This is a genomic window from Burkholderia paludis (assembly GCF_000732615.1).
Lineage (GTDB): Bacteria > Pseudomonadota > Gammaproteobacteria > Burkholderiales > Burkholderiaceae > Burkholderia > Burkholderia paludis.
The window spans coordinates 1-115,343 of record NZ_JPGL01000022.1; the positions used below are offsets into that span (position 1 = coordinate 1).

Below are 115,343 nucleotides of genomic sequence, written 5' to 3' on the forward strand. Positions count from 1 at the left end.
GCGCGCGCCGATCTGCAGCGGCACGACCAGGTTCATCAGGCCGACCATGAACACCATCGCCATGAAGAAGATCATGATCACGCCGTGAGCCGTGAAGATCTGGTCATAGTGGTGCGGCGGCAGATAGCCGGGCCCGTTGTACGAGAGCGCGAGCTGCATGCGCATCATGATCGCGTCGGCGAAGCCGCGCAGCAGCATGATCAGCGCGACGATGATGTACATCACGCCGATCTTCTTGTGGTCGACCGTGGTCAGCCATTCCGACCACAGCCATTTCCACCGGCCGGTGATCGTCAGCGCGGCGAGCACGCCCAGCACGGCCAGACCCATGAGGACACCAGCCGACATGATGATGGGCTCGTGATACGGGATCGCCGAGAGTGTGAGTTTGCCGAACATGCGTTACCCCTTCGTGCCGCAGGCGGCGTCCTTCAGGTCGAGGACGTGGCCATCGTTGTATTTCGCGATGATGTTGTGAAAGAGCCGCGGATCGACCGACGAGAAGTAGCGCACGGGCGCCTTCTCGCTGGGCTGCGCGACGGTGCCGTATACGGTCGCGTCGAGCCGGTCCGGCGATGCCTTCACCTTCTGCACCCATGCATCGAACTGTTCGCGCGGCTCGGCGAGCGTGCGGAACTTCATGTCGGAGAAGCCCCGGCCGCTGAAGTTCGCGGACGTGCCCGCATAGTTGCCGGGCTCGTCGGCGATCAGATGCAGGCGCGTCTGCATGCCGGCCATCGCGTAGACCTGGCCGCCGAGCTGAGGAATGAAGAACGAGTTCATCACCGAATCCGACGTGATGCGGAAGTTCACCGGCGTGCCGACGGGAATCGCCAGCTGGTTCACCGACGCGATGCCGAGTTCCGGATAGATGAACAGCCACTTCCAGTCGAGCGCGACGACCTCGATATCGATCGGCTTCACCGACGACTCGAGCGGCTTGTACGGGTCGAGCTCGTGCGTGGTCTTCCACGTGAGCACGCCGAGGAACAGGATGATGAGCGTCGGCACCGTCCAGATCACGACCTCGATCGCGGTCGAGTGCGACCAGTTCGGCGCGTAGGTTGCATTGCGGTTCGATGCGCGATAACGCCACGCGAACCACAGCGTGAGCAGGATCACCGGCACGACGACGACCAGCATCGCCCACGTGGACGTCGCGATCAGCGCCTTTTCGGCGGCACCCACGCTTCCTTTCGGATTTAGTACATCTAAATTACAACCTGACAGGCTCAAAGCCGTGCCGATTGACATCAGCGCCGACCAGCCTCTTGAAGCTCTTCTTTTCATTATACCGCCCGAGGGTCATTGAATCCGTTTGCGTATGCCCGATGCGCATTCGATCCACGAAAGTGGCCGAATCATACGTCGCGCGAGTACGATGAAAAACCGGCGGATGCGGCAAATCATCATTGCAGAATCTGCGGTGAGACACATTGTCGCGGGGCAATTTCACGCAGTCACACGCGGGGCCCGCGCGATTCGCGCCGGCCCCCAATCGATGCGCGCGCAACGACCGCATCGCGCCATGCGATGCGGCCGGCACGCGCGGCTTGCCGCGATCAGTCACGCGTCGACGCCATGTACGACGGCAGCGCCTGCGCCGGGCCGTCCCCTGCCGGCACCTTCGAATGGCTGGCTTCCTGGATCAGCTTGCCGACGGTCGGGTCGATCGCGTCGGTGAACGGCTTCGGGTAGATGCCGACCGCCAGCACGATCAGCGCGAGCGACGCGAACATGACGATTTCGCGACGATTCAGGTCGGCGAGCTTCGCGATCCGCTGGCTGTCGACCTTGCCGAACACGACGCGCTTGAGCATCCACAGCGTGTACGACGCGCTGAGAATCAGCGTCAGCGCCGCGATCGCGCCGATCCAGAAGTTGAAACGAATCGCGCCCATGATGACCATGAATTCACCGACGAACCCCGACGTGCCCGGCAGGCCCACGTTGGCCATCGCGAACAGCACCGTGAAGGTCGCGAAACGCGGCATCACGCCCGCCACGCCGCCGTATGCGGCGATCTCGCGCTGCTTTGTGCGATCGACGAGCACGTTCACGCACAACAGCATTGCGCCGGCGACGAAGCCGTACGACACGAGCTGCACGATCGCGCCTTCGACGCCGATGCGGTTGAACAGGAACAGCCCGAGCGTGACGATCCCCATGTGCGCGACCGTCGAATACGCGAGCAGCTTGCCGAGATCGGTCTGCGCGAGCGCGATCAGGCTCGCATAGACGATCGCGAACAGCGACAGCGCGATCACGGCCGGCGCGAAGAAGTGGCTCGCATCGGGCGTGATGGGCAGCGCGAAGCGCAGGAACCCGTAGCCGCCGAGCTTGAGCATCGCGAGCATCAGCGCGGCGCCGGTCGGGCCGTCCGTATAGACGTCGCTCAACCAGGTGTGGACCGGCCACATCGGCACCTTGACCGCGAACGCGGCGAAGAAACCGAGGAATACCAGCAACTGCGGCGCGAAGCCGAGCTGCAGCGTGTGCCACACGGCCATGTCGAACGTATGCGACTGTGCGTACAGGTACAGGATCGCCATCAGCAGCATCAGCGAGCCGGCGAACGAGATGAAGAAGAACTTCACGGCCGCGTAGACGCGACGCTCCCGCCCCCACGTACCGATCAGCAGGTACAGCGGGATCAGCGTCGCCTCGAAGAAGATGAAGAACAGCAACCCGTCCTGCGCGACGAACACGCCGACCATCAGCCCCGACAGGATCAGGAACGACGCGTAGTACTGCGCGACGCGAACCGTGACCGACTCCCACGACGCGACCACCACCACGAGCGTCGTGAACGCGGTCAGCACGACGAGCCACAGCGACGCGCCGTCGATGCCGACCCGCCATCCGGAACCGAACGCCGCCAGCCAGTCGCGGTTTTCCACGAACTGCATCGCCCCCGAATGCGCATCGAAACCGGTGACCAGCGGGACGACGGCCGCGAGCCCCACCAGCGCGCCGACGAGCGCGATCAGTCGCGTTCGACGTGGATGACGGTCGGAACCGGCGCGCAGCAGGCACGCGCCAAACAGGATCGGAGCCCAGATGGCCAGGCTCAGGAACGGGAAATCATGCATGTCAACAAGGCCTTGATGATGTCACGCACTGCATCGGGGACAGGCGGGACGATGGGGACGAAATCGAATCGACAGATAGATTTCGTGAATCGCCAATGTTGGCAAAATGTAAAGTGGCATCACTGGAAAACTTGACGCCGCTCAAACGCGATCGGGTTAACCAGCATAAAGCGATTGATTATTTTTTGCAGCGCAGCAGACCTGCAATTTTTAGCGAGAGCCTAGGGTACTGATTTATATACGTAATTTTTTGCCCCTTGCGAGGCGGCACATGACGCGAATCGACGCAGCGCCGCAATTTTGGCGTCTGCACACCCTGTAAAGGGGCAGAGCATGGCGACTGATATGTCATTTCGCGCTGATTCTGTACCGTCTGAACCTTACATAAATACTTTCATTTTCATTTCATTTTGACGACCCGATGCCGCCGGCGCGGATGCCCCATGCATTCGTTCGGCGTCCGGCAGGCATGGCATCGTCGATGCCTCCCCTACCCCGCTGCGGGCACCGATGACTCGAGCGAACCCTGAGCGCATCGACATTGCACGATGCCGGCTGGGACGGTGAATTGCGCCGAACGGAAAAAGTAAGGCGATCGCCGGATCGCCCGGCGCCAATCCGTCCATGTAATGTTCGGCTGCACGGGTCGGCGGCCTGCGTCAGGTCCGGCCATCGACGCTGGCCTGGCCGCAACGTGCTTTGCGCACCGGAAAAGAAAAGCCCCGCAAGTCCGAGAACTTGCGGGGCTTTGTCACCGCTTTTGGCGGAGACGGAGGGATTCGAACCCTCGATCCAGGTTTTGGCCCAGATGCTCCCTTAGCAGGGGAGTGCCTTCGACCTCTCGGCCACGTCTCCCAAACTTTCGCTCGCACCAGGGAGGCAGTGCGACGAGAACGAAATAATATAGGGTTTCGAACCGCGAGTCAATTTCCGTGATGCATTTTTCTCAACGCATCACGAAAATTTCATCATGCCTGGTCGAGTTCGAATGCCTTGTGCAACGCGCGGACGGCCAGTTCCATGTATTTCTCGTCGATCAGCACCGAAATCTTGATTTCGGACGTCGAGATCATCTGGATGTTGATGCCCTCTTCCGACAGCGTGCGGAACATCTTGCTCGCGACGCCCACGTGCGAACGCATGCCGACGCCGACGACCGACACCTTCGACACCTTCGGGTCGCCCTGCACCTGCTCGGCGTTCACGTGACCCTTCACCTGGTTGGTGAGGATGTCCATCGCCTTCTGGTAGTCGCCACGGCCGACCGTGAACGTGAAGTCGGTCTTGCCTTCGACGCTCTGGTTCTGGATGATCATGTCGACGTCGACGTTCGCGTCGGCGACCGGACCGAGGATCTGATACGCGATGCCCGGCTTGTCGGGCACGCCCATCACAGCAATGCGTGCTTCGTCGCGCTGGAACGCGATGCCGGAAATGACTGCCTTTTCCATGGTCTCGTCTTCTTCAAAAGTAATCAGGGTGCCCGAGCGCATTTCTTCGTCGAGCGCAATCAGCGGATCGGTCAGGCTCGACAGCACGCGCGTCTTCACCTGGTATTTGCCGGCGAATTCGACCGAGCGGATCTGCAGGACCTTCGAGCCGAGGCTGGCCATTTCCAGCATCTCCTCGAACGTCACGCGATCGAGGCGCCGCGCCTCTTCGACCACCCGCGGATCGGTCGTGTAGACGCCGTCGACATCCGTATAGATCAGGCACTCTTCGGCACCCAGCGCAGCCGCGACCGCCACCGCCGACGTGTCCGAGCCGCCACGGCCGAGCGTCGTGATGTGACCGTCCGGATCGACGCCCTGGAAGCCCGTGATGATCACGACCTTGCCGGCATTCAGATCGGCCTTCACGCGCTCGTCGTCGATCGAGTGAATGCGCGCCTTCGTAAATGCGCTGTCGGTCTTGATCGGTACTTGCCAGCCGGCGTAGCTCACGGCCTCGACGCCGATTTCCTGCAGCGCGATCGACAGCAGGCCGACGCTGACCTGTTCGCCGGTCGACGCGATCATGTCGAGCTCGCGCGGGCTCGGCTGGCTCGAAATCTCTTTTGCGAGACCGAGCAGACGGTTGGTTTCGCCGGACATCGCGGACGGCACGACCACCATCTGGTGCCCGGCCTGATGCCATTTTGCGACGCGTTTCGCGACGTTCTTGATGCGCTCGACCGAGCCCATCGAAGTGCCGCCGTATTTGTGTACGATGAGTGCCATTGTCGTTCTGAACTGGAGGAGAAACCGCACGGGCGCGCTGGGCAGGCCGCGTAGCCGTTCGGTCACGCGGCTTGTGGCTGTGGACGGACGACGAGGGAGACGGCTGGAACGCAACACGCAAGCGTGACGGAATTTGCCCGGAAGGCCGATCAGGCCGCGCAAACCGGGTACGTCACGCGGAAAACCTGCACAAATCGCTCAAAAATCGAGCCGAGCAAACGACCGAGCGTACCCGATAGAGGCCCGCTTGACAAGCCGCCCGCCATGCCTGCGGCCGTTCCGGCGCCGTTTACCAAATGGTGAAAACCGGCGCGCCATCGCGCCGCCGGAAGCGGCCCGGCCGCTATGCGACCAGCAGGTCGGGACGCCACTCGATCCGGCGCCACGCGCCGCCGGACGCCCCGTCGCCGGGCAGGTCGACGTCGCGATTCATGCCGAGGCGCGGCACGTAGATCAAGCGGTCGCCCGCGAACAGCAGCGGCACGTCACGCTGCCACGCCGGCACGCCGCGCTCCTGGAACAGGTTCTTCAGCGTGCGGCTCGGCCCGCCCGGCGACGTGCGCATCCGCTCACCGCCCGCGCGGGCGCGTGCCGCCAGTCGCGCACCGCGCAGCAGCGCCTCCGGCACCGCGCCGGCGCCTCCCGCCTCGGCCGGCGCGAACACGTACGTGCCGCGCCATCCCGGCAAATGCCAGACTTCCTGTCCGGCCCACGCCAGCCCCGCTTCCGGGCGCGGGGCGCCCGTGCCGTCATCGGCCGGTTCGCTGCTGTCGCCCGCTTCCCAGTAAACGACGTCGCGATAGAGCCGCAGGCATTGACCCGCGTGATCGACGCGCAGCGCATGCGCGTCGTGCGCGGCGCGCAGTTGCCGCATCATGTTGGCGAGCCGGGCGGCCGATGCACCCGGCAAACCGAGCCGGCGCATCCAGAAGCGCAACAGGTTCGCGCCGCGCGTGTCGTCGAACGCGACCAGCGCGTCGCGCGACAACGCGTGTCCGTCGTCACGGGCGGCCACCGCGAAGTCCAGTTCCGCCAGATCGTCGAGCAGCCGCTGCGCGGCGGCCGCATGCTGGGCCGCGCGGCCGAGTGCGTCGCGAAAGCCCGGGAAATGCACGGCCAGCGCCGGCAGCACGTCGATGCGCAGCGCATTGCGCGCGTAGCGGGTGTCGCCGTTCGATTCGTCGTCGATCCATGCAAGCGCGTGCTGCGCCGCATAGCGCTCGAGTTGCGCGCGCAGCAGTTGCAGCAACGGACGCACGCGCTCGACGTCCACGCCGTCGGGACGATAGCGCGGCGCCATGGCGGCAAGCCCCGCGACACCGGCGCCGCGCAACAACTGCAGCAGCACGGTTTCGGCCTGGTCGTCCGCATGCTGCGCGAGCCACAGCGTGGCCGCGCCGCGGCGCTCGCACATCGCGTCGAGCGCCGCGTAGCGCCGCTCGCGGGCGGTCGCCTCGATACCGAGGCCGCTGTCGCGCGGCACGTCGACGCGCATCGACTCGAATTCAACCCCGAGTCGCGCGGCCTCTGCTTCGGCATGCGCGGCCCATGCGTCGGCGTTCGCACTCAGCCCGTGATGCACGTGCAGCGCGACGCAGCGCGACGCACCCGCCGCACGCACGGCCGCGTCGAGCAGCACCGTCGAATCGAGGCCGCCGCTGTACGCGATCGCGATGCGCGCTTCGGGCGGCACGCCGGAAAGCGCAACGCCGACCGCGTCGAGGACGACGCGGTCGGCGGAGTATTCGGTCGGCGGGATCACGATATGGACGCGCGCACTGCGGCGCGCGAATTGAACACGCGGGCGGTCATGCGCCCGGCGTGGTTTCCTTGAACTTGCCGTAGGCCATCAGGCGCTCGAAACGGCGCTCGCGCAGCGCATCGATGCTCATGCCCTGGAACTGGCGCAGCGAATCGGCAAGCGCACGGCGCAGCAGCGCGGCCATGCCCTTCGGATCGCGATGCGCGCCGCCGAGCGGCTCGTTGATGATCTTGTCGATCAGGCCGAGCGCCTTCAGGCGGTGCGCGGTCAGGCCCAGCGCTTCCGCCGCTTCAGGCGCCTTCGCGGCGCTCTTCCACAGGATCGATGCGCAGCCTTCCGGCGAAATCACCGAGTAGGTGGAGAACTGCAGCATCATCACGGTGTCGGCCACCGCGACCGCGAGCGCGCCGCCCGAACCGCCCTCGCCGATCACCGTCGTGATGATCGGCGTCTTCAGCTCGGCCATCACGTACAGGTTGCGGCCGATCGCTTCCGACTGGCCGCGCTCTTCCGCGCCGATGCCCGGATAGGCGCCCGGCGTATCGACGAACGTGAAGATCGGCAGCCCGAACTTCTCGGCGAGACGCATCAGGCGTTCGGCCTTGCGATAGCCTTCCGGACGCGGCATCCCGAAGTTGCGCGCAGCACGCTCCTTCGTGTCGCGGCCCTTCTGGTGACCGATCACCATGCACGGATGGCCGCCGAAACGGGCGAGACCGCCGACGATCGACAGATCGTCCGCGAACGCGCGGTCGCCATGCAGCTCGTGAAAATCGGTGAACAGTTCCGCGACGTAATCGAGCGTGTACGGACGCTGCGGATGCCGCGCGATCTGCGAAACCTGCCACGGCGACAGGTTCGCGTAGAGATCTTTCGTCAGTTGCTGGCTTTTCTTCGACAGCCGCTCGATTTCTTCCGAAATGTCGACAGCCGAGTCGTCCTGCACGAATCGCAGCTCTTCGATCTTGGCCTCGAGTTCGGCGATCGGCTGTTCGAAATCCAGAAACGTGGTCTTCATGTGTTCGAATCCTTGGGTCTTGCGGCAGCGCGTATTCTACCCGCGCGGGCGACGCTCAAAACCGACTCTCAACTATTGATGTTTAAAACCCGATAGCCACAGCTCAGGCGTCGGCGTCAGCCGCATCGAGGCTGCGCCACATGTACCAGGTCGCGACGGTGCGCCACGGCTCCCAGTTGGCCGCAACCTCGCGCGCCTCGCTGCGCGTGACGGGTTCCCCGCTGAAGTAATTGACGCTGATCGCGCGGATCAGGCCCGGGTCGTCGAGCGGCAGCACGTCTGGCCGCGACAGGTTGAAGATCAGGAACATCTCGGCCGTCCAGCGGCTGATGCCGCGGATCTGCGTGAGCTCCTCGATCACGTCCTCGTCGTCCATCGACGTCCACTTGTCGACGTGCAGCGCGCCCGACACGAAATGCTGCGCGAGATCGAGGATATATTCCGTCTTGCGTTTCGACAGCCCGCACGCGATCAACTTGTCCGCGCCGAGCCGGATCACCGGCTGCGGCGCGAGTTTCGGACAGGCGTCCCCGATGCGCGCCCACAGCGACTGGGCGGACGGCACCGAAATCTGCTGGCCGACGACCGAGCGCGCGAGCGTGACGAACGGGTCGCCGCGCTTCACGAGATGGGCGGGACCGAACTTCGGAATCAGCTTCTTCAGGATCCGGTCACGCTTGACGAGATCGGCACACGCCTTGTCCCAGTAGGCCGGGCGTACGACCACCTCTTCGCCGTCCGCTTCGGACACACGGGTCTTGCGGGCCGCGTCGGCGGCCGGCAGCACGACCGCCGGCTGCGCGTGACCGTTGAGCGCGCCGTTCGGCGCGGCGCGTGTTGCGTCCGACTTCGCCGCCGGCACGCGCTTGGCTGCCGGACGCGCGGCGACAGGGGTCGCGCGCCTGACCGGCGCTTTTCTGGCCGTTGCCATCTTGCCTCCTACCTGACGGATCGGTCAGTGGAACGCGCCGCGCTCATACACGACGCCATTCGGTCGATCCGCCCGGTTTGTCTTCAAGTGCGACGCCGGCCTCGAGCAGTTCCGCCCGGATCCGGTCCGCTTCGGCATAGTCCTTCGCTTGTTTCGCCGCGACGCGTGCGGCGATCCTCGCTTCGATCTCGTCGGCAGCGAGCCCGCCCGCCTGCGCGGCGCCGGACGCCTGCTGCAGGAACGCGCGCGGCTCGCGGCCCAGCAGGCCGAGCAGGCCCGCCAGCTGTTTCAACTGCCGCGCGAGCGACGCGTCGCGCGTGCGATTCACCTCGCTCGCCAGCTCGAACAGCGTCGCCACCGCGACAGGCGTATTGAAGTCGTCGTTCATCGCGGCCGCGAAACGCTGCGCGTGCGGCTCGTTCCAGTCGAGCGCGAGCGCGTCGGCCTCGACGTCCTTCAGCGCCGTATAGAGGCGCGTGAGCGACGCGCGCGCATCGTCGAGATGCACGTCGCTGTAGTTCAGCGGCGAGCGGTAATGCGTGCGCACGATGAAGAAGCGCACGACTTCCGCGTCGTAGCGCTCGAGCACGTCGCGGATCGTGAAGAAGTTGCCGAGCGATTTCGACATCTTCTCGTTGTCGACCTGCACGAAGCCGTTGTGCATCCAGTAGTTGACGAACGTCTGGCCCGTTGCGCCCTCGCTCTGCGCGATCTCGTTCTCGTGGTGCGGGAATTGCAGATCCTGCCCGCCGCCGTGGATGTCGAAATGTTCGCCGAGCAGCGTGCAGCCCATCGCCGAGCACTCGATGTGCCAGCCCGGGCGGCCCATCCCGTACTTCGACGCCCACGACGTGCCTTCCGGATCTTCCGGCTTCGCCCGCTTCCACAACACGAAATCGAGCGGATCTTCCTTCGCGTCGTTCGCGGCCACGCGCTCGCCCGCACGGAGATCGTCGAGCGACTTGCCCGACAGCTTCCCGTAGTTCGCGAACTTGCGCACCGAGTAATTGACGTCGCCATCGGCCGCCTGGTATGCGTAGCCGTTCGTCTCGAGCGTCTCGATCATGCCGAGCATCTGCGGAATGAACTGCGTCGCGCGCGGCTCGATGTCGGGCCGCTGGATGCCGAGCGCGCTTTCATCCTCGTGCATCGCGCCGATGAACCGGTCGGTCAGCGAGCGGATCGTCTCGCCGTTCTCGACCGCGCGGCGGATGATCTTGTCGTCGATGTCGGTGATGTTGCGCACATACGTGACCCGGTAGCCGATCGCACGCAACCAGCGCTGGACGAGGTCGAACACGACCAGCATGCGCGCGTGGCCCACGTGACAATAGTCGTAGACGGTGATCCCGCATACGTACATCCGCACTTCGCCGGAGTGGCGCGGCACGAAAACTTGCTTGTCACGCGCGAGCGTGTTGTAGATGCGCAGTGATTCCATAGAGATGAACCGTGAGCCGAAGGAAACCGCCCTGGCGAAGCTCGCCCAGCATGCGAAACGGACGGACCATCTGCTGCGGCACCAGGCCGAGCGTCCTCGTATCACATGGGGCGGTCAGGCTGCAAGCACAGCGGTGACGGCCACGAGAGGCTAAGAAAGACTGTCTGCCGCTCGCCGGAACGCGCAGACGTTTTGTTAGAATGGCTCGGAGTATAACATTCCGATTTACGCCTATGAAACCTCATCGCGGCCGCGCGCAGAGCGCTGCGACCCTCGTTGCGACCACCGTCATGGGCGTCGCGCTGACGCTTTTCGCGGCCCCCGCGGCGCACGCGCAGAAGGCCCCGGCCACCGCCGACGGCACACCGGAGATCGACGCCTCGATCGCCGGCAAGCAGTGGAAGCAGGCGCTCGCACAGCTCGACACGCGCATCGCGTCGAACCCGCACGACGTACAGGCGCAGTTCAAGCGCGGCACCGTGCTGGCCCGCCTGAACCGCGACGACGACGCGATCCAGCAGTTCGTCGCCATCACGCAGGCGTATCCCGAACTGCCCGAGCCGTACAACAACCTCGCGGCGCTCTACGCGAAGCATGGCCGCTACGACGAAGCGCGCGCCGCGCTCGTCACGGCGACGCAATCGAACCCCGGCTACGCGCTCGCATACGAGAACCTCGGCGACCTGTACCTGCGCCTCGCGGCCGAATCGTACAAGCGTGCGCAATCGCTCGGCCGCACGAGCGGCGCGACCGCGCAGCGCCTCGCCGATCTGCAGAAGATCGTGGCACCGCCGAAGGCCGCGCCGAGCACCGGCGCGAGCGCGCCGGCCACGCGCGACTACTCCGGCCGCGCCGCCGCGAACGTGAGCACCACCACGCTGCCGATGTCCCCGACGTTCCAGTTCAGCGGTCCGTCGGGCGCGCTGGCGGCGCCGTACGTCGCGCCGTCGCAATAAGCGGCGCGGCCCCCTTCTCCCTCCCAACCTGAGGATCGCAATGAAACGTCTGTTGCTGGCGCTTGGCGGCGCCGCCCTTCTCGCGACCGCGCCCGCGTTCGCGCAATCGGCTACCGCGCACCCCGTCGTGCAGCTGAAGACCTCGCAGGGCGACATCCGCGTCGAGCTCTACCCGGAGAAGGCGCCGAAGTCGGTCGCCAACTTCCTCGATTACGTGAAGGCCGGCCAGTACAACGGCACGATCTTCCATCGCGTGATCAAGGGCTTCATGATCCAGGGCGGCGGCTACAAGACCAACTTCGAGGAGAAGCCGACCCGCGCGCCGATCCCGCTGGAAAGCCGCAATGGTCTGAAGAACCTGACGGGCACGATCGCGATGGCGCGCACGAGCGATCCGAACTCGGCCACCGCCCAGTTCTTCATCAACACGGTCGACAACAGCGGCCTCGACTATCCGAACCCGGACGGCAACGGCTATGCCGTGTTCGGCAAGGTCGTGTCGGGCCTCGACGTCGTGAAGAAGATCGAAGGCGTGGCGACGACCTCGCGCGGCCCGATGCAGGACGTGCCCGCGCAACCGATCGTGATCGAATCGGCCAGCATCGTCTCGAAGTAAGAACCTGCCGGCACGTCCGGCGCCACACGCGGCCGCGTCGCACGACCGGCCGCGTGCCATTTAAACCGCCTCACCGAAGGAATTCATCATGGTTGAACTGCACACGAACCACGGCGTGATCAAGCTCGAGCTCGACGCCGAGAAGGCACCGAAGACGGTCGAGAACTTCCTGAACTATGTGAAGAAAGGCCACTACGACGGCACCGTGTTCCATCGCGTGATCAACGGCTTCATGATCCAGGGCGGCGGCTTCGAGCCGGGCCTCAAGCAGAAGCCGACCGATGCGCCGATCGACAACGAGGCGAACAACGGCCTGAAGAACGACAACTACACGGTCGCGATGGCGCGCACGAACGATCCGCACTCGGCCACCGCCCAGTTCTTCATCAACGTGAACGACAACGACTTCCTGAACCACTCGTCGCCGACGCCGCAGGGCTGGGGCTACGCGGTGTTCGGCAAGGTCGTCGAAGGCCAGGACGTGGTCGACAAGATCAAGGGCGTCAAGACGGGCAACGCTGGTTTCCACCAGGACGTGCCGGCCGACGACGTCGTGATCGAAAAGGCCGTCGTGGTCTGACGCACGGTTACGGAGGCACTTCGATGTTGCAGGAGAGTCCGCCGCGAAGCGTCTCCGCGGGCGTGCCGGGCGAGCGCGAGTACGCGCAAGCCGCACGCCCGTTCCTGTTTCTCTCCGACCTGCACCTGAGCGAGGCGATTCCGAAGACGGTCGCCGCGTTCGAGCATTTCGTGAAGTACACCGCCGACAGCGCCGATTCGGTGTTCATCCTCGGCGACCTGTTCGAATACTGGATCGGCGACGACATCCTCGACGACGATCCGTTCGCCGCCCGCATGGCCGCGCTGATGCACACGTTCTCCGAGCGCGGCATTGCGCTCTACGTGATGCACGGCAACCGCGATTTCCTGCTCGGCCGGCGCTTCATGAAGGCCGCCGGCGCGATGCTGCTGCCCGACCCTTCGCTGATCATGGCGTTCGGCCAGCGCATCGTGCTCGCGCACGGCGATGCGCAATGCACGGCCGACCGCGGCTACCAGCTGTTCCGCCGGTTCGCGCGCAATCGCGTCGCGCAATGGCTGTTTCTCGCGTGGCCGTTCCGCTGGCGCCGAGCGCTCGCGCAGCGCATGCGCTCGAACAGCGAAGCGGGCCGGATGCGCCCTGCTTCACCGATCTACGACGTCACGCGTGAAGGCGTAGCCGCGCTGTTCCGGAAAAGCCGCGCGCGCGTGATCATTCACGGCCACACGCACCGCCCCGCGCGCCACGCCGAACCGGGCGGCATCCGCTGGGTACTGCCCGACTGGGATCTCGACCACGGCAAGCCGCGCGGCGGCTACCTGCGCGTCGACGCGGAAGGCATCCACGCGATGCCGCTCGACTGACGCCGCAGCCTGTCGCACGACCGGCAGCGGGCGGCAGCGATCACGCTACGCCTGGCGCTCGACCGCCTTGCCTTCCAGCACGGCCGACAGCCGGCGCAGGTCGAGGCGCGCAGCATCGGCACCCTGCAGCGTTTCCAGATGCGTGCCGAGACGTTCGAGCGCCGCGACGATCTCGTCGACGCGGCGGCTTTCCTTCGCCGCGTGATCGATCAGGCCATGAATCGCGAGCGACATCGGATCGTCGGCATTCGGCGTGATCCCGTATGCGAAGAACGCGGTGCGTTCGGGTTGCGGCTTCGGCTGTGCCGGCATCACGATGCGCGCAGGGTTGCCGACCGCCGTGCCGCCGGCCGGCACCGGCTTCACGACAACCGCGTTCGACCCGATCTTCGCGCCCGCGCCGACCGTGAAGCCGCCGAGCACCTTCGCGCCGGCGCCGACGATCACGCCGGCCTCGAGCGTCGGATGGCGCTTCGCGCCGCGCGTGAGCGACGTGCCGCCCAGCGTCACGCCCTGATAGATCGTGCAGTCGTCGCCGACGATCGCCGTCTCGCCGATCACGACACCCATGCCGTGATCGATGAACACGCGCCGGCCGATCGTCGCGCCGGGGTGAATCTCGATGCCCGTCAGGAACCGTCCGGCCTGCGACGCCACCCGCGCGAGCCAGTAGCGCTTCGCACGCACGCACGCATGCGCGACACGGTGCAGCACGAGCGCATGCAGCCCGGGATAACAGGTCAGCACCTCCCAGGCACTGCGAGCGGCGGGATCCCGCTCGCGAATGGTTGCAACGTCTTCGCGCAGTCTCGTGAACATGATCGGGTCGGGAAAAGGCCGGCGCGCACCGCCGGCGATGGCCGGCCGTTATCGCGCCGGGTCATATGCTTATGACGTCCGGCGATTGTAGGGCGAGTCGCGCGCGGCCGCACGAGGTCGCACGTTCACCCCGCCGACGGCGCGGGTATTCGGACGGCATGCCCGCGGTTGCGGCGTGCGCGGAAGGCGCGGCCAGACGGAGCGGGCCGGGCGAGGCGCCCGGCGGCAGACGCAACGCAACCCCGCCGGCGCGACACGCCCGGGCACGCGGTTGCCGGTGCGCCGGCCGCTTACGCGTCGGCGTCGGGCTTGCCCGATTTCAGCAGGATGTGCTTCGCGACGCCGCGCAGGATGTTGACCTCCTCGCGCTCGAGGCCGGTGCGCGCGAACAGGCGCCGCAGCCGCGGCATCAGTTTCTTCGGGTTGCGCGGATCGAGGAACTCGAGCGAGATCAGCGCGTTCTCGAGGTGCACGTACATCCGCTCGATCTCGTCGCTCTGCGCCAGGGTGCCGACCTCGGCCGACGATTGTGGCGACGGCTCGCTCGCCTGCTCGAGAAACGCGACGCGCAGCTCGTACGCGAGCACCTGCACGGCCTGCGCGAGGTTCAGCGAACTGTAGGCCGGATTCGCCGGGATATGGGCAAGCGCGCTGCACTGCTCGACATGTTCGTTCGCCAGGCCCGTGCGCTCGTTGCCGAACACGAGCGCGATGTCGCCCATGCCGACCTGCGTACACGCCTGCGTGGCGGCCGCACGCGGCGCCAGGCGCGGCGGCCCGTATTCGCGCGTGCGCGCGGTGAGCGCGACCGACCAGTGAACGCCGGACAGCGCGTCGCCGAGCGTCGGCACAACATGCGCCGATGCGAGGACGTCGTCCGCGCCGCTGGCCATCGCGATCGCCTCGGGGTCGCTCTGCACGTGCGGCACGCGCGGCGCGACCAGCACGAGGCGTGAGAAGCCCATCGTTTTCAGTGCGCGGGCGGCCGCCCCGACATTGCCGGGATGGCTGGGCTCGACGAGCACGAAGCGGGTGGACGTGAAGCCGCCGGACGGCGGACGGGACGAGGCCGTGCCCTGCTCGGACGGCGCGGCGGTGTTCTGCGGGGTTTCCACTACGTTACGACTCGGTTCATCAGAATGGCAGTATGGTATCGCCATCGCCGCCGCAAACCCACTCGTCCGGACGGACAGTGGGGGTTTCCCCGTACCCCGGTCGCCTGAAACCACCAAAAATCGGGTAAAATCATGCCTTTACGCGTCGCACTCCGTGCGGCGCGGGTCGTACCCCGTTCTTTGTCAATTCGCGTCTCACCTCGCCTGCCACGCTTGCGCCGTGCCGGGCGGTTGTTCCACTCGTGGCGGCCCGTGCCGCCGGCTACAGGATCCAGGCTCATGCATCCCATGCTCAACATTGCTGTCAAGGCTGCGCGCCGCGCCGGACAGATCATCAATCGCGCGTCCCTCGATCTCGACCTGATCGAGATCCGCAAGAAGCAGCAGAACGACTTCGTCACCGAAGTGGACAAGGCCGCGGAAGACGCGATCATCGAGACGCTGAAGACTGCCTATCCCGATCACGCGATCCTCGCGGAAGAATCGGGCGAATCCGACAACGAATCCGAATTCAAGTGGATCATCGATCCGCTCGACGGCACGACCAACTTCATCCACGGCTTCCCGTACTACTGCGTGTCGATCGCGCTCGAGCACAAGGGCGTCGTCACGCAGGCCGTCATCTACGACCCGAACAAGAACGACCTGTTCACGGCCACGCGCGGCCGCGGTGCGTACCTGAACGACCGCCGCATCCGCGTCGGCCGCCGCGACCGCCTGTCGGACGCGCTGGTCGGCACGGGCTTCCCGTTTCGCGAGAAGGACGGCCTCGACGCCTACGCGCGCCTCTTCACCGAAATGACGCAAGCCTGCACGGGCCTGCGCCGCCCGGGTGCGGCAGCGCTCGACCTGGCCAACGTCGCGGCCGGCCGCCTCGACGCGTTCTTCGAACAAGGCATCAACGTGTGGGACATGGCGGCAGGCAGCCTGTTGATCACCGAAGCCGGCGGCCTCGTCGGCAATTACACGGGCGATGCCGATTTCCTGCACCGCCACGAGATCGTTGCCGCGAACCCGAAGATCTACGCGCAGATGATCCCGATCCTGAACCGCTACAGCCACGTGCATCCGGCAGCGGAGTAAGCCCCGGCCGCGTCGCATGGCGCGGCCTTTCGCGCACGCCGCTCGCGGGCATCGCCCACGATGGCGCGCCGCACGCCGCCCGGACACCCGGGCGGCCGGAAAGCCCCTGCACAAGGGGCGCGACGTGCGCGTATCCTGAAAGTTGCCTGAATCGTTCGGGCCGGTCGGCGGACTGCCGCGCGTACCGCAATCCCTGCAACGACGACGAACGGCTCGCGTCCGGCATGCGTGCGCGGCGCACAGCGCCGCCGGCATGCCGGCCCTCGCCTGTATCAACATAGCCACGACGCCGTGGCAATCGCATCCGAGTCCCCATGTTACGGCTAAGCGAAATCAAACTCCCCCTCGACCACCCCGAAAGCGCGCTCGAAGCCGCGATTCGCGCGCGCCTCGCGGAGCACGGCGTGGCCGCGGACGGGCTGCTCCGTTACACCGTGTTCCGCCGGGCACACGATGCGCGCAAGCGCGCCGACATCAAGCTCACGTATATCGTCGACATCGAGGTCCAGGACGAAGCCGCCGCGCTCGCGCGCCTCGCGGGCAAGCCGCATTGCGGCGTGACGCCCGACATGGCGTACCACTTTGTCGCGAAGGCGCCCGAACACGGCACCGCGCTGCGCCCGGTCGTCATCGGCATGGGGCCGTGCGGCCTGTTTGCAGGGCTGATCCTCGCGCAGATGGGATTCCGCCCCATCATCCTCGAACGCGGCAAGGCCGTGCGCGAACGCACCAAGGACACGTTCGGCCTGTGGCGCAAGAGCGTGCTCAACCCCGAATCCAACGTGCAGTTCGGCGAAGGCGGCGCGGGCACGTTTTCCGACGGCAAGCTGTACAGCCAGATCAAGGACCCCCATCACTACGGCCGCAAGGTGCTGGACGAATTCGTCAAGGCCGGCGCGCCGGAGGACATCCTGTACCTGAGCCGGCCGCACATCGGCACGTTCCGCCTCGTCAGCATGGTGGAGAAGATGCGCGCCTCCATCCACGAACTCGGTGGCGAAGTACGCTTCGAAACCCGGGTCGACGACATCGAGATCGACCAGGGCAAGGTGCGCGCGCTCAAGCTGTCGAACGGCGAAACGCTCCAGTGCGACCACGTGGTGCTGGCCGTGGGCCACAGCGCACGCGACACGTTCCAGATGCTGCACGATCGCGGCGTCTATATCGAGGCCAAGCCGTTTTCGCTGGGTTTCCGCATCGAGCATCCGCAGGGGCTGATCGATCGCAGCCGCTTCGGCAAGTTCGCGGGCCACAAGCAACTCGGCGCCGCCGACTACAAGGTGGTCCACCACTCCAGCAACGGGCGCGCCGTCTACAGCTTCTGCATGTGTCCGGGCGGCACGGTGGTCGCGGCGACGTCGGAGCCCGGCCGCGTGGTCACCAACGGCATGAGCCAGTATTCCCGCGCCGAGCGCAACGCGAATGCCGGCATCGTCGTCGGCATCACGCCGGACGATTACCCCGGCGGTCCGCTGGCGGGCATCGCGTTCCAGCGCAAATGGGAAGAGCGCGCCTTCGAACTCGGCGGCGGCGATTACCGCGCGCCGGGGCAACTGGTCGGCGATTTCATCGCGGGCAGGCCGTCGACGTCGCTGGGTTCCGTCGAGCCGTCGTACAAGCCCGGCGTGAATCCGACCGATCTCAGCACCGCGCTCCCCGACTACGTGATCGAAGCCATTCGTGAAGCGCTGCCCGAGATCGACAAGAAGATCGCCGGCTTCGCGATGCACGACGCCGTGCTCACCGGCGTGGAGACGCGTACGTCGTCGCCCATCCGGATTCGGCGCAAGGACGATTACCAGAGCATGAACGTCGAAGGCCTGTATCCGGCCGGCGAAGGCGCGGGGTATGCGGGCGGGATCTATTCGGCAGCCATCGACGGCATCGAAGTCGCGCAGGCGGTGGCGCTCAGCATGACGTCGGCGCACGCGTCCTGACGAAACGCAGGCCCGGCGCGCGAAGGTTCGCGCGCCGGGCGAAACCGGCTCTCGCATGCCTGACACAGACCGGGCCGGACGGGATCTCCGCTGGCCTTCGACGATGCGGCAATCCCAGTGTCCTTCGATCGTCAGGCTGCGCCGGAACCCGCTCCGCCCCGACGGGATTCCGCGCCAGCATCAGGGCAACCGCATACCGATCCGCCGCCAGCACGGCTCTCGTTTCCGGGTGTCATGCCGATGCGCCGGGCCGTCAATATCGAAGGCGCGGACACGCCCCAACGAGCGGCAAGAATATTCCAGTCACTCCTCTATTCCCGCGTATCACGACGTCACGGATGCGGGGACTAGACGCGGCTTCGTCAGGCTGTAGGAAATCGTACTGAAGATCGAATTCAGACTGGCCACGCCGCCATTCGAATTGCTGCAGGTGTCCGAATAAAAATAGGCGGGACCGGTAGCGATCGATTGCATCGTGTTGCACGGCGACAAGGGGTCGCTGCCATCGCTGCAGGTGGACGACGCACTCCCGCCACCGATATAGGCCACCGTGTATATCAGCGTCCCCGCTGCTTTCGCCGTGGCCGCCGTGTTGATCGCCGTCTGGCATTCCGTTCCGTAGTTCGACTTGTATGTCGCCCCGAGTTGGGTCTGGCTCGACGATGCGTCGCCGTCGCTCAACAGGATGATCACGTTCTGACCGGGCGGCGACTGGGTCGAGGACAACGACTGCAACGACTGCTGCGCAGCGACGATCGCCTGGGCATAGTAGGTTCCCAGGCCACCGGGGGCAGCGAGTCCGCTGCATGAACCGCCGCCGAGCGCCTGGACCAGCCCGGAACTCGTATTGGCACTGCCGCTGCTACCCAGGAATCCCGTTCCCAGCTTGCTGTACTGGTAACCGGCACTTGCCGCCGCCGAATAGCTTCCCGCAATGCCGGGCGCGGTGCTACCACACGAGAACGCGTAGTTGGAGGACATCGGCGGGAACGCCATCAATCCCACGTTGTCGCCGGCGTTCGTCAACGTCGTGAGAAGCTGCAACGCAGCCGCCTTTGCGCATGCGAGACGCGTTTGCACCACGCCGCTCGAGTTCTTGCAATTGCTGTCGTCGGTGTTCATCGACGCGGTCGTGTCGAGGATGATCATCACGTTGTACTGCGCGGGTCCGCCTGCGCCGCCGGCTACCGCAGTCGACGTCGCGGAAACGGTCGTCGCCTTGATTCCGAAGATGTTCGCAAAGAACGTGGAAACGCTCGCCGTCTGCGTCACCTGAATGCCGTTATAGCCGGACACGGCCTGTTTGTACGGTAGCTGAATGCTCGTCAGGGTCAGTCCGGTCACGGACGTCGAGCTGACGGTCGCGCCGCCCGGAAGCGGGTTGGCCTGGCCTGCCGAGTAGGCAACCGCGTCGTTGTACGCCGTACTCCACGACTGGCTCCAGAGGTCCGTCGCGCCTGCGAGTGCCGCCGCGTCGGTGGCCGCCTGCAAGCGCCGTTGCGTGTAGGCCAGATAGCCGACATCGACGCAAATCGCGGCGAATCCCAGCAGCGCGACCAACGATGCCGCGACGATGATCGCGACTGCGCCGCGTTGATGGCGGATAGCCCTGCCACGTGGTTTTGAAGTATTCACCGCTCCCCCCTTTTGACTTCTTCTGATCGGTCGTCATTGCACGCGCGCGGTAACGGTCGCGGCCACCAGCGACGGCATCATGGTGTTCAGGTTGAGATAGTTTCCGGGGACGACAGGATGGAAACCGGAGTAGATCACGCTGACCTTGACGGGCACGTCGACTGCAGCGCTCGACGCCGGCGCGAGGTCAGTTGCGCACCCCGCATCGTTCGTACATGCAACGCCATTGACGGTCGTGGAAATCGTGATGCCGCTCGGGTTGAGAAACGACGCGGCTGCCACGGCTTGCGACAACGTCGTCGTATATGGCGTGGTCGTGCCTCTCTGCGCCGCGAACGTCCGCGCGGCAGATGAAGCGGCATTGCTCACCGCGAGGAAGTTGACGAGCAGCCAGCCGAACTGCGCGATGCCCAGCAGAATCAGCAGGATGACCGGCAACATCACCGCCATTTCAATGGCAGCAGATCCCCGTTGCGATTTCATAGCCTCCGCTCCCCCGCGAAATTACTGAATGACTTCCGTCATCGTCGACGTGATGTTTTTGGGCATGATGCTGGCCAATGCGCCCCAGGCGCCGGCATACAACGGACTGAATGCATGGCCAAGGGTCACTGTCGCCGTCGAACCGGCCGCCGGCGCATTGGACATCGTTCCCAGCGCGGCCTGACAAGCGGAATCGGATGTACAAGCCACACCGTTCACGGACGTCGAAATGCTGAATCCGGTGCGGAGCGGGCCGAGCGCATTGGTGACGATGGAAACCGTGTCCGAATACGGCGTAGAGAAGCCGCGCTCGGACGCGAACTGATGCGCGCCGACCGATGCGGCCTGCGTCACGATGATGAAATTGGAAATCAGCCAGGAGAACTGTGCGATACCCAGGAGTATCAGCAACAGGACCGGGAGCAATAACGAAAACTCGACCGCCGCGACACCTCGCTGCCTTTTTCCCCGCATGACGGTCCCCGTTCGACGTTTGAAGATGGTGCGTGGATTCGTTGACTGCATTCACGCTATCCGGTTACGACTGGCCGAACGGCACGATGCCAGATTCGTGCCAATGTGCGCCTCTCAAGGAGCGGCCGGGTATCCGGGATACATGAAGTCGTTCGCGGACCTGACTTGTTTCAGGTCTGAAACGTGTTTTCCGCACGGACCGAGCACGCAGACGGCCGACCGCCACGGGCGGCGATTTTCCTCAAACAGGCCGACGGTCGGACCGAGAGGCGGCGCAGTCGATGGACGAGCTTCGCGCCCATTGCCGGACGAGGCGGAACCCCTACCCCGGGAGCACGCCGGCGCGGCCAACCGGAATTTGCATCCGGCCACGCGCGATGTTTCAACGCTGAAACGTCAGGGGTTTGCACGTGAGCATGCGCGTTGCCGGGGACGCGACAACAACGACGCGTGAACGCCCGCTTCGATCGCATGCAGGCTTCGGTCGACGACCTTGGCCGGCCTTGCTTTTGCGGTGTCGGAGGGTGGGCTCGCAGGTTTGCTTGGCCGCAAGGATGACGTGCCGTGTGCGCCCGGCCAGATCATGCGAGAACCGAATTCAGTGGACGGAGGCCCGGGAAACGCTTCCGTATCGCGTGTGCCCGCAACCTTCGACCGCACGCGTCAACGTCATGCAGACGATGCAGGAATACCCGGCCTGATATCGAAACAAAAGGGATTGGGCAAAAGGCTGCGCCGATCCCTGCGCCCGGTCCCTTTTGAATCGACCGGGCCGCTCGTCGCTCAGGCATGTGCCTCCGAAGGCGGCCCGGAACACCGGGGGACCATGGAACGGATCCCGGTTCTTTCCGGTTATGCGTGCTCCAGGCTGCCTGGCCGGGATTACGCGCTCAGCTGAATCATCGAGTGGACTTGCGTAAGCGCCTGCTGCCATTCGGCGCTATTGTGCGTGGCGTCGCCGCTGTCGATCAGCGGCTGGAGCAACGCCAGCAGGTTCGACGACCGCGACGTTTCTTCCGGCGTGGTCACATCCGAAATCAGTTTGCCCGCCTCGTACGTCGACTCGCGCGTCTTCCGGTCGGATGACTGACTCAACGACGCATTCAGCAGCGCACCGCGTTCCGTGGCGATCTGGACCGTGCTGCTGGCGCTGTCGTCGATCTGTACGTAGCGATAGTTCTGCGACGCGCGCGACGACGTCAATGCCGGTTCGCCGGCGCCCGACAGCGCCTGATGGTAGCTCGCGCTCAGATGAGACTGCTGGCGCTGGGTGATCTGCCCGTCATTTTGCGAGCCGGAGAGTTTCGTGCTTTGCGATACCTGATAGGAAAACGAGTTGACCTCACCGGGGCGCAACGGATTGGGAGAAGTCGTCGCGTCCGTGATCGACGCGCTGAAATCGCCGAGTCCCGTCAACATCGCCTGGCTCGCCTGCTGCAGCGTCGGAGCGTAGGCGGTACCCGGCAACACTTGTGCCGACGGCGTCCCGTAGTCCTGGTTCATTTGCGCGAAACCGTCTTCAAACATCGACATGAGCGCCGCATTGCCATGTCCACGCGAATTCGCCTGATCGAACTGCTGCAGATAGCTGGCGACGGACGCGGCCCGCTGCGCACTCGTCCCCCAGAGCGCCGGATTGCTCGTATCGACGCTGACGTCGATTGCACCCTCCGCACTCTTGAGACTGAGGCTTCGAGACGCTCGATCTTGCGAATAACTGGCCGACACGTTCGCATTGCCGTCGTTGGTGACGTTGTACTGGAAGTTCACGGAGGCGAGCGCCGACGTGTCGAATTGCGTCAGGCCGCTCAGGTCGAGTTTTGGCGGCACCGTGCCCAAACCGTCGATGGCCCGCTGGAAACCGGTGGCGAGCTGTGCCACGGCGCTGCGCTCGCTGTCGCTGAGTTTGCCGCTACTCTGGATGCTGGCCGACAGGCTGCCGCCCTCGCTGTCGATCTCGATGTCGACCGTCACGCCGCTTTGCGTCTTGATCGCGAGGTGGACCTTCCCTTCGGGCCCTTGCAGCGTCGGCAACGCAATGCCGCCGGTCGTGCTGACCGACTGCGAAAAATCACTGCCCGTCGTCTTGAAACGATCGAGCAGCGCACTGCCGACGCCGGAGAACTGCCCCGTCATCGTCTGTGCGTTGGTGTAGCTGCCCAGCATCTGGAGCGTCACGGCGTCGCGACTGTCGTTGGCCGTGGTGATCGCAGGCGCGGCGCCGGCAAGCACCCCCTGCGGCGTATAGGTTTCGAGTGCCACGGCGCCGAAGGAGGAAGGAATCGTGACAACCGTCGATGGCGAAGACAACAACGCACTCTGACCACTAGGTGCATTCGGCGATACGGAGGGGACAAGACTTACGGAATCCACGAGCGGAACCAGTCCGACGGTCGTGGCGGCGTTCAGGGAAGATAAGGTAGGCATGGCTTTCCAATGCGTTCTTGTTACTTGCTTGTTGTGCGGATGCGCTGGTACGGCAATATGCTCTGCCCGTTTTATCGTCAGACAATATGGATTCTTTAGCCCGACCTTTCATATTTTCGATCTGGCACGAAATTCAGATCGGATATCCGGGCCGGGCAGAAGGAAGACCCGCGGTTTCACGCATCAGGAAAAATGCTTCGGCGATGAAGCGACCGGCGTGGCCGGTGGTTGAGTCCGCTGGTTGGAAGCGATATTCGAATGTCGTGCAGACGGCACGGGTCGCCGCGGGCGGGGGGGCGCCTGAGGGCCGATTGCCCGATGTGGCCGGGCGCAGGGTCGTATCGCAATGGGTTTCAGCTCACATCTGAGCTTCGAGCAGACCCCTTTCACGCCACTGGTAAACTCTGGCAACCGCCACCCTAATGATGCAGCAGTACCTGCGCCTTGCCTGACAAGGATCAGCCCGCAAAGCTACGCCAAGACCTACGCCCACCCTTTTCAGAATCTGTCGTTAACCGAAAAGGGCATTGCATCGAACGTGTCACAATCATGCGTCGTCGCGAAAAACCAACTGGGCAACTTGTGAAGTCACTACTCATTCTGATTGCATTAACAGGCTTGTCGGTCGTTTCGACAGCGCAGGGACAGAACGCTGCGACTCTCATCGGGTTATCAAAGGATCTATCTAGGCATATGAATGGCCCGGACGGCGAGTACGGGTTCATTCGTGTCGAGATGCCTCACTGCCGTCAGTTTGGACTGGGAGCCAGCGAAGATCTGCCACCTCCAAATCAATACCGTTTCGTAGATTTTAGTCACGCGCAGAATGCGAACGTCGATACGCGCGGAGTGACGTTTGCGATGCGGTCAATACCTTTGCCCTGGTGCAAGCCGGGCGAAGGTATGTACTAAAGGTTCGTCTCTGATATTTTGTGATTGCTTGTTCGTTGTCTAGCGTCGCGAGAGTTTGGAAGCGCTTGGCTGCCGCTCACCATCACCCGCACCTGGCCAAACGGCGAACTTCGCGCGTGAACGCCGAGGCCACTGGTAAACTCGGGCAACCAAAGCAACTTTTCCCCTGTCACATGAGCATGCAACCCGCAGCAGCACCTGCTACCGTCACTCCCATGATGCATCGGTAACTGCGCCCTATCTGACGTGGCTTTGATCAGAAAGCTACGCCAATACCTACGCCAGCCATTTTCAGGGACGTCCGCTCCCGACCCATTGCCGTCGTCCGTCACGAGGCCACGTCAACGACCGCTTCCAAGGCCCAACGGCCGTCGATGTCGACATCAAGACCGGCGGACAGACCGGATAAGACACGACGCCCGCTTTGAGAGTAGCGCTGGCGTCGGGGTGTCGTTTTCTTTCGCTAATCAGGCGTTCACGTACCGACCACCGTTCGCTCAATGGGACAAGGGTGTGTTTCAGCCGTCAAAGCATGTGCCGAACCGACTACGGGAAGAGGTACCGCCGCTTAATGCATGGATCCAGATGGCAGTTGCGGAGGCACGTGTCAAACCACAATCGTCAGATTTACTCTGATATCGATTCCAGCCCTTCATAACCGCCCTAGCGAAGCAATCGCGGCCTCGTAAGTCGACCGCAAGTCCCTATCCAAGCTCACCTGGCTGAGCACAGCTCTTACCCCGCGTAGTGCGTCTGATATTCGAGTCTGTGCGGCTCTCGCTTGTGTAGTATTGGCCGATAGGTCGACCCCGGCCACCAACTTACGCGTCGAAGCGAGCAAGCGGTCTATATTTGCGGATCGATAGTCGCCGCTATTCAGAGCATGGAGTGCAGAGTCATATGCAAGCAACCCAGCCTCAAGTCCGGTCCCCCTGTTCGCTATCTCCCACGCAGCATCATTGATCGCAGTCAAGTCATTGACGAGCGACTCGACCTGGGCTTCATTTCGAATAGAATTTTTGGCTGTGCTCAGATCTGATGCTGCTTTGAATAACAACTCGACCGCCGCACTCAAACTGCCGTCGGCGAAGCGAATCATGGCAATCTGCGCGGTAGTCCTAGCACGTAATGGGAGCCAAATAGCGCGGTCCATCCCGCTGTCAATCGCCAGATTCACAACATCGCTAGCCGCTGCAAATTGCTGCATATCCAATAACGTTTGGTACCACATATCGAACAGCAACGGCCGGCGCTGCCCATGCTTAAATGACGCATTGAGCGCGGCAACTGCCTCCGACGGCTTGGTCTCCCGCAGGCACCGCCCTTTTAGCATCAGCAAATCCGGGTTATCGTAATCAGCTGACAAGGCTGCATCTACTGTTTCGATAGCCGGCGCGATCTGGTTTGCACTCATGAGAGCAATTACCTGTTTCACGACCAAACCGACTTTCTTTCTCGTGCTAGCGCCTGCCGCTGCTGCCGCTTTTTTGCTAAATTCCCGGGCGGAAGAAAGTAAGCGCCGATGATCCGCAACCAGCTCGTCCGCCGCCTCAAGCACGGCGGTCGCCGTGGACTCCGGTACGGAAAAACGCGGTTCCCTTTCAATAATTTTTGGTGAATCAACTAGGAAGAGCATTTGCAACTGCGTTATCGCGGCATCGAATTCTACTTTTCCGGTATGCGTCACCTCAAGTAGCTCAGCACGCGAACAGTCTCGCAGGATTGCTGCCCCGTAAAGGATGCGCCTAGCCGCTACCGACAGCGCCTGGAGCTCCTTTTTTAGGGCAGCAGAACGTGCATCTTCTCCGGGCTTGCCCCCCCACTCCTTTACCGCCTGCTGCAAGGTATAGCCTTGCTTTACTAAGCGGAGAATAGAGTCGGTCCATAGCGGTGATCCACCACTTGATTTCTGTAGCGGCCGAATATCTGATCGGCTCAACGACGAGACGCCGAAGCGGAGTAGGCGATCCGCAACAAACGACTCATATGGCTCTCCATCAAGCCCAGGAACGAGGATGCATTGCGTGTCAGAGAATGCGAAATTTGCACGCGTAGTCAACAGGAACTTCGAATTGCCCCCGGGCGCGATCTGTTGAACGATTTCAAAAACTCGCTTTTGTTGAGTCGGATCAAGCGAATCAATGTCATCCACCACGATTAAAGATGGAATCAATCGCAGGCTTTCCCGAAGCGTGCGCTGCAGCGTGTATTCACTCTCCTCTTTGGCGTCGAGTTGCTGCTGAGTGATTCCTGCAGTGCCTAGGCACAAAACCTCCAACAATTCACGGGGGCTGGAGTACCAACACTCGGGCAGCTCCACGTACTCGTTTCGATCTGCTCGAAATTGCACACGCTTTGCAGACACCCAAAGGACCTGAATAAATGGCAATGGTGCATTGCGAAAGAATCGACTCGCGAACTCGTAAGCAATCGATGTTTTGCCTTTTCCTCCGACACCGGCCAGTAGCCTAACAGGTTCCAGTTCGTCTGCAATCCAAGCCCAGAGCGACGCGAGAATTTCGTCACGGCCAAAAAGATGGGTGCAGATCAAATTCCGATCTGGGAGATTGTTCGGTATCACCCGAGACACCGTGGCCATTGGCGACAGCTTGATACTACCAGCAAGTAGATCGTCGGCGTTTCTCGATGAATTTAGAAACTCCCACTGTGAAGCGATGGTCGCTGGCACTGTCCGGTCAAATTGGCGGAAGTACGTCGTCTTTTCCATGAAAATTGGCCGACCGGGCTTCTTTTCAGGTCCATTTTTTGTAAGAAACGCCGGGGACTGCGACACCGGTCGACAAGGAATAAATATCGAAATGACTGACTTCTCTGAGACAGTGATGTCTGACACTGAAATTTCGACAAGGGAGGAGCAATACGATTCGAGTGCGCCTCTGAGTTGCACGACAAAATCGGCGGGTTTATCAAAGCCGACAATCGAGAACTTTTCGTCGACCGCTGTTTCCGACACTCCTAAAAATAAGTAGCCGCCGTATGAATTGAAGAATGACAGAATGTCTTTCGCCAATTCCGCGTATGCCACCTTGGAACCATCGAACGCCTCCTTGTAGTCCCACAGCGCGCACTCTTTCGGAACCGGACAGCTGTCGGGAAAGAACACATCCAACAACGCTGACCCAATGGCGCCACCGCGCACACACTTTATTGCACCCCGTACGTGGTCGTGTAGATTCATAGTTGTTTATGTCATCGCTATATTGAGCCAGGAACCGTTTCGGTGCGCTTATTCGGCGCGGTGCGCGTGCCGCAAATCGTCATCTTTCATCTTACTATAGCTTGACGCCGCAGCACGACCATCAACGTCCGCTGTTCGAGAGTTGCGGCCGTTCGAATAGCCGTCTGACGGAGTTGGCAAACGGCGGCTTGTGGCCGAACCCGGAAGTTCGGCCGGCGCCCATTAGCCGCCTGCCCGATCTCGACGCGAACTTCCCTTGTCGACCCGAAGCCGCCGGTCAATTTGACGACAAGCGGTCATCTACATTAAGCGCGCGCGATATCGTCCGTACGCGAGCAGCGCGAAAAACAGCAATAAGGCTAAAGTACCAACAAGCAGTGCCACCCTTGCTACGCGCGCCCAGCTATCAATTTGTGGGTCGTTCAGTGATCTATAGTCACCGCTCACCAGCCAGATAATCGGCGCGTAGTTGAATTTACCGTCCTTTCCAAGGAACGCGCTTTCTCCCGGATAGTGGCTCTGCAGTTTGGCGACGATTCTGCTCTGCATAAGGCCGCTGACCAGCAGACCGATCGCGGCTAGCGCGATAAGCAACTCGAAAACGTGCATGACATCGGCGGAGTTCATGTCGTGAAATTTTTCCTGAGTGCACTACCGTTGCGACGAAACATTATCGACGATTTTCATATCAAAGCCGACTGACCGCTTCTGGCCGGTTGCTGCCCCTCGCCATCGCCGACAACTGGCCGGATGGCGAACTTCGACCGATCCCGTGCGGGCCACTGGTAAACTCGGGCAACCAAAGCAACAATTTCATGCCTGACCTATGACCACGCTGTCGCCCGACGCCTTCGCCGGCCACACCCCGATGATGCAGCAGTACCTGCGCATCAAGGCCGACCACCCCGACACGCTCGTTTTCTACCGGATGGGCGACTTCTACGAGCTGTTCTTCGAAGACGCGGAAAAGGCCGCCCGACTGCTCGACCTGACCCTCACGCAACGCGGCGCATCGGCCGGCACGCCGATCAAGATGGCCGGCGTGCCGCATCACGCCGTCGAACAATATCTTGCGAAGCTCGTGAAGATGGGCGAATCGGTCGCGCTCTGCGAACAGATCGGCGATCCAGCCGCGTCGAAGGGCCCCGTCGAGCGCAAGGTCGTGCGCGTCGTCACGCCCGGCACGCTGACCGATGCCGCACTGCTGTCCGACAAGAACGACGTCTATCTGCTCGCGATGTGCACGGGCCACAACAAGCGCGGCGTCGCGGTCAACATCGGCCTCGCGTGGCTGAATCTCGCCAGCGGCGCCTTGCGGCTCGCCGAAATCGCGCCCGACCAGCTCGCTGCCGCGCTCGAACGCATCCGCCCGGCCGAAATCCTGACGCCGGACGGCGCGACCGACTCCGTGCCCGCGGGCGCGGGCGCAAACAAGCGCGTGCCGGCCTGGCACTTCGACATCGCGTCGGGCACGCAGCGCCTGTGCGATCAGCTCGACGTCGCGAGCCTCGACGGCTTCGGCGCGCATTCGCTGACGAGCGCGTGCGGCGCGGCCGGCGCGCTGCTGCTCTACGCAGCCGCCACGCAAGGCCAGCAGTTGCGGCACGTGCGCAGCCTGAAGGTCGAGAACGAAACCGAATACATCGGGCTCGATCCGGCGACGCGCCGCAACCTCGAACTGACCGAGACCCTGCGCGGCACCGAATCGCCAACGCTGTATTCGCTCCTCGACAGCTGTTGCACGACGATGGGCAGCCGCCTGCTGCGCCACTGGCTGCATCACCCGCCACGCGCGTCGGTTGCGGCGCAATCGCGCCAGCAGGCGATCGGCGCGCTGCTCGAGGCGCCGGCCAACGCGAGCCTCGACGCCTTGCGCAGCGCACTGCGCCAGATCGCCGACGTCGAGCGGATCACCGGGCGTCTCGCCCTGCTGTCCGCACGCCCGCGCGACCTGTCCAGCCTGCGCGATACGTTCGCCGCGCTGCCGGCGCTGCGCGAACGCATCAGCGCGATCGTTGCGAATGCGGATGCGCTCACGCGCGTCGATGCGGCGCTCGCGCCGCCCGCCGAATGCCTCGACCTGCTGACGAACGCGATCGCGCCCGAGCCGGCCGCAATGGTGCGCGACGGCGGCGTGATCGCGCGCGGCTACGATGCCGAGCTCGACGAACTGCGCGACATCTCGGAAAACTGCGGCCAGTTCCTGATCGATCTCGAAGCGCGCGAACGCACGCGCACCGGCATCGCGAACCTGCGCGTCGAATACAACAAGGTGCACGGCTTCTACATCGAGGTCACGCGCGGCCAGACCGACAAAGTGCCGGACGATTACCGCCGCCGCCAGACGCTGAAGAATGCCGAACGCTACATCACGCCGGAACTGAAGACCTTCGAGGACAAGGCGCTGTCCGCGCAGGAACGCGCGCTGGCACGCGAGCGGGCGCTGTACGACGCGGTATTGCAGGCGCTGCTGCCGTTCATCTCCGAATGCCAGCGCGTCGCCTCCGCCCTCGCCGAACTCGACCTGCTCGCCGCGTTCGCCGAGCGCGCTCGCGCGCTCGACTGGGTCGCGCCGACGTTCACCGACGAGGTCGGCATCGAGATCGAACAAGGCCGCCACCCGGTCGTCGAAGCGCAGGTCGAACAGTTCATCGCGAACGACTGCCGGTTCGGCAGCGAGCGCAAGCTGCTGTTGATCACCGGCCCAAACATGGGCGGTAAGTCGACGTTCATGCGGCAGACCGCGCTGATTGCACTGATGGCTTACGTGGGCAGCTACGTGCCGGCCAAATCGGCCTGTTTCGGCCCGATCGACCGGATCTTCACGCGGATCGGCGCGGCCGACGATCTCGCGGGCGGCCGCTCGACGTTCATGGTCGAGATGACCGAGGCCGCGGCCATCCTCAACGACGCGACGCCGCAAAGCCTGGTGCTGATGGACGAAATCGGCCGCGGCACGTCGACGTTCGACGGTCTCGCACTCGCGTGGGCCATCGCTCGTCACCTGCTGGCGCACAACGCGTGCTACACGCTGTTCGCGACGCACTACTTCGAGCTGACGCAACTGCCGGCCGAATTCCCGCAAGCGGCCAACGTCCACCTGTCGGCCGTCGAGCACGGCCACGGCATCGTGTTCCTGCACGCGGTCAACGAAGGACCGGCGAACCAGAGCTACGGCCTGCAGGTCGCGCAGCTCGCGGGCGTTCCGGCGCCGGTGATCCGCGCCGCACGCAAGCACCTCGCGTATCTCGAACAGCAGTCGGCAACGCAGCACACGCCGCAACTCGACCTGTTCAGCGCGCCGCCGGCGGCCGTCGACGATCTCGAATGCGCGGACGCGCCGGCGCCTGCCGACACGCCGCATCCGGCGCTCGAGAAACTGCGCGACATCGATCCCGACGACCTCAAGCCGCGAGAGGCGCTCGACCTGCTGTACGAACTGCGCACGCTGGTCCGTTCGCACGATGCCGACGGGCACGCGTAAGCGCATCCCGTGCGGCCTGCGGGCCCGCGCCGCTACCGCGCTCGTCGCGGCGACGCTCGCGCTCGCGCAGGCCGACGCACGGGCCGCGCCGCCGAAGCAGCGCACCGCCGCGCCCTACTCGTTCGCGGTCGTGTCGGGCGTGATGAACGTGCCCGCGGACGAACCGGCCGCCCAGCGGCTGCTCGATTCGATCGCGCGCGAGCGCAACCTCGCGTTCGTCGTCTATGCGGGCGACCTCAAAGGCTCGAAGGAAGCGTGCCGCGATGCGCTGTATTCGCAGCGCGGCGCGATCCTGGACGCGGCACGTGTGCCGCTCGTGTTCATCCCCGGCCACGACGACTGGGCGACGTGCAACACCACGGCCGGCGGCGGCTACGATCCGGTCGAGCGGCTCGACTTCCTGCGACAGACGCTGCTCGCCGATTCCGCGCTGCCCGATCCCGGCGCGCTGCAGATCACGCGGGAGAGCGAAGTCGCACGGTTCCGGCCGTATCGCGAAAACGTCCGCTGGATGCGCGACGATATCGTCTATGTCGCGCTCAACGCGCCTGCGCCGAACAACCACTATCTGACGGCCGGCGGCCGGAACGGGGAATTTGAGGATCGCATCATCGCGAACGGCTTCTGGATCGATCACGCGGCCGAATACGCGAAGCGCCGCGAGGCGCGCGCGATCGTGGTGATTTTCGAGGGCGATCCGCAATTCGAACGCTACGAACGCGCGGAACGCTTTGCGTGGCTGCGTTTCAACCGGCCGCGCGTACGCGACGGCTTCCGTGAGTTGAAACGAACGCTGGTCAAGGCGGCGGCAACGTTCCGCGGCCCGATACTGGTGATGCACGCAAGCGGCGAAGCGCTTGCGAACGGCTTTCAGATCGATCGCCCGTTGCGTAACGACGACGGTGAACTGGTAGGAAACGTGACACGCGTCGCGATCGGACCGCGCCATCCGGCAAATCAGTGGGTCAAGGTGAGCGTGTCGCCGGCACGACAGACAATCTTCAACGTCAGCCTGCAGGATGTACCGAAGAACCTGCCGGTGCCGCCCGCGCTGCCGCTCGTGCCGCACGACGACGTCCCGCTGCCGCAGATGCCGGAAATCCCCGCGTTGCCGGCGCTGCCCGACTCATCGTCGGTCGCGCCGCCACTGCAGGGCGACGGCGCCGCACCGGGCGCCGCATCGTGGCCGGCCCCCGTTCCGGGGCCGGCGCCCGCCCTGCCCGCGAGCTCAGTGCAGGGTACGCCCTGACGGTGCTTCGCCGTCTTCGTCTTCATCCTCGTCGACGATCTCGAGCCCTTCCGCGCCGTGCGCGTGCTCATGCTCGATTTCGTCTTCGGTGGCTTCGCGAACGTCCTTCACGGTGAGCGCGAAACGCAGCGCCATGCCGGCCAGCGGGTGGTTGCCGTCGAGCACGACCTTGTCTTCGGCGATGTCGGTGACCGTGTAGATCAGCGAATCGACTTCCTCGTCGCCGTCTTCCGGCGTGCCTTCGAACTGCATGCCCACTTCGAGCGGCTCGGGAAAACGATCGCGCGGCTCGATCTTCACGAGTTCGGGATCGTAGTCGCCGAACGCGTCCTGCGGCTCGAGCTGAACCTGCGCCTGGTAGCCCGGCTCATGGCCGTCGAGCTGTTCCTCGATCTTGGGGAACGTGCCATCATAGCCGCCGTGCAGATAGACCATCGGCTCGTCGCTTTCCTCGATCAGATTGCCCTGTGCATCCGACAGCTTGTAAGTGACCGACACGACGGTGTTTTTTGCGATTTTCATCCAATTCTCCCAAATACAAGTCTCATTATACGATGCGCAACCGGTCTCAAGCCGAACCGCGGGATGCCGCCGCCGCCGCGCTCGGCGCGCCGCCACCCGATCTTCCCACACCGCTGCTCGGCGGTCTTACGCCGGCGCAATTCATGCGCGGCTACTGGCAGAAAAAGCCGCTGCTGATCCGTCAGGCGATTCCCGGCGTCGCGTCGCCGGTCTCGCGCGACGCGCTGTTCGAACTCGCAGCGGACTATGACGCGGAATCGCGGCTGATCACCCATTTTCGTAACAAGTGGCAACTCGCGCACGGCCCGTTCGAGCCCGGCTCGCTGCCCGCCGTCACACGCAAGGCCTGGACCCTGCTGGTACAGGGGCTCGACCTGCACGTCGACGCGGCACGGGAGCTGCTCGACCGCTTCCGCTTCATCCCCGACGCGCGCCTCGACGACCTGATGATCTCGTATGCAACGGACGGCGGCGGCGTCGGCCCGCACTTCGACTCGTATGACGTATTCCTGCTGCAGGTCGAAGGCCGGCGCCGCTGGCGCGTCGGCGCGCAGAAGGACCTGTCGCTGCAGCCGGACGTGCCGCTGAAGATCCTCGAGAACTTCGAGCCGAGCGACGAATGGGTGCTGGAGCCGGGCGACATGCTGTACCTGCCGCCGCACATCGCGCACGACGGCGTCGCCGAAGGCGAGTGCATGACCTGCTCGATCGGCTTCCGGGCTCCGTCCGCCGGTGAACTCGGCGCCCAGTTCCTGTACTATCTCGCGGAGCGCGGCGGCCTGCGCGACGGGTGCGGCGACGATCTCTACCGCGATCCGAAGCAGCCGGCCGTCGATACGCCCGCGCAGTTGCCTCCGGCCATGGTCGAGCGCGTCGCCGAGATCGTCGACGCCATCCGCTGGCGCAAGCGCGACGTCGCCGAATTCCTCGGCTGCTACCTGAGCGAGCCCAAGCCGAACGTCGTGTTCGACCCGCCCGCGCGTCCGCTGTCCGAGGCGGCCTTCGTCACACAGGCGTCACGACGTGGTGTATCTCTCGACAGAAAGGCCGCATTGATGTATAACGCGCGCTCGTACTTCATTAATGGCGAGGAGGGACCGCTCGAGCAAGCCGAAGAATGGCTGCCCGAACTGGCCAATCAACGCCATATGGAGGCGAAACGGTTTGTAACACTATCCCGGGCTCCCTCGATGACAGCTTTGTTGCACGAGTGGTATCGTGCGGGCTGGATACGGGTCGGTAACCGGGATTAGTGTGAGTCGCCCCGTATGCCCGTACGGATCAAATTCTGTATGGGAAAGACAACGTATTGACCCCGCATTTGTCGACGGTCGATAGGAAAGTGCATATAATTTCCGCCCAAGCCGTAGGGAAGATTCACGCTCTAGAAGTGCATCTCCACCAGCGGCCCAGGTCGGTGTTGGAGCACATTACCGGTATTGTTTCGCGCTGTTGCTTACCTTTAACCATAAAAGGACGTGATCATGAAGAAATCCCTCCTCGTAGCTTCCCTGTTGGCTGCTGTTGCACTGGCTGCTTGCAACAAGAGCGCTGATCAAGCTGCTTCGTCGGCTGCAAGCGACGCAGCTGCTGCTGCTTCGTCGGCTGCTTCGGCAGTTGCTGGTGCTGCGAGCGACGCAGCTGCTGCTGCTTCGTCGGCAACGGCTGCTGCGAGCGATGCTGCTGCTGCAGTGGCGTCGGCTGCTTCGGCAGCGACGGCTGCTCCGGCTTCGGGCGCAAGCCAGTAAGCCTCAGCGTCAGCTGAAAAAAAACCGGCCCGAGGGCCGGTTTTTTTGCGTCTGCCGTTTCGTACCGACGGGCCGGCAGTGGCACCGGGCCGCCGCAGCGGCCCCGCCCCGCTCAGCCGAGCATCAGCCAGTCGAAGCCCGCGTCCTGCGTGGCCACGATCACCTCTTCCCCATCCGTCCCCAGTACGCCGCCGAACGCCTGGCGAACCAGCTCCGGCAGGTTGTTCTGCTGGCTCAGATGTGCCGCCACCAGATGCTGGAGGCGACTACGCTCGAGCGACGCCAGGATGTCCGCCGCCGCCGCGTTGCTCAGGTGGCCGTGGTTGCCGCCGATGCGCGCCTTCAGCGACTGCGGATAGCGGCTCGCAGCCAGCATCGCGGTGTCGTGGTTGGATTCGAGTACGAGCGCGTCACAGCCGCTCAGGACGGCCGTGATATGCGGCGTGGCCATCCCGACGTCCGTCAGCACGCCGAGCCTGCGACGACCATCCATGAAGACGAACTGGAGCGGTTCGCGCGCGTCGTGCGGGACCGTATAGGGCATCACGGCCAGATCGCGTATCGCGGCCGTCTCGTCGCCCCACAGCACGTGCAGGTCGACATCGGCCTCGTCCGCGCCGACCGCGCGCGCCGTGCCCCAGCTCATGTAGAGCGGCAGCGACGCGCGACGCGCAAGCGTCAGCGCACTGCCGACATGGTCGCTGTGCTCATGGGTGATGAGGATCGCATCGAGATCGTCGGTGCCGAGATTCAATCGGCCGAGCCGGCGCTCGACCTCCTTGGCGGAAAAGCCGCAGTCGAGCAGCACGCGGGTGGTCGTCGTGCCGCTCGAGGCCTCGACGACCAGCGCGTTGCCTTCGCTGCCGCTTCCGAGGCTGGCGAAGCGCACGCGCTCAGTTCAGTTGCGCGTGGAGCAGCGCGATGAGCCGCTGCGCGTCCGACGAGTTGTCGACCTGGCCGTCTGCACCGACCACCGCGACCTGCGTGCCGCCGTTGCCTTGCGCGCGCACGTTGACGAGGTATTCCTTGCCCGGCTTCGCGGCCGACGGGCCGCCGTAGAACAGCTTGCCGAACAGGCCGTCACGCTTGAGCTCTTCCATCGTGTTCGCGTAGCGGACGGTGTACACGCCCTTCTCGCGGTCGCGATTGTCGACCGTGAAGTTGGTCCGGTCGAGCGCCAGGCCGACGCGCAGCCACGCGCGGTCGAACGACTCGGCCAGTTGCAGCGTCGCCGCGCCGTTGCTCGCGTCGCTGACCTGCGCCGGCGCCGTCGCCGGGCGCGCATCGGTCAGCAGTTGCTTCGCCTGCGCATCGGTCAGGCCGAACTTCTGCATCAGCTTCGACAGGAACACGGCTTCGAGCACCGGGTTGCGCGGACGCTCCTCCCAGCGCGACGACGTGCCGCCCTGCGGGCCGACCATCATTTCCTCCATCGCGCTGTGCGTGATCGAGATGTCGGTATTGCCGTCCGGCGTGCGGTTCACGAGCGTGCGGAAGCGGTCGCGCGTGCCGGACGAGTAGGCGAAATCGATGACCTTGCCGATCGTGCGGCGGAACCAGTCGTCGGGAATGTTCGCGCGGTTTTCGGCCCAGTCGGTGGCCATGATGCCCGTCGACGGCGCGTCGGTCTTCAGCGAGAAGCCGTTCTCCTGCCAGAACTCCTTCAGGATCGGCCACAGCTGCTCGGGCGTGCGACCGTCGACGACGAGCCAGCGGTGGTCGCCGTCGCGCTCGATGTGCATCCCGAGCGGATCCTGCGCGCTCGGCATGCCGTCGGTCGCGTTGCCGGCCTGCGTCGCGACCCGCGGCGGCAGCGTGCCGAGCCCCGCATTGGTCGGCGGCGCGACGAACTGCTGGGTGGTCGGCACCGGCTTCAGGTCGCTCGGCACCGCGAGCGGCGGCGCCGAACCGGTGTTCTTGTAGTTGACCCGGTCAGGGGCCAGATAGTCGTTCAGCGTATCGCAGCCGGCGAGCGCGCCCAGCGCCAGCGCCACCACGGACATCTGGATGGCGCGAGAAGAAAAGGCGAAACGTTTCATGAAATCCTTCGTCTTGCTAGAACGCTCGTCAGGAGCGGCGCCGGACGGAGCCGGCCGGTGCGGGTTGATCAGGGTTCGAGCCGGCGGCCGCAGGACGCGGCCGCCCCGGCATCAGGCGAGGACGCCGGCCTCGACGAGGGCCGAACGCACGACATCGTGACAGCGCTCGTCGAGCGCCGTGAGCGGCAGCCGGATACCGCCCTGCATCTTGCCCATCGCCTGCAGCGCCCACTTCACCGGAATCGGGTTCGCCTCGATGAACAGATTCTTGTGCAGCGACAGCAGCTTCATGTGCAGCGCACGGGCCGTCTGCACGTCGCCGGCCAGCGCCGCGCGGCACAGGTCGCTCATCGCGCGCGGCGCGACGTTCGCCGTCACCGAGATGTTGCCGTGGCCGCCGAGCAGCATCAGCGCGATCGCGGTCGGATCGTCGCCGCTGTAGATCGCGAAATGCTTCGGCGCGGCCTTGATCAGGTGGGCGGCGCGGTCGATGTTGCCGGTCGCTTCCTTCACGCCCACGATGCCCGGCACCTGCGCGAGGCGCAGCGTCGTCTCGTGGCCCATGTCCGCGACCGTGCGGCCCGGCACGTTGTACAGGATCACCGGCAGGTCGACCGCTTCGGCGATCGTCTTGAAGTGACGGTACATGCCTTCCTGCGTCGGCTTGTTGTAGTACGGCACGACCTGCAGCGTCGCGTCCGCGCCGACCGCCTTCGCGTGCTTGGTCAGCTCGATCGCCTCGGCGGTCGAATTGCCGCCCGCGCCCGCGATGATCGGGATGCGTTTCGCCGCATGCTCGACCGCCGTGCGGATCATCAGGATGTGCTCTTCGACGTTGAGCGTTGCCGACTCGCCGCTCGTACCGACCACGACCAGCGCATCGGTGCCTTCCGCGATGTGCCAGTCGATCAGTTTGCGAAACGCCGGCAGGTCGAGACTGCCGTCTTCGAGCATCGGGGTGACGATCGCGGGGATGCTGCCGCGGATTTGAATGCCGTCTTGGGTGCCGTTAGCCATGAAACGCGATTGAGATTGTGTACCGGTAAACGTTGAGATTGTAGCGGATTAGCCGGGCAGTTCGTAACGTGGAATTCCCGCCCCCGCCTTCGGGGTCGCGCCCTCGCGCACCGCGCAGAGACGCTGGACGAACGCTTCGCGCGGCGCGGCGACAAACCCGTCCTCGTAGGCCACCACCCGCAGGCGGCCGTGCACGGCGTCCAGCAACTCGCCCGGAGCGAGCAGGAACGCCGGGTTGGACGGTTTGCCGACGGTTTCGTTTCCTTGCGCGAAGGTTTCGTAGATCAGCACGCCGCCCGGCGCCACCGCATCGAGCAGATGGGGCCAGAGCGGACGGTGCAGATAATGGGTGACGATCACGGCCGAAAACCGTTCGCCGGCCGGCAGCGGCCACGGCGCGCCTTCGAGATCGGCGTCGCGGGCATCGACGCCCGGCATCGCCCGCAACACGGCCAGCGCCGCCGGGTCGCGGTCGAGTGCGACGACCGGATGCCCGCGCGACGCGAACCAGCGCGCATGGCGGCCGCCGCCCGCGGCGACGTCCAGCACCGCGCCGCCCGCCGGCACGAGTCGCGACCATTGCGCGACCCAGCGCGACGGCTCGGCCTGGGCGACGTGACCGCCCGCGGCGGCAATGACGGATGCGTTCATGCGGCTGGTCAGTTGTACGACAGGCCCATCGCGTCGCGCACGTCGCGCATCGTTTCCGTCGCGTACTTGCGCGCCTTGTCGCAACCGTCCGCCACGATCGCGCGCAACAGCGACGGATCGTCCATGTATTTCTGCGCACGTTCGAGCATCGGCTGCTGCTCGCGCAGGATGCCTTCGACGACCGGCTGCTTGCAGTCGAGGCAGCCGATGCCCGCCGAGCGGCAGCCCTTCTGCACCCAGTCGTGCGTCGCTTCGTCCGTGTAGACCTGGTGCAGCTGCCACACCGGGCACTTGTCGGGGTCGCCCGGATCGGTGCGGCGCACGCGCGCGGGATCGGTCGGCATCGTGCGGACCTTCTTCGTGATCGTGTCGGCGTCTTCGCGCAGGCCGATCGTGTTGCCGTACGACTTGGACATCTTCTGCCCGTCGAGGCCGGGCATCCGCGACGCTTCGGTCAGCAGCGCCTGCGGCTCGACCAGGATGATCTTGCGCGCGCCTTCGAGATAGCCGAACAGGCGCTCGCGGTCGCTCATCGACAGGCTCTGCGATTCCTGCAGCATCGCGCGCGCCTGTTCGAGCGCCTCGTCGTCGCCTTCCTGCTGGTACGCGTTGCGCAGCTCGTGATAGAGCTTCGCGCGCTTGCCGCCGAGCTTCTTCGCGGCATCGAGCGCCTTCTCCTCGAAGCCCGGCTCGCGGCCGTACAGATAGTTGAAGCGGCGCGCGATCTCGCGCGTCATCTCGACGTGCGGCACCTGATCCTCGCCGACCGGCACGAGCGAGCCGCGATACAGCAGGATGTCGGCCGCCATCAGCACCGGGTAGCCAAGGAAGCCGTAGGTCGACAGATCCTTGTCCTTCAGCTTCTCCATCTGCTCCTTGTAGGTCGGCACGCGTTCGAGCCAGCCGAGCGGCGTGCTCATGCCGAGCAGCAGCGCGAGTTCCGCGTGCTCGGGCACCTTGCTCTGGATGAACAGCGTCGCCTGCGCCGGATCGATACCGGACGCGAGCCAGTCGACCAGCACGTCCCACACGTTCTTCTCGATGACCTCGGGCGTCTCGTAATGCGTCGTCAGCGCATGCCAGTCGACGACGCAGAAGAAGCACGGGTACTCGGACTGCAGCTTCACCCAGTTTTTCAGCACGCCGTGGTAATGGCCGAGGTGCAGCGACCCGGTGGGCCGCATGCCGGAGAAAATACGTTCTGGGAACATGATTGTCGTTAGAAAAGCGAGGCGAATGGGGACAGGATGGCGCTCAGGACGGTATAGCCGACGTTGACGAGCGGGCGCAGCCAGAAATTCGTCAGCACGCCCGTCGCGACCAGCGCGAGGACGATGATGAAACCGTACGGCTCGATGCGCGACAGCGCGATCGATTGCTTCGGCGGCAGCAGCGCCGCCAGGATGCGGCCGCCGTCGAGCGGCGGCAGCGGAAACAGGTTCAGCACGCCGAGCACGAGGTTCGCGCTGACGCCGGCAAGCGCCATCCGGGTAAAGAACGGCTCGTCGATGCCGAGCGCGGGCAGCACGAGGCTCACCAGCCCCCAGATCAGCGCCTGCACGAAATTGCAGGCCGGGCCCGCGAGCGATACCCACAGGCTGCCCCAGCGCGGATTGCGCAGGTTGCCAAACGAAACCGGCACCGGTTTCGCATAGCCGAACAGGAACGCGCCGCCCGTCAGGAAATACATCACGAGCGGGATCGCGATCGTGCCGAGCGGATCGATGTGGCGCATCGGATTGAACGACACGCGCCCCATCATGTAGGCGGTGTTGTCGCCGAGCAGGCGGGCGGCGTAGCCGTGCGCGGCCTCGTGCAGCGTGATCGCGAAAATCACGGGTAGCGCGTAGACGGCAATGGTCTGTATCAGGGAAGCATCCATATCGCGTTATTGTAACAAGCGCACTCGCGCAAAAATTGGAACGGCCCGCTTACGCGGTCGACAGGCCGAACGGTTCGAGCGCGCCGCGCCCCGCGCGTACGAGTTCGGGCGCGTCGCCGGTCAGGTCGATCACCGTAGACGGCTCGCGCGGGCATGCCCCGCCGTCGATCACCAGGTCGACCACCTTCTCGAGCCGCGTGCGGATTTCCTCGGGATCGTTGAGCGGCTCGTCGTCCGGCGGCAGGATCAGCGTCGTGCCGAGCAGCGGCTGGCCGAGCGACTCCAGCAGCGCGAGCGTGATCGCGTGATCGGGCACGCGCAGCCCGATCGTCTTGCGCGACGGGTGCGACAGCCGGCGCGGCACTTCCTTGGTCGCCTGCAGGATGAAGACGTACGGGCCCGGCGTCACCGACTTGATCTGCCGGTACTGGCGGTTGTCGACCATCGCGAAGTTGGCGAGCTCCGACAGGTCGCGCACGAGCAGCGACAGGTGCTGTTTCTCGTCCAGGCCGCGAATCCGGCGCACCCGCTCGACCGCGTCCTTGTCGTCGAGATGGCATGCGAGCGCATAGCTCGAATCGGTCGGCATCGCGATCACGCCGCCCTTGCTGACGATCTCCACGGCCTGCTTGATCAGGCGCGGCTGCGGATTATCCGGATGAATCCTGAAGAACTGGGACATGGGGTACGTAAAGGGGGGAGAAATCGGATGCGAACGCCCGCGGCAACGCGGGCAGCGGGCCGCCGCCCGGCGTCAGAGCCAGCGCTCCCAGACCGGGGTCAGGTCGGAAGGCAACGGCGGCAGGCTGCCGAGATCGACGCGGCCCTCGCCCGGCGCATGGAAATCGGAGCCGCGCGACGCCTCGAAGCCGAAGCGGCGCGCGACGTCCGCGTATTCGCGGTATTGATCGGGCGTGTGGCTGCCCGTGACGACCTCGATCGCGCGGCCGCCCAGATCGATGAACTCTCCGAAAAATGCGTCGAATTCGACGGGCGTATAGCGGTAGCGGCCCGGATGCGCGACCACGGCCTCGCCGCCGGCCGCCCGTATCCACGCAACCGCGTCGGGCAGCGTCGCCCAGCGATGCGGGACGAACCCGGGCTTGCCGTCGCCGAGCAGGCGGTCGAACACGTCGGACGTCGACTCGGCATGGCCGTTCTCGACCAGAAAGCGCGCGAAATGCGTCCGCGAGATCAGGTCGGGATTCGACACATATTTCAGCGCGCCTTCGTACGCGCCGGGAATGCCGAGCGTGGCGAGCTGCGCGCCGATCGCCAGCGCGCGCGCCGCACGGCCATGGCGCGTGCGGTACAGGCCGTCGACGAGCGCGGGGTTCGCGGGATCGACGTTCAGGCCGACGATATGCACGGTGCGCGACGCCCACGTGACGGAAATCTCGACGCCGCTCACGTAGCGCATGCCGAGCGCCTCGGCCTCGCTGCGCGCCGCCGCCTGGCCGCCGATTTCGTCGTGGTCGGTCAGCGCCCACAGGGTCACGCCGCCGGCATGAGCGCGGCGCGCGACGTCGGCAGGCGACAGCAACCCGTCGGAAACATTCGAATGGCAGTGGAGATCAGCGTTCATTGTCGGCATGGCAGGTAAGGCTTCATTCTACTGCAACGCGGCAACGCGCCGCCCGCCCTGCCGCCGCCGCCACGCATCTACGCGCAGAACGCCTCGATCAGCGCCGCGATCTGTTCGGGCTGGTCGTGATGCACCATGTGGCCGGCATCCTCGACGAGTTTCTCGCGCCAGTCGGGGAACGCGCCGAAACGCGCCTTGAATTCCGGCAGCGGAATATCGCCGGCGATGTGCGCGAGCGTGGGCGAATTGACCGCCTCGACGTGCAGCACCTTCGCGCGCACCTGGGACCAGGTCGCCATCACTTCGTCGAGGCGATAAAGCAACGGGCCGGGCATCTTGTGCGCCGGGTCGGCCAGCAGGTGGTAAAGGCCGTCGTCGCCGCGCTTCGACCAATGCTCGGCGAGGAACGCGGCGCGACGCGGATCGAGCCGCGGATTGGTCCGGGTCAGGCGCGCCGCCACTTCGTCGAGCGATGCGTAAGGACGCAGCGCGGGCGGCTCGCGCAACTCGTCCAGCCAGCCGCGCAACCGGCGCGGCGCCTGTTCGGCCCGCGCGGGCGCGAGCCCGAAACCTTCGAGATCGACCACGCGCCGCACCCGCTCCGGTCGCGCGCCGGCATACAGGCATGCGACGTTCGCCCCCATGCTGTGCCCGACCAGATTGACTTCGCCGGTCGGCGCATAATGGTCGACGAGCGCATCGAGATCGCTGAGGTATTCGTGGAACCAGTAGTGGCCGCCGCCCTGCCGTGCGACCGGCCAGTCGGACAGCCCAAAGCCACGCGCATCGGGCGCGATCACCTGCCAGTCGCCCGCGAGCGCATCGACGACGAACTGGAACGACGCGGCGACGTCCATCCAGCCATGCAGCATGAACAGCGTCGGCGCATCGGGGCGGCCCCAGCGCCGGACATGCAGCTGGACGCCGCGCACCGTGACGAAATCGGAAACAGAACTCGAGGCACTCATTGCAGTCGCCAAAAAAAGAATGATCGTTCGATTATAGCGACGACGCCGTCGCTCCGGCGGCCGGCAGTCGAGGCGCCGCTCTAGCGGCCAGCCCGGGCGCGGGCCCTCCGGGAAGCGCCGTCTGCCGAAAACGGGCTCGCCGACACATGGCACCGCCCGGGCATGGGCCGGCTACCGCGCCGTACCCTCGTCCGCCCTGTCCTGCGCAGCCAGCTCGTCGAGTTCGGCCTGCTCGAATCCCGCATCGCGACGCGCATCGAAATTGAACGGGCCGCGCAGCCGCGGCGCATGGTATTGCTCGGCGAGCTGCCGATAGGTCGGCACGGGATCGCGGCCGGCCGCGTCGCACAGATGCCGGAACCAGCGGTTGCCGATCGCGACATGGCCGATTTCGTCGCGCAGGATCACGTCGAGAATCGCGGCCGATGCATCGTCGCCCGCCTGCAGGAGGCGCGCGCGGATCGGCGGCGACGCATCGAGCCCGCGGGCCTCGAGCGTGCGCGGCACGAGTGCCATCCGGGCGAGCACATCGTCCTTGGTCCGCTCGCACATCTCCCACAGCCCGTTGTGCGCCGGAAAGTCGCCGTACGCATGCCCGAAGGCCGCGAGCCGCTCGGACAGTAGCGTGAAGTGATAGGCCTCCTCCGCGGCGACCTTCAACCAGTCGGCATAGAACGCGTCCGGCAGGCCCGTGAAGCGCCAGACCGCGTCGAGCGCGAGGTTGATCGCATTGAACTCGATATGGGCGAGCGCGTGCAGCAGCACGGCGCGCCCTGCCGGCGAACGCATGCTGCGCCGCTCGAGCTGGCGCGGCTCGACGAGCGGCGGGCGGGCCGGACGCCCGGGCAGGTCGGCCGGCTCGGACAGCTCGAGCGACGGCGCGATCGCGGCCTGTCCGGCCAGCAGCGCGTCGTACAGCGCACGCACCTGCACGGCCTTGGCCACGGGTTCGGCGGAACGCAGCGCGTCGAGCGCCACGCGGCGCACGCAGGCCGGCGCGCGGCCGGAAATAGAAGACGCCAGACTCATGAGCGGGACACCCTGCGTACGCGGCGCGGGAGCGCACGCACGCGACGGTTTACAATAAGCGTTTGTTCCGCGGCGCCGCAATGCGCCGGGCAAACCGGACGCGCCATTCTACCGGCGCCCATCATCGAAGAGACAAGGAGACTCCGTGACGATCTACAAGCTGGGCGATACGGCCCCGACGATCCACGAAAGCGTATTCGTCGCCGATACGGCGGCCATCATCGGCAAGGTCGTGCTCGAGGAGAACGCGAGCGTCTGGTTCGGCGCGACGATTCGCGGCGATAACGAGACGATCTCGGTCGGCGCCGGCAGCAACGTCCAGGAAGGCGCGGTACTGCACACGGACCCCGGTTTTCCGCTGACGATTGCCGGGAACGTGACGATCGGGCACCAGGCGATGCTGCATGGCTGCACGATCGGCGAAGGTTCGCTGATCGGGATTCAGGCGGTGGTCTTGAATGGAGCGGTCATCGGCCGCAACTGTCTGGTTGGCGCCGGCGCGGTCGTGACGGAAGGCAAGACGTTCCCGGACAACTCGCTGATTCTCGGCGCACCGGCGAAGGTCGTGCGCGAGCTGTCGGCCGACGACATCGCGCGGCTGCGCACGAACGCAAAGACGTATGTCGAGCGGCGCGCGCATTTCAAGGAGCAACTCGTGCGGATCGGGTGATTCGCGCGGATTTCAAGGAAGAAGAGTGAGCGACCAGTTACAGAAATTCATGTTCAATGCGGCGCCCGTGCGCGGCGAGATCGTTTCGCTGCGCAACACGTGGCAGGAAGTGCTCACCCGGCGCGACTACCCGGCCCCCGTGCGCACCGTGCTCGGCGAGATGATGGCCGCGTGCGCGCTGCTGTCCGCGAACCTGAAATTCCACGGCACCCTGATCATGCAGATCTTCGGCGACGGGCCGGTCCAGATGCTGGTCGTCCAGTGCAGTTCGGACCTGTCGATGCGTGCCACCGCGAAGTTCTCGGGCGAAGTGGCGCCGACGACCGGCGACGACCAGGAGAAGTCGCCGTGGGACGACACGGACTTCGCGTCGCTCGTCAACGCGAGCGGCCACGGCCGTTGCGTGATCACGCTCGACCCGGCCGACAAGCTGCCGGGCCAGCAGCCGTACCAGGGCATCGTGCCGCTGAACGGCGTCGACGGCCCGCTCGAATCGGTGTCGCAGGTGCTCGAGCACTACATGCACCATTCGGAGCAGCTCGACACGCGCCTGTGGCTCGCCGCCGATCGCGACCGCGCGGTCGGCATGCTGCTGCAGAAGCTGCCGGGCGACGGCGGCATCGTGCCGCGCCATGCCGAAACCGATGCCGATACGTGGGAGCGCGTCTGCACGCTCGGCGGCACGCTGTCCGCGCAGGAACTGCTCGAGGTCGAACCGGAAGTCGTGTTCCGCCGGCTGTTCTGGCAGGAGAACGTGCAGCACTTCGAGCCGGCCGACACGCGCTTCCAGTGCTCGTGCTCGCGTGAGAAGGTCGGCGCGATGCTGCGCATGCTGGGCCGCGAAGAAGTCGACAGCGTGATCGTCGAGCGCGGTCACGTCGAGATTCATTGCGAGTTCTGCAACCAGCGCTACGAATTCGATCCGGTCGACGTTGCACAGCTGTTCGCGGCGCCCGGCGTCGAAACCGGCATCGCGCCGGCAACCGACCAGCGTCACTGAGCCGCGCGCCCGCTGCCCGCCATCCGGGTACGGGCGCATAATGACGCACGAGCGCCGCACGCACGGCGCCGGAGGCCCGGCCTTCGGCGCCGGCCGCTTCCCGCGATCGGCGCACTGCTGGAGATCCTCATGAATCGCCCGTTTCGCACCCTCGTCCTGACGAGCATCGCCGCCGGCACGCTCGCGCTGGCCGGCTGCGCGGTACCGCCGCCGACGTCCACGATCCTGAGCCGCCTGCCCGAACCGGGCGCATCGGGCAACCAGCCGCCCACGCTGTCGAGCGCCGAACGCAAGCGCTACGACGAGATCGACCAGCAGGTCCTGCGCGAACAGAACAGCGCGATCGCAGCCGAGGCGGCCGCGCGCGCGTGGGCCAGCTACTCGCCTCCGCCCGTGGCGGTGTACGGCGGGTATTACGGCGGATGGGGCAATCGCTGGGGAACCGGGATCAGCTACGGCTATCCGGGCTGGTGGTGGTGAGCGGACATCGCCTGATCGATTGATAACCGGCAGGAAATAAAAAAGCGCGGCATTTCCTGCGCTTTTTCAATGGATTCGACGTATCGCGATCAGTGATGCGCCGTCTTGCCCTTGTCGCCGCCATGATGCCGCGACGGCTTCGCGATCGATTGCGGATTCGGCACGACACGCACCGGCGCCGCAGATACGGCGCCGCGCGTCGACGTGTTCGACGGCGTGTTGTTCAGCGGCGCGGCCGGCGCATTCGGCGACACGAACTGCACGAATACTTCGCCGTCCTTCACCATGCCCATCTCGTAGCGCGCACGCTCCTCGATAGCCGCGGTGCCGCTCTGCAGATCCTGCACTTCGCCGGCGGTGCGCTCGTTGCGCAGCTTCTCGTCCGCATTCTTCTGAAGCTGATCGTCGAGCTGCTGACGCAATTCATGCACCCGCAGCCAGCCGCCGTGTCCCCACCATAGGGGGTACTGAATGAGCGCCAGCAAGGCAATCAGGACGACAGTGACAAGCCGCATGTAAGAAACGCAGATATAAGAAGCGCCGCTCCACGCACGGGCGCAGAGCGGCGTCGATATGACGAACCCGATAGTAGCGCGTTAGCGCAGGTTATAGAAAGCCGATTTACCCGGGTAGCTTGCGATGTCGCCGAGATCTTCCTCGATGCGCAGCAGCTGGTTGTACTTCGAGATGCGGTCGCTGCGCGACAGCGAACCCGTCTTGATCTGGCCGGCATTCAGGCCGACCGCGATGTCCGCGATCGTCGAATCTTCCGTTTCGCCCGAGCGGTGCGAGATCACGGCCGTGTAGCCCGCGCGCTTCGCCATTTCGATCGCCGCGAACGTTTCGGTCAGCGTACCGATCTGGTTGATCTTGATGAGGATCGAGTTCGCGATGCCCTTCTCGATGCCTTCCTTCAGGATGCGCGTGTTCGTGACGAACAGGTCGTCGCCGACCAGCTGCACCTTCTTGCCGAGGCGGTCGGTCAGCAGCTTCCAGCCTTCCCAGTCGCTCTCGTGCATGCCGTCCTCGATCGACACGATCGGGAACTTGTCGGCGAGCGTCGCGAGGTAGTCGGTGAATTCGGCCGACGACAGTTGCAGGCCTTCGCCCGCGAGCTGGTACTTGCCGTCGTGGTAGAACTCGGATGCCGCGCAGTCGAGCGCGAGCAGCACGTCTTCGCCCGCACGGTAGCCTGCCTTCTCGATGGCTTGCAGGATCGTCGACAGGCACTCGTCGTTGCTGCCGAAGTTCGGCGCGAAGCCGCCTTCGTCACCGACTGCCGTGCTCATGCCGCGGTCGCTCAGGATCTTCTTCAGTGCGTGGAACACTTCCGCGCCGCAACGCAGGGCTTCACGGAACGTCGGCTGGCTGACCGGGACGATCATGAATTCCTGGATGTCCAGGCTGTTGTTCGCGTGTGCGCCGCCGTTGACGATGTTCATCATCGGCACCGGCAGTTGCATCGCGCCCGAACCGCCGAAGTAGCGGTACAGCGGCAGGCCGGCCTCTTCGGCGGCAGCCTTCGCGACGGCCATCGACACGGCCAGCATCGCGTTCGCGCCGAGGCGCGACTTGTTGTCGGTGCCGTCCAGCTCGAGCAGCGTCTTGTCGAGGAACGCCTGTTCCGACGCGTCGAGGCCCATGATGGCTTCGGAGATCTCGGTGTTGATGTGTTCGACTGCCTTCAGCACGCCCTTGCCGTTGTAGCGGCCGGCTTCGCCGTCGCGCAGCTCGATCGCTTCACGCGAACCGGTGGACGCGCCCGACGGTACCGCCGCGCGGCCCATCGTGCCCGATTCGAGCAGCACGTCGCATTCGACGGTGGGGTTGCCGCGCGAATCCAGAATCTCGCGGCCGATGATATCTACGATTGCACTCATGGGTTTCCTCTGAGAATGACGATGGATTCTTCAAACTGCGACGGCGCGCGCGCCCGAACCGCTTTCGCTACTGACGCGCGAAGCCGTCGCAAGGTTCATTCGATCTTTAATTGAAATCGTTTTCCAGGAACGGATTGCGCTTCACCGCCTGGTCGAGCGTGACGAGTGTCTCCAGCAGCGCGCCCATCCGGTTCAGCGGCACCGCGTTCGGGCCGTCCGACTTGGCCTCGGCCGGATTCGGGTGCGTTTCCATGAACAGGCCCGCGACGCCCGTCGCGACCGCCGCCCGCGCCAGCACCGGCACGAATTCGCGCTGGCCGCCCGAGCTCGTGCCCTGCCCGCCCGGCAACTGCACCGAGTGGGTCGCATCGAACACGACCGGCGCGTTCGTCTCGCGCATGATCGCAAGCGAGCGCATGTCGGACACGAGGTTGTTGTAGCCGAACGAGACGCCGCGCTCGCATGCCATGAAGCGGTCGTCGGACAGGCCCGCTTCACGTGCCGCGTCGCGCGCCTTGTCGATCACGTTCTTCATGTCGTGCGGCGCGAGGAACTGGCCCTTCTTGATGTTCACCGGCTTGCCCGAGCGAGCGCACGCGTGGATGAAATCGGTCTGGCGGCACAGGAACGCCGGCGTCTGCAGCACGTCGACGACCGACGCGACCTGCTCGATCTCCTCGATCGAATGCACGTCGGTCAGCACCGGCAGGCCGAGCTGGCGCTTCACTTCGGACAGGATCCGCAGACCCTCGTCCATTCCGAGGCCGCGAAACGACTTGCCCGAGCTGCGGTTCGCCTTGTCGTAGGACGACTTGTAGATGAACGGCACGTTCAGCTTCGCGCAGATCTCCTTCAGGCGGCCCGCCGTGTCGATCGTCATTTGCTCCGATTCGACGACGCAGGTACCCGCGATCAGGAAGAAAGGCTTGTCGAGACCGACCTCGAAATCGCACAGCTTCATGCTTGCACTCCGCGCGCTTGCTTGTTGGCCAGCGCGGCTTCGACGAACGACTTGAAGAGGGGGTGGCCGTCGCGCGGCGTCGACGTGAATTCCGGGTGGAACTGGACGCCGACGAACCACGGGTGCATCGAACGCGGCAGTTCCATCATTTCCGGCAGATCCTCGCTCGGGGTACGGGCGCTGATGATAAGGCCGCCGGCTTCGAGCTGGGGCACGAAGCGGTTATTGACTTCATAACGGTGGCGATGACGTTCGTTCACGTCCTTGCCATAGATTTCTTCCGCCATCGTGCCGGGCTTGATCGGGCAGCGCTGCGAGCCGAGGCGCATCGTGCCGCCGAGATCGGATTCCTCGGTGCGCGTCTCGACCTTGCCTTCGCGGTCGTGCCACTCGGTGATCAGCGCAACCACGCGCTCCGGCGTATCCGGATCGAATTCCGTGCTGTTTGCCTGCTTCATGCCGACGACGTCGCGCGCGAACTCGATCACCGCGAGCTGCATGCCGAGGCAGATGCCGAGATACGGCACCTTCGCCTCGCGTGCATAGCGGATCGCCGCGATCTTGCCTTCCGTGCCGCGACGGCCGAACCCGCCCGGCACCAGCACCGCGTCGAGGTGCTTCAGGCTGTCGACGCCGTCCGCCTCGATCTCTTCCGAGTCGATGTATTCGATGTTGACCTTGGTCGACGTGTGCAGCGATGCGTGGCGCAGCGCCTCGATCAGCGACTTGTACGACTCGGTCAGGTCGACGTACTTGCCGACCATGCCGATCGTCACTTCGTGCTTCGGGTTCTCGAGCTTCTCGACGAGCTCCGACCACATGGTCAGGTCGGCGTCCTTCGGCGACAGCTTCAGTTCCTCGCAGATGATGCGATCGAGGCCCTGGTCGTGCAGCATCTGCGGGATCTTGTAGATGCTGTCGGCGTCCCACACCGAGATCACGGCGTCTTCCGGCACGTTCGAGAACATCGAGATCTTCTTCGACTCGTCGTCCGGGATGCGGCGGTCCGCACGGCACAGCAGCACGTGCGGCAGGATGCCGATCTCGCGCAGCTTCTGCACGCTGTGCTGGGTCGGCTTCGTCTTCAGCTCGCCGGCCGTCGCGACGTACGGCACGAGCGTCAGGTGCACGAAGCACGCGCTGTTGCGGCCGAGGCGCAGGCTCATCTGGCGTGCGGCCTCGAGGAACGGCAGCGATTCGATGTCGCCGACCGTGCCGCCGATCTCGACGATCGCGACATCTGGCTCGCCGCAGGTGGCCGACGCGGCCCCGCGCTCGATGAACGCCTGGATTTCGTTCGTGATGTGCGGAATGACCTGCACCGTCTTGCCGAGATAGTCGCCGCGGCGTTCCTTGCGGATCACCGATTCGTAGATCTGGCCGGTCGTGAAGTTGTTGGCCTTGCGCATCTTCGTGCTGATGAAGCGCTCATAGTGGCCGAGGTCGAGGTCGGTCTCCGCTCCGTCTTCCGTCACGAACACTTCGCCGTGCTGGAACGGGCTCATCGTGCCGGGGTCGACGTTGATGTAGGGATCGAGTTTGAGGAGGGTGACTTTCAGACCGCGCGATTCGAGGATCGCGGCGAGGGAAGCGGCGGCAATACCCTTGCCAAGGGAAGAAACTACGCCGCCGGTGACGAAAACATATTTGGTCATCGCTGGATGCTCGCGGGAAAAACGGATTATACCGTAAAGCCCGCCCTTCTCTCAGCAATTGACTCGATGATCGCGCCCTTTCCCACCGGCTCGCGCCGGCGCGGCATGGCGCCGCGAGGCCGCCGGCCGGTCGGCGCAACCGGGTGCCGGACCGCGCGTCACGCGCGCTTCGCGAGCGGGGCGCCGCCCTGCGACACGTCGCCCTCCGCCGCCTTCAGCGAATTCAGCATCCGCTGCAGCGCGCGGGCGGTCTCGAGCGGCCGCTCCATCGGAAACAGGTGACTGCCCTCCAGCCATTCGACGCGGCCACGCGCCGCGCGGCGGGTCGCATCGAGCCCGACCTGGCGCACCTCGCGCGAACGCGTGCCGGCAAGAAAGCCGAGCGGCACCGGTGCGCCGTGCGCGAGCCGCGGGCCGAGCGTGTGCGGCAGCGTCCGGTAGATCAGGTATTCGACCTGACGGTCGAACGCGAGCGCCCGCTCGCCGTCGGCGCCGGCCTGCGGGATCCCGTAGTCGATGTAGTCGGCCAGCATGCGTTCGTCCCAGCGCGCGAACGCGGGTTTCTCGCGGAAGTGTCGCCAGACCTCGTCGCGGCTCACCCAGCGCGTGCGCCGGTTGCGCGTTGCTGCGGCCGGCGACAGCCGCTCGTCGAGCCCCGCCCACTGGCTCGCGCGCAATGCGCCCGCGCGCCAGCCCGCAATGATCGGCGAATCGATCATCACGACGCCGCGCACCCATTGCGGCTTCTTCAACGCAGCCATCAGCGACAGGTAGCCGCCGAGCGAATGGCCGACGAGCCAGACCGGACGCTCGTAGCGGCTGCCGATGTCGTCGAGCAGTTGCTCGACGAGATGCGGCCAGTCGCGCGTCACCGGGTAGCGGCGGTCGTGGCCGATCCGTTCGATGTAGCGCAGCTCGTAATCGTCGGCCAGTTCGGCGAAGATCGTCCGGTACGTCGACGCCGGAAAGCCGTTCGCATGCGAGAAGTGGAGGATGTCCTTCAAACGCCGATGTCTCCTTTTTCTGCCGGGCCCTTGCCGCGGCGTCGTGCCGGTCCCGGGCATGTCTTCCTGATACGCCGGCCCTTGCCGCGATCATCGATCCATCCAGTACCGTCGCCGGGCGTCACGATGGCGCTCGAAGGCGAACCCGCCGCCGTCCGGCGCGACGTCGAACCGCACGGCGCCGTCGCGATCGGTGCGCGGGAGCGGAATCCCGCGCACCTCGTAGCGTGCGAGGACCGTCCAGTGCGGATGTCCGAAACGATTGCGATAGCCTACAGGAAATACCGCGACGCGCGGCCCGACCGAATCGAGGAAAGGCTCGACCGACGACGTGCGGCTGCCGTGATGCGGAACGACCAGGATCTGCGCGGCCAGCGCGTCGCGCGCCGCGTGCACGAGCTGGCGCTCGGCGCGCGCCTCGATATCGCCCGTCAGCAGCGCGGACGTGCCGCCCGCGTCGATGCGCAGCACGCACGACTGCCCGTTCGACGCGCCAATGCCCGGGCCGCCGGGCGGCCACAGCATCGTGAAGACGACGCCGTCCCAGGTCCAGCGCTGCCCGGCCGCGCACGGCAGCCGGTCGGCGACGCCGGCGGCCGCCGCATCGCGCCACAGGCGGCTGTCCCGCGCAATACCGGCCAGCAGCTGGCGCACGTCGACCGCCGCGTAGACGGCCGCCGCACCGCCGGCGTGATCGGCGTCCGCGTGACTGAGCACGAGCGAATCGAGCGCCGCGATGCCGCGCGAGCGCAGCGCCGGCGCGACGATCCGCGCGCCGGCGTGAGTCGACTCCGCGCCCGGCCCGGCATCGAACAGCAAGGCCCGGCGTGCGGTCTCCACCAGCACCGACGCCCCCTGCCCGACGTCGAGCACGGTCAGCCGGAAACCGCCCGGCGGCGGCGTATCGGCGGCCGGCGCGACGAGCGGCAGCCACGTGAGCGGCGCCGCCCAGCGCAACGGCCAGCCGCGCGGCATCAGCGCCCATGCGACACCCATGCACGCAAGCACCACCACCGGCCAGTCGGGCATGCGCAGCCGGAACACGCCGGCCGGCCAGTCGGCGAGATAGCCGAGCAGCGCCATCATCGGTTCGAGCGCCGCATGCGCGAGCCGGAACGCATGCGCATCGAGCGGCGCGGGCAGCGCGATGCCGGCCAGTACGACCGGCGTCACGACCGCGCTCACCCACGGAATCGCAAACGCATTGCCGAACGGGCCCGACAGCGAAACCTGCGCGAACCAGGCCGCCGTCAACGGTGCGAGGCCGATCGTCACCGCGTACTGCACGCGCGAGGCCTCGGCGATCCGGCGTGCGGCACGCGCGCCCCATGCGCGCCAGCGGCCCGGACGGGTCGCGACGCCGCTTTCCCCGTCGCCCTGCCCGCCTTCCGCGTCGGCCTCGCGCGCCGCATGCCAGCCGGCAGCGGCCAGCAGGATCACGGCGACCGCCCCGAACGACAGCCAGAACCCTGCCGACAGCACGGCCCACGGATCGGCGAGCAGCACGCCGCCGAGTGCCGCGCACAGCACCGCGGACGTCGGCACGCTGCGCCCGGCCAGATAGGCGATGCCGCCGGCCGCGATCATCCACCAGGCGCGCTGCGCCGGCACGTTGAAGCCGGCAAGCGCGGCATAGCCGGCCGCGGCCGCCAGTGCGGCAAGCGACGCGGCATACGGCGCCGGGAACACAAGCGCCGCGGCACGCCCGCGCCAGCGCAGGCGGCGCCAGATCATCGACGCGAGCCCGCCCGCGATCGCGCCGACGAGTCCGACATGCAGGCCCGAGATCGCAACCAGATGGCTCGTGCCCGTATTGCGCAGCACGCGCCAGTCGTCGCCGCCGATGCCCGACTGATCGCCGATCGCGAGTGCGGAGACGATGCCGCGATGGTCGGCGTCGCTACCGAGGGCTTCGTCGATGCGGGCCCGCAGCGCGTCGCGCAGCCGATCGATCGTCGCCCGCCACCCCGATGCACGCGCATCGAGCAATGCCGACCGCCCGGGTGCGACGACATAGCCGATCGCGCGAATGCCCGCGGAGAGCCATGCCGCTTCGCTGTCGCGCACGCCGGGATTGGCCTCGGCGTGCGGGCGCTTCAGGCGCACGACGAAACGCCAGCGCTGCGCGGCGCGCAGATCGGGCAGCGCATCGCGGGACGCGGCGCCATACGTGCGCCACGACAGCCGGATCAACGGCGGAAAGCGGGCCAGCCCGGCATCGTTCGACTCGACCGCGAACAGCAGCCGCACGCCCGTCCCGTCGACGGCCGGCAGCCCCCGGACCACGCCGGTGACGACGATGTCACGCCCTTCCCATTGCGCAGGCAGGCTGTCGCCCAGCCGCCATTCGGCGCGCACGGCCGCATAGCCGAATCCCGCGACGCAAGCCGCGAGCACACACGCCGTCCACCCGAGCGCGACGGTCGCACGCGTGCGCCGCCCCATGCACCACGCGCCCAGCACCGCGCAGCCCGCGAGCGCGGCCGCCCCGATCATCCATGCGCGCGCACCCGGCAACGCCGGCTGCCGCTGCAGCACGACCACGCCGAGCGCGAACGCGATCCACCACACGCGCATCGCGCCTCCTCGTCGACCGGGCGCCGCGACGACACAGGCGGCGCCTTCCGGCAACGATTATGCGGACGAAAGTGCGAGTCGCGGCAACGCGGCGAGCGCGTTGGCCGAAGTGCATAGGGACAGCGCGGGAGCGTCGAGCCCGCGCAGTTCGGCGAGCACGTCGCCGATGCGCGGCACCTGGTCGGGCGTGTTGCGGGATCGGTACGCCCATTCGGGCGCGATGTCGGGCGCATCCGTCTCGACGACGATCGCCTCGAGCGGCAGTTGCGCCGCGAGCCGGCGGATCTGCAACGCGCGCGTGAAGGTCACGTTGCCGCCGAAACCGAGGCGCAGTCCCTGCGCGAGATACGCGTCGGCCTGCTGGAAACTGCCGTTGAACGCATGCGCGATGCCGCTTCGCACGCCGAAGCGGCGCAGCCCGGCCAGCACGCGGTCCTGCGACTTGCGCACGTGGCACAGCACCGGCAGGTCGAATTCGCGCGCCAGCTTGAGCTGCCCCTGGTAAAAGAACTGCTGCCGCGCTTCGTCGAGCCCCGGTACGAAATAGTCGAGGCCGATCTCCCCGATCGCGACGAAGCGGGGATCGTCGAGGCTCGCCTCGATCTCCATGCGCAGCCGGTCGAGATCCTCGTCGCGCGCCCGCGGCGTATACATCGGATGGATGCCCAGCGCGTAGACCGCGCCCGGCGTGCGCTGCGCGAGCTCGCGCACCGTCGTGAAGTTGTCGCGCCCGACGCTCGGGATCACGATGCGCGACACGCCGGCCGCGCGCGCCGCATGCGCGACCGCGTCGCGGTCGGCGTCGAACTCGGCGGCGTCGAGATGGCAGTGCGTATCGATCCACATGGCGGCATTCCTGCGCCCCCGCGCGGCGCCGGGACGAACCCGGCGCCGCGCGAAGGACGTGCGTTCACACCGGCAGCGCCGGCTCCTCGTGCAGCACGCCGTCGCGCAGCCGCATGATGCGGTCGCAGCGCGCGGCAAGCTCGGGATCGTGCGTGACGATCACGAAGCTCGTTTCGAGCGTCTCGGACAGTTCGAGCATCAGGTTGAACACCGTATCGGCCGTGGTGCCGTCGAGGTTGCCGGTCGGCTCATCGGCGAGCACGCAGGCGGGCTTCGTGACCAGCGCGCGCGCGATCGCGACGCGTTGCCGCTCGCCGCCCGACAGCTCGCCCGGCCGGTGCTTCGCACGCGGCCCGAGACCGACGCGCTCGAGCATCGCCTGGGCCTGCTCGCGCGCATCCTCGGTCGTCATCCGGCGAATGCGCAGCGGCATCGCGACGTTGTCGAGCGCGGTGAACTCGGGCAGCAGGTGATGGAACTGGTAGACGAAACCGAGCGCGCGATTGCGCAATTCGTTGCGCTCGCGCTCGGCGAGTTGCGTAAACGGCTTGCCGAGCAGCGACACCTCGCCCGCGCTCGGCTCGTCGAGCCCGCCCAGCACGTGCAGCAGCGTGCTCTTGCCGGAGCCCGACGCGCCGACGACCGCGAGCTTCTCGCCGCGCCGCACCGTCAGCTCGGTATTGTCGAGCACCTGCACGTTGAAGCCGCCCTGCACGAACGCCTTCGTGATGCCGCGCGCCTGAAGCACGTAATCCTGCATACCTGCCGAATCCTGTCGATTGTGTTGTTTCGAATCCGCGAACGCGGTTGCGCGGTCATTCATAGCGGAGCGCCTCCGCGGGCTTCACCTTCGCGCCGCGCCAGCTCGGGTAGAGCGTCGCGACGGCCGACAGTGCGAACGCGATCAGCCCGATCCGGATCACGTCGCTCGCGACGAGTTCGGACGGCAGCTCGCTGATGAAATACACGGACGGCGGCAGGAACTGCACGCCGAACAGATGCTCGATCATCGGGATCAGCCACGGGATGCTCCATGCGATCAGGCAGCCGAGCGCGACGCCCGACGCCGTGCCGACGAAGCCGATCGTCACGCCCTGCACGACGAAGATCTTCATGATCGACCCCGGCTGCGCGCCGAGCGTGCGCAGGATCGCGATGTCGGCCTGCTTGTTGGTCACCGTCATCACGAGCGACGACACGAGATTGAACGCGGCCACCGCGATGATCAGCGTGAGGATGATGAACATCATCCGCTTCTCGATCTGCACGGCCGAGAACCAGGTCTTGTTCTGCTGGGTCCAGTCGCGAATGTACAGGCTGCCCGACAGCGTATGCGACAGTTCGACCGCGACCTGCGGCGCCTTCTGCATGTCCTTCAGCCGCAGCCGCACGCCGGTCGGCGCGGACATCCGGAACAACGCCTCGGCGTCGCGGATGTTGATCATCGCGAGCGTGCTGTCGTATTCGTAGTGGCCCGACTCGAACACGCCGACCACCGTGAACTGCTTCAGGCGCGGCATCATGCCGGCCGGCGTGATCGAGCCCTCCGGCGCGACCAGCGTGACCTTGTCGCCGACCGTCACGCCGAGGTTGCCGGCCAGCGCGTCGCCGAGCACGATGCCGAACTGTCCCGGCACGAGCGCGCCGAGCTGGCCGGCCTTCATGTCCTTGCCGATGTCGGACACCTCCGGTTCGAGCGTCGGTTCGACGCCGCGCAGCATCACGCCGCTCACCGCGTCCTGGCGCGTGAGCAGCGCCTGCGCGTCGACGTACGGCGCCGCGCCGATCACCGACGGATTGCGGCGCGCTTCCTGCGCGGTCAGCTGCCAGTCGGGCATCGAGCCCGTCGGCGAGAACACCTCGACGTGCGCGAGCACCGACAGCATGCGGTCGCGCACTTCCTTCTGGAAGCCGTTCATCACCGACAGCACGACGATCAGCGCCGCGACGCCGAGCGCGATCCCGAGCATCGACACGAGCGCGATGAATGAAATGAAGCCGTTGCCGGTCGTGCGTTTGCCGGCGCGCGTGTAGCGCCAGCCGATCTGCCATTCGTACGGAAGTTTCAAGCGAATCCTTTCTGCTGGTTACGGCGGGACGGCGCCCCGCGGCCGGAGCGCCGCCCGGCGGCGGCCACCGGCCCGGGCACGGTCGAAAAACGGCCGCCGGACGCGAACGGGCCGTCGGCCGGCCCGATCACGCGCGCAGTTTGCCATACAATGCGCACCATCATGCACGACCGACGCCTCCATTTTCTCGTTCCGTTCGCGCTGCCGTCGGCGGCCGATGCGGCCTCGTCCCTGCACACCCTGGACAGCCCCGCGCTCGAAAAGTTGCTCGCCCGCGCCAGCCTCGTCGAGCGCGTGGCCGGCGAGGACTTCCAGCGCACGCTGCCGCACGAGCGCTGGCTGGCCCGCCAGTTCGGCGCGACCCGGGGCAACGCCGCGGACGAGGCGCCGCTCGCGCCCTACATGCTGCTGGCGGACGGCGGCAGCCCCGGCACGCACGCGTGGGCGTGCGTCGAGCCCGTTCACGTCGAAATCGCGCACGACCACCTGGTGCTCGTCGATCCGGCCGCGCTCGCGCTCGACGACGGCGACGCCGCCGCGCTGCTCGCGGTCGCGCGGCCGCTGATCGAGGAACTCGGCGTGCGGCTCGAAGCGCCGAACCCGACACGCTGGTACCTGTCCAGCGACCAGCTCGCCCGCCTCGCCGGCGCCGCGCCGCTGCGCGCGAGCGGCCGCAACATCGAGATCTGGCTGCCGCACGAGGCACACACCGGCGAGCGCTCGCGGATGTGGATGAAGCTGCAGAACGAAGTGCAGATGGCATGGTTCCAGCATCCGGTCAACGAAGCGCGCGAAGCACGCGGCCTGCCGGCCGTCAATTCGATCTGGTTCCATGCGCAGGGCACGCTGAAGCCGGTCGGCAAGCCGTTCGCGCACGTGCTGTCCGCGTCGCCGGCGGCACTCGGCCTTGCACGCGCCGCGCAGGCCAACGCCGGCGCGCCGCCCGCGGCGTTCGGCGCGCTACCCGCCGCCGACGGCGCGACGCTCGTCGAACTCCCGGCGCTGACCGCCCCGTTCATCGGACAGGACTGGGCGCGCTGGCACGACGGGCTCGCCGCGCTCGAGCGCGACTGGTTCGCCCCGGCGCTTGCCGCGCTGCGCAACGGCGAGCTGGCGAGCGTCGGATTCACGCTCTGCGGCGACACGAGTTCCGTGACGCTGCACGCGACGCGCGGCGACCTGCGCAAATTCTGGCGCCGCCGCGCGCTCGCCTCCCTGTTCGAATAACAAGCAGACCCCGTATGACCCGGATCGTTACCCGCACCGTCGCCCCCGCCGACGCCGAAGTGCTCGCGCGTCACGGCCTGCACCCCGTCCTCGCGCGCCTGTACGCGTCGCGCGGCGTGCAGTCCCCCGCCGACATCGAGACCGCGCTCGCGCGCCTGGTTCCGCCCACCGAGCTGAAAGGCTGCGCCGACGCGGCGTCGCTGCTCGCCGACGCGATCGCCGACAAGCGGCGCCTGCTGGTCGTCGCCGACTACGACTGCGACGGCGCGACCGCCTGCGCGGTCGCAGTGCGCGGCCTGCGGATGTTCGGCGCGCGGATCGACTACCTGGTGCCGAACCGCTTCGAATACGGCTACGGCCTGACGCCCGAGATCGTCGAACTCGCGGCCGCGCGCAAGCCCGACCTGCTGATCACCGTCGACAACGGGATCGCGAGCGTCGCGGGCGTCGAAGCCGCGAACGCGCGCGGCATCGACGTGCTCGTGACCGACCACCACCTGCCCGGCGACGCGCTGCCCGCCGCCCGCGCGATCGTCAACCCGAACCAGCCCGGCTGCACGTTCCCGAGCAAGCACATCGCCGGCGTCGGCGTGATGTTCTACGTGCTGCTCGCGCTGCGCGCCGAGCTGCGCCGGCGCGGCGCGTTCGCGAGCAAGGAAGCGGAGCCGCGCCTCGACGGCCTGCTGGACCTCGTCGCGCTCGGCACGGTGGCCGACGTCGTGCGGCTCGACGGCAACAACCGCGTACTCGTCGCGCAGGGGCTGCAGCGCATCCGCAACGGCCGCATGCAGCCGGGCATCGCCGCGCTGTTCCGCGCCGCCGCGCGCGAGGCGCGCACCGCGTCGGGCTTCGATCTTGGCTTCGGCCTCGGCCCGCGCCTGAACGCCGCCGGGCGCCTGTCCGACATGTCGCTCGGCATCGAGTGCCTGATCACCGACGACATCGGCCGCGCGTGGGATCTCGCGCAGCAGCTCGACGTGATGAACCGCGAGCGCCGCGAGATCGAGGCCGGCATGCAGCAGCAGGCGCTCGCCGATCTCGCCGATATCGATCCGGCCGATGGGTGCACGATCACGCTGTTCAACCCCGAGTGGCACCAGGGCGTGATCGGCATCGTCGCGGGCCGGCTCAAGGAAAAATTCCACCGCCCGTCGTTCACGTTCGCGCACGCGGACGACGAAGGCAAGCGGGTCAAGGGGTCGGGCCGGTCGATCGCCGGTTTCCACCTGCGCGACGCGCTCGATCTCGTGTCGAAGCGCGAACCGGACCTGATCGTCGCCTTCGGCGGCCACGCGATGGCGGCCGGCCTCACGCTCGAGACCGAGAACGTGCCGCGCTTCGCGGCCGCGTTCGAGGCCGTCGCGCGCGAATGGCTGTCCGACGATGCGCTCGCCCGCGTGATCGAGACCGACGGCGAGCTCGAGGACGCGTATTTCACGCCGCAGTTCGTCGGGCTGCTCGACGAAGCCGTGTGGGGCCAGGGCTTTCCGGCCCCGCTTTTCTCGGGCGAATTCGACGTCGTGTCGCAGTCGCTCGTGAAGGAAAAGCACCTGAAGCTGCAGCTCGCACGCGGCCGCCAGCGCTTCAACGCGATCTGGTTCAATCACACGGAACCGCTGCCGGCAAGCGCGCTGATCGCTTACCGGCTCGTCGCCGACACCTGGAACGGCGTCACGCGCGTCCAGCTGATCGTCGAGCACGCGGCCGGCTGAGCGCGCGCCGCCCGGCCCGCCGCGCCCGTCTCGCGCATGCGCGCCGCGCCGGACGGGGCCGCGGCGCGCATGCGAGCACCGTTTGCGTCACCGGGCAACCCTGCCGATCGGCTATAATTCCGCTTTTTTACGAAGCAAGAATAGCGAACGATCATGGAAGCGGAACGTCTCAACGCGATCGAAAGCTCCCTGCTCGACCTGCGCAACCGCGCGGGCGAGCTTCGGGGGTATCTTTGACTACGACGCCAAAGCTGCGCGTCTGACCGAAGTCAACAAGGAACTCGAAGACCCGAACGTCTGGAACGATTCGAAGAACGCCCAGGCGCTCGGTCGCGAGAAGAAGCTGCTCGAAGGCGTCGTCACGACGTTGACGGCGCTTGATGGCGACCTGCGCGACGCGCTCGACCTGTTCGAGCTCGCACGCGAGGAAGGCGACGAGGACACCCTCCTCGCATCGGAAGAAGACGCCGCGAAGCTCGAGGCACGCGTCGGCGACATCGAGTTCCGCCGGATGTTCTCGAACCCGGCCGACCCGAACAACTGCTTCATCGACATCCAGGCCGGCGCCGGCGGTACCGAGGCGTGCGACTGGGCGTCGATGCTGCTGCGCCAGTACCTGCGCTATTGCGAACGCAAGGGCTTCAAGGCCGAGGTGCTCGAAGAGTCCGACGGCGACGTCGCCGGCATCAAGAACGCGACGGTCAAGGTCACGGGCGAATATGCATACGGCTTCCTGCGCACCGAGACGGGCATCCACCGCCTCGTGCGCAAGTCGCCGTTCGACTCGTCGGGCGGCCGCCACACGTCGTTCTCGTCGGTGTTCGTCTATCCGGAAATCGACGACTCGATCGAAGTCGAGATCAACCCGGCGGACCTGCGCATCGACACCTACCGCGCATCCGGCGCGGGCGGCCAGCACATCAACAAGACCGATTCCGCGGTGCGGATCACGCACATGCCGACCGGCATCGTCGTGCAGTGCCAGAACGACCGCTCGCAGCACCGCAATCGCGCCGAAGCGATGGCGATGCTGAAGTCGCGCCTGTACGAAGTCGAGATGCGCAAGCGCCAGGCCGAACAGGACAAGCTCGAATCGAGCAAGACCGATGTGGGCTGGGGCCACCAGATCCGTTCGTACGTGCTCGACCAGAGCCGCGTGAAGGACCTGCGCACGAACGTCGAAATGAGCAACACGAGGGCTGTCCTCGACGGCGATCTCGACGACTTCATCAGCGCGAGCCTCAAACAGGGCGTGTAAGCGCCGCGGCGCGGCCCCGCCGCGCCGCCCTTCCCGTTTGCGTTGCCGCACCCACTCCGAATTCCGACCATCATGACCGAACCGACCCAAACGCAGCCCGCCGTCGCCGCGGACGAAAACCAGATCATCGCCGAGCGCCGCGACAAGCTGCGCGCGCTGCGCGAGCAAGGCGTCGCCTACCCGAACGACTTCCGTCCGACGCATCACGCGGCCGATCTGCAAACGACCTTCGCCGACTCCGACAAGGCCGCGCTCGAAGCGAACCCGGTCGAGGTGTCGGTCGCCGGCCGCATGATGCTCAAGCGCGTGATGGGCAAGGCAAGCTTCGCGACGGTGCAGGACGGTTCGGGCCAGATCCAGTTCTTCGTGACGCCGAACGACGTCGGCGCGGAAACCTACGACGCATTCAAGAAGTGGGACCTCGGCGACATCGTCGCCGCGCGCGGCGTGCTGTTCCGCACCAACAAGGGCGAGCTGTCGGTGCAGTGCAAGGAATTGCGCCTGCTGTCGAAGGCGCTGCGCCCGCTGCCGGACAAGTTCCACGGCCTCTCCGACCAGGAAATGCGCTATCGCCAGCGCTACGTCGACCTGATCGTCACGCCGGAAACGCGCGACACGTTCCGCGCCCGCACCAGGACGATCGCGTCGATCCGCAAGTTCATGGACAACGCCGACTTCATGGAAGTCGAGACGCCGATGCTGCACCCGATCCCGGGCGGCGCGGCCGCGAAGCCGTTCGTCACGCACCACAACGCGCTCGACATGCAGATGTTCCTGCGGATCGCGCCGGAGCTGTACCTGAAGCGCCTGATCGTCGGCGGCTTCGAACGCGTGTTCGAGATCAACCGCAATTTCCGGAATGAAGGCGTGTCGCCGCGTCACAACCCGGAATTCACGATGATGGAGTTCTACGCCGCGTACACCGACTACCGCTGGCTGATGGACTTCACCGAGCAACTGATCCGCCAGGCGGCGATCGATGCGCTCGGCACCGCGACGATCCAGTACCAGGGCCGCGAGCTCGATCTCGCGAAGCCGTTCCACCGCCTGACAATCACGCAGGCGATCCGGAAGTACGCGCCGGACTACACCGACGGCCAGTTGTCGGACGACGCGTTCCTGCGCACCGAACTGAAGCGCTTCGGCGTCGACGTCTCGCAGCCCGCGTTCCTGAACGCCGGCACCGGTGCGCTGCAGCTCGCGCTGTTCGAGGAAACCGCCGAAGCGCAACTGTGGGAACCGACCTTCATCATCGACTACCCGGTCGAAGTGTCGCCGCTCGCACGCGCATCGGATACGGTGCCGGGCATCACCGAGCGCTTCGAGCTGTTCATGACCGGCCGCGAGATCGCGAACGGTTTCTCGGAACTGAACGATCCGGAAGACCAGGCCGCACGCTTCAAGAAGCAGGTCGAGCAAAAGGATGCGGGCGACGAGGAAGCGATGTTCTTCGACGCCGACTACATCCGCGCGCTCGAATACGGGATGCCTCCGACCGGCGGCTGCGGGATCGGCATCGACCGCCTGGTGATGCTGCTGACCGACAGCCCGACGATCCGCGACGTGCTGCTGTTCCCCCATCTGCGCCGCGAAGACTGATCGCCGCGCCCGCGTGTGCGCCGCGTCCCGCGGCGTACACGCATCAGCTTTGTAACGACGCGTAAATCCCGCCCGCCGGCGTCCGCCGGCTGCAGATCCTCCCCCGTTTTACTTCCTCGTCGCGACGGCCTTTCCCGGGGTTTCCCCGTAACGATGGCCACGCCCGCGCTGCAATTCGTTACACCTTGATACGGTACGCCGCTCGCCGGTGGACGACACTCCGTTTGCGTCACCACGCAGCACCGAGGGATCGGAACGAAGCGCCGAAGCACCGCGCCTTCCCGATCCCGACGCGTGGGACCCGGCCCGGCGCTGCAGCGCCGATCCGGATCGACACCGGAGAAAAAAATGGATAACCCGAATCAGACCACACCGCAAAAGCAACGCCTCCACCCGCTCATCGCCACGGCAGCCGGCGCCGTCATCGTTGCCAGCCTCGCGGCGACGGCGGCCGTCACGGGCATCTTCCCGAAAGCCAACGGCAGCAACGAACAGAACGGCCAGACCCAGGCCGCGCTGATCGCCTCGCAGCCGGCCGTCGATACGGCCGCGGCCGCCAGCACCGCACTCGCCGCGCAAGCGCAGCAGCAGGCGGCGGAACAGGCCGCCGCGCAACAGAAGGCCGTCGCACAGGCCGAACCGAAGCCCGCGCCGCGCCCGGCCACGCCGCATCGCCGTCATACGCAGGCGCCGCAGCCGCCGCAGTATGCGCAGCAGCCCTCCGCACCCGCGCCCGCCTACTGCCTGAGCTGCGGCACGGTCGTCGCGATCACGCCGATCCGCACGCCGGGCCAGAGTTCGGGCATCGGTGCGGTCGGCGGCGCCGCGGCGGGCGGCCTGCTCGGCAACCAGTTCGGCCACGGCAACGGTCGCACCGCGATGACGATCATCGGCGCACTGGGTGGCGGCCTCGCGGGCAACCAGGTCGAAAAGCAGGTGCGCGCGGAAACCGACTACCAGGTGCAAGTGCAGATGGAGAGCGGCGCGACGCGCACGTTCACGTACCGCAACCAGCAGCCGCCGTTCGGCCAGGGTCAGCGCGTGCGGATCGAGAACGGGACGCTGATCGGCGCGTGATCGCCCGATCGCGTTACGGCCCCTGCCCGCATACCGCGCGCGGGCAGGCCGCCTGAAAATGAAAACGGCTCGCGAGCGATCGCTCACGAGCCGTTTTTCCATTGCCGGCGGCATGCGCCGTCGCGGCGCACCGCGCAATCAGTCCTCGTCGTCGAAATCCGATTCGTCGATCCAGTGCGCCTGGATCGCTTCGAGGATCTTCTCGCCGGAGTGCTTCGGATCGTCGTTGAAGCCGTCGAGTTCGAGCACCCACTGGCGCAGGTCGACGAAGTTGATCCGCTGCGGGTCGATGTCCGGGTACTTGTCCGCCAGCGCAATGGCTATTTCACGCGAATCGGTCCATTTCATCGCCTGCCTCCGGTTCCTGTCAGTGGTTTTCCTTCGCGTGGTTGATCGAGTACTTCGGAATCTCGACCACCAGGTCCGAATCTTCCTTCACGATCGCCTGGCACGACAGGCGCGACGTCGGCTCGAGGCCCCACGCCTTGTCCAGCAGATCGTCCTCGTCCTCCTCGGACGGCGTCAGGTCGTTGAAGCCCTCGCGGATCACCACGTGGCACGTCGTGCACGCGCACGACTTCTCGCATGCATGCTCGATCTCGATCCCGTGTTCGAGCAGGTTGTCGCAGATACTCTTGCCGGGCGTCGCGTCGATCACTGCGCCATCCGGGCACAGTTCGACGTGAGGCAGCACCACCAGTTGAGGCATGTCCGTTCCGTCAGTCAGGGTGCGGCGCGACGCGCCGCACGGTTCAATGTCGCGCGGGCCGTCACCGGCCGATGCGCAGTTCGTGAGTTCAGATCTCGTCGAGCCGGCGGCCCGACAGCGCGCGCTTGATGCTCTTGTCCATCCGGCGCGCGGCGAATTCGTCGGTGCCGTCGGCCAGCGCCTTGGTCGCCGCTTCGATCGCGTTCGTATCGTCGCCCTGCGCGACCGCGCGCAGCGCCGCGACCAGCGCGTCGACCTCGGTGCGCTCGTTCGCATCGAGCAATTCGCCGTCGGCCGTCAGCGCGGCCTGCGTCGCCTCGATCATCCGCTCGGCCTCGACCTGCGCTTCGCGCAGCGCACGCGCGCGCATGTCGATCTCGGCGGTCTTGAAGCTGTCCTCGAGCATCTTCGCGATGTCGTCGTCGGCGAGACCGTACGACGGCTTCACGACGACCGACGCCTCGACGCCCGACAGCTGCTCGCGGGCGAACACCGACAGCAGGCCGTCCGCGTCCACCTGATAGGTCACGCGAATGCGCGCGGCACCGGCCGTCATCGGCGGGATGCCGCGCAGCTCGAAGCGCGCGAGCGACCGGCAATCGGCGACGAGTTCGCGCTCACCCTGCACGACATGGATCGCCATCGCGGTCTGGCCATCCTTGAAGGTCGTGAATTCCTGCGCCCGCGCGATCGGAATCGTCGAGTTGCGCGGAATGATCTTCTCGACGAGGCCCCCCATCGTCTCGACACCGAGCGACAGCGGAATCACGTCGAGCAGCAGCCAGTCGTCGCCGGTGCCGCGATTGCCTGCGAGCAGGTCGGCCTGGATCGCCGCGCCGAGCGCGACGACCTGGTCCGGATCGAGGTTCACGAGCGGCGGCTGGCCGAAATACTTCGCGACCGCGTCGCGGATCACCGGCATGCGCGTCGCGCCGCCGACCAGCACGACACCCTTGATGTCCGCCGGCGTGACCTGCGCGTCGCGCAGCGCCTTGCGGGTGGGCGTGAGCGTGCGCTGCACGAGCGGCTCCACCAGCGACGCAAACGCATCGTGCGCGATCGTCTGCACGAGATGCGCGCCGCCCGACAGCGTCACGTCGAGCGACGCCTGCGGCGCCGACGACAGCGTTTCCTTCAGCACGCGCACGCGATCGAGCAACAGGCGCACGTCCTCGGGCGCGAGCGTCTTCGCATCGATGCCGGCTTGCGCGAGCACGTGACCGAACAGCGCGTGGTCGAAATCGTCGCCGCCGAGCGCGGAATCGCCGCCCGCAGCCAGCACTTCGAACACGCCCTTCGTCAGCTTCAGGATCGACAGGTCGAACGTGCCGCCGCCGAGGTCGTACACCGCGTAGAGGCCTTCGGCCGCATTGTCGAGACCGTACGCAATCGCCGCGGCAGTCGGCTCGTTCAGCAGGCGCAGCACGTTGAGCCCCGCGAGGCGCGCGGCATCCTTGGTCGCCTGCCGTTGCGCATCGTCGAAATACGCGGGCACCGTGATCACCGCGCCGACAAGATCGTCGCCGAGCGAATCCTCCGCACGATAGCGCAGCGTCGCGAGAATCTCGGCCGATACCTCGACCGGGCTCTTCACGCCGTCGACGGTGCGGATCTGCACCATGCCCGGCGCATCGACGAAGTCGTACGGTGCGTTCGCCGCGCCTTCGACTTCCGCCTTGCCGCGGCCCATGAAACGCTTGACCGACACGATCGTGTTGCGCGGGTCGGTCGCGGCCTGCTCCTTTGCCTCGTGGCCGATACGGCGGCCGCCCTTCTCGAGATAGCGGACGACCGACGGCAGCAGCGCGCGGCCCGCTTCGTCCGGCAGCACTTCAGGCACGCTGTTGCGTACGGCCGCGACGAGCGAGTTCGTCGTGCCGAGGTCGATCCCGACGGCGAGTCGCCGCTGATGCGGCGCCGGCGCCATCCCCGGTTCGGAAATTTGCAGTAAAGCCATCTTGGTTCGTTCGGGCGCTCGGCCCGTTTGCTACGCGCACCGCAAGGCGCGCGGTTAAGTTTCGAGGCGCTCGATCTGCGCGCCCACTTCCGACGCGACCCGTTCGATGAACATCAGCTGACGCACGGCCTCGGCGGCTGCCTGGTCGGCGCCGCTGTCGAGCAGCGTGCCGAGGCGCTCGACGCGCACGCGCCGCTCGTCGCGCAACTCGCCGAGCAGCGCGTCGAGCGCGTCGACGTTACGGGCGGCCGCGGCATCCTCGATGCCTTCGCGCCATTCCATCTGCTGCATCAGGAACGCGGGCTCCATCGCGGTATTGTTTTCCGCGCCGATGTCGACGCCGCGCAGCGACAGCAGATAGGACGCGCGCTTCAGCGGATCGCGCAGCGTACGGTACGCCTCGTTCGCGCGGGTTGCCCACTGCATCGCGATGCGCTTCTGCGCGTCGCCGGCCGCCGCGAAGCGGTCCGGATGCACCTGCGTCTGCACCGTCCGGTAGGCGGCATCGAGTGCCGCCTCGTCGAGCGCGAATTGCGCCGGCAGGTTAAACAGGTCGAAATGGCTGTCTTTCAGCGAGACCATCGTCGCGTTCAATTCCGGTTCGTCGCGCGGCAAACGCCGCACATTAAAAAGGCGGCCTGTGCCGCCTCTTGCCCGCGTCGCGCGGAAATCCGCGTCGTCACACGCGGAACGATTCGCCGCAGCCGCACTCGTCCTTCACGTTCGGGTTGTTGAACTTGAACCCTTCGTTCAGGCCTTCGCGCGCGAAATCGAGTTCGGTGCCGTCGATGTACGCGAGGCTCTTCGGATCGACGACGACCTTCACGCCATGGCTCTCGAACACCTGATCCTCGGGAGCCAGCTCGTCGACATACTCGAGCTTGTACGCGAGCCCCGAGCAACCGGTCGTGCGAACGCCGAGCCGCAGGCCCACCCCCTTGCCGCGACGGACGAGGTATTTCTGGACGTGCTGTGCTGCTTTTTCGGTCAGTGTAATTGCCATGATGTCCTTGCCGCGGCGCGCCACCGGGGCTCGCCGCGTTCCTTCCAGGCGCCCCAGACCTGTCGCTACGCGCCAGTCCCCCGAGGGGGTCAAGAAAACCTGGGGCGGCCCTGCGTTTTCCCGAGAAGCCGCGCGATCCCGCTCAGGCTGCTGCCTGATCGCCTTCCGTGGTGTCGTGGCGCTTCTTGTAGTCGGCCACGGCTGCCTTGATCGCGTCTTCCGCGAGGATCGAGCAGTGAATCTTCACCGGCGGCAGCGCGAGTTCCTCGGCGATCTGCGTGTTCTTGATCGACAGTGCTTCGTCGAGCGTCTTGCCCTTCACCCATTCGGTGACGAGCGAGCTCGATGCGATCGCCGAACCGCAACCGTAGGTCTTGAACTTCGCGTCTTCGATCACGCCGTCCGCGCCGACGCGGATCTGCAGCTTCATCACGTCGCCGCAGGCCGGCGCGCCGACCATGCCCGTGCCGACCGCGTCGTCGTCTTTCGCGAACGAACCGACGTTGCGCGGGTTTTCGTAGTGATCCAGAACCTTGTTGCTGTAAGACATGACTCAGACTCCTTGACTCGTTACGTCTGCGTGCGCGAATCCGCCCGCGGGTATGTTCAATCCGGCGCTCAGTGTGCGGCCCATTCGATCGTCGACAGATCGACGCCTTCCTGGTGCATTTCCCAGAGCGGCGACAGTTCGCGCAGCTTCGCGATCTTGCTGTTCAGCAGGTTGATCACGAAGTCGACTTCCTGCTCCGTCGTAAAGCGGCCGACCGTGAAGCGGATCGAGCTGTGCGCCAGCTCGTCGTTGCGGCCGAGCGCACGCAGCACGTACGACGGCTCCAGCGACGCCGACGTGCACGCGGAGCCCGACGACACCGCGACGTCCTTGATCGCCATGATCAGCGACTCGCCTTCGACGAAGTTGAAACTGATGTTGAGGTTGTGCGGGACGCGGTGCTCCATGTCGCCGTTCACGTAGGTTTCCTCGATCTGCGACAGGCCGCGCAGCAGCTTGTCGCGCAGCATGCGGACGCGCTCGTTCTCGGTCGCCATGTCCTCGCGTGCGATGCGGAACGCTTCGCCCATGCCCACGATCTGGTGCGTCGGCAGCGTGCCCGAACGCATCCCGCGCTCATGGCCGCCGCCGTGCATTTGCGCCTCGATGCGCACGCGCGGCTTGCGGCGCACGTACAGCGCGCCGATGCCCTTCGGACCGTAGGTCTTGTGCGCCGAGAACGACATCAGGTCGACCTTCAGCTTCGCGAGGTCGATCTCGACCTTGCCGGTCGACTGTGCGGCGTCGACGTGGAACACGATGCCCTTCTCGCGGCAGATCTCGCCGATCGTCGCGATGTCCTGGATCACGCCGATCTCGTTGTTCACGTGCATCACCGACACGAGGATCGTGTCCGGGCGCAGCGCGGCCTTGAACACGTCGAGGTCGATCAGGCCGTCGTCCTTCACGTCGAGGTAGGTCACCTCGAAGCCGTCGCGCTCGAGCTCGCGGCACGTGTCGAGCACGGCCTTGTGCTCGGTCTTCACCGTGACGATGTGCTTGCCCTTGCCCTTGTAGAAGTTCGCGGCGCCCTTGATCGCGAGGTTGTCGGACTCCGTCGCGCCCGACGTCCAGATGATCTCGCGCGGATCGGCGTTCACGAGTGCGGCGACCTGCTCGCGCGCTTCCTCGACTGCGCGCTCCGCGTCCCAGCCATATGCGTGGCTGCGCGACGCCGGGTTGCCGAACTGCTCGCGCAGGTACGGCACCATCTTGTCGACCACGCGCGGATCGACCGGCGTCGTCGCGCTGTAATCCATATAGATGGGCAGGTGGAGAGTCTCTTGGGTCATCTGTCGCTCCGGGTATTCTGTGCAGGGACTATGTGCGTTATGGGGTATGGCGGGCGCCTATGCGCTCACGAGCTCGCGATGTTGAACACCGAATTGGGGCCGAGCGGCATCGTACGCACGGGCTCGGCCTGTGCGGCGACGGGCTCCGGCGTACGCCGGTCGCGCAACACCGCAGGCGCGCCCTCGCGTGCGCGCTGCTGATCGACGAGATCCTGCAGCGACACCGAATCGAGGTACTCGACCATCTTCTGGTTCAGCGTCGACCACAGCTCGTGCGTCATGCAATGGCCGTCGGGCTGCTTCGAGCCGTCGCACGTGCCCTTGCCGCCGCACTGCGTGGCGTCGAGCGGTTCATCAACCGCGATGATGATGTCGGCAACGGTGACATCCTGCGCGCGGCGCGCGAGGTTGTAGCCGCCGCCCGGACCGCGCACGGATTCGACGATTTCATGCCTGCGCAGCTTGCCGAACAGCTGTTCGAGATACGAGAGCGAAATCCGCTGGCGCTGGCTGATGCCTGCAAGCGTCACCGGGCCCTGCTCCTGGCGCAGTGCCAAGTCAATCATCGCCGTGACGGCGAAACGGCCTTTGGTGGTGAGTCTCATGGTGGTCTAGGGGACTGCAATCTTGACGATTTTGGTCAAGTATAAATATTTGACGTTTTTAGTCAAGTATCCATGTCTTTGAAAGGGTATTCGCAGACCGCTGAATACCGTGCGCTCAGCGCGCCGTACGGGCCCGGAGCGTCTCCAGCAGGCCCGCGCACGCGCGTTCGACCTGGTCGAGCACCTGCTCGAAACCCTGCGCACCGCCGAAATAGGGATCGGCCACTTCGGTTTCGGTCGAATCCGGCGCGAACGCCATCAGCAGACGCACCTTGTCGCGATGCTGCGGCGGGCAACGGCGGTGCAGCTCCGCGAGGTTCGCTTCGTCCATCGCAAGGAGCAGGTCGAAGCGCTCGAAATCCGCCGCGCTCACCTGTCGCGCGCGCAGCGCCGACAGGTCGTAGCCGCGGCTGCGGGCCGCCGCCTGCGCACGCGCATCGGGCGGCTCGCCGACATGCCAGTCGCCGGTGCCGGCCGAATCGACCGCGATCGAATCCGCCAGCGCGACCGCGTCGACCTGGTGACGCATCACGCCTTCCGCGGTAGGCGAACGGCAGATGTTGCCGAGACAGACGAAACAGATCGCAACGCGGGTCATCGCACTATCGGGAAGCCGCGGCGGACCGCGTGGGAGAAGAACACGCCATTATACAAAGGCGGACGAAATCCCGCCGCCGCGCAAAGCGACGGCGCCCTGCCTCACAGCGCCTTCGGCGCGGCGAGCACGACGTCGCCGGAGGCGGCCGGCAGCGGCTTGGCCGCGTCGTCGACCAGCCCGAACGACACCGCGCGCGCCAGTTCGGCGGACGCCTGGTGCATCGCGAGCGGACCGCGCGACGGCGCGTCGGCCATCGCGTGGAGATAGGCTGCCGCGGCCAGCGGAACGACGATTGCCAGCGGCCAGTACATCGATATTGTCTTTTTCATGATGCGGACCTCCTTGACTGGGTACCCCGAAATGCAGTTCCGGGGACTACAGGGAGGATTCTATAGCCCGCACCTATCGAGATAAATATGCGAATAGCGAACGCACTGTTGTCGCCTGGTGAACAGTCGTCAGCCGAGGTGGCTCTGGGACGCCGCGTACAGCTCCCGGAACGTGCGCCCGGTCGGCGTCGGCATGTCGCGCGTATCCATCCAGCCGCCCATCATCGGCAGGCGCCGCAGCGTGCCGCCGTCGCCGCCCAGCCGCTCCAGAACGCGCACCGCGAGCTTGGTCGTCAGCGCGTACAGCATCGGCCGCCGTGCGAAGAAACCCCACGCGGCGAGCGCCGCCCGCTCGCGCCAGGGCCGCAAGTGCCGCTCGACCTGCTTCTCGCGCAGCGTGCGCAGCAGTTGCGACAGCGGAATCCCGGCCGGGCATACGCTGTCGCATTCGCCGCACAGCGTCGCGGCCTGCGGCAGGTCGAGCGTGCGCTCGAGCCCGACGTAGCTCGGCGTCAGCACCGATCCCATCGGCCCCGGATAGACCCAGCCGTACGCGTGGCCGCCTACCTTCTGATAGACCGGGCAATGATTCATGCACGCGCCGCAGCGGATGCAGCGCAGCATCTCCTGGAACGCTCCGCCGATCAGTCCCGTACGGCCGCCGTCGACGAGCACGACGTAGTTGTGCTCCGGGCCGTCCTCATCGCCGGGCCCGCGCGGCCCGGTCAGCAGCGAGAAATAGTTCGACGTCTTCTGCCCCGTCGCGGAACGCGGCAGCAGGCGCATCGCGGTCGCGAGATCCTCGAGCGTCGGCAGCACCTTCTCGATGCCCGTCACGGCGACATGCACGCGCGGCATCACGGTGCACATGCCCTCGTTGCCTTCGTTCGTGACGATGGCGACCGAACCCGTCTCGGCGATCACGAAATTGCCGCCCGTCACGCCCATGTCGGCCGACATGAAGTGCGGGCGCAGCACCTCGCGGGCCTCGCGCGTCATGTCGGGAATCTCGGTCAGCCGCTCGCGGTGGTGCGTGCGTGCGAACAGGTCGGCGATCTCGTCCTTGTCCTTGTGCACGACGGGCGCGATGATGTGGCTCGGCGGCTCGTTGTCGTTGATCTGCAGGATGTACTCGCCGAGGTCCGTCTCGATCGACTGCACGCCCATCTCCGCGAGCACCGCGTTCAGGCGCATTTCCTCGGACACCATCGACTTGGTCTTGATGACCTTCTTCACGTCGTGGCGGCGCGCGATGTCCGCCACGAGCCGCGCGGCATCCGCGGTCGTTTCGGCGAACAACACCGTCGTGCCGCGCCGCGTCGCCTCGCGCTCGAACGCTTCGAGCCAGACGTCGAGGTTCTCCAGCGCACGGTTGCGACGCGCCTTGAGCGCGGCGCGGGTCGCCGGGAAGTCGATTTCGGTCATCGCGTCGGCGCGCGCGGACACGAACTTCGTCGACAGCTTCTTCAGGTTCTGCTGCAGGCGCTGGTCGGCCAGCTTCTGGCCGGCGCGCGCCTTGAAATGCATCGATTGGACTTGCATCGCGGTATCGGGGGAAAAGTGAGCGGAACCGGGCGTCAGACGTCGCCCGCCAGCACCTGCGCGACGTGCAGCACGCGCGTGTCGCGGTCGCCGGTGCGGCGCAACCGCCCTTCGATGTTCAGCATGCAGCCGAGATCGCCGAGCACGACGGCGCCGGCGCCCGATGCGCGCACGTTCGCGCATTTTTCGTCCGCGATGGCCGCCGAAATGTCGCCGTACTTGACCGCGAACGTACCGCCAAAGCCGCAGCAGTGCTCGCAATCCTTCATCTCGGTGACCGCGACGCCGCGCTGCGCGAGCAGCGCGCGCGGCTGCGCCTTCACGCCGAGCTCGCGCAGGCCCGAGCACGAATCGTGATAGGTGACGGGCCCCGTGAACTCTCCCGGCGCGAGCGACACCTTCGCGACGTTCGCGAGGAAGTCGGTCAGCTCATGGACTTTCTGCTGGAACCGCGTGTAGCGCCCCATCAGTTCGGGATCGTCGCGGAACAGGTCGCCGTAATGCGCGCGAATCATCCCGCCGCACGAACCCGACGGTGCGACGACGTAATCGAACTGCTCGAATTCGCGCAGCGTCTTTTCCGCGAGATCGCGCGCGAGCGCGCGGTCGCCCGAGTTGTAGGCCGGCTGGCCGCAGCAGGTCTGCGCAGGCGGCACGATCACCTCGTAGCCGGCGTCGCGAATCAGCTTGAGCGCCGAGAAACCGATTTCGGGACGCATCAGATCGACCAGGCAGGTCACGAACAAACCGACTCGCATACGTGCTCCTTCGAGAAAACGGCTCTCATTATCCGCCGTTTGGCCGGCGAGACCAACGCCGGCCCGCACGCAAGCCCGCACTGCGCAAAACGAGGATTTCCTCGAACGGCGTTCGCTTTTTTCACGATACGAGATACAATCGTTCCAACACCGCTTGACGCGTCAACCGATTTCTCCCCCGACATGAGCCAACCCACCCCGGATTCAAAAACGTCGATCCAGGTGATCGAACGCATGATGCGGCTGCTGGACGCGCTCGCCGCGCACAGCGATCCCGTCAGTCTGAAGGAGCTTGCGCAGCGGACGGAGCTGCACCCGTCGACCGCGCACCGCATCCTGAACGACATGGTGACCTGCCGCCTCGTCGACCGCTCCGATCCCGGCACGTATCGCCTCGGCATGCGGCTGCTCGAGCTCGGCAACCTCGTGAAGGCGCGCCTGTCGGTGCGCGACGCGGCATTGATGCCGATGCGCGAGCTGCATCGCCTCACCGGACAGACCGTGAACCTGTCGGTACGTCAGGGCGACGAGATCGTCTATATCGAGCGCGCGTATTCGGAGCGCTCGGGAATGCAGGTCGTCCGCGCGATCGGCGGCCGTGCGCCGCTGCACCTCACGTCGGTCGGCAAGCTGTTCCTCGCGGCCGACGAAACGTCGCGCGTACGCGCCTATGCGACGCGCACGGGGCTGTCCGGCCATACGCAGAACAGCATCACCGACATCGCGAAGCTCGAGCGCGAGCTGACGATCGTCCGCCAGCAATCGTGCGCGCGCGACAACGAGGAACTGGAGCTCGGCGTACGCTGCATCGCGGCCGGCATCTACGACGATTCGGGCAAGCTCGTCGCCGGCCTGTCGCTGTCGGCGCCGGCCGATCGCCTCCAGGATGCGTGGCTCGGCCAGTTGAGCCGCACGGCCCTCACCATCTCCGAATCGCTTGGCTACCGGCCGGCGCCCGACAAGGATGCGGACGGGCTGCAGCGGCAGGCATGAGCCCGCTCTCGCCTGCCCCGGTTCTCCCGCACAAATAAAAAGCCCCGCGAATGCGGGGCTTTTTTTCAGCCGATCGGCGCGGCGGCGAACCGCCGCAGGCGCGATCAGGTACCGCCGTTCGCGGCGTTGGCCGCCGTCAGGCGCTCGCCGCCGCCGGCGTCGAGCCAGTTGCGCAGGCGCGCCGCGTCGGCGAAGCGCGAATACTTGCCGAACGAATCGAGCAGCACCATCACCATCGGCCGGCCGTGGATCGTGGCCTGCATCACGAGGCATTCGCCTGCCTCGTTGATGAAGCCCGTCTTCTGCAGGCCGATATCCCACGAGCCGTTGCCGCGGATCAGCGCGTTCGTGCTGTTGTACGCGAGGTTGCGCTTGCCCGTGTTCACCTCGTAGCTGCGATCGGTCGAGAACTGGCGGATCATCGGGTACTGATACGCGGCATTGACCATCTTCACGAGGTCGCGCGCGCTCGACACGTTCGAGCTGGACAGGCCGGTCGAATTCTCGAAATGCGTATCGGCCATGCCGAGCGACTTCGCCTTCGCGTTCATCGCGGCGATGAACGCCGGACGACCGCCCTGGTAGTAACGCGACAGCGCGGCGGCCGCGCGGTTTTCCGACGCCATCAGCGCGATGTGCAGCATGTCTTCGCGCGACAGCACCGAGCCAACCGACAGGCGCGAGCCCGTGCCCTTCTCGTAGTCACGGTCTTCGTCGGTGACTTCGATCTGGTCGGTCATCGGGGCCTTCGAGTCGAGCACGACCATCGCGGTCATCAGCTTCGAGATCGACGCGATCGGCACGACGGCATGCGAGTTCTTGTCGAACAGCGGCTCGCCGGAATTCTGGTCGACGACGTACGCGACGCTCGAGCGCAGTGCGAGCGCGTCGGGCGTGTCGTGCAGGCCGAACGCCTGGCCGACGCTCTGCCGGCGCGGCTGGAACGCGACCTTGCGGACCGCGACGTGGTGGCCGGCATGCACGCCGTTCGCCGCGAGCGTGACGCGCTTGCGCGAGGCCTTCGCGCGCGGCGCATCGGCCGCAGCGACCTTGGCGGATTTGTCGGAGGCAGCCTTCGCCGACTTCTTCTTCGCGGACGAAGCAGGAGCGGCGGCCTTCTTCTTGGCGGCCTGTTGATGGGTCTTCGCAGTGGCGGCAAAGGCGTCAGCAGGCGTGACGGACGCAGCGGTCGCCAGCAAGGCGACTGCGACCGACACGGCCGTGCCGAGCGTCATGCTCTGCAACAATCTGCGCGGTGAAAACGATTCGGCTTTCATTGGGGTCTGGACAAAGCGGGCGGGAGGTTTCCGCAAGTGTAGTTAAAGCTGAAAAAAAGAGCAATATTAGGCACTTACCGATTGTCGTTAAACCGGAATGTAAGGGTCGGCCAACTTCGGTCGATCGACCCGCCCGCTCCCATCGAAAAAAATCATGGGACGCACTGCCCGACAGCGCCCGTCTCCCGATTACCACGCGCTTAATTGAGATAACGTCACTTCGGAGGCGATTTAAAGCGGGGAAACTACGTATCCGGCGCTCGGAGTGCCAAGGGGCGCCGGTCTCGACGGTGGCGGCACGTCGCCACGGCACGCGCATCGCAACGGCGCGTTTTCGACCGGAACAGAAGGATAACGTTCCACAGGCCTGTCAGGTTTACCTGTGCGTGATCATGGTGCGCCACGCTTGCCCGGCGATTGTGCGCACCATCTGGGAACGCGCGCTGGTAACGCGCCTGAAACCGATTCCGGACAGGCTCGATAACTCGTTGTTTTATCGATAATTTGTCGCGATTGTGCAACGCACAAAAAATACTTGACAACGGTTTTCTCTGCCCTAAAATAAGCCTCATTGCTGCGTTGCACAAAGCGCGCGCATCCGAGGTTCCCCAGCGTAGTGCCCTTTCCCCTGCGATCGACACGATCGCTTTTCAGGAGCTTGACATGTCTTTGCTGACCCCCGAGCAAATCGCCGCTGCACAGAAAGCCAACCTCGAAAGCCTGTTCGGTCTGACGACCAAGGCGTTCGAAGGCGTCGAAAAGCTGATCGAACTGAACCTGCAAGTCGTGAAGTCGACGCTGGCAGAGGGTCAGGAAAACGCGCAGCGCCTGCTGTCGGTGAAGGACGCACAGGAACTGATCGCGCTGCAAGCCAGCCTGTCGCAGCCGGTCGCGGAAAAGGTGCTGTCGTACGGCCGTCACCTGTATGAAATCGCATCGTCGACGCAAGCCGAGTTCGCGAAGGTTGCCGAAGCGCAATTCGAAGAGCAGAACAAGAAGGTCCAGGCACTCGTCGACAACGTCGCGAAGAACGCCCCGGCCGGTTCGGAAACGGCTGTTGCCGCCCTGAAGTCGGCGCTGAACGCTGCGAACACCACGTACGAAACGGTTCAGAAGGCCACGAAGCAAGCCGTCGAGATCGCCGAGACGAACTTCAACGCCGCGGCTGCCGTCGCGACGAAGGCTGCCAGCGCCGCTGCTGCACGTCGTTCGACCAAGCCGGCCGTCTAAGCGTCCCCCGCTCCTGAAAGAGCCGCGCCCAGCGCGGCTTTTTCGTTTGCGGCGCCGGAACACGCGATCGGGACGCGCTTGCATGCATTGCCGCCCGACTCGGCACGACGCACACACCGCAGGCCGCGCACCAACGAAAACGCCGCCGCCCGGGAAACCCGGGCGGCGGCGTTTTTCATGGCCGGCGCGTGGCCGGCCGTTGCCGGTCGCGTTACTTCTTGCGTTGCGGCGGCAGATCCGTACAGACGCCTTCGTACAGTTCGGCGGCCATGCCGACCGATTCGCCGAGCGTCGGGTGCGGGTGGATCGTCTTGCCGATGTCTTCCGCGTCCGCGCCCATCTCGACGGCGAGGCACACTTCGCTGATCAGGTCGCCCGCGTTCAGGCCGACGATGCCGCCGCCGATCACGCGATGAGTTTCCTCGTCGAAGATCAGCTTCGTGAAGCCTTCGTCGCGGCCGTTCGCGATCGCGCGGCCCGATGCCGCCCACGGGAACACCGCCTTGCCGTACTTGATGCCTTCGGCCTTGCACTGGTCTTCCGTCTTGCCGGCCCACGCCACTTCCGGATCGGTATAGGCGACCGACGGGATCTGCAGTGCGTCGAAGTACGCCTTCTCGCCGTGCGCGGCTTCCGCTGCGACGTGGCCTTCATGCACGGCCTTGTGCGCGAGCATCGGCTGGCCGACGACGTCGCCGATCGCGAAGATGTGCGGGACGTTCGTGCGCATCTGCTTGTCGACGTCGATGAAGCCGCGATCCGTGACGGCAACGCCCGCCTTGTCGGCGCCGATCTTCTTGCCGTTCGGGCTGCGGCCCACCGCGACGAGCACGAGATCGTAGCGCTGCGCTTCCGCCGGCGCCTTCTCGCCCTCGAACTTCACGTAGATGCCGTCTTCCTTCGCTTCCGCGCCGACCGTCTTGGTCTTCAGCATCACGTTGCCGAAACGCTTTGCGTTGTACTTTTCCCAGACCTTCACGAGATCGCGATCGGCGCCCATCATCAGGCCGTCCATCATTTCGACGACGTCGATCTCGGCGCCAAGGGTCGAGTACACCGTTGCCATTTCGAGGCCGATGATGCCGCCGCCGATCACGAGCATCCGCTTCGGAAGCTGGCGCAGTTCGAGCGCGCCGGTGGAATCGACGACGCGCGGGTCTTCCGGCATGAACGGCAGCTTCACCGCCTGCGAGCCCGCCGCGATGATCGCCTGCTTGAACCGGACGACCTTCTTGCCGTTCTCGCCCTGCACTTCCATGTGGTACGGATCGACGAATGCGCCGACGCCCGTCACCACTTCGACCTTGCGCGCCTTCGCCATGCCGGCGAGGCCCGTCGTCAGCTTCCTGACGACGCCGCCCTTGAAATCGCGCAGCTTGTCGAGGTCGACCTGCGGCTTGCCGAACGTGATGCCGTGCGACGCGAGCGCCGCGGCTTCTTCGACGACGAGCGACGTATGCAGCAGCGCTTTCGACGGAATGCAGCCGACGTTCAGGCACACGCCGCCGAGCGTCGAATAGCGTTCGACGAGTACTGTCTTCATGCCGAGATCGGCGGCGCGGAACGCGGCCGAGTAGCCGCCGGGGCCGGCGCCGAGCACGAGCATGTCGCATTCCACGTCGACGGCGCCTGCGTAGCTGCCGGCTTGCGGCGCGGGTGCCGGAGCGGCTGCGGCCGGTGCCGGCGCGGCGGCTGCGGGCTTCGCCGCTTCGGGCGCTTTCGCGGGGGCGGCGGCACCGGCTGCTGCGTCGACGATGGCGATGACGGTGCCTTGCGAGACTTTCTCGCCGGCCTTGACCTTGATTTCCTTGACGGTGCCGGCGACGTCGCTGGGCACTTCCATGGAGGCCTTGTCCGATTCGAGCGTGATGAGCGTCTGCTCTTTTTCGATCACGTCGCCCGGCTTCACGTTGACTTCGATGACATCGACGCCGCTGAAATCGCCGATATCCGGAACCTTGACTTCGATGAGACTCATATACGTCCCCTTCTTGTTTAGCTGCTGACAGAGGGAGAGGGCTCAACCGCTGAACGACGGCCTGACTGGAGAACGGGGTCCTGGGCAGCACCACCTTTGCCGTCCGCCCAAGGACGCGCCTTTCTTTTGGTTACTTTTCCTTGGAAGACCAAGAAAAGTGACCGCCGCCCCGCGCAGGGGCGACGCCAATAGACCATCAGCAATACAGGTTCAACGACGGGGCATGGATGACCGACAAGAAACCCACGCCCCTGCGAGAGCCCTCAGCTCATCAAAGAATGATGCGACGGAAATCCGCGAGCAACGCGCCGAGATACGCATTGAACCGCGCGGCTTCCGCGCCATCGATCACGCGATGGTCGTACGACAGCGACAGCGGCAGCGTCAGACGCGGCACGAATTGCTTGCCGTCCCACACCGGCTTCATCTGGCCGCGCGACAACCCGAGGATCGCCACTTCCGGCGCGTTGATGATCGGCGTGAAGTTGGTGCCGCCGATCCCGCCGAGCGACGAGATCGAGAAGCAACCGCCCTGCATCTGGTCCGGCTTCAGCTTGCCGTCGCGTGCGGCCTTCGACAGTTCGGCCATTTCCTTCGCGATATCGACGAGCCCCTTCTTGTCCGCGTCGCGGATCACCGGCACGACCAGGCCGTTCGGCGTATCGGCCGCGAAACCGACGTGGAAGTACTGCTTGAACACGAGGTTGTCGCCGTCGAGGCTCGCGTTGAAGGTCGGGAACTTCTTCAGTGCGGCAACGACCGCCTTGATCACGAACGCGAGCATCGTGAACTTCACGCCCGCCTTCTCGTGCTCCTTGTTCAACTGCACGCGCAGCGCTTCGAGATCGGTGATGTCCGCTTCGTCGTTGTTCGTGACGTGCGGGATCATCACCCAGTTGCGATGCAGGTTCGCGCCCGAGATCTTCTTGATGCGCGACAGCGGCTTCGCCTCGAACGGGCCGAACTTCGAGAAGTCGACTTTCGGCCACGGCAGCAGGTTCAGCTCGCCGCCGCCTGCCGGCGCGGCTGCCGCTGCGCCCGGTGCTGCGCGCTGGCCCGTCATCACACCCTTCACGAAGCCCGTGACGTCTTCCTTCGTGATGCGGCCCTTCGGGCCCGAACCCTGCACGCGTGCGACGTCGACGCCGAGTTCGCGCGCGAACTTGCGCACCGACGGCGATGCGTGGCTGGCGCGGTATTCGCCCGACGGCGCTGCGGCCGGCGGCGGCGCAGCAGCAGCAGCAGCCGCTGCCGGTGCGGCCTTCGCGGGTGCGGCGGCGGGTGCCGGCGCAGCAGCGGCCGGAGCCGGTGCGCTTGCCTGCGGTGCGGCAGCCGCCGCCCCTGCGGCTTCGAGCAACACGATCAGCGTGCCTTCCGACACCGAATCGCCCACCTTCACCTTGATGTCCTTCACGACGCCGGCGGCCGGGCTCGGCACGTCCATCGTCGCCTTGTCCGACTCGAGCGTGACGAGCGACTGCTCCTTCTCGACCGTGTCGCCGACCTTCACGCCGATCTCGATCACCGGCACGTCCTTGTAGTCGCCGATGTCGGGCACCTTCACTTCGAGCGTACCGACGGCGGCTGCCGGCGCGGCCGCCGGGGCTGCTGCGGCCGGTGCCGGCGCGGCCGCCGGAGCCGGGGCTGCGGCCGGCGCAGCCGCGCCATTGGCCTGCGCCGCAGCGCCGCCTTCGAGCAGGATGATCAGCGAGCCTTCCGACACGGAATCGCCCACCTTGACCTTGATTTCCTTCACGACGCCCGCCACCGGGCTCGGCACGTCCATCGTCGCCTTGTCCGACTCGAGCGTGACGAGCGACTGCTCGGGCTCGACCGTGTCGCCGACCTTCACGCCGATCTCGATCACCGGCACGTCCTTGTAATCGCCGATATCCGGCACCTTCACTTCGATCGCTTGACTCATCTGTTTCTGTCTCCATGGCCGCGCGCGCTCCTCGCGGGAGCGGCGCGCGGCATCACACGGCGTGTGCGTTAAACGGTCATCGGGTTGGGCTTGGACGGATCGAGGTTGTACTTGGCGATCGCGTCCGCGACCACCTTGCGCTCGATCGTGCCCTCGTCGGCCAGCGCGTTGAGCGCAGCGACGGTGACCCAGTGACGGTCGACTTCGAAGAAGTGACGCAGCTTCTCGCGGGTGTCCGAGCGACCGAAGCCGTCGGTGCCCAGCACGACGAAGCGGCGATCGATCTGGCCGCGGATCTGGTCGACCAGCGCGCGGACGTAGTCGGTCGATGCGATGACCGGGCCCTGCGTGTCCTTCAGGCACTGCTGCACGTGCGACAGACGACGCTCTTCGGTCGGATGGAGCAGGTTCCAGCGCTCGATTTCGTGGCCTTCACGCGCCAGTTCGGTGAAGCTCGGCACGCTCCACAGGTCGGCTTCGACGCCCCAGTCGTTCTTCAGCAGGTCGGCTGCAGCGATCACTTCGTTGAAGATCGTGCCCGCGCCCAGCAACTGCACGCGCGGTGCCTTGCTGCCGGCGTCGGCCTTCTTGAACGCGTACATGCCCTTGATGATGTCGGCCGCCACGTGCTCGCCCTGCGGAATCGCCGGGTGCTCGTAGTTCTCGTTCATCACCGTGATGTAGTAGTACACGTCTTCCTGCTCCTGCACCATGCGGCGCAGGCCGTCCTGGATGATCACGGCGAGTTCGTAGCCGAACGTCGGGTCGTAGCTCACGCAGTTCGGCACCGATGCCGCCCACAGGAGCGAGTGGCCGTCTTCGTGCTGCAGGCCTTCGCCGTTCAGCGTCGTGCGGCCCGCGGTGCCGCCGAGCAGGAAGCCGCGCGAGCGCATGTCGCCCGCGGCCCAAGCGAGGTCGCCGATCCGCTGGAAGCCGAACATCGAATAGAAGATGTAGAACGGCACCATGATCTCGCCGTGCGTCGAATACGACGTCGCCGCCGCGATCCAGTCGCACATGCCGCCCGCTTCGTTGATGCCTTCCTGCAGGATCTGGCCGGTTTCCGATTCCTTGTAGAACATCAGCTGGTCGGAATCTTCCGGCACATACTTCTGGCCCTGCTGGTTCCAGATGCCGATCTGGCGGAACAGGCCTTCCATGCCGAACGTACGCGATTCGTCCGGGACGATCGGCACGACGCGCTTGCCGAGCGCCTTGTCCTTCAGCAGGATGTTCAGGATCCGCACGAACGCCATCGTCGTCGAGATCTCGCGGCCTTCGCCCGTGCCCTTCAGCAGCGGCTCGAACACGTCGAGCGCCGGCACCGGCAGCGACGTCGCCTTCTCGCGGCGGTGCGGCAGGTACCCGCCGAGATCCATGCGCTGCTTGCGCATGTACTCGAGTTCCTTCGAGCCTTCCTCGAACTTCAGGTACGGCACGTCGGCGATCTGCTCGTCGGTAATCGGCAGGCGGAACTGGTCGCGGAATTTCTTCAGCTGCTCGACCGGCAGTTTCTTCTGCTGGTGCGTGATGTTCATCGCCTGGCCCGACTCGCCCATCCCGTAGCCCTTGATGGTCTTCGCGAGGATGACGGTCGGTGCGCCCTTCGTGTGCGTGGCTTCGTGGAACGCCGCGTAGATCTTGTGCGGATCGTGGCCACCGCGGTTCAGCGCCCAGATGTCGTCGTCCGACCAGTCGGCGACGAGCGCCTTCAGTTCAGGCGTGTTGAAGAAGTGCTCGCGCACGAACGCGCCCGATTCCGACTTGTACGTCTGGTACTCGCCGTCGACGACTTCCATCATGCGGCGCATCAGCGCGCCCGTCTTGTCGCGTGCGAACAGCGCATCCCAGCGGCTGCCCCAGATGACCTTGATCACGTTCCAGCCGGCACCGCGGAATTCCGATTCCAGTTCCTGGATGATCTTGCCGTTGCCGCGCACCGGGCCGTCGAGACGCTGCAGGTTGCAGTTGATCACGAACACGAGGTTGTCGAGCTTTTCGCGGCTCGCCATGCCGATCGCGCCGAGCGATTCCGGCTCGTCCGTCTCGCCGTCGCCGAGGAATGCCCACACCTTGCGGCCTTCCGTCTTCGCGATGCCGCGCGCTTCCAGATACTTCATGAAACGCGCCTGATAGATCGCCATGATCGGGCCGAGACCCATCGACACGGTCGGGAACTGCCAGAAGTCCGGCATCAGCCACGGGTGCGGGTACGACGAAATGCCGTTGCCGTCGACTTCCTGGCGGAAGTTGTCGAGCTGCTCTTCCTTCAGGCGACCGAGCAGGAACGCGCGCGAGTACACGCCCGGCGACGAGTGGCCCTGGACGAACACGAGATCGCCGCCGTGCTGCTCGGACGCTGCGTGCCAGAAATGGTTGTAGCCGACGTCATAGAGCGTCGCGGCCGACGCGAACGATGCGATATGGCCGCCGACGTTCGTGTCCTTGCCTGCACGCAGCACCATCGCCAGCGCGTTCCAGCGCGTGTACGAGCGGATGCGGTGCTCGATGTCCTGGTCGCCCGGGATCTTCGCCTGGCCGGCCACGGGAATCGTGTTGATGTACGGGGTGTTCGCGGAAAACGGCAGATGCTCGCCGTGCATGCGGGCGAACTCGATCTGCTTTTCGATCAGGTAATGCGCACGGCCGGTGCCCACGGAGGAGATCACGCCATCGAGCGACTCCAGCCACTCGACGGTTTCTTGCGGGTCGTCGTCACGTTCGGCGGCGACATATTTCATCACTTCGTTCGGTACAGCGGACATTCTCGTCTCCTGGGTCCTGGAATGTGAGGATCGCTCTCGTGCAGACGACGCGACGCGACCGGCTGCGGGCAAGCTCCAGCGGATTGTAATGAGCGCCCGCGGGCATGCGCAACAAAATTTTCGAATTGTGAGATCTTTTCTCGCAATACGGAATATTGCTGCGCTGCACCCATGTTTCGGGGCTCCGCGGCGCGGCGCGGCGAAACAAATCCGTTTCCGTTCAACATATCCGGTATAGGTTTTCCATGTATTGCGCTGCGCTACAATCCTGCCATGTTGACCGATCGGCTTTTCGCACGCTCGGCGCGACCGTCGGGCCCGCCGGCGGAGTCGCAGCCGTCCCGCTGGCACCACGGACCGTGGTGGTCCAACTCCTATTTGCTGACGCCGCTGCTGTCGATCCTGGTGTTCCTGGTGGTGATGAGCCTCATCCTGTGGAGCCTCAACCGCCGCGAACAGCAGCAGCAGGAAGACACCCTGTTCCGTAACGTCGCGTGGGCGCAGCAGCAGATCCGCCTGTCGATGACGGGCGCGCAGGAACAGCTGCAGGCGCTTTCCCGCGATCTCGCGTCCGGCCGCCTCGACCAGAACGCGTTCCAGATGGCCGTCGCGGACGTGATGCAGACGCATCCGGAAATCCTCTACCTGAACTGGTACACCTCGCCCGGCGTGCAGCGCTGGCCGACCGTGCATCCGCCGCTGCTCGGCCAGCGGCTCGCGAAGCCCGGCGACGCGCAGATGCAGGACGCCGTGCGCGGCGCCTACGACGAAGCGCGCGGCACACGCCGCCAGGCCTATTCGCCGCTGATCTACGACGATTTCGGCAACGGCTTCATCACGCTGCAGACGCCCGTGATGCGCGGCGACCGCGAGTATCTCGGCTCGATCGCCGCGGTGTTCTCGGTCGAGGGGATCCTGAAGCACGACATCCCGCAGGAACTGTCGTCGAAGTACAAGATCTCGATCACCGACGCGAACAACCGCGAGCTGTCGTCCACCTCGACGCGCCCGCGCCTGCCGCGCGACTCGCACTACGACCTGCCGCTCGATCCGCCCGGCCAGGGGCTGACCGTGCGCGTGTACGCGTTCCCGCAGCTCACGAACCTGACCAACAACACGCTCGTGTGGCTCGTCGCCGGGCTGTCGTGCTTCGTGCTGTGGAGCCTCTGGAGCCTGTGGAAGCACACGCGCCAGCGCTTCGAGGCCCAGCAGGCGCTGTACGCGGAAGCGTTCTTCCGCCGCGCGATGGAAAACTCGGTGCTGATCGGCATGCGCGTGCTCGACATGCACGGCCGCATCACGCACGTGAACCCGGCGTTCTGCCGGATGACGGGCTGGGACGAGACCGACCTCGTCGGCAAGGTCGCGCCGTTCCCGTACTGGCCGCGCGATGCGTACCCGGAAATGCAGCGCCAGCTCGACATGACGCTGCGCGGCAAGGCGCCGAGTTCCGGCTTCGAGCTGCGCGTGCGGCGCAAGAACGGCACGTTGTTCCACGCGCGCCTGTACGTGTCGCCGCTGATCGACAGTTCGGGCCGCCAGACCGGCTGGATGTCGTCGATGACCGACATCACCGAGCCGAAGCGCGCGCGCGAGGAGCTCGCGGCCGCGCACGAGCGCTTCACGACGGTGCTCGAAAGCCTCGATGCCGCGGTGTCGGTGCTGGCCGCCGACGAGGCCGAGCTGCTGTTCGCGAACCGCTACTACCGCCACCTGTTCGGCATCCGCCCGGACGGCCATCTCGAGCTGTCCGGCGGCGGCTTCGACCGCGCGCAGGCGTCGTCCGACTCGATCGACATGGTCGACGCGTTCGCGGGCCTGCCGGCCGCCGCGCTCACGAGCAGCACCGCCGATGCACAGGAGGTGTACGTCGAGAGCATCCAGAAATGGTTCGAGGTGCGCCGCCAGTACATCCAGTGGGTGGACGGCCACCTCGCGCAGATGCAGATCGCGACCGACATCACGACCCGCAAGAAGGCGCAGGAACTCGCGCACCAGCAGGAAGAGAAGCTGCAGTTCACCAGCCGATTGATGACGATGGGTGAAATGGCGTCGTCGATTGCTCACGAATTGAACCAGCCGCTCGCCGCGATCAACAACTACTGCTCGGGCACGCTCGCGCTCGTCAAGAGCGGCCGCGGCACGCCGGAGACGCTGCAGCCCGCGCTGGAGAAGACCGCCCAGCAAGCGCTGCGCGCGGGGATGATCGTCAAGCGGATCCGCGAATTCGTGAAGCGCAGCGAGCCGAAGCGCCAGCCGGCGCGGGTGGCGGACATCGTCGCCGACGCGGTCGGGCTCGCCGAAATCGAGGCCAGGAAGCGCAGGATCCGGATCGTCACGGAAATCCTCGCAAGAATGCCTATTATTTATGTCGACCCCGTGCTCATCGAGCAGGTGCTGGTGAACCTGATGAAGAACGCGGCCGAAGCGATGGCCGACGTGAAGCCGGCGTCGGCGGACGGCGTGATTCGCGTCGTCGCCGACATCGACGCGGGATTCGTCGACATCCGCGTGATCGACCAGGGCCCGGGCGTCGACGAAGCGACCGCCGAGCGCCTGTTCGAACCGTTTTACAGCACCAAGTCCGATGGCATGGGCATGGGGCTGAACATCTGCCGTTCGATCATCGAATCGCATCGGGGGCGTCTGTGGGTGGTCAACAACGTCGAGCCGGACGGCCGCATTTCCGGCGCGACGTTCCACTGCAGCCTGCCCATTGGGGAACCCGCTGATCTCGGCCAAGGGGGGCGCGAGGCATCGGCATCACATACCGTTACGGGAGAACTATGAATAGCCCTGTCACCACCACTCAGGAAACCGTCTTTGTCGTCGACGACGACGAGGCCGTACGGGACTCGCTGCGCTGGCTGCTGGAGGCGAACGGCTATCGCGTTCAATGCTTCTCGAGCGCCGAGCAGTTCCTCGATGCGTACCAGCCCGCGCAGCAGGCCGGCCAGATCGCCTGCCTGATCCTCGACGTGCGGATGTCGGGCATGAGCGGCCTCGAACTGCAGGAACGCCTGATCGCCGACAATGCCGCGCTGCCGATCATCTTCGTCACGGGTCACGGCGACGTGCCGATGGCCGTCTCGACGATGAAAAAGGGGGCGATGGACTTTATCGAGAAACCGTTCGACGAGGCCGAGCTGCGCAAGCTCGTCGAGCGGATGCTCGACAAGGCCCGAAGCGAAAGCAAGAGCGTCCAGGAACAGCGTGCCGCGAGCGAGCGCCTGTCGAAGCTGACCGCGCGCGAGCAGCAGGTGCTCGAGCGGATCATCGCGGGCCGCCTGAACAAGCAGATCGCCGACGACCTCGGCATCAGCATCAAGACGGTCGAAGCGCACCGCGCGAACATCATGGAAAAGCTCAACGTCAACACGGTGGCCGACCTGCTGCGCCTCGCGCTGTCGAAGAAACAGGCCTGAGCCCGCGCCGGCCGCGGCGGCACCGTCCGCCCGGCCCGCAGCCAGCCCCGGCCGTCCCGCGCGATGCGGCCCACTCGCGCGGCGGCGGCCGCTCTCCCGGCGCACACGCGCCGCGGCCATGACGCTTCCCGCTCATTCGGTGTCGGACGGCAGCAGGCGAACGGTATAATCCCGTGCTTTGCTGCGACGCCCCCGGGCGCCGCACGCCCGCATTCCAACTTCCCGGCAGGACCACCACCATGACAGCCCTCCTCATCGACGGCAACGCCCTTTCGAAGACCCTGCGCGCCCAGGCCGCCGAGCGCGCCGCCGCCCTGACCGCACGCGGTCACCAGCCCGGTCTCGCGGTGATCCTCGTCGGCGCCAATCCGGCGAGCGAAGTCTACGTGCGCAACAAGATCAAGGCGTGCGAGGACAACGGCTTCTTCTCGCTGAAGGATGCATACCCGGCCACGCTGTCGGAAGCCGACCTGCTCGCGCGCATCGACGAACTGAACCGCGATCCGAAAATCCACGGCATCCTCGTCCAGCTGCCGCTGCCCGCGCATATCGACAGCCACAAGGTGATCGAGGCGATCGCGCCGGAGAAGGACGTCGACGGCTTTCACGTCGCCAACGCCGGCGCGCTGATGACCGGCAAGCCGCTGTTCCGCCCGTGCACGCCGTACGGCGTGATGAAGATGTTCGAAGCGCACGGCATTGCGCTGCAGGGCGCGAACGCGGTCGTGATCGGCCGCTCGAACATCGTCGGCAAGCCGATGGCGATGATGCTGCTCGACGCCGGCGCGACCGTGACGATCTGCCACAGCAAGACGCGCGACCTCGCCGCGCACACGCGCGCGGCCGACATCGTGGTCGCCGCGGTCGGCAAGCGCAACATCCTGACCGCCGACATGGTGAAGCCCGGCGCGACCGTGATCGACGTCGGCATGAACCGCGACGACGAAGGCAAGCTGTGCGGCGACGTCGATTTCGCGGGCGTGAAGGAAGTGGCCGGCCATATCACGCCGGTGCCGGGCGGCGTCGGCCCGATGACCATCACGATGCTGCTGATCAACACGATCGAAGCCGCCGAGCGCGCCGCCGCGGCCGCCTGATTCCCCCTCCGCCGTTCCGGCGCGCGTCGCATGCGCGCGCCGGCCTCTCGCCGGCCACCCTGCCGGCCGTCCCCAGGCCGCCTTTCATCCCGCATTCGACCCCGCGTCAATCGCATCGTTAGAAACTAACGATTGGAAAGCGCGCGATGCGCCCCAATAATGTCGATATCGGGCGCCGCCTCGCATGGCGCGCCTTACCCTTTTCACTCCGGTTCATCCGGCAACAGACAGGGAGTCTTATGTCCGCCAGCGCCAACACCAATCCGCTTCTCGATTTCTCGGGCCTGCCCCGCTTCGGCGAGATCCGCCCGGAACACGTGACGCCCGCGCTCGACACGCTGCTCGAGGCCGCCAACCGCGCGGTCGAAACCGCGAGCGCGGCCGCGACGCCGGCGACCTGGGCGGAAGTGGTCGAGACGGTCGAGCACGCGACGGAGCCGCTCGGTCGCGCCTGGGGGGTCATCGGCCACCTGAACGCGGTCGCCGATACGCCCGAACTGCGGGCCGCCTACGGCGAGAACCTGCCGCGCGTGACCGAATTCTGGTCGAGCGTCGGCCAGAACCTCGCGCTGTACGAGAAGTACAAGGCGATCGCCGCGGGCGCCGAATACGCCACGCTGTCCGCCGAACGCCGCAAGATCCTCGACAACGCACTGCGCGATTTCCGCCTGTCGGGCGCCGAACTGCCCGAGGACCGGAAGCCGCGCTTCGCGGAACTGCAGGAGCAGCAGGCCGCGCTGTCGAAGGCGTTCTCCGACCACGTGCTCGACGCGACCAACGCGTACGCGTACTTCGTGCAGGACGAAGCCGAGCTGGCCGGCCTGCCGGGCGACGCGATCGAAGCCGCCCGCGAGGCCGCGCAAAAGGACGGCAAGGACGGCTGGAAATTCACGCTGCACTTCCCGTCGTACTTCCCGGTGCTGCAATACGCCGACAACCGCGCGCTGCGCGAGACGCTGTACCGCGCCTATGCGACGCGCGCATCGGAACTCGGGCCGCAGTACGGCGAAGGCAAGGCCGAATGGGACAACACGGCGATCGTCGCCGATGAGCTGAAGCTGCGCCGCGAAGAGGCGCAGATGCTCGGCTACCGCAACTTCGCCGAAGTGTCGCTCGCGCCGAAGATGGCCGAATCGCCGCAGCAGGTCGTCGCGTTCCTCGAGGATCTCGCGACCCGCGCACGCCCGCACGCGGAGACGGACTGGGACGAACTGCGCACGTTCGCCGCGAAGGAACTCGGTCTCGCCGAGCTCGCGCCGTGGGACGTCGCGTACGCATCCGAGAAGCTTCGCCAGCAGCGCTATGCGTTCTCGGAAAACGAGGTCAAGCAGTATTTCCCGGAGCCGGCCGCGCTGAAGGGCCTGTTCACCGTCACTGAAACGCTGTTCGGCGTGCGGATCAAGCCCGACGACGCGCCCGTGTGGCACAAGGACGTGCGCTTCTTCCGCGTCGAGAACCGCGACGGCTCGCTGGTCGCGCAGTTCTACCTCGACCTGTATGCCCGCGAAGGCAAGCGCGGCGGCGCATGGATGGACGATGCGCGTTCGCGCGCGAAGCGCGGCAGCGCCGTCCAGACGCCCGTCGCCTATCTCACCTGCAACTTCTCCGCGCCGGTCGGCGGCAAGCCCGCGTGCTTCACGCACGACGAAGTGATCACGCTGTTCCATGAATTCGGCCACGGGCTGCACCACATGCTCACGCGCGTCGACGAGCTCGGCGTGTCGGGCATCAACGGCGTCGAATGGGACGCGGTCGAGCTGCCGTCGCAGTTCATGGAGAACTTCTGCTGGGAATGGGACGTGCTGTCGTCGATGTCTTCGCACGTCGACACGGGCGCCGCGCTGCCGCGCGAACTGTTCGACAAGATGATCGCCGCGAAGAACTTCCAGAGCGGGCTCGGCACGCTGCGCCAGATCGTGTTCTCGATGTTCGACATGCTGCTGCACGTCGACTTCGATCCGGCGGGCAGCACCGGCGTCACCGCGTTCGCGCGCGAAATCAACGAGCGCTACCACGTGATCCCGCAGGCGGCGTTCTCGCGCTGGCCGAACACGTTCAGCCACATCTTCGCGGGCGGCTACGCGGCCGGCTACTACAGCTACAAGTGGGCCGAAGTGCTGTCGGCCGACGCCTACGCGGCATTCGAGGAAGCGGCCGCCGCGAGCGGCAGCGTGCTCGATGCGGCGACCGGCACGCGCTATCGCCGTGAAATCCTCGAGGTCGGCGGCAGCCGCCCGGCGATGGATTCATTCAAGGCGTTCCGGGGCCGCGAGCCGCAGATCGATGCGCTGCTGCGCCACAACGGGATGGCCTCGCCCGCCCACTGAGCATGCCGCCCGGCCCCGGCGGCCGCGTGGAAGGCAAGGCACCGCTGCGGCGGTGCCTTTTTCATGGCGCGGACGTTTCGTCGCCGAACAGCGAGAATTGCCCGTGGCGCTCGGCGGTATCCTCGTCGATCCGCACGCCGACGCCAAGCAGCCGCACCGCCTGCGCGCGCCGTTGCAGCCCCTTCGCGAGCAGCGTGACCGCCGTTTCCGCATTCGTCGCGTCGGCCACGCACTCGACCGTCGTGCGCTGGAAATCGGCGAAGCGGATCTTCACGTACAGCTTGCGGATCGATCGTGCGGCGCCTGCGCGGGCGATGCGCGCGTCGAGCTGCACGACGAGACGGCGAATTTCCTCCGCGCACTGCTCGAGCGTCGTCAGGTCGGTCACGTAGGTCGTCTCGACGCTGACCGACTTGCGCTCCTGGTCGGCCTGCACGGGCCGTTCGTCGATCCCGCGCGACAGTTCGTAAAGCCTGCGCCCGAACGCGCCGAATTCGCGATGCAGGTCGATCAGCGGCCAGTCGCGCAATTGCGCGCAGGTCTGGATGCCGAGCCGGTCAAGCCGCGCGGCCGTCACCTTGCCGACGCCGTGCAGCTTGCGCACCGGCAGCGCCGCGACGAACGCGTCGATTTCGTGCGGCCGCACGACGAACAGGCCGTCGGGCTTGTTCCAGTCGGACGCGATCTTCGCGATGAACTTGTTCGGCGCGACGCCGGCCGACACCGTCACGCCGACCGTGTCGTACACGCGCTGGCGAATCTCCCGTGCGATCAGCGTCGCACTGCCCTGGCACCGCTCCGACCCGCTGACGTCGAGGTACGCCTCGTCGAGCGACAGCGGCTCGACGTCGGACGTGTAGTCGCGATAGATCGCCATGATCTGCCGCGACGCCGCGCGATATTTGTCCATCGCGGACGGCAGGATCAGCAACTCGGGGCACTTGCGCATCGCCAGCGCCGACGACATCGCGGAATGCACGCCGTAGCGCCGCGCCTCGTAGTTGCAGGTGGCAATCACGCCGCGCTGGTCGGGCCGGCCGCCGACCGCGATCGGCCGGTTGCGCAACGATGGGTCGTCGCGCATCTCGACCGACGCGTAGAAGCAGTCGCAATCGCAATGGATGATCTTGCGCATGCGCGGCGGCGCGTCGCCCGGCGGCGGCGCGGACGGATCGGCAGGCGGGATGACGGTCGGGTTCACGGTGCCGATACTGTACAAAAACACAGTGCCGGTTTCAACTGTCGCGTACGCCCCCGGGCGGCGGCGCCGTACCGGCCCGCTTCGCGCGGATCGTACCGCCGGGCGCCGGCGGCGGCGCCTATACTCGTCCGCCTTGACGTGCATAAGGCAAAGGTGACGGATGAAGACGATCGGACTGATCGGCGGCATGAGCTGGGAATCGTCGGCCGAGTATTACCGGATGATCAACCGCCATTCGAAGGCGGTGCACGGCGGCCACCACAACGCGAAGAGCGTGCTGGTCACGGTCGATTTCGCGGAGATCGAAGCGCTGCAGCGCACGCACGACTGGGCCGCGCTCGGCGAACGGATGGCCGGCGCCGCGCGGCAGCTCGAAGCGGCCGGCGCCGATCTCGTCGTGCTGACCACCAACACGATGCACCGCGTGCACGACGCGATCGAAGCCGCGGTGACGCTGCCGTTCCTGCACATCGCCGATCCGACCGGCGCCGCGCTACGCGACGCGGGCATCGGGCGCGTCGCGCTGCTCGGCACGCGCTACACGATGGAGTTGCCGTTCTATGTGGAACGGTTGCGCGAGAAATTCGGGCTGGAGGTGCTCGTGCCGGACGAACGCGGGCGCGACGACGTGCACCGGATCATCTACGACGAGCTGTGCCACGGCATCATTTCGCCGCAATCGCGGGCGACGTACGTGACGATCATCGAGCAACTGGCGAAGCGCGGCGCGCAGGCGGTCATCCTCGGCTGTACGGAGATCACGCTGCTGATCGACGCGGACGACTCGCCGCTGCCGGTGTTCGACACGACCGCGCTGCATGCGAAGGCGGCGGTCGAATGGGCGGCGGGCTGAACGGCCCGCCGCCTTCAGCCCAGGACGCTCAGGACGCTTCGGCCGGTACGCGCGACGGTTCGCGCGACTCGCCGGGCGGTTCGAACGGGCACGCGGCCGCGAACGGCGCGCGCTCGCCCTGCCCAGGCGTGCCGATCAACGCGATCAGCCCGCACGCGAGCGACCCGCGCCAGTGCAGGTAGTCGTGGCCGCTCGCCGTCGACGCATAACGCACCGCGTAGCCCCTCGCCTGCAGCACGTCGCGCAGATGGCGGCTCGTCGTGCCGATGCCTGCCGGCCCCTTGCCGTCCTCGAAGCGGCCGCTCTCCAGATAGAAGCGCACGGGCAGACGCTCCCGCGCCGCGTACTCGCGCGTGAGCCATTCGGCGGTGCGCGTGCGCGCATCGCCCTGCACGGGCGCCCACCAGAACGAGCCCGACTGGCTCAGCACGTTGCCGAACAGCTCGGGGTGACGCAGCGCCGCGTAGGCCGACGCGAGGCCGCCGTAGCTCGACCCCGCGATCACGGTCCGCGCCGCCGGCGCGCTCACGCCCTCGCGCGCCGCCCACGGCATCAGTTCCTCCGCGAGAAAGCGCGCGAACGCGGGATTCGGCGGCAGCTCCCGGCCGCGCGTCGCGCTGTCCGGATTGCCGACGATGAGCGCCGCGGTGCGCGGCACGCGTCCCTCCGCGATCAGGTTGTCGAGGATCGTCGGCGTCGGCACCGTGTCGACGTAGGCGTGCGCGTCGAACACCACGACGAGTGCGCGCGCGGGATCGTCCGCACGATAGCCGGCCGGTCGATACACGTACACGTCGCGGGTATTGCCGAGCACCGTGCTCGCGAACCGGTGTGCGGTCACCGTGCCGGCCGGCACGTTCGCGCGCGGTGCGATCCACGGCTGCGGCGGAGCGTCGCGCAACTCGAGCACCGACTTGCCCTGGTACACGTCGGGCGCGGGGTGCATGAACGAGCGCGGATTGAGCGGATCGCGCTGCACGGTCGCGAGAATCGCGCGGCGCCGCGCGCCGTCATCGAGATCCAGTTCGGGCACGTCCGGTGCGAGCAGATAGCTGATGCGGGTCGCGGCCGGCACCACGTAGCTGCGATACCAGACGTCGCTGCCCGGCAGGTGCAGCAACGTGTCGTGCTCGCCCGACGGGCTGCCGAGCAGCCGCACATTGTCGCGGGCGCCGCGCCACAGGAACGTGACGAGCTGCGTCGCTTCGTCGGGCGGGTTCAGGCCGCGCGCGATCGTCGCATCGGTACGGGCCGGCTGCGCGGGCGCCGGTTCGACGAGCGGCGTGCCGCTTGCCGCTGCCTCGCGCCAGAACGCGTCGGTCGTGCCGCCCGCCGCGAGTTCGGCGGCCAGCTTCGCGACGCGCGGGCTCGCGATGCCGGGCACCGGCGCATGCTGCTGCGCGCGCGGCACGCGGCTCACGATCGCGAGCCGGTATGCGCGCAGGCCGTCGGGCGGCAGCGCACCGGCGTCGGGCGCCGACACCTGCAGCGCATAGCCGCCGTTCGCCGGCGCGACGAACATGAAATCGCGCGACTGCCCGTCGGCCGTCACGAGTCGCCGCAGATGCCGGCCGTCTTCGGTCGCGAGATCGACATTGGCCGCCGCGCCGTCGAGGCGGCCCTGGACGAACGTACCGGCGTCGAGCGCCAGTGCGTAGGCCGCCGGCGCCCGTGCGACATTGCCCGTCACCACGTCGCCCGACGCGAACGCGCCTTCCGCATGCGCGATCGGCATGCCGATCGCCGCCAGCGCCAGCGCCAGCGCCGCGCCGACGCGCCACGTGCACGCGATGCGCGTGGCCCGGTTCAGGAGATGAGTCATCGTGCGCCTCAGAAGTCGACGGTAGCCGACACCTTGAAGGTGCGCGGCGCATTCTGCGTGACGAAGCCGTCGTTGAACGTGCCGGCCCAGAACGTGCGGTTCGCGACGTTCTCGACGGCGCCGCGCAGCACGACCGCCTTGCCGGCGATCTGCGTCGCGTAGCGCGCGCCGAGATCGAACCGGGTCCAGCCCGGGATGCGTTGCGTGTTCGTCGAGTTGACGAACTGCGCGCTCGTCGCCACCGCGCGGCCGGACAACGTCAGCCCCTGCACCCACGGCGTATCCCATTCGAGGCCGAGGTTCGCGGTCCATTTCGGCACGCCGTACGCCGTGTTGCCGTCATAGGCGCCGCCGGCCGTGTGCGTCAGCAGCGCCTGCGTGTATGCGACGCCGCCCAGCACGCGCAGCCTCGGCACCACCTGGCCGAACACGTTCCATTCGACGCCGCGGTTGCGCTGCTCGCCGTCGGCGCTGTACAGGTTGGTCGCGACGTCCTTCAGCATGCTCGGCTTCGTGATCTGGAACAGCGACAGCGTGTTCGCGAAGGTTTCGGTCTCCCACTTCGCGCCGACCTCCACCTGCTTGCTCTTGTACGGCGCGAACATCTGCCCGTAGTTCTTCGCGGTGACGTCGGTCACGGTGTCGCCCTGGGTCAGCCCCTCGACGTAGTTCGCATACAGCGATACGTCCGGCCCGAACGGCCTGACGACGATCGCGAACGCCGGCGTCAGCGCGGTCTCGTTGTAATCGGCGGTCTTCAGCCCCGTCGCGGCCGCATAGGTCTTCGCATGGACCCGCTGGCTGCGCAAGCCGAGCGTGAGCTGCACGCGATCGCGCGCGAACGACAGCGTGTCGGCCAGCGCGACGCTCGTCAGTTCGGCCTCCGACGTCTTCGGCGCAGAACCCGGCGACGGCGCGAGCGGCGGATCGATCGGCGCGTAGATGTTCGACGCGAACGTCGCGCTCGTCCGGTTGATCGTGCCCGACTCGATCTGCAGCGAGGTCACGCCGAGCGACACCTGATGGCTGACGGGGCCCGTGTTGAACTTGGCGCGGGCGCCGGCCTCGATCGACGTCGTGTCGGTGTAGCCGTTCTGGTTGTACGTGACCGCGCGATAGTTGCCGTTCGGCTGGATCGCGCCGGCCCGCGTCCCGTTGATGAAACCCGAGTAGCGATAGCTGAGGCCGCCGATCCCCGCATACGCGGTGATGCGGTCGGTCAGGTCGAGTTCGCCGCGCGCGACGATCGCCTGGTTCTCGAGCTTGCCCCATGCGCCGTGCAGCAGGTTCGTGCCGGGCGACGGCGGGCTCACGACCTTGCTGGCGAACGACGCCATCCACGGGCTGCCGTTGTCGAAGCGCTCCGTGTCCGTATAGGCGTCGAGCGAGAACCGCGCGCGCTCGCCCTTCACGTCGAACGCGAGCGACGCGAGTTCGCGCTTCTTGCTCTGCCCGTCCATCGTCGTGCGGCCGTCGCGATAGGCGCCGTTCACGCGAATGCCGACCTGGTTCTTGTCGCCGAAGCGCCGGCCGAGATCCGCGTGCACGCCGAACTGGCCGTCCGAGATGTAGTCGGTGGTGAGCCGCGCGAGCGGCGTATCGCCCGCCCGCTTCGGCACGAGGTTGATCGCCCCGCCGACGCCGCCGCTCGGCGAGATGCCGTTCAGCAGCGCGTTCGGCCCTTTCAGCACTTCGATGCGCTCGATGAACTCGGTGGGCGAGTGACCGTACGGCGCGAGCCCGTACATCCCGTTGAATGCGAGATCGTCGGCGATCACGTTGAAGCCGCGGATCGTGTAGTTCTCGACGATGTGGCCGGTCGACGTCGTGAAGCGCACCGACGGATCGTTCTCCAGCACGTCGGCGACGGTGCTGGCCTGCTGGTTCTCGATCAGCGCCGACGTATAGCTCGTGATGTTGAACGGCGCGTCCATGAAATCGGCGTTGCCGAGCATGCCGAGCCGGCCCCCGCGCGCGACCTGCCCGCCGGTGTACGCCTCGGGCAGCTGGTCCGCCCGCGCGTTCACGATGATCGCCGGCAGCGTCGCGCCGGCGCCCGCCGCGGCCGTCGAGGCCGATGCGCGGCGGCGCACCAGGTAGCCACCGCCGGTGCGCACGGCCTCGAGCCCGTGCGGCGCCAGCAGGCGCGCGAAACCTTCCGCGACGCTCATACGCCCGTTCAGCCCGTCGCTCGAAAGGTGCTGCGTGAGCGCCGCGTCGCTCGCCAGTTCGACGCCGGCCGCCACCGCGAAGCGATTCAGCGCGACGTCGAGCGGGCCGGCCGGAATCGCATAGGCGAGCCGCTCGTCGGTATCGACGCGCGACGGCGGATCGTCGGGCTGCGCCTGCGCGCCGATCGGCATGGCAAGCGCCAGTGCGGCGGCGAGCGCCGGTTCGAGCGCGCGCGACGCGGCGCGGCGGCGCGCGGGCCGGCTGGCGGGACGGGAAGCTGCATACGGGGAAAACCGGCGGAACGCCATGATGAAGAATCCTTTGGGTTCGGAATGTTGCGAAGGTGCATCGTGTATTCCGAACGAACCGCCGAAACCCTCAATCGCGTCGCGAAATTTTTTTCTGATGACCGTGTGCCGGCGTTCAGCGCGGGACGACCGTGACCCAGTAGCGCGTGCGGTAGACGACCTCGACCGGCAGCGCGGTGCGCAGGCCGGCGAGCGCGCGATCGGTGTCGGTCAGCGAGAACACGCCCGACACCGACAGGCGCGCGAGCGACGGATCGCAGCGCAGGACGCCGGGCCGGTAGCGCGCGAGTTCGGCGCACCATGCGTCGACGCGCATGCGTTCGGCGATCAGCCGGCCCTGCGTCCATGCGTTCGCGCGCGCCGCGGCCGGCTCGCGCGGCGCGAAGCCGTCCGCGTCGAAGCGGACGGCTTCGCCCGCTTCGAGCCGCAGCACACGCCCGGCCGCGCGGGCCGGGCGGATCTCGACGGCACCGTCGAACACGTCGACGCGGGTGCGCACGCCTTCGTCCGACACCGTGAAGCGCGTGCCGAGCGCGCGCGCCACCCCTTGCCGCGTCTCGACGCGCAGCGGCCGCCCCGCCGCATCGTGCGCCGTCTCGACGTGGACGGCGCCGCGCACGAGCACGATGCGGCGCTCGTGCGAATCGAAGCGCACGTCGATCGCGCTCGCCGTATCGAGCCAGACCTGTGTGCCATCCGCGAGCGTGACGTCGCGCACTTCGCCGATGTCGGTCGCATAGTCGGACGTGGCCGATTGCCACAGACGCGTGCTGCGTACGCCGTAGCTCGCGCCGCCGAGCGTGATCGCCCAGCCGAGCGCGCGCATCGCGCGCCGGCGTGCGGGCCGGGCCGGCTGCGCGAGCAGGACGCCGCGCGCCGTATCGGCCGGCACGCTGGCGAACTTCGCGTCGATGCCGGCAAGCCGTTGCCACGCGCGCTCGTGCTCGGGGTGTTCGGCACGCCAGGCCTCGCAGCGGCGCCGGTCGTCGTCGGTCGCATCGCCCGACCACAGGCGGGCAAGCCAGCCGATCGCCTGCTCCACGACGGCTTCGGGCAATGCGTCGCCCTGCCGCCCGCTCACGATGCGCTCCCGTAAAGCGCCGCGTAGCACGCGCGCAGCGCGGACGCGACATACTTCTCGACCGACGACACCGACACGCCGAGCCGCTCGGCGATCTCGCGATAGGTCAGCCCGTCGAGCTTGCACAGCAGCAACGCCGAGCGCGCGTTCGCGGGCAGGCGATCAAGCATTGCGTCGATTTCGCACAGCGTCTCGATCACGAGTGCGCGGGTTTCAGGAGAAGGCGCCTCGGCCTCGGGCCGGTACCGCAGCGTATCGAGATAGGCCGATTCGATATGCCGCCGGCGATAGAGGTCGATCACGAGGCCGTTCGCGATCTGGGTCAGGTAACGACGCGAATCGTCGGGTTGAGGCGTCGTGCCGGATGCGAGCACGCGCAGATAGGTATCGTGCGCGAGATCGGCCGCGTCGCACGCATTGCCGAGCCGCTTGCGCAGCCAGCCGCGCAGCCAGCCGTGATGATCGTTGTAGAGCGCACGGAAGCCCCGTTGCGCATGACTGTCGATGACGCCCATGTTCCCCGACGCCGCCTGGTCGCGCAGCGCCCCATTAATAATAATGATTCTCATTCATTTTATGAGACGGAGGGCGAACCTGGCAAGCGGGAATCCCTGCCCGCTGCAGCGTTTCCGGGGCCGGAAAACAAAAAACCCGGCATGGAGCCGGGTTCCTGTCGACGAAACGCGCATCGGTCACTTGCGCTGCACATCGTCTGGTGTGCTTGGTTGCGGGGGTAGGAGCGTCGCTCCAAACCCGGTCAGAGGCCTTGACATGAAACGCGATACCGAGAGCAACCAGGCCCGGATCGTAGGGCAGCAGATGCAGACGGTCGGCCAAGCCGTCGATACCTACATCGCCAATCGTTACACGCCGATCAGCCAGTTGCAGAACGCAGCCGGTGGGGCTGGCGATCCTGGCCCGCGCACCTGCTCGGGCACGACCTGCGCGATCATGATCCAGACTCTGGTGAACGAAGGCCTGTTGCCCGCGACCCATCAGAACCCGAACAGCTTCGGGGCGCGCTACAACATCACCCTGTCTGTTTCCGGCACGTCGCCCAACTGGGACGTGACAGGACTGGTTGCCACGCCACAGCCCTGGCCGAACCAGTGCCGCGCAGATCGACGGCTACGGCGGCGTCTGGAACGCACCGATCACAACCGGGCGATCGCTGGGCCTACTGGGCTTTCAGGCCGGCACGGGGACCAACCTCTATTCAGTCTACCTGCGCCGGGACGGCTCCTTGCCAATGACAGGTGGCCTGAACATGTCGGACGGCATCATTCACAACATCAACAACGCCGGCAATATCACCGGCACGGGGCAATTTCAATCCACCCAGGTCGTCACCAGCTACGATAAATCGAACGGTAACCTGGATATGACTGGGACAGCGACGATCATAGGCAATGCGAACATTTCCGGCGGCGTTGGCGCGGGAGGACGCATCACAGCGACTGGCGAATTCTACTCGTCCACCAGCTTGCAAACCAATGGATACCTCAACGCTGGCGACAATATCTACGGAAACGGATACCTGGCCGTTACTGGAAAGGTTCAGGGTAGTTACATGGAGCCGACGGGAGGCGCATCGGCTGGAGGTGGCCGCGCTCCTGATGCTGCAATCGGAAATGACGGAGCGCAGGACCTGTTTTGTAAAAATGGGGTGGACTACTGGCGGCTCTGGCGGCGGCCAATACGTCCTTCGGAAATACTGGCCCGGTGGTGCATTAGTTCCCGCAGATCAGGTCATGTGCCAAGCTAACCCGGAGACCGGCGGTTGCAGTTGTCCAGGCGGAACAACAGATGTTGGATACATGACAGGCCAATCCGACGCTTACAGCGCATGGGACTCTTTTTTTGAGACTCATTTCTGTGCAAGTTGATCCTCGACAAGTCCCCACGCATATCGATCTGCCAGCGACGATGCAAAGCTTGCTATGCAAGATTTTTTTCCAGATCGACCTCATGGATACGCTCTTTTCCTGAGCGTATCCGCGACGGCTTGAATGAAAGCGCCCGCTTTTCAACCAGATGCCAGGACAGCCATGCACAGATGAAGGTCACCACAACCGTTGAAAGCAAGTGAAGCGCAAATGACCCGGATGCCCCGAATTTCCATATCAGCGTTTGCTGCACAATAAATGCATAGATGTAGACGCCATAGGAAAGATCCCCGAAGCGACCAAACCGCCGAAGAAACGGTGTGGAAGCTTCGCCTGTAAAAATGACCAGGCACGGCATCGCAACCAACACGCCCAGCACATGCCAGCCCAGCATGAACAGCGCTGTTCCGACAGTCAGGGAGCCGACAATCAGCAAGACTTGGCGATCCGCCCACCAGTCGCGAAATAGTTGAAGCAGCGCTCCGGCAAGAAAGAACAGCCCATACTCCCTCGACCAATTTCGGACAGGATTGGTCTCGCCGTGGTAGACACCAAAGTGATAAATGGCCAAGCCGACGATTCCAAATAGCGCTATCCAGCGCCAGCGAAGCGCGCCTGCAACCGCGGCAACGACGAGCACTAGATACCAATGCACTTCAACCGGAATAGTCCACAAGGAGCCGTTGACGGCCCTTGGAAAGGGGTTGTGGGTAAAAACATCCGGCAAGTAGGAAGTGCCGCCGCCTATCACCCGGAGATTGCCAAAGTATTCGCGTAGTCCTGGCGATGAAAAATAGTTCTTGACATCAAGGCCAGAAACAATCGGTCCGACCAGGAGCGCGGCAATACACGTCACGATGAACAGCCCTGGCCAGATCCGCAGGAAGCGCTTTACCAGAAATCTGAAAGCGTTCGGATCACGCAGCCAGCTTTGGGTGACGAGATAACCGCTGACGATAAAAAAGATGCAAACGCCCAAGCCCCCGAGCCCGAAACGTTCACCTAGACCAGTATCTATACCAGGCCGCCCCATCAATGCATGCTGATGGCTGAATAAAACCATTGATGCTGCAAAAAGTCTTAAAAAATCGAAATTATTTTCATTGCACTTCATTTTTGAATTTTTATCTCGTTGTTTTCTATTGAATGCTGACATTCCCCGAGGCGATAGTATCGTTGGCCCTACCTAAACCGGTCAACGTTTCCGTGACAGTTTCGGCCCGCATGGTGACGTCAGCTTGGCGGGCCGGGGGACCCTGAGCGCAAGCGACCCAAGGATTTGAAATCCTTGCGGGGATCGCAGCAGCGGTCACCGTATTGGATCGGCATGGGGCGGGCAGCGCTCTGGCTCTGCCCGCCCCATGCGTGAGCGTGTCCGGCCGGCTCAGCACGTCAAGGACAAGCCCCTGCGGGGTTGCTGCGCGATCCTTGACCCGCCGCCCCGTCCAGGGCGATCAACGCGCCCACGACGGTTTCACGAACGGCCGGTGCGGGTAGAGCCGGTCATGCCCGACGGCTCGCACTTCATCGACGTAGCGCAGGACGCCCAGGCGGATCGGCGCATCGCACACCGGCACGTTACGGACGCCCGCTGCCGTCTTGCCGTCGGTGATGCTGATGTAGTGGACGCCGTTGTCGGCCAGCTTCACATCCGCCGGAGCGATCCGCGTCGCCTCGCTGATCCGCAGGCCGGTGAACAGCGCCATCAGCGGCGGAAACCACAGATCCGGCGCGCTGGCCCAGGTCTTGAAGCCCGCGGACTCGAACACGGCGCGCATGTCGTCCGGCGTGATCGGCTCGCAGGACCGCGCCTTGGCCAGCCATTCGCATTTGCTCAGCACGAACAAGCCGGCCACCGGGTTCAGATCCGAGGCGGTGTAGTGCCCGTTGTTGATGGCATATTTGAAAAAATCATGCAGCGTCAGCAGCTTGTTGTCGGCCGTCTTGCCGGTCTGGCGTTCGGCCCGCAACGCGGCCTTGCAGCCCACCAGCACGGATTTCCGCAGCGTGTTGATCGGCACATCGTTCGGCTCGGCAGTACCGATCCGGCAGCGGAAATCTTCCAGGTGCAGGCGTTTTACATTGACCATGCGCGGCGTGTTTTTCAGGGTCCGCTCGGTCAGCCACATGTCGGCCACATCGGAGAGCATCAGGCCGCCCTGCAGGGCGGCCTCGTGCCGCTCGCGCTCGGCCACGGCCTCATCAATGGCGGCCCACGGCACTTCCGCTTCGTTCGGGGCGATTCCAACCGGCAGCGGGGCCGTAGGCTCCGGCGCGGGCAGCGGCATTTGCCGAACGATTTCGAGGGTCTCGCGCAGCGCCCGGGCGTCCTCGGGCGCGCCGTCCGTCTTGCAGATACCCCGGCGCACATCGGTCGATCTCAAAGCGCAGATCGGCGTCGGGATCGGGCTCGGGCCGGGGGTAGTTCGGGTCAACGATGCTCATGCGGCCCTGGCGGTGTCGTTGCCGCGCGAGGTAGAGATTGCGTTCCATCGCAAACCGACGCCTCACGCGGATCATTGGTGCGAAGGCTCCGCCAGCGATTGCGTTCGCGCCAGTAACAGACACCGTGCCGGGAGACGTAGAGCCGGGGGAACCCGGTGCGAGTACAGGCCGAAGCGCTCACTTGCGCGTTTGGTTGCGGATGCTCTCGGGCAGCCATGGTGTAGCACCACCCGGAAAGCAAAAAGGCCTTGATTTCGCTATGAAATCAAGGCCTTTCGCTTGAAACTGGTTGCGGGGGTAGGATTTGAACCTACGACCTTCGGGTTATGAGCCCGACGAGCTGCCAGACTGCTCCACCCCGCGTCAGAGAAATAAATTATAGGGTGAGGAAGTACTCACGTCAATACTTTTGTCACAATTTTCGTCAACCTCGCGGAGGCGGCGGCACGCGCGCGCCGCGTCGAACGCGTTCGCGCCGCAGGCTCGCGGTAAGATGGCGGCCTTCGCATTCACCCCGCACGCACACTCCCGTTCATGAAAATCGCCACCTGGAACGTCAATTCGCTCAACGTCCGCAAGCAGCATGTGCTCGACTGGCTCGCGCAAAGCGGAACCGACGTGCTGTGCCTGCAGGAACTGAAGCTGCCGGACGAGAAATTCCCGCGCGCGGATCTCGAGGCGGCCGGCTACCGCAGCTGGTTCACGGGCCAGAAGACCTACAACGGCGTTGCGATCCTCGCGCGCGACACGCTTTCCGTCGACGAGGCGGACGTCGTGCGCAACATCCCCGGCTTCGACGATCCGCAGCAGCGCGTGGTCGCCGCGACGGTCGACGGCGTGCGCATCGTGTCCGCGTATTTCCCGAACGGCCAGGCGCCCGACTCCGACAAGTTCGTCTACAAGATGCAATGGCTCGACGCGCTGCAGGCGTGGCTGCGCACCGAGCTGCAGCGCTACCCGAAGCTCGCGCTGCTCGGCGACTACAACATCGCGCCGGAAGACCGCGACGTGCACGATCCCGCGAAATGGGAAGGCCAGAACCTCGTGTCGCCGCAGGAACGCGCGCACTTCGCGCAGCTGATCGAGCTCGGCTTCGTCGATGCGTTCCGCCGCTTCGAACAGCCCGAGAAGACCTTCACGTGGTGGGACTACCGGATGATGGCGTTCCGCCGCAACGCGGGGCTGCGCATCGACCACATCCTGCTGTCGCCGGCGCTCGCGCAGACCTGCACGTCGTGCGAGGTCGACCGTACGCCGCGCACGTGGGATCAGCCGTCCGACCACACCCCCGTCATCGCGGTGGTCGGCTGACCACGCCCCGCCCGCGCGCTCAACGCCGCGCGGGTGCCGGCCCGAGATGGGCCCACAGGAAACCGAACTCCGCCGCGTCGGCTTCCGCGCGTTCGAGATCGTCGGCGCTGCCGTGGCCGCCGTCGGTGTTCTCCCAGTACCACACCCGTTCGTGACCGAGCGCATGCATGCGTGCGGCCATCTTGCGCGCGTGCGCGGGATGCACCCGGTCGTCGCGCGTCGACGTGGTCAACAACAACGGCGGATAGGCGACGCCTTCGCGCACGCGGTGATACGGCGAATACGCGGCCAGCGCCGCGCCTTCGCGCGGATCGTCCGGATCGCCGTATTCGTCGAGCCACGCAGCGCCCGCGTGCAGCTTCGGATAGCGTCGCATGTCGAGCAGCGGCACGCGACAGAGCACCGCGCCGAACAGCTCCGGCCGCTGCGCCATGCACGCGGCGACCAGCAGCCCGCCGTTGCTGCCGCCTTCGATCCCGAGCCGGGCGGCGCTCGTCACGCCGGTCGCGACCAGATCCTCGGCCACCGCGATGAAATCGTCGAACGAACGCTGGCGGTTTTCGCGCTGCGCGCCGACGTGCCAGCGCGGCCCGAACTCGCCGCCGCCGCGGATGTGCGCGAACGCCATCACGCCGCCGCGCTCGAGCCACGCGATGCCGAACGCGTCGCTGTAGCCCGGCAGGTTGGGGATCGCGAAACCGCCATAGCCGGACAGCAGGCACGGCCGCGCAACGCGCGCGGCGCCGTCGGTCGCGTCGAGGGCGTCGCGCGGCCCGATCAGCGTGTACGGCACCGTCGTGCCGTCCGGCGAGCGCGCGCTCGCGCGGCGCACGACGAGCCCGGCCGCGTCGAACTGCACCGGCGGCCGGTCGAGCAGCACGCGGCGCGACGGCGCATCGTCCGCGCGATCGGCAAGATCGGCCAGCCAGCACTCGGGCGGATCGAGATAGGTGTCGACGTCGACATAGACCTCGTCGTTCAGCGTCGCCTCCACCGGCTCGACGTCGATCTGCGCGTCGCCCGGCCAGTCGAACGGCCGTGCGTCCCACGTCCATGCGCCGTCGTCGGCCTGCCGCGGCTGCCACAGCATCGTGCGGTTGTGCACGTCGTCGAGCCAGCTCGCGATCAGCGTCGTGCGCGTATGCGTCCACGTGCAGGCGGACGTCGACGGCTGCGGCGCAAACAAGGTCGTGAATGCGCGCGATCCGGCCTGGAACGCCTGCTCGCGGATCGCGAGCAGCGAGCCGCCCGCATGGCGCACGCCGTCGCAGTCCCAGTCGAGGCGAGGCTCCAGCATGAGCCAGCCTTCCCAGAAGCCGACCTCCACATGCGTCGGTACGTCGTAGCGCGCCCATTCGCCCGCATCGGTCAGCCGGTATGCATGCGCATCGAAAAAGTCGACGCTGCGCCATGCGACGTGGCGCTTGTCGATCGGGTCGAACCACGCGCCCGCGCTGATATCGTCGGGTTCGCCGCGAAAGACGACGGGCGCATCGGCGAGCGCCGTGCCGCGCACCCAGCGTCGCGCTTCATACGGATAGCCGGCGGCCGTCGCATGCGCTTCGCCGCGATCCCAGCTCACGTAGACGGTATCGCGGTCGATCCAGCCGACCGTGTGATGGCCCGGCTCGTCGATCGTGAAGCCGCCGTCGACGAAACGACGCTCGACGAGATCGAATTCGCGCACGACGACCGCGTCGGCCCCGCCCGGCGACAGCGACAGCAGCGCGCGATCGCCGTCCGGATACAGGATGGCATCCTGCTCGAACACCCACGACTCGCCCTCCTCCGCGCCCAGCGCGTCGACGTCAAGCAGCGTTTCCCACGCCGGACGACCGGCGCGCCAGTCGTCCCAGCGCGTGCGTCGCCACAGCCCCTTCGGATGAAGATCGTCCTGCCACAGGTCGTAGGCCCACTCGCGCCAGCGGGTCGGAATCACCGGGCGTTCGCGCGGCAGATACGCTTTCGCGAGACGCGCGGCCAATGCGCGATATGCGTCGTCGTCGCGCAGTGCGGCGCGCGTGCGCGCATTCTGCTCGTCGACCCACGCGCGGGCGCGCTTGCTGTCGAGCGCTTCGAGAAAACGGAACGGGTCGGCCCCGGCGGGCCAGCGAAAGGAGTCGGACATGGCGGATCTGCGTAACGGCAAACCGCGATTATGTCCGATCGCGGCACGCGCGATGCCCGCGCGTGCCGCGAATCGTGCTCAGGGCTCCAGATGGAGTTCCTGGATCTTGCGCGTGATCGTGTTGCGGCCGATGCCGAGCCGCTCCGCGGCCTCGACCTTGCGGCCGCGCGTGAAGTCGAGCGCCTCGCGGATCACGGCCGCCTCGAAGCGGCGCGCCAGTTCGTCCATCACGTCGGCCGAGTTCTCGCGCAGCAGCCGGGCGACCTCGGTGCGCAGGCCATGCTCCCACAGCGGATAGCCGGCCGGCGCGCCGCCGTTCGGCGCGGCGGCCACCGGCGTGGACGCCGCCGGCGCCATACCGATCGCCGGCGGCGTGTGCGCCGCTTCGCCAGCGCCGCCGTGCGCGTCCGCGCCGTCGGCCGTCGCGACGACCGGTGCGCCGGACGGCACGAGGTCGGGCGGCAGGTCCTTGATCTCGACCGTCTGCGCGGGCGCCATCACGGTCAGCCAGTTCGCGAGGTTCTCGAGCTGCCGCACGTTGCCGGGAAACGGCAGCGACGTCAGGTATGCGAGCGCGTCGTCGGACACGCGCTTCGGCTCGACGCCGAGATCACGCGCGCTTTTCTGCAGGAAGTGGCGCGTGAGCAGCGCGATGTCCTCGCTGCGCTCGCGCAGCGGCGGCAGGCGCAGCCGGATCACGTTGAGCCGGTGGTAAAGATCCTCGCGGAACAACCCCTGCCGCACGCGCGATTCGAGATTCTGGTGCGTCGCGGCGATCACGCGCACGTTCGCGCGCAGCGGGTTGTGCCCGCCGACCCGGTAGAACTGCCCGTCGGACAGCACGCGCAACAGGCGCGTCTGCAGGTCGAACGGCATGTCGCCGATTTCGTCGAGGAACAGCGTGCCGTTCTCCGCCTGCTCGAAGCGGCCCTGCCGCGTCGTCTGCGCACCGGTGAACGCGCCGCGCTCGTGACCGAACAACTCGGATTCCAGGAGGTCCTTCGGAATCGCCGCGGTGTTCAGCGCGATGAACGGCCCGTTCGCGCGCGGGCTGTGACGGTGCAGCGCCCTTGCGACGAGTTCCTTGCCGGTACCCGATTCGCCGGTGATCAGCACGGTCGCGGCCGAGTGCGACAGGCGGCCGATCGCGCGGAACATGTCCTGCATCGCGGGCGCCTGGCCGAGCATCTCGGGCGCCTCGGCGACGCGCTCGTCCTGCGGCGCGCCGCCGCGCAGGCTTTCCTCGACCGCGCGGCGGATCAGCTCGACCGCCTTGTCGACGTCGAACGGCTTCGCGAGATATTCGAACGCGCCGCCCTGGAACGCCGCGACGGCGCTGTCGAGATCGGAGAACGCCGTCATGATGATGACGGGCAGGCCCGGAAGCCGCTCGTGCATCGCCTGCAGCAACTCCAGGCCCGAGCCGCCGGGCATCCGGATGTCGGACACGAGCACCTGCGGCGTCTCGTGGTCGAGCGCGGCCAGCGCATCACGCACGTTCGCGAAACTCTTCGTCGCGAAGCTGTCACGGGCGAGCGCCTTTTCGAGCACCCAGCGGATCGATTGGTCGTCGTCTACTATCCAGATCGGCTTCATAGGTCGGTCAGATATTGGTGAATCCGGTGAATCGCAATGTCGCCGCTCAGTGGTCGAGCGGCAGCAAAATCTGAAACTCGGTACGTCCGGGCCGGCTTTCGACCTCGATCATCCCGTCGTGCTGCTGCACAAACGTCTGCGCAAGCGTGAGGCCGAGGCCGCTGCCGTCTTCGCGCCCGGACACGAGCGGATAGAAGATCCGGTCGCGGATCTCCTCCGGAATGCCGGGCCCGTTGTCGATCACGTGCAAATCCAGTGCCAGCCGGTACAGCCGCTTCGCGATCGTCACCTTGCGCGCGATGCGCGTGCGCAGCTCGATCTTCGCGTCGCCCTGCGCGATCCGTTCGCGCAGCGCCTGCGCGGCATTGCGCACGATGTTGAGCAGCGCCTGGATCAGTTGCTCCTTGTCGCCGCGCAGATCCGGCACGCTCACGTCGTAGTCGCGCTCGATCGTGAGCCCGCGCGGGAATTCCGCGAGCATCACCGCGCGCACGCGCTCGCAGACCTCATGAATGTTCACGTCGCCGACGATGTGCGGATGCCGGTGCGGCTCCAGCAACCGGTCGACGAGCGTCTGCAGGCGGTCGGACTCCTTGATGATCACCTGCGTGTATTCGCGCAACTCGCCGCGCTCGCGCTCGCCGAGCTCGAATTCGAGCAACTGGGCCGCGCCGCGAATGCCGCCGAGCGGATTCTTGATCTCGTGCGCGAGGTTGCGGATCAGTTGCTTGTTGACCGCGGTCAGGTCGTGGATGCGCTCCTCGCGGTCGGTGCGCGACTGCCGCTCGTTCTCGAACAGCTCGACGAGCACGAAATCGGGCGCGGTCTCGAGGAAACCGACGATCGCATGCACGTGCAGCGGTTCGCGGCCGGGCCGGTCGAGCACGGTATCGAGGTGCGTCGCATGAAAGCGCTCCTCGCCGATCGCGGTGATCGTCGATGCGAGCTCGTTCGCGTTCGGAAAGATCTCGCCCCACGGCCGCTGCGCGAGCTGCCGGCGCGAGATGTCGAGCATCGCCTCCGCGGACGGATTCGCGAACGCGATCCGCAGCGTCTTGCGGTCGAGCACGATCACGACCGTCGGCAACGCTTCCAGCCCCGCCAGCAGGCCCGAGCGGGCGAGCCGCTCGTCGTCCGTCAGTCGCTCGGGTTGCCCCGTTCTCGCCTTGATCAGATTCTTCAGAACCATCTGCGTGCTTGTCGCGCCCCAACGGGCCATGAAATGAAAATTCCCGGAACAAAAAAGGGACGGCTGGACGCCGTCCCCTTTCAGACTCCGCCGCTCCCGCCGCAGACCGCGCGACGGGAACGAACCGGCATGACGGCGCTGAATCGAAGCGCCATTGCCGATTACAGCGAGTAGTACATCTCGAACTCGATCGGGTGCGTCGTCATGCGGAACTTCGCCAGCTCCTGCTCCTTCAGTGCGAGGTACGCGTCGATCATGCCGTCGGTGAACACGCCGCCACGGGTCAGGAACTCGCGATCCTTGTCGAGCGCTTCGAGTGCCTGGTCCAGGCCCGCGCAGACGGTCGGGATCTTTGCATCCTCTTCCGGCGGCAGGTCGTACAGGTTCTTGTCGGCAGCTTCGCCCGGATGGATCTTGTTCTGGATGCCGTCGAGGCCGGCCATCATCAGCGCCGTGAAGCACAGGTACGGGTTCGCCATCGGATCCGGGAAGCGCGTTTCGATGCGGCGGCCCTTCGGGTTCGACACGTGCGGAATGCGGATCGATGCCGAACGGTTGCGCGCCGAGTACGCGAGCTTGACCGGTGCCTCGAAGTGCGGGACCAGACGCTTGTACGAGTTCGTCGTCGGGTTCGTGATCGCGTTCAGTGCACGGGCGTGCTTGATGATGCCGCCGATGTAGAACAGCGCCAGTTCCGACAGGCCGGCGTAGCCGTTGCCCGCGAACAGGTTCTGGCCGTCCTTCCAGATCGACTGGTGAACGTGCATGCCCGAACCGTTGTCGCCGACGACCGGCTTCGGCATGAACGTCGCCGTCTTGCCGTACGAATGCGCGACGTTATGGATGATGTACTTCGACCATTGCGTCCAGTCGGCGCGCTGCACCAGCGTCGAGAACTTCGTGCCGATTTCGTTCTGGCCCTGGCCCGCCACTTCGTGGTGGTGCACTTCGACCGGGATGCCGAGCTGCTCGAGCAGCAGGCACATTTCCGAACGCATGTCCTGGAACGTGTCGACCGGCGCGACCGGGAAGTAGCCGCCCTTCGTGCCCGGACGGTGGCCCGTGTTGCCGCCTTCGAATTCCTTGCCCGACGACCACGGCGCTTCTTCCGAGTTGATCTTCACGAAGCAGCCCGACATGTCCGTGTTCCACTGGACCGAGTCGAAAATGAAGAATTCCGGTTCCGGACCGAAGAAGGCGGTGTCGCCGATGCCCGTGCTCTTCAGGTACGCTTCGCCGCGCTTCGCGAGCGAACGCGGATCGCGCTCGTAGCCCTTGCCGTCGGCCGGCTCGACCACGTCGCAGGTCAGCACGAGGGTCGACTCTTCATAGAACGGATCGACGAAGGCAGCGCTCGGGTCCGGCATGAGCAGCATGTCCGACGCCTCGATGCCCTTCCAGCCAGCGATCGACGAACCGTCGAATGCATGACCGCTTTCGAACTTGTCTTCGTCAAACGCCGAAACCGGCACCGACACGTGCTGCTCCTTGCCGCGCGTATCCGTGAAGCGGAAATCGACAAACTTGACGTCCTCGTCCTTCACGAGCTGCATGACGTCGGCGACGGTTTTACTCATAACCTCTTCTCCTGATTGAACAATTCCGGCGGACTGGGAACCGCCTCGTTTATCGAGCTGACCGGGGTCTTGCTTTGGCGCAGCACGCCCCGATTCGACCGAATCCTATAAAGCAGCTTCCGTGCCACCCGTACGAAAAATGGGCGCGAATCGCGCCGGCGCTCGCCGCGACGGGGCTGTACTGCGCAATTCCGGGGCCCGACGCCGCACCGGCCGCCAAACGCAGGCACCGCAATGGTGCGATCGCCGCGATGCGCCGCGCCGACCGGATCATTCTGGTGCATCCGCGTCATTCTGCACTGTTTTGGTGAACGCGTGGGCGGCGCGTGCACCGTACCGCATGCGGGCATCCGTGCCGCGACGCCGCGCTAGAATGGTCGTTTGACCAACAGGAGACTCTCCGCCATGAGTACGCTCGACCAGCTTTACGCAAAGGCCGACGAACGCCGCGCCCAGGGCGCGCTCAACTACGCCGGCGCGCTGCTGCCGGCCGAAGCCTTCGAACTGCTGCAGCTCGACCCGGCGGCGCGCCTCGTCGACGTGCGCACCCGCGCCGAACTCGACTGGATCGGCCGCCCGCTCATCGGCGACGGCCAGTACCTGCACCTCGAATGGACGCGCTACCCGGGCGGCGTGCCGAACGCCGAATTCGTCAACGAACTGAAGGCGGCCCTCCCGGCCGGTACGCCCATCCTGTTCCTGTGTCGCAGCGCCGCACGCTCGAAGCTCGCCGCGGTCGCCGCCGCGCAGGCCGGCTTCACCAGGGCGTTCGACCTGCTCGAAGGCTTCGAGGGCGCCAAGGACGCCGAAGGCCACCGCAAGACGGTCGAAGGCTGGTGCTTCCGGAAACTGCCGTGGATCGGCGCCTGACGGCCTGACGACACGCCACGCACGCCGGCTGCGACGATCCCATCGTCGAGCCGGGCGATGACATGCCGATGACGGGCCGCGTTGCACGGCCCGCGGCCTCGGTACGGCCGGATCGGGAGCCGCTCAGGCGCGCGGCGTCTCGGGCTCGACGACGTCCCCGCCGAGCAGATGCACACCCTCGCGCAGTTTCACGTACGCGGCCGCGACGGCCTCCGGCTCGCCCTTCACGCCCAGGTCGATGTGACGGCGCGCGTAGATCCCGCCGCGCTCCGCATCGCCCACGCTCGGCAGGCTGAACACGCGCACGCCCGGAAAATCGCGCTCGATGCGCTCCATCAGCGGCGTGAGGGTCGATTCGGGCAGCTCGAACACCAGCAGCGAGCGCTCCGCGTGCGGCGTCGCATGGTGCAGATGCGCATACTTCGTGTCGAGCACCCATTCGATCATCGGCCACGCCATGACCGGGAAACCCGGCACGAAGTGCAGGTCGCCGACCGAGAAGCCGGGAATCCGGTTGTAGCCGTTCGGGATGATCGTCGCGCCCGCCGGGAACACGCCCATGTTGAAGCGGTGCTGGTTCTCCGGCGCATCGAAGTCGACCGGCGCGGCCGGATCGGCGTGCGTTTCGCGGATCCGCTCCGCGATCAGCACCTTCGCCTCCGGATGCAGTTCGAGCGGCAGGCCGAGCGCGGCGGCCGCGCACTGGCGCGTGTGGTCGTCCGGCGTCGCGCCGATCCCGCCCGTCGAGAACACGATGTCGCCCGACGCGATCGCGCGCGCGAGCGTCGCCGTGATGCGCGCCGGATCGTCGCCGACGTATTCGGCCCAGTCGAGCGCGAGGCCGCGCGCGCCGAGCAGCTCGACGACCTTCGCCAGATGCTTGTCCTGCCGGCGGCCCGAAAGGATTTCGTCGCCGATGATGATGATGCCGATGCTCATGCCTGCCCCATGTCGATTGCGGTGGCGCGCGTGCTTGCGCGCAGGTCCTCCAGCGCACGCAGGCAATAGTGCCCGAACCACAGCGCCGAGAAGACGAGAATGAAAGCGTAAACCCAGATCATGGCCGCCGCGACGAACGGAAACAGCACCATCGTCCAGACCGACGACACCCACACGAAGGTCGGCACGGTGCCGAGCAGCCCGGTCGCGATGCCGATGCCGATCAGCGGCCAGCGGCGCTGCCGCACCAGGGCGCGGCGCTCGTCACGGCTCGCGTGCAGCGCGAGCGCATCGTAGGTCATCACGCGGTACGTGAGCCAGCCCCAGATGACCGGCGGCAGCAGCGCGAAGAACGGCGGAATCAGCCACAGCGGGATCGTCACGACCAGCACGACGACGCCGGCCAGCGCCGCCCACAGCGAGTTGGCAACGCTGCCGACGAAGGTGCCGCCCCGCTTCGGCTCGAGCGCCGCGAACTGCCGGTTCGACAGGTGCTTGATCACGACCGGCATCGACAGCGTCGCGATCAGCAGCAGCACGGTCAGCACGATCAGCGGAATCGCCAGCGACACGACCACGAACGGCGCGACGACCGCATGCAGTTGCGACATGCCGATCGCGTCGAAGGCGCGATACAGCGCGGCCGTCAGCACGAAGCCGTCGAGCGCGCCGCGCGCCGCGTCGATCAGCGTCTGCCACGAGAACCACAGCAAGACGCCCCACAGCACGGCCGAGACGAGGAACGGCATCAGGGTGAGCCAGAGCATGCGCGGATGCAATGCACTCGCCAGTGCCCGGACGAAGGAACGCAGCAGGTCGTTCATGCGAGCCTGTATCGACGGAGAAAAACGGGGAAAGGATAAACCACGCGGCCCGCATGCGCCAAAGCGCATGCGGGCCGCGTCAGGGAGCCGCTCAACGGGAGGATGGCCGGGTCAGACCGACGCCGCGCCGCGCTTCGCGGGGAACAGGCGCCGGAAGATCCGCACGAACGCGAGGCCGTGCTGCGACCAGAAGCCTTCGCCGTAGGACACGCCTTCGACCTGATCGCGGATGCCGGTCGGCTCGATCGTGCGGTTCCACGACGCGGTGCCGAACATCATGTCCCACCACGGAAACAGCACGCCGAAATTGCAGCCGTACTTGGTGCCTTCATGACCGTAGCCGACCGCATGGTGGCGCCGGTGGAAGATCGGGCTGACGAGCACGCGCTCGCCGAGCCAGCCGTACGACAGTTGCGCATTCGTATGCTGGATGCTCTGCAGGAAGTTGGTGACCGCGGTCAGCACGACGAACTGCGACGGCGACACGCCGATCACGAGCGCGATCGCCGCGAAGAAGCCGGCCTGGATCACGTCGTCGAGCAGGTGGTTGCGGTCGTCGCACCACAGCGACATCTGGCGCTGGCTGTGGTGCACGGCGTGCAGTTCCCACCAGATGCCGATCTTGTGCTGCCAGCGGTGATACCAGTAGCCCGCGAAATCGAGCACGACGAGATAGATCGCGAACGTGACGATCGGCTGCGACGTGACGCCCGGCCACAGGTAGTCGAGGTTGAGGTTCGCGACCCCGTACAGGCGCAGCCACGCCTGGAAGTTGTCGAACAGCGGCTGGAACGCGAAGAAGAACAGCAGCGAGAAGATCCCGAGCTTCGAGATCGCCGTGTAGATCACGTCGACCCGCACGGCCTTGCGGTCCTTCCAGTCCTCGACGGGCCGCAGCGCCTCGAGCGGACGCAGCAGCACGAACATCACGACCATCTGCAACGCGCCGATCACGACCCAGTACAGCGCGTCGTAGGTGTCCTCGTCGTAGTCCATCATGTCGAACTTGAAGAGGAGCGGCTGCACGATGTCGACGTACAGCCAGGTCTGGATGTTCGACACGAAGGTATCGATCAGGTGAAGCATCGGGCGCCTCCGTGCGTTACGCGCCGTTCGCCGCGCGCCACGGCGCGCGATCGAAGAAATAGATGCCGTGCGGCGAGCGGCCGACGGCAATCGTCTGCACCAGCTTGCGCGACGCGAGATCGATGATCCCGACCTTCTTCGCGAAACGGAACGTCACCCACAGCGTCTTCTTGTCGGCGGACAGCTCCATGTCGTCCGGGCCCGGCAGCAGGCCGGTGATGTCGCCGACATTGGTGAGCGTGTTCTCGTCGATGATGCTGATCGTGTTCGCAACCCGGTTCGTCACCGCGACGTGGGTGCCGTCGGCGAGCGAGCGGAAGTTGTGCGCGCCCTTGCCCGTGACGATCTGCTTGACGACCTTCTGGTTGCGCCAGTCGACCACCGCGACGTAATCCGAGCCCGTCATCCCGACGAGCAGGTACTTGTCGTCCGGCGTGAGCCACAGGCCGGCCGGCACCTTGCCGACCTTCATCTTCCACTTGACCGTCTGCGTCGCCAGGTCGATCGCCGCGATCTCGCCGGAGACCTGCAGCGACACGAGCACCGTCTTGCTGTCCTTCGTGAATGCGAGGTGGCTCGGCATCACTTCCAGCGGCACGCGCTTCGCGAGATGCAGGTCGCGGCCGTCGTAGCTGTAGATGTCGACGCGGTCGAGGCGCAGGCCGGCCGCCGCGAACCACTTGCGGTCGGGCGAGAAGCCGAGCTGGTAGGGATCGTCGATCCCTTCGACGGTGCGCTGCAGCTTGCCCGTCTTCGGATCGAGGAACATCAGGCTGTTCGAGACCGAATTTGCAACGATCAGCGACGAATTGTCGGGCGTCACCATCAGGTGGTGAGGTTCCTTGCCGGTCGGCATCGTGCCGACGACCTCGCGGGTCTGCTGGTCGATCAGGGAAAGCGTCGCTTCGGCCGAATTCAGGACGATCACGTTATTCGCGTGGGCGGCGGGCGCCAGCACGGCGGCGGCCAGCGCGAGCGTGCGGCCGAGGGAAAGAAAAGTGCGCATGAAGACTCACGTCGTGGAACAACCGTCATTGTAAAACGTTCAACCGGCCCCGCCGGTTGACGCAAGCCGACCTTGCGCCACTTGGACGCACGGCGCGGCCGGCCGGGGCCGGCCGCCGGCGCCGGGCCGGGAAACCACTGCCGCACTAGCGCTGCATCGACTCCCAGACCTTGTGCAGACGCTTGACAGAGACCGGCATCGGCGTGCGCAGTTCCTGCGCGAACAGCGAAATCCGCAACTCCTCGAGCAGCCAGCGGAATTCCGCGAGCCGCGAGTCGGCGACGCCGCCGCGCTGCGACACCGCGCGCTGGTACTGCTGGGCCAGCGGCAGCAGGTCGGCCGACTGCTTCGCGTCGCGCGCCGGATCGGCCTTCAGCTTGTCGATCCGCAGCGCGATGCCCTTCAGGTAGCGCGGAAAGTGCGCCAGTTGCGCGTAAGGGGTGTCGATCACGAAGCGCTTGCCGACCAGCGCGCCGAGCTGCTGCTGCAGATCCGCGTGCGCCTGCGCGAACGGCTTCGCCTGCGCGAGCTTCTTCGCGAGCCCCGCGTACTCGGCCAGGATCTGCCCGACCAGCCGCGCGATTTCCTGCGCGAGCAGGTTCAGGCGGCTGCGGCCCTCGTCGCGGCGCGCGTGGAAGCTCGCGTCGTCGTCGGGCAGCGGGTCCTGCAGGCACGCGCGGTCGAGCGCCGTGTCGATCAGCTGGTCGCGCAGCTCGTCCTGCGTGCCGAGCGACATGTACTGCATCGCCATCTCGCGCAAGCCCGGCAGGTTCTTCTCGAGGAACTTGATCGGCTCCTTCAGCTGCAGCGCGAACAACCGCCGCAGGCCGGCCCGGTGGATGCGCGCGGCTTCCTCCGGCGAATCGAACACCTCGACGTCGCAATGCGTGCCGCGATCGACGAGCGCCGGATAGCCGTACAACGTCTGCCCGCGCCGGCGGATCTCCAGCAGCTCGGGCAGCTTGCCGAAATTCCAGG

General features: G+C 66.2%; 97 protein-coding genes and 2 tRNA genes (1 of these 99 running past the window's edge). 29 read left to right on the plus strand and 70 right to left on the minus strand.

Annotated elements, in window-relative coordinates:
* The 9 genes from GQ56_RS39355 to cysS all read right to left on the minus strand — a co-directional run.
* Positions 1-399 (minus strand): cbb3-type cytochrome c oxidase subunit I (locus GQ56_RS39355; RefSeq protein WP_200877988.1); only part of this gene is annotated, 399 nt, incomplete at its 3' end.
* 3 nt (positions 400-402) lie between these two features.
* Complete coding sequence (gene cyoA, locus GQ56_RS0114945; protein WP_031399416.1) at positions 403-1,290, minus strand: ubiquinol oxidase subunit II; 888 nt, start codon at positions 1,288-1,290, stop codon at positions 403-405.
* A 272-nt stretch (positions 1,291-1,562) separates the two neighbouring features.
* Positions 1,563-3,092 (minus strand): complex I subunit 4 family protein, encoded by a 1,530-nt coding sequence (locus GQ56_RS0114955; RefSeq protein WP_031399418.1) that lies wholly within the window; start codon positions 3,090-3,092, stop codon positions 1,563-1,565.
* Between the two features lie 761 nt (positions 3,093-3,853).
* Positions 3,854-3,947 (minus strand) — tRNA-Ser (locus GQ56_RS0114960).
* 113 nt (positions 3,948-4,060) lie between these two features.
* Positions 4,061-5,311, minus strand: coding sequence for an aspartate kinase (locus GQ56_RS0114965; RefSeq protein ID WP_031399419.1), 1,251 nt, complete (start codon positions 5,309-5,311; stop codon positions 4,061-4,063).
* Between the two features lie 343 nt (positions 5,312-5,654).
* Positions 5,655-7,073, minus strand: a complete 1,419-nt coding sequence (gene tilS / locus GQ56_RS0114970) for a tRNA lysidine(34) synthetase TilS (protein ID WP_031399420.1) — start codon at positions 7,071-7,073, stop codon at positions 5,655-5,657.
* 46 nt (positions 7,074-7,119) lie between these two features.
* Complete coding sequence (locus tag GQ56_RS0114975; protein WP_031399421.1) at positions 7,120-8,091, minus strand: acetyl-CoA carboxylase carboxyltransferase subunit alpha; 972 nt, start codon at positions 8,089-8,091, stop codon at positions 7,120-7,122.
* A gap of 103 nt (positions 8,092-8,194) precedes the next feature.
* Positions 8,195-9,022 (minus strand): DNA-3-methyladenine glycosylase family protein, encoded by an 828-nt coding sequence (locus GQ56_RS0114980; protein ID WP_031399422.1) that lies wholly within the window; start codon positions 9,020-9,022, stop codon positions 8,195-8,197.
* A 43-nt stretch (positions 9,023-9,065) separates the two neighbouring features.
* The gene (cysS, locus tag GQ56_RS0114985) at positions 9,066-10,463 is read right to left on the minus strand and encodes a cysteine--tRNA ligase (RefSeq protein WP_031399423.1); all 1,398 of its coding nucleotides are present in this window, start codon (positions 10,461-10,463) and stop codon (positions 9,066-9,068) included.
* A gap of 233 nt (positions 10,464-10,696) precedes the next feature.
* Here cysS and GQ56_RS0114990 point away from each other — a divergent pair, with 233 nt between their 5' ends.
* The 4 genes from GQ56_RS0114990 to GQ56_RS0115005 all read left to right on the plus strand — a co-directional run bounded on the left by GQ56_RS0114990 (position 10,697) and on the right by GQ56_RS0115005 (position 13,439).
* Positions 10,697-11,419: a tetratricopeptide repeat protein gene (locus GQ56_RS0114990; protein ID WP_031399424.1), complete on the plus strand. Its 723-nt coding sequence runs from the start codon at positions 10,697-10,699 to the stop codon at positions 11,417-11,419.
* A gap of 40 nt (positions 11,420-11,459) precedes the next feature.
* Positions 11,460-12,035 (plus strand): peptidylprolyl isomerase, encoded by a 576-nt coding sequence (locus GQ56_RS0114995; protein WP_031399425.1) that lies wholly within the window; start codon positions 11,460-11,462, stop codon positions 12,033-12,035.
* A gap of 88 nt (positions 12,036-12,123) precedes the next feature.
* Positions 12,124-12,615 carry a peptidylprolyl isomerase gene (locus GQ56_RS0115000; protein WP_027784822.1) on the plus strand — a complete coding sequence of 164 codons (492 nt, stop codon included), beginning with the start codon at positions 12,124-12,126 and terminating at the stop codon, positions 12,613-12,615.
* Between the two features lie 23 nt (positions 12,616-12,638).
* Complete coding sequence (locus GQ56_RS0115005; RefSeq protein WP_031399426.1) at positions 12,639-13,439, plus strand: UDP-2,3-diacylglucosamine diphosphatase; 801 nt, start codon at positions 12,639-12,641, stop codon at positions 13,437-13,439.
* 45 nt (positions 13,440-13,484) lie between these two features.
* On the opposite strand, the gene cysE is transcribed toward GQ56_RS0115005, so the two are convergent.
* A complete protein-coding gene (gene cysE, locus GQ56_RS0115010; RefSeq protein ID WP_031399427.1) occupies positions 13,485-14,258 on the minus strand; it encodes a serine O-acetyltransferase in 774 nt (257 codons plus the stop codon).
* A 290-nt stretch (positions 14,259-14,548) separates the two neighbouring features.
* The gene (locus GQ56_RS0115015) at positions 14,549-15,373 is read right to left on the minus strand and encodes an RNA methyltransferase (protein ID WP_031399428.1); all 825 of its coding nucleotides are present in this window, start codon (positions 15,371-15,373) and stop codon (positions 14,549-14,551) included.
* Positions 15,374-15,652: 279 nt separating this feature from the next.
* Here GQ56_RS0115015 and GQ56_RS0115020 point away from each other — a divergent pair, with 279 nt between their 5' ends.
* Complete coding sequence (locus GQ56_RS0115020) at positions 15,653-16,456, plus strand: inositol monophosphatase family protein (RefSeq protein ID WP_031399429.1); 804 nt, start codon at positions 15,653-15,655, stop codon at positions 16,454-16,456.
* A gap of 314 nt (positions 16,457-16,770) precedes the next feature.
* Positions 16,771-18,393 carry an NAD(P)/FAD-dependent oxidoreductase gene (locus GQ56_RS0115025; protein WP_031399430.1) on the plus strand — a complete coding sequence of 541 codons (1,623 nt, stop codon included), beginning with the start codon at positions 16,771-16,773 and terminating at the stop codon, positions 18,391-18,393.
* A gap of 324 nt (positions 18,394-18,717) precedes the next feature.
* On the opposite strand, the gene GQ56_RS0115030 is transcribed toward GQ56_RS0115025, so the two are convergent.
* The 6 genes from GQ56_RS0115030 to GQ56_RS0115055 form a co-directional block, all read right to left on the minus strand.
* A complete protein-coding gene (locus GQ56_RS0115030) occupies positions 18,718-20,028 on the minus strand; it encodes a vWA domain-containing protein (RefSeq protein ID WP_075122945.1) in 1,311 nt (436 codons plus the stop codon).
* Between the two features lie 33 nt (positions 20,029-20,061).
* Positions 20,062-20,511 carry a TadE family protein gene (locus GQ56_RS0115035; protein WP_081894913.1) on the minus strand — a complete coding sequence of 150 codons (450 nt, stop codon included), beginning with the start codon at positions 20,509-20,511 and terminating at the stop codon, positions 20,062-20,064.
* Positions 20,512-20,532: 21 nt separating this feature from the next.
* Positions 20,533-21,036, minus strand: a complete 504-nt coding sequence (locus GQ56_RS0115040) for a TadE/TadG family type IV pilus assembly protein (RefSeq protein WP_081894914.1) — start codon at positions 21,034-21,036, stop codon at positions 20,533-20,535.
* An 831-nt stretch (positions 21,037-21,867) separates the two neighbouring features.
* Positions 21,868-23,412 (minus strand): hypothetical protein, encoded by a 1,545-nt coding sequence (locus GQ56_RS0115045; RefSeq protein WP_031399434.1) that lies wholly within the window; start codon positions 23,410-23,412, stop codon positions 21,868-21,870.
* Positions 23,413-24,976: 1,564 nt separating this feature from the next.
* The gene (locus GQ56_RS41280) at positions 24,977-27,523 is read right to left on the minus strand and encodes an ATP-binding protein (protein ID WP_081894915.1); all 2,547 of its coding nucleotides are present in this window, start codon (positions 27,521-27,523) and stop codon (positions 24,977-24,979) included.
* A gap of 300 nt (positions 27,524-27,823) precedes the next feature.
* Positions 27,824-28,150 (minus strand): hypothetical protein, encoded by a 327-nt coding sequence (locus tag GQ56_RS0115055; protein WP_031399436.1) that lies wholly within the window; start codon positions 28,148-28,150, stop codon positions 27,824-27,826.
* A gap of 199 nt (positions 28,151-28,349) precedes the next feature.
* Here GQ56_RS0115055 and mutS point away from each other — a divergent pair, with 199 nt between their 5' ends.
* Positions 28,350-31,007 (plus strand): DNA mismatch repair protein MutS, encoded by a 2,658-nt coding sequence (gene mutS, locus GQ56_RS0115060; protein ID WP_031399437.1) that lies wholly within the window; start codon positions 28,350-28,352, stop codon positions 31,005-31,007.
* A complete protein-coding gene (locus GQ56_RS0115065; RefSeq protein WP_031399438.1) occupies positions 30,988-32,256 on the plus strand; it encodes a hypothetical protein in 1,269 nt (422 codons plus the stop codon). The genes mutS and GQ56_RS0115065 overlap by 20 nt, the downstream gene beginning before the upstream one ends.
* On the opposite strand, the gene GQ56_RS0115070 is transcribed toward GQ56_RS0115065, so the two are convergent.
* Positions 32,236-32,778 carry an FKBP-type peptidyl-prolyl cis-trans isomerase gene (locus GQ56_RS0115070; protein ID WP_031399439.1) on the minus strand — a complete coding sequence of 181 codons (543 nt, stop codon included), beginning with the start codon at positions 32,776-32,778 and terminating at the stop codon, positions 32,236-32,238. The genes GQ56_RS0115065 and GQ56_RS0115070 overlap by 21 nt on opposite strands.
* 32 nt (positions 32,779-32,810) lie before the next feature.
* Between GQ56_RS0115070 and GQ56_RS0115075 the strand changes: the two genes are divergently transcribed.
* From GQ56_RS0115075 to GQ56_RS45885, 3 genes are read left to right on the plus strand one after another with little or no spacing between them, the layout of a single operon-like run.
* Positions 32,811-34,031 carry a cupin domain-containing protein gene (locus GQ56_RS0115075; RefSeq protein ID WP_031399440.1) on the plus strand — a complete coding sequence of 407 codons (1,221 nt, stop codon included), beginning with the start codon at positions 32,811-32,813 and terminating at the stop codon, positions 34,029-34,031.
* A gap of 56 nt (positions 34,032-34,087) precedes the next feature.
* A complete protein-coding gene (locus GQ56_RS47050; RefSeq protein ID WP_075122947.1) occupies positions 34,088-34,333 on the plus strand; it encodes a hypothetical protein in 246 nt (81 codons plus the stop codon).
* Positions 34,263-34,526 (plus strand): hypothetical protein, encoded by a 264-nt coding sequence (locus tag GQ56_RS45885; RefSeq protein WP_034198493.1) that lies wholly within the window; start codon positions 34,263-34,265, stop codon positions 34,524-34,526. Before GQ56_RS47050 ends, GQ56_RS45885 begins: the two co-directional genes overlap by 71 nt.
* A 112-nt stretch (positions 34,527-34,638) precedes the next feature.
* Here the strand turns inward: GQ56_RS45885 and GQ56_RS0115080 are convergent, their stop codons facing one another.
* From GQ56_RS0115080 to GQ56_RS0115125, 10 genes are all read right to left on the minus strand, one after another.
* Complete coding sequence (locus tag GQ56_RS0115080; RefSeq protein ID WP_031399441.1) at positions 34,639-35,415, minus strand: MBL fold metallo-hydrolase; 777 nt, start codon at positions 35,413-35,415, stop codon at positions 34,639-34,641.
* Between the two features lie 4 nt (positions 35,416-35,419).
* Positions 35,420-36,565, minus strand: a complete 1,146-nt coding sequence (gene bamC, locus GQ56_RS0115085; protein WP_031399442.1) for an outer membrane protein assembly factor BamC — start codon at positions 36,563-36,565, stop codon at positions 35,420-35,422.
* Between the two features lie 111 nt (positions 36,566-36,676).
* Positions 36,677-37,582, minus strand: coding sequence for a 4-hydroxy-tetrahydrodipicolinate synthase (gene dapA, locus GQ56_RS0115090; RefSeq protein ID WP_031399443.1), 906 nt, complete (start codon positions 37,580-37,582; stop codon positions 36,677-36,679).
* A gap of 48 nt (positions 37,583-37,630) precedes the next feature.
* Positions 37,631-38,233 carry a class I SAM-dependent methyltransferase gene (locus GQ56_RS0115095; protein WP_031399444.1) on the minus strand — a complete coding sequence of 201 codons (603 nt, stop codon included), beginning with the start codon at positions 38,231-38,233 and terminating at the stop codon, positions 37,631-37,633.
* 8 nt (positions 38,234-38,241) lie between these two features.
* On the minus strand, positions 38,242-39,444 hold the full coding sequence (locus tag GQ56_RS0115100) for a tryptophan--tRNA ligase (RefSeq protein WP_031399445.1): 1,203 nt from the start codon (positions 39,442-39,444) through the stop codon (positions 38,242-38,244).
* Between the two features lie 8 nt (positions 39,445-39,452).
* Positions 39,453-40,115, minus strand: a complete 663-nt coding sequence (locus GQ56_RS0115105) for a site-2 protease family protein (RefSeq protein ID WP_031399446.1) — start codon at positions 40,113-40,115, stop codon at positions 39,453-39,455.
* A gap of 49 nt (positions 40,116-40,164) precedes the next feature.
* Positions 40,165-40,797, minus strand: coding sequence for an L-threonylcarbamoyladenylate synthase (locus GQ56_RS0115110; protein WP_031399447.1), 633 nt, complete (start codon positions 40,795-40,797; stop codon positions 40,165-40,167).
* 72 nt (positions 40,798-40,869) lie between these two features.
* Positions 40,870-41,700 (minus strand): 3',5'-nucleoside bisphosphate phosphatase, encoded by an 831-nt coding sequence (locus GQ56_RS0115115; protein ID WP_031399448.1) that lies wholly within the window; start codon positions 41,698-41,700, stop codon positions 40,870-40,872.
* 77 nt (positions 41,701-41,777) lie between these two features.
* A complete protein-coding gene (locus GQ56_RS0115120) occupies positions 41,778-42,668 on the minus strand; it encodes an alpha/beta fold hydrolase (protein WP_031399449.1) in 891 nt (296 codons plus the stop codon).
* 171 nt (positions 42,669-42,839) lie between these two features.
* Positions 42,840-43,697 carry a ferritin-like domain-containing protein gene (locus GQ56_RS0115125; RefSeq protein WP_031399450.1) on the minus strand — a complete coding sequence of 286 codons (858 nt, stop codon included), beginning with the start codon at positions 43,695-43,697 and terminating at the stop codon, positions 42,840-42,842.
* A 145-nt stretch (positions 43,698-43,842) separates the two neighbouring features.
* Between GQ56_RS0115125 and GQ56_RS0115130 the strand changes: the two genes are divergently transcribed.
* The 3 genes from GQ56_RS0115130 to GQ56_RS0115140 all read left to right on the plus strand — a co-directional run bounded on the left by GQ56_RS0115130 (position 43,843) and on the right by GQ56_RS0115140 (position 45,847).
* Complete coding sequence (locus GQ56_RS0115130) at positions 43,843-44,367, plus strand: gamma carbonic anhydrase family protein (protein ID WP_031399451.1); 525 nt, start codon at positions 43,843-43,845, stop codon at positions 44,365-44,367.
* 25 nt (positions 44,368-44,392) lie between these two features.
* Positions 44,393-45,367, plus strand: a complete 975-nt coding sequence (gene hslO / locus GQ56_RS0115135; protein ID WP_031399452.1) for an Hsp33 family molecular chaperone HslO — start codon at positions 44,393-44,395, stop codon at positions 45,365-45,367.
* A 129-nt stretch (positions 45,368-45,496) separates the two neighbouring features.
* Positions 45,497-45,847: a hypothetical protein gene (locus tag GQ56_RS0115140; RefSeq protein WP_031399453.1), complete on the plus strand. Its 351-nt coding sequence runs from the start codon at positions 45,497-45,499 to the stop codon at positions 45,845-45,847.
* 89 nt (positions 45,848-45,936) lie between these two features.
* Here GQ56_RS0115140 and ftsB read toward each other — a convergent pair whose 3' ends face one another.
* From ftsB to GQ56_RS0115185, 9 genes are all read right to left on the minus strand, one after another.
* Positions 45,937-46,362 carry a cell division protein FtsB gene (gene ftsB, locus GQ56_RS0115145; protein WP_031399454.1) on the minus strand — a complete coding sequence of 142 codons (426 nt, stop codon included), beginning with the start codon at positions 46,360-46,362 and terminating at the stop codon, positions 45,937-45,939.
* A gap of 81 nt (positions 46,363-46,443) precedes the next feature.
* Positions 46,444-47,727, minus strand: coding sequence for a phosphopyruvate hydratase (gene eno, locus GQ56_RS0115150; protein ID WP_011352544.1), 1,284 nt, complete (start codon positions 47,725-47,727; stop codon positions 46,444-46,446).
* Positions 47,728-47,833: 106 nt separating this feature from the next.
* Positions 47,834-48,688, minus strand: a complete 855-nt coding sequence (gene kdsA / locus GQ56_RS0115155; RefSeq protein WP_031399455.1) for a 3-deoxy-8-phosphooctulonate synthase — start codon at positions 48,686-48,688, stop codon at positions 47,834-47,836.
* Positions 48,685-50,343, minus strand: coding sequence for a CTP synthase (locus GQ56_RS0115160; RefSeq protein WP_031399456.1), 1,659 nt, complete (start codon positions 50,341-50,343; stop codon positions 48,685-48,687). The genes kdsA and GQ56_RS0115160 overlap by 4 nt, the downstream gene beginning before the upstream one ends.
* 158 nt (positions 50,344-50,501) lie before the next feature.
* Positions 50,502-51,347 (minus strand): alpha/beta fold hydrolase, encoded by an 846-nt coding sequence (locus GQ56_RS0115165; RefSeq protein ID WP_031399457.1) that lies wholly within the window; start codon positions 51,345-51,347, stop codon positions 50,502-50,504.
* 90 nt (positions 51,348-51,437) lie between these two features.
* The gene (locus tag GQ56_RS0115170) at positions 51,438-53,924 is read right to left on the minus strand and encodes a DNA internalization-related competence protein ComEC/Rec2 (RefSeq protein WP_031399458.1); all 2,487 of its coding nucleotides are present in this window, start codon (positions 53,922-53,924) and stop codon (positions 51,438-51,440) included.
* A gap of 57 nt (positions 53,925-53,981) precedes the next feature.
* Complete coding sequence (locus GQ56_RS0115175) at positions 53,982-54,770, minus strand: TatD family hydrolase (protein ID WP_031399459.1); 789 nt, start codon at positions 54,768-54,770, stop codon at positions 53,982-53,984.
* 64 nt (positions 54,771-54,834) lie between these two features.
* On the minus strand, positions 54,835-55,593 hold the full coding sequence (lolD, locus tag GQ56_RS0115180) for a lipoprotein-releasing ABC transporter ATP-binding protein LolD (protein WP_031399460.1): 759 nt from the start codon (positions 55,591-55,593) through the stop codon (positions 54,835-54,837).
* Positions 55,586-56,839: a lipoprotein-releasing ABC transporter permease subunit gene (locus GQ56_RS0115185; protein ID WP_031399461.1), complete on the minus strand. Its 1,254-nt coding sequence runs from the start codon at positions 56,837-56,839 to the stop codon at positions 55,586-55,588. Before GQ56_RS0115185 ends, lolD begins: the two co-directional genes overlap by 8 nt.
* Positions 56,840-56,989: 150 nt before the next feature.
* Between GQ56_RS0115185 and GQ56_RS0115190 the strand changes: the two genes are divergently transcribed.
* The 5 genes from GQ56_RS0115190 (at position 56,990) to GQ56_RS0115210 (ending at position 63,712) form a co-directional block, all read left to right on the plus strand.
* Positions 56,990-58,066 (plus strand): hypothetical protein, encoded by a 1,077-nt coding sequence (locus tag GQ56_RS0115190; protein ID WP_043301413.1) that lies wholly within the window; start codon positions 56,990-56,992, stop codon positions 58,064-58,066.
* Positions 58,067-58,080: 14 nt separating this feature from the next.
* Positions 58,081-59,778 carry a single-stranded-DNA-specific exonuclease RecJ gene (gene recJ, locus GQ56_RS0115195; RefSeq protein WP_031399463.1) on the plus strand — a complete coding sequence of 566 codons (1,698 nt, stop codon included), beginning with the start codon at positions 58,081-58,083 and terminating at the stop codon, positions 59,776-59,778.
* Positions 59,779-59,931: 153 nt separating this feature from the next.
* Positions 59,932-61,036 (plus strand): peptide chain release factor 2 gene (prfB, locus tag GQ56_RS41295; RefSeq protein ID WP_124455448.1). Its coding sequence is split into 2 segments (ribosomal slippage): positions 59,932-60,012 and positions 60,014-61,036, totalling 1,104 coding nucleotides; the frame shifts between segments, so codons are not numbered across the junction.
* A gap of 156 nt (positions 61,037-61,192) precedes the next feature.
* Positions 61,193-62,635, plus strand: a complete 1,443-nt coding sequence (gene lysS, locus GQ56_RS0115205; RefSeq protein WP_407638591.1) for a lysine--tRNA ligase — start codon at positions 61,193-61,195, stop codon at positions 62,633-62,635.
* A gap of 348 nt (positions 62,636-62,983) precedes the next feature.
* Entirely contained in the window at positions 62,984-63,712 is a 729-nt protein-coding gene (locus GQ56_RS0115210) for a glycine zipper 2TM domain-containing protein (RefSeq protein WP_031399465.1), read from the plus strand.
* 138 nt (positions 63,713-63,850) lie between these two features.
* Here GQ56_RS0115210 and iscX read toward each other — a convergent pair whose 3' ends face one another.
* The 12 genes from iscX to GQ56_RS0115270 form a co-directional block, all read right to left on the minus strand.
* Positions 63,851-64,060 (minus strand): Fe-S cluster assembly protein IscX, encoded by a 210-nt coding sequence (iscX, locus tag GQ56_RS0115215; protein WP_031399466.1) that lies wholly within the window; start codon positions 64,058-64,060, stop codon positions 63,851-63,853.
* A gap of 19 nt (positions 64,061-64,079) precedes the next feature.
* Positions 64,080-64,421: an ISC system 2Fe-2S type ferredoxin gene (gene fdx, locus GQ56_RS0115220; protein ID WP_011352558.1), complete on the minus strand. Its 342-nt coding sequence runs from the start codon at positions 64,419-64,421 to the stop codon at positions 64,080-64,082.
* Between the two features lie 88 nt (positions 64,422-64,509).
* Positions 64,510-66,378: a Fe-S protein assembly chaperone HscA gene (hscA, locus tag GQ56_RS0115225; protein WP_031399467.1), complete on the minus strand. Its 1,869-nt coding sequence runs from the start codon at positions 66,376-66,378 to the stop codon at positions 64,510-64,512.
* Between the two features lie 54 nt (positions 66,379-66,432).
* Positions 66,433-66,960 carry a Fe-S protein assembly co-chaperone HscB gene (gene hscB, locus GQ56_RS0115230; protein WP_031399468.1) on the minus strand — a complete coding sequence of 176 codons (528 nt, stop codon included), beginning with the start codon at positions 66,958-66,960 and terminating at the stop codon, positions 66,433-66,435.
* 97 nt (positions 66,961-67,057) lie between these two features.
* Complete coding sequence (iscA, locus tag GQ56_RS0115235; RefSeq protein ID WP_011885413.1) at positions 67,058-67,381, minus strand: iron-sulfur cluster assembly protein IscA; 324 nt, start codon at positions 67,379-67,381, stop codon at positions 67,058-67,060.
* A gap of 142 nt (positions 67,382-67,523) precedes the next feature.
* Positions 67,524-67,931 (minus strand): Fe-S cluster assembly scaffold IscU, encoded by a 408-nt coding sequence (iscU, locus tag GQ56_RS0115240; protein WP_006754131.1) that lies wholly within the window; start codon positions 67,929-67,931, stop codon positions 67,524-67,526.
* 68 nt (positions 67,932-67,999) lie between these two features.
* Complete coding sequence (locus tag GQ56_RS0115245; RefSeq protein WP_031399469.1) at positions 68,000-69,223, minus strand: IscS subfamily cysteine desulfurase; 1,224 nt, start codon at positions 69,221-69,223, stop codon at positions 68,000-68,002.
* A gap of 65 nt (positions 69,224-69,288) precedes the next feature.
* Positions 69,289-69,828 (minus strand): Fe-S cluster assembly transcriptional regulator IscR, encoded by a 540-nt coding sequence (gene iscR, locus GQ56_RS0115250; protein WP_031399470.1) that lies wholly within the window; start codon positions 69,826-69,828, stop codon positions 69,289-69,291.
* A 115-nt stretch (positions 69,829-69,943) separates the two neighbouring features.
* Positions 69,944-70,426, minus strand: a complete 483-nt coding sequence (locus GQ56_RS0115255; RefSeq protein ID WP_031399471.1) for a low molecular weight protein-tyrosine-phosphatase — start codon at positions 70,424-70,426, stop codon at positions 69,944-69,946.
* Between the two features lie 101 nt (positions 70,427-70,527).
* The gene (locus tag GQ56_RS0115260; protein WP_031399472.1) at positions 70,528-70,755 is read right to left on the minus strand and encodes a hypothetical protein; all 228 of its coding nucleotides are present in this window, start codon (positions 70,753-70,755) and stop codon (positions 70,528-70,530) included.
* A gap of 129 nt (positions 70,756-70,884) precedes the next feature.
* Positions 70,885-72,297, minus strand: a complete 1,413-nt coding sequence (locus tag GQ56_RS0115265; protein WP_031399473.1) for a lactate utilization protein B — start codon at positions 72,295-72,297, stop codon at positions 70,885-70,887.
* Positions 72,298-72,332: 35 nt separating this feature from the next.
* Positions 72,333-73,055 carry a (Fe-S)-binding protein gene (locus GQ56_RS0115270; RefSeq protein ID WP_031399474.1) on the minus strand — a complete coding sequence of 241 codons (723 nt, stop codon included), beginning with the start codon at positions 73,053-73,055 and terminating at the stop codon, positions 72,333-72,335.
* A 183-nt stretch (positions 73,056-73,238) separates the two neighbouring features.
* On the opposite strand from GQ56_RS0115270, the gene GQ56_RS0115275 reads away from it, so the two are divergent.
* The gene (locus tag GQ56_RS0115275) at positions 73,239-74,048 is read left to right on the plus strand and encodes an IclR family transcriptional regulator (protein WP_031399475.1); all 810 of its coding nucleotides are present in this window, start codon (positions 73,239-73,241) and stop codon (positions 74,046-74,048) included.
* 104 nt (positions 74,049-74,152) lie between these two features.
* Here the strand turns inward: GQ56_RS0115275 and pbpG are convergent, their stop codons facing one another.
* Positions 74,153-75,325: a D-alanyl-D-alanine endopeptidase gene (pbpG, locus tag GQ56_RS0115280; RefSeq protein ID WP_031399476.1), complete on the minus strand. Its 1,173-nt coding sequence runs from the start codon at positions 75,323-75,325 to the stop codon at positions 74,153-74,155.
* A 663-nt stretch (positions 75,326-75,988) separates the two neighbouring features.
* Here pbpG and GQ56_RS0115285 point away from each other — a divergent pair.
* Positions 75,989-76,555: a phasin family protein gene (locus tag GQ56_RS0115285; protein ID WP_031399477.1), complete on the plus strand. Its 567-nt coding sequence runs from the start codon at positions 75,989-75,991 to the stop codon at positions 76,553-76,555.
* 211 nt (positions 76,556-76,766) lie between these two features.
* Here the strand turns inward: GQ56_RS0115285 and lpdA are convergent, their stop codons facing one another.
* From lpdA to aceE, 3 genes are all read right to left on the minus strand, one after another.
* Positions 76,767-78,533, minus strand: coding sequence for a dihydrolipoyl dehydrogenase (gene lpdA / locus GQ56_RS0115290; RefSeq protein ID WP_031399478.1), 1,767 nt, complete (start codon positions 78,531-78,533; stop codon positions 76,767-76,769).
* A 271-nt stretch (positions 78,534-78,804) separates the two neighbouring features.
* Positions 78,805-80,457, minus strand: a complete 1,653-nt coding sequence (gene aceF, locus GQ56_RS0115295) for a dihydrolipoyllysine-residue acetyltransferase (protein WP_031399479.1) — start codon at positions 80,455-80,457, stop codon at positions 78,805-78,807.
* A 68-nt stretch (positions 80,458-80,525) separates the two neighbouring features.
* Entirely contained in the window at positions 80,526-83,222 is a 2,697-nt protein-coding gene (gene aceE / locus GQ56_RS0115300; protein ID WP_031399480.1) for a pyruvate dehydrogenase (acetyl-transferring), homodimeric type, read from the minus strand.
* Between the two features lie 273 nt (positions 83,223-83,495).
* Here aceE and fixL point away from each other — a divergent pair, with 273 nt between their 5' ends.
* The 4 genes from fixL to GQ56_RS0115320 all read left to right on the plus strand — a co-directional run bounded on the left by fixL (position 83,496) and on the right by GQ56_RS0115320 (position 90,071).
* Positions 83,496-86,012, plus strand: a complete 2,517-nt coding sequence (fixL, locus tag GQ56_RS0115305; protein WP_031399481.1) for an oxygen sensor histidine kinase FixL — start codon at positions 83,496-83,498, stop codon at positions 86,010-86,012.
* Positions 86,009-86,647, plus strand: a complete 639-nt coding sequence (gene fixJ / locus GQ56_RS0115310) for an oxygen response regulator transcription factor FixJ (RefSeq protein ID WP_006493245.1) — start codon at positions 86,009-86,011, stop codon at positions 86,645-86,647. The genes fixL and fixJ overlap by 4 nt, the downstream gene beginning before the upstream one ends.
* A 239-nt stretch (positions 86,648-86,886) precedes the next feature.
* Positions 86,887-87,744, plus strand: coding sequence for a bifunctional methylenetetrahydrofolate dehydrogenase/methenyltetrahydrofolate cyclohydrolase FolD (gene folD / locus GQ56_RS0115315; RefSeq protein WP_031399482.1), 858 nt, complete (start codon positions 86,887-86,889; stop codon positions 87,742-87,744).
* A gap of 239 nt (positions 87,745-87,983) precedes the next feature.
* Complete coding sequence (locus tag GQ56_RS0115320) at positions 87,984-90,071, plus strand: M3 family metallopeptidase (RefSeq protein WP_031399483.1); 2,088 nt, start codon at positions 87,984-87,986, stop codon at positions 90,069-90,071.
* Positions 90,072-90,132: 61 nt separating this feature from the next.
* Here the strand turns inward: GQ56_RS0115320 and dinB are convergent, their stop codons facing one another.
* Positions 90,133-91,296: a DNA polymerase IV gene (dinB, locus tag GQ56_RS0115325; protein ID WP_031399484.1), complete on the minus strand. Its 1,164-nt coding sequence runs from the start codon at positions 91,294-91,296 to the stop codon at positions 90,133-90,135.
* Positions 91,297-91,432: 136 nt separating this feature from the next.
* Here dinB and GQ56_RS0115330 point away from each other — a divergent pair, with 136 nt between their 5' ends.
* Positions 91,433-92,125 carry an aspartate/glutamate racemase family protein gene (locus tag GQ56_RS0115330; protein ID WP_031399485.1) on the plus strand — a complete coding sequence of 231 codons (693 nt, stop codon included), beginning with the start codon at positions 91,433-91,435 and terminating at the stop codon, positions 92,123-92,125.
* A 28-nt stretch (positions 92,126-92,153) separates the two neighbouring features.
* Here the strand turns inward: GQ56_RS0115330 and GQ56_RS0115335 are convergent, their stop codons facing one another.
* From GQ56_RS0115335 to GQ56_RS0115350, 4 genes are all read right to left on the minus strand, one after another.
* Positions 92,154-93,947 carry an alpha/beta hydrolase-fold protein gene (locus GQ56_RS0115335; RefSeq protein ID WP_043301417.1) on the minus strand — a complete coding sequence of 598 codons (1,794 nt, stop codon included), beginning with the start codon at positions 93,945-93,947 and terminating at the stop codon, positions 92,154-92,156.
* An 8-nt stretch (positions 93,948-93,955) separates the two neighbouring features.
* Positions 93,956-96,427, minus strand: a complete 2,472-nt coding sequence (locus GQ56_RS0115340) for a TonB-dependent receptor (RefSeq protein WP_031399487.1) — start codon at positions 96,425-96,427, stop codon at positions 93,956-93,958.
* Between the two features lie 115 nt (positions 96,428-96,542).
* Complete coding sequence (locus tag GQ56_RS0115345) at positions 96,543-97,508, minus strand: FecR domain-containing protein (RefSeq protein WP_031399488.1); 966 nt, start codon at positions 97,506-97,508, stop codon at positions 96,543-96,545.
* On the minus strand, positions 97,505-98,023 hold the full coding sequence (locus GQ56_RS0115350; protein ID WP_031399489.1) for a sigma-70 family RNA polymerase sigma factor: 519 nt from the start codon (positions 98,021-98,023) through the stop codon (positions 97,505-97,507). The genes GQ56_RS0115345 and GQ56_RS0115350 overlap by 4 nt, the downstream gene beginning before the upstream one ends.
* Positions 98,024-98,589: 566 nt before the next feature.
* Here GQ56_RS0115350 and GQ56_RS44315 point away from each other — a divergent pair.
* Positions 98,590-99,273, plus strand: a complete 684-nt coding sequence (locus tag GQ56_RS44315) for a hypothetical protein (protein WP_152601763.1) — start codon at positions 98,590-98,592, stop codon at positions 99,271-99,273.
* A gap of 173 nt (positions 99,274-99,446) precedes the next feature.
* Here GQ56_RS44315 and GQ56_RS0115355 read toward each other — a convergent pair whose 3' ends face one another.
* From GQ56_RS0115355 to GQ56_RS0115365, 3 genes are all read right to left on the minus strand, one after another.
* Positions 99,447-100,550, minus strand: coding sequence for an acyltransferase family protein (locus tag GQ56_RS0115355; RefSeq protein WP_081894916.1), 1,104 nt, complete (start codon positions 100,548-100,550; stop codon positions 99,447-99,449).
* 298 nt (positions 100,551-100,848) lie between these two features.
* Positions 100,849-101,829, minus strand: a complete 981-nt coding sequence (locus tag GQ56_RS0115360) for a site-specific integrase (protein WP_152601764.1) — start codon at positions 101,827-101,829, stop codon at positions 100,849-100,851.
* A 296-nt stretch (positions 101,830-102,125) separates the two neighbouring features.
* A tRNA-Met gene (locus GQ56_RS0115365) sits at positions 102,126-102,202 on the minus strand.
* A gap of 171 nt (positions 102,203-102,373) precedes the next feature.
* On the opposite strand from GQ56_RS0115365, the gene xth reads away from it, so the two are divergent.
* Complete coding sequence (gene xth, locus GQ56_RS0115370; protein ID WP_031399492.1) at positions 102,374-103,150, plus strand: exodeoxyribonuclease III; 777 nt, start codon at positions 102,374-102,376, stop codon at positions 103,148-103,150.
* 19 nt (positions 103,151-103,169) lie between these two features.
* On the opposite strand, the gene GQ56_RS0115375 is transcribed toward xth, so the two are convergent.
* From GQ56_RS0115375 to glnA, 4 genes are all read right to left on the minus strand, one after another.
* On the minus strand, positions 103,170-105,278 hold the full coding sequence (locus GQ56_RS0115375) for a prolyl oligopeptidase family serine peptidase (RefSeq protein ID WP_031399493.1): 2,109 nt from the start codon (positions 105,276-105,278) through the stop codon (positions 103,170-103,172).
* A gap of 78 nt (positions 105,279-105,356) precedes the next feature.
* Positions 105,357-106,874 carry a nitrogen regulation protein NR(I) gene (gene ntrC / locus GQ56_RS0115380; RefSeq protein ID WP_031399494.1) on the minus strand — a complete coding sequence of 506 codons (1,518 nt, stop codon included), beginning with the start codon at positions 106,872-106,874 and terminating at the stop codon, positions 105,357-105,359.
* Positions 106,875-106,920: 46 nt separating this feature from the next.
* Entirely contained in the window at positions 106,921-108,063 is a 1,143-nt protein-coding gene (glnL, locus tag GQ56_RS0115385) for a nitrogen regulation protein NR(II) (protein WP_031399495.1), read from the minus strand.
* A 161-nt stretch (positions 108,064-108,224) separates the two neighbouring features.
* On the minus strand, positions 108,225-109,640 hold the full coding sequence (gene glnA / locus GQ56_RS0115390) for a type I glutamate--ammonia ligase (RefSeq protein ID WP_031399496.1): 1,416 nt from the start codon (positions 109,638-109,640) through the stop codon (positions 108,225-108,227).
* A gap of 405 nt (positions 109,641-110,045) precedes the next feature.
* Between glnA and GQ56_RS0115395 the strand changes: the two genes are divergently transcribed.
* Entirely contained in the window at positions 110,046-110,510 is a 465-nt protein-coding gene (locus GQ56_RS0115395; protein ID WP_031399497.1) for a rhodanese-like domain-containing protein, read from the plus strand.
* A gap of 123 nt (positions 110,511-110,633) precedes the next feature.
* On the opposite strand, the gene GQ56_RS0115400 is transcribed toward GQ56_RS0115395, so the two are convergent.
* The 5 genes from GQ56_RS0115400 to hrpA all read right to left on the minus strand — a co-directional run.
* A complete protein-coding gene (locus GQ56_RS0115400) occupies positions 110,634-111,449 on the minus strand; it encodes a competence/damage-inducible protein A (RefSeq protein WP_031399498.1) in 816 nt (271 codons plus the stop codon).
* A complete protein-coding gene (locus GQ56_RS0115405) occupies positions 111,446-112,273 on the minus strand; it encodes an EI24 domain-containing protein (RefSeq protein WP_031399499.1) in 828 nt (275 codons plus the stop codon). The genes GQ56_RS0115400 and GQ56_RS0115405 overlap by 4 nt, the downstream gene beginning before the upstream one ends.
* A gap of 111 nt (positions 112,274-112,384) precedes the next feature.
* Positions 112,385-113,359: a sterol desaturase family protein gene (locus GQ56_RS0115410; RefSeq protein ID WP_031399500.1), complete on the minus strand. Its 975-nt coding sequence runs from the start codon at positions 113,357-113,359 to the stop codon at positions 112,385-112,387.
* 16 nt (positions 113,360-113,375) lie between these two features.
* A complete protein-coding gene (locus GQ56_RS0115415; RefSeq protein ID WP_031399501.1) occupies positions 113,376-114,365 on the minus strand; it encodes a YVTN family beta-propeller repeat protein in 990 nt (329 codons plus the stop codon).
* 145 nt (positions 114,366-114,510) lie between these two features.
* Positions 114,511-115,343 carry the final stretch of an ATP-dependent RNA helicase HrpA gene (gene hrpA, locus GQ56_RS0115420; protein ID WP_031399502.1) on the minus strand. It continues 3,379 nt past the right edge of the window, so 833 of the gene's 4,212 nt are visible here — the last part of the coding sequence; its start codon lies beyond the right edge, outside the window — the gene reads right to left on this strand; its stop codon occupies positions 114,511-114,513.

Excerpts from the sequence above, each read along its gene's own strand:
- GQ56_RS0115255 (WP_031399471.1), bottom strand. The coding sequence starts at position 70,426 with ATGACCCGCGTTGCGATCTGTTTCGTCTGTCTCGGCAACATCTGCCGT.
- lpdA (WP_031399478.1), bottom strand. The coding sequence starts at position 78,533 with ATGAGTCTCATCGAAGTCAAGGTTCCGGATATCGGCGATTTCAGCGGC.
- GQ56_RS0115415 (WP_031399501.1), bottom strand. The coding sequence starts at position 114,365 with ATGCGCACTTTTCTTTCCCTCGGCCGCACGCTCGCGCTGGCCGCCGCC.
- iscR (WP_031399470.1), bottom strand. The coding sequence starts at position 69,828 with ATGAGACTCACCACCAAAGGCCGTTTCGCCGTCACGGCGATGATTGAC.
- GQ56_RS0115375 (WP_031399493.1), bottom strand. The coding sequence starts at position 105,278 with ATGTCCGACTCCTTTCGCTGGCCCGCCGGGGCCGACCCGTTCCGTTTT.
- kdsA (WP_031399455.1), bottom strand. The coding sequence starts at position 48,688 with ATGAAGCTGTGCGATTTCGAGGTCGGTCTCGACAAGCCTTTCTTCCTG.
- aceE (WP_031399480.1), bottom strand. The coding sequence starts at position 83,222 with ATGTCCGCTGTACCGAACGAAGTGATGAAATATGTCGCCGCCGAACGT.
- GQ56_RS0115075 (WP_031399440.1), top strand. The coding sequence starts at position 32,811 with ATGCGCAACCGGTCTCAAGCCGAACCGCGGGATGCCGCCGCCGCCGCG.
- GQ56_RS0115105 (WP_031399446.1), bottom strand. The coding sequence starts at position 40,115 with ATGGATGCTTCCCTGATACAGACCATTGCCGTCTACGCGCTACCCGTG.
- GQ56_RS0115120 (WP_031399449.1), bottom strand. The coding sequence starts at position 42,668 with ATGAGTGCCTCGAGTTCTGTTTCCGATTTCGTCACGGTGCGCGGCGTC.
- GQ56_RS0115070 (WP_031399439.1), bottom strand. The coding sequence starts at position 32,778 with ATGAAAATCGCAAAAAACACCGTCGTGTCGGTCACTTACAAGCTGTCG.
- GQ56_RS0114975 (WP_031399421.1), bottom strand. The coding sequence starts at position 8,091 with ATGAAGACCACGTTTCTGGATTTCGAACAGCCGATCGCCGAACTCGAG.
- iscA (WP_011885413.1), bottom strand. The coding sequence starts at position 67,381 with ATGGCAATTACACTGACCGAAAAAGCAGCACAGCACGTCCAGAAATAC.
- GQ56_RS0115190 (WP_043301413.1), top strand. The coding sequence starts at position 56,990 with ATGCGCACCATCATGCACGACCGACGCCTCCATTTTCTCGTTCCGTTC.
- cysS (WP_031399423.1), bottom strand. The coding sequence starts at position 10,463 with ATGGAATCACTGCGCATCTACAACACGCTCGCGCGTGACAAGCAAGTT.
- eno (WP_011352544.1), bottom strand. The coding sequence starts at position 47,727 with ATGAGTGCAATCGTAGATATCATCGGCCGCGAGATTCTGGATTCGCGC.
- GQ56_RS0115045 (WP_031399434.1), bottom strand. The coding sequence starts at position 23,412 with ATGCCTACCTTATCTTCCCTGAACGCCGCCACGACCGTCGGACTGGTT.
- GQ56_RS0115115 (WP_031399448.1), bottom strand. The coding sequence starts at position 41,700 with ATGAACGCTGATCTCCACTGCCATTCGAATGTTTCCGACGGGTTGCTG.
- GQ56_RS0115100 (WP_031399445.1), bottom strand. The coding sequence starts at position 39,444 with ATGTTCCCAGAACGTATTTTCTCCGGCATGCGGCCCACCGGGTCGCTG.
- GQ56_RS0114965 (WP_031399419.1), bottom strand. The coding sequence starts at position 5,311 with ATGGCACTCATCGTACACAAATACGGCGGCACTTCGATGGGCTCGGTC.
- hscB (WP_031399468.1), bottom strand. The coding sequence starts at position 66,960 with ATGGTCTCGCTGAAAGACAGCCATTTCGACCTGTTTAACCTGCCGGCG.
- GQ56_RS0115020 (WP_031399429.1), top strand. The coding sequence starts at position 15,653 with ATGCATCCCATGCTCAACATTGCTGTCAAGGCTGCGCGCCGCGCCGGA.
- folD (WP_031399482.1), top strand. The coding sequence starts at position 86,887 with ATGACAGCCCTCCTCATCGACGGCAACGCCCTTTCGAAGACCCTGCGC.
- GQ56_RS0115285 (WP_031399477.1), top strand. The coding sequence starts at position 75,989 with ATGTCTTTGCTGACCCCCGAGCAAATCGCCGCTGCACAGAAAGCCAAC.
- GQ56_RS0115410 (WP_031399500.1), bottom strand. The coding sequence starts at position 113,359 with ATGCTTCACCTGATCGATACCTTCGTGTCGAACATCCAGACCTGGCTG.
- glnL (WP_031399495.1), bottom strand. The coding sequence starts at position 108,063 with ATGGTTCTGAAGAATCTGATCAAGGCGAGAACGGGGCAACCCGAGCGA.
- recJ (WP_031399463.1), top strand. The coding sequence starts at position 58,081 with ATGACCCGGATCGTTACCCGCACCGTCGCCCCCGCCGACGCCGAAGTG.
- GQ56_RS0115405 (WP_031399499.1), bottom strand. The coding sequence starts at position 112,273 with ATGAACGACCTGCTGCGTTCCTTCGTCCGGGCACTGGCGAGTGCATTG.
- GQ56_RS0115350 (WP_031399489.1), bottom strand. The coding sequence starts at position 98,023 with ATGGGCGTCATCGACAGTCATGCGCAACGGGGCTTCCGTGCGCTCTAC.
- glnA (WP_031399496.1), bottom strand. The coding sequence starts at position 109,640 with ATGAGTAAAACCGTCGCCGACGTCATGCAGCTCGTGAAGGACGAGGAC.
- GQ56_RS0115065 (WP_031399438.1), top strand. The coding sequence starts at position 30,988 with ATGCCGACGGGCACGCGTAAGCGCATCCCGTGCGGCCTGCGGGCCCGC.
- GQ56_RS0115170 (WP_031399458.1), bottom strand. The coding sequence starts at position 53,924 with ATGCGCGTGTGGTGGATCGCGTTCGCGCTCGGCGTGGTCGTGCTGCAG.
- GQ56_RS0115035 (WP_081894913.1), bottom strand. The coding sequence starts at position 20,511 with ATGAAATCGCAACGGGGATCTGCTGCCATTGAAATGGCGGTGATGTTG.
- hscA (WP_031399467.1), bottom strand. The coding sequence starts at position 66,378 with ATGGCTTTACTGCAAATTTCCGAACCGGGGATGGCGCCGGCGCCGCAT.
- GQ56_RS41280 (WP_081894915.1), bottom strand. The coding sequence starts at position 27,523 with ATGAATCTACACGACCACGTACGGGGTGCAATAAAGTGTGTGCGCGGT.
- GQ56_RS45885 (WP_034198493.1), top strand. The coding sequence starts at position 34,263 with ATGAAGAAATCCCTCCTCGTAGCTTCCCTGTTGGCTGCTGTTGCACTG.
- GQ56_RS0115245 (WP_031399469.1), bottom strand. The coding sequence starts at position 69,223 with ATGACCCAAGAGACTCTCCACCTGCCCATCTATATGGATTACAGCGCG.
- ftsB (WP_031399454.1), bottom strand. The coding sequence starts at position 46,362 with ATGCGGCTTGTCACTGTCGTCCTGATTGCCTTGCTGGCGCTCATTCAG.
- GQ56_RS0114955 (WP_031399418.1), bottom strand. The coding sequence starts at position 3,092 with ATGCATGATTTCCCGTTCCTGAGCCTGGCCATCTGGGCTCCGATCCTG.
- pbpG (WP_031399476.1), bottom strand. The coding sequence starts at position 75,325 with ATGAAAGCCGAATCGTTTTCACCGCGCAGATTGTTGCAGAGCATGACG.
- ntrC (WP_031399494.1), bottom strand. The coding sequence starts at position 106,874 with ATGAAGCCGATCTGGATAGTAGACGACGACCAATCGATCCGCTGGGTG.
- GQ56_RS0115400 (WP_031399498.1), bottom strand. The coding sequence starts at position 111,449 with ATGAGCATCGGCATCATCATCATCGGCGACGAAATCCTTTCGGGCCGC.
- GQ56_RS0115000 (WP_027784822.1), top strand. The coding sequence starts at position 12,124 with ATGGTTGAACTGCACACGAACCACGGCGTGATCAAGCTCGAGCTCGAC.
- GQ56_RS0115160 (WP_031399456.1), bottom strand. The coding sequence starts at position 50,343 with ATGACCAAATATGTTTTCGTCACCGGCGGCGTAGTTTCTTCCCTTGGC.
- GQ56_RS0115395 (WP_031399497.1), top strand. The coding sequence starts at position 110,046 with ATGAGTACGCTCGACCAGCTTTACGCAAAGGCCGACGAACGCCGCGCC.
- GQ56_RS0115005 (WP_031399426.1), top strand. The coding sequence starts at position 12,639 with ATGTTGCAGGAGAGTCCGCCGCGAAGCGTCTCCGCGGGCGTGCCGGGC.
- aceF (WP_031399479.1), bottom strand. The coding sequence starts at position 80,457 with ATGAGTCAAGCGATCGAAGTGAAGGTGCCGGATATCGGCGATTACAAG.
- GQ56_RS0115275 (WP_031399475.1), top strand. The coding sequence starts at position 73,239 with ATGAGCCAACCCACCCCGGATTCAAAAACGTCGATCCAGGTGATCGAA.
- cyoA (WP_031399416.1), bottom strand. The coding sequence starts at position 1,290 with ATGAAAAGAAGAGCTTCAAGAGGCTGGTCGGCGCTGATGTCAATCGGC.
- GQ56_RS0115270 (WP_031399474.1), bottom strand. The coding sequence starts at position 73,055 with ATGCGAGTCGGTTTGTTCGTGACCTGCCTGGTCGATCTGATGCGTCCC.
- GQ56_RS0115265 (WP_031399473.1), bottom strand. The coding sequence starts at position 72,297 with ATGCAAGTCCAATCGATGCATTTCAAGGCGCGCGCCGGCCAGAAGCTG.
- GQ56_RS0115355 (WP_081894916.1), bottom strand. The coding sequence starts at position 100,550 with ATGTCAGCATTCAATAGAAAACAACGAGATAAAAATTCAAAAATGAAG.
- GQ56_RS0115320 (WP_031399483.1), top strand. The coding sequence starts at position 87,984 with ATGTCCGCCAGCGCCAACACCAATCCGCTTCTCGATTTCTCGGGCCTG.
- cysE (WP_031399427.1), bottom strand. The coding sequence starts at position 14,258 with ATGTTCACGAGACTGCGCGAAGACGTTGCAACCATTCGCGAGCGGGAT.
- bamC (WP_031399442.1), bottom strand. The coding sequence starts at position 36,565 with ATGAAACGTTTCGCCTTTTCTTCTCGCGCCATCCAGATGTCCGTGGTG.
- mutS (WP_031399437.1), top strand. The coding sequence starts at position 28,350 with ATGACCACGCTGTCGCCCGACGCCTTCGCCGGCCACACCCCGATGATG.
- GQ56_RS0115110 (WP_031399447.1), bottom strand. The coding sequence starts at position 40,797 with ATGTCCCAGTTCTTCAGGATTCATCCGGATAATCCGCAGCCGCGCCTG.
- fdx (WP_011352558.1), bottom strand. The coding sequence starts at position 64,421 with ATGCCTCAACTGGTGGTGCTGCCTCACGTCGAACTGTGCCCGGATGGC.
- GQ56_RS0115125 (WP_031399450.1), bottom strand. The coding sequence starts at position 43,697 with ATGAGTCTGGCGTCTTCTATTTCCGGCCGCGCGCCGGCCTGCGTGCGC.
- lolD (WP_031399460.1), bottom strand. The coding sequence starts at position 55,593 with ATGAATGACCGCGCAACCGCGTTCGCGGATTCGAAACAACACAATCGA.
- GQ56_RS0115260 (WP_031399472.1), bottom strand. The coding sequence starts at position 70,755 with ATGAAAAAGACAATATCGATGTACTGGCCGCTGGCAATCGTCGTTCCG.
- fixL (WP_031399481.1), top strand. The coding sequence starts at position 83,496 with ATGTTGACCGATCGGCTTTTCGCACGCTCGGCGCGACCGTCGGGCCCG.
- GQ56_RS0115040 (WP_081894914.1), bottom strand. The coding sequence starts at position 21,036 with ATGCAGTCAACGAATCCACGCACCATCTTCAAACGTCGAACGGGGACC.
- GQ56_RS0115340 (WP_031399487.1), bottom strand. The coding sequence starts at position 96,427 with ATGGCGTTCCGCCGGTTTTCCCCGTATGCAGCTTCCCGTCCCGCCAGC.
- GQ56_RS0115140 (WP_031399453.1), top strand. The coding sequence starts at position 45,497 with ATGAATCGCCCGTTTCGCACCCTCGTCCTGACGAGCATCGCCGCCGGC.
- GQ56_RS0115335 (WP_043301417.1), bottom strand. The coding sequence starts at position 93,947 with ATGACTCATCTCCTGAACCGGGCCACGCGCATCGCGTGCACGTGGCGC.
- GQ56_RS0115025 (WP_031399430.1), top strand. The coding sequence starts at position 16,771 with ATGTTACGGCTAAGCGAAATCAAACTCCCCCTCGACCACCCCGAAAGC.
- GQ56_RS0114980 (WP_031399422.1), bottom strand. The coding sequence starts at position 9,022 with ATGGCAACGGCCAGAAAAGCGCCGGTCAGGCGCGCGACCCCTGTCGCC.
- GQ56_RS0114990 (WP_031399424.1), top strand. The coding sequence starts at position 10,697 with ATGAAACCTCATCGCGGCCGCGCGCAGAGCGCTGCGACCCTCGTTGCG.
- iscU (WP_006754131.1), bottom strand. The coding sequence starts at position 67,931 with ATGTCTTACAGCAACAAGGTTCTGGATCACTACGAAAACCCGCGCAAC.
- iscX (WP_031399466.1), bottom strand. The coding sequence starts at position 64,060 with ATGAAATGGACCGATTCGCGTGAAATAGCCATTGCGCTGGCGGACAAG.
- GQ56_RS0114995 (WP_031399425.1), top strand. The coding sequence starts at position 11,460 with ATGAAACGTCTGTTGCTGGCGCTTGGCGGCGCCGCCCTTCTCGCGACC.
- GQ56_RS0115095 (WP_031399444.1), bottom strand. The coding sequence starts at position 38,233 with ATGAACGCATCCGTCATTGCCGCCGCGGGCGGTCACGTCGCCCAGGCC.
- GQ56_RS0115175 (WP_031399459.1), bottom strand. The coding sequence starts at position 54,770 with ATGTGGATCGATACGCACTGCCATCTCGACGCCGCCGAGTTCGACGCC.
- GQ56_RS0115330 (WP_031399485.1), top strand. The coding sequence starts at position 91,433 with ATGAAGACGATCGGACTGATCGGCGGCATGAGCTGGGAATCGTCGGCC.
- dapA (WP_031399443.1), bottom strand. The coding sequence starts at position 37,582 with ATGGCTAACGGCACCCAAGACGGCATTCAAATCCGCGGCAGCATCCCC.
- GQ56_RS0115210 (WP_031399465.1), top strand. The coding sequence starts at position 62,984 with ATGGATAACCCGAATCAGACCACACCGCAAAAGCAACGCCTCCACCCG.
- GQ56_RS0115055 (WP_031399436.1), bottom strand. The coding sequence starts at position 28,150 with ATGAACTCCGCCGATGTCATGCACGTTTTCGAGTTGCTTATCGCGCTA.
- fixJ (WP_006493245.1), top strand. The coding sequence starts at position 86,009 with ATGAATAGCCCTGTCACCACCACTCAGGAAACCGTCTTTGTCGTCGAC.
- xth (WP_031399492.1), top strand. The coding sequence starts at position 102,374 with ATGAAAATCGCCACCTGGAACGTCAATTCGCTCAACGTCCGCAAGCAG.